This is a genomic window from Microbacterium sp. NPDC076895 (assembly GCF_040687115.1).
Lineage (GTDB): Bacteria > Actinomycetota > Actinomycetes > Actinomycetales > Microbacteriaceae > Microbacterium.
Genome location: NZ_JBFBMQ010000001.1, coordinates 1 through 114,535 on the forward strand (window position 1 = coordinate 1; position 114,535 = coordinate 114,535).

A 114,535-nucleotide genomic window follows, 5' to 3' on the forward strand; every position below is an offset into this window, starting at 1 on the left:
TCCAGCACAGCCCACACCTCGTCAGAGATCTCTTGTCGCGTCACCCGTCAAGACTCGCCCACGAGACGCCGAAACATCTTGATCAACACGGCCTAAGCGGCTCATTCATTACACGTTCGCGAAGGGCGTCGGGGTTACCCGGCGCCCTTCGCTGTTCTCGCCTACGATGGGATGAGCCGCCGTCGCGGAAAGGGAGTGAGCGCATGAAAAACCTGCTGTGGTTCGCACTGGGGCTTGCCGGGGGTTTCGTCGCCGCCCATTACGTCAACAAAGATCCGCGTGGTCACGAGCTACTGGCCGAGGTGGATGCGCGTATCTCGCAGTTCACCGACCGCATCGCGGATGCCTACCGTGAGCAGGAAGCTCGGATTGTCGGGATCGTCGAAGACGCTGTGGACTCGGCATCCGCGGCGGTCGACACCGTAACCGAGGCCGTGACAGACGCTGCCGGCGATGCCGCCGACGCTGCGAAAGACGCCGCCAAGAAGCTCACCGACTGATCTCAATGCGTGCGTGCGTCGCCCGGGCCGGGCGATGCCGTTCACTCATGCAAAGGAAACCCGATGAAGACCGCTGAGATCGCCCAGCGCTACCTCGACTACTTCGAGAAGAACGATCACGTCATCGTTCCGAGCGCATCGCTGGTCACCGATGACCCATCCTTGCTTTTCACTGTCGCGGGGATGGTGCCCTTCATCCCCTACCTCACCGGAGTCGTTCCCGCGCCTTACCCTCGCGCCGCTGACGTGCAGAAGTGCATCCGCACCAACGACATCGAAGAGGTCGGCAAGACCGCACGCCACGGAACGTTCTTCCAGATGCTGGGCAACTGGTCGTTCGGTGACTACTTCAAGGCCGGCGCCATCGAGTACGCCTGGGAGCTGCTGACCTCGCCCGAGTCAGCCGGAGGCCTCGGCTTTGCCGAGCGCGACCTCTGGGTCACCGTGTACGAGGACGATGACGAGGCAGCTGGTCTCTGGAAGAAGATCGCCGGACTTCCCGACGAGCGTATCCAGCGCTTCGGCAAGGAAGACAACTACTGGTCGACCGGTCAGCCGGGCCCTGCAGGGCCCTGTTCCGAGATCTATTTCGACCGCGGACCGGCGTACGGTCCGGATGGGGGACCGGCAGTCGATGACAGCCGGTTCACCGAGATCTGGAACCTCGTGTTCATGCAGTACGCGATCACGAACGTTCGGTCCAAGGTCGATTTCGATGTGGTGGGCGAGCTCCCGCAGAAGAACATCGACACCGGCATGGGCCTGGAACGTGTCGCGTTCATCAAGCAGGGCGTCGACAACATGTACGAGACCGATCAGGTGCGCCCTGTGCTCGATCTCGCGGTCGCGCTGTCGGGCCGCACGTACGGTGCCGTCCACGAGGATGACGTGCGATTCCGCGTTGTCGCCGATCACGTTCGTTCCTCGCTCATGCTGCTCTCCGACGGGGTCCGCCCCTCGAACGAGGGTCGTGGCTACATCCTTCGCCGCCTCATGCGCCGCACGATTCGTGCCATGCGTCTGCTCGGTGTCGATGCGCCGACGTTCCGCGAGCTGTTTGCCGCGTCGCGGGATGCCATGGCTCCTGCCTACCCGACGCTCGCCACCGACTACGACCGGTTGGAGTCCGCGGCAGTCGCAGAGGAAGAGACGTTCCTTCGTACGCTCGCAGCCGGCTCGACGATCCTGGATCTTGCTGTGGCTGAGACCAAGGGCTCGGGCAAGGCCGAGATCGCGGGCGCCGAGGCGTTCCTGCTGCATGACACCTACGGTTTTCCGATCGACCTCACGCTCGAGATCGCCGAAGAGGCCGGTCTGTCTGTGGACCGGGCCGCGTTCGACTCGCTCATGCACGAGCAGCGCCAGCGCGCCAAGGCCGACGCGAAGTCGCGCAAGCGCGCTATCGCCGATCATTCGGTCTACCGCGAGTTCCGCGCCCTCGGCGAAACGACGTTCACGGGGTACACCGATCTGGAGACCGAGTCCCGCATCCTGGGTGTGCTCGTGGATGGGGTCTCTGTGGATCGTGCCCCCACCGGTCAGGTGGCTGAGGTGATCCTTGCCGAGACGGCACTGTACGCGGAGTCGGGTGGTCAGGTTGCCGACAAGGGGATCATCGTCGGTCCCGGCTATCAGCTCGACGTCATCGATGTGCAAAAGCCTGTGCCTGGCCTCGTGAGTCACACCGTGGAGGTGACCAGCGGAGAAGTCGCCGTCGGGCTGGCTGCGACGACCATCGTTGATGCTGCCAACCGCCGCGCAGCGGCGCAGGCGCACTCGGCGACGCACCTCGTCCATGCCGCCCTTCGTGACACGCTCGGGTCTTCGGCCACGCAGTCCGGGTCGCTGAACCGGGCCGGCTACCTGCGCTTCGATTTCACCTGGGCGCAGGCTCTTTCGCCCGAGACGAAGTCCGAGATCGAGGAGATCGCGAACAACGCCGTGCGCGACAATCTGCAGGTCACCACACGTGTCCTCGCGCTCGACGAAGCCAAAGAACTCGGCGCTATGGCCCTGTTCGGCGAAAAGTACGGCGACACCGTTCGGATGGTGGACATCGGCGGACCGTGGTCGCGTGAGCTGTGCGGCGGTACCCACGTCGCGACCAGCGCCGAAGTGGGCCTGATCAACCTCGTCGGAGAATCGTCTGTCGGTGCTGCCAATCGTCGTGTCGAGGCGCTCGTCGGTGCTGATGCCTTCCGTGAGCTCGCCGCCGAACGAGCGATCGTCTCGCAACTGACCTCGTCACTGAAGACCCCCCGGGATCAGTTGCCGGCGCGCATCGCCGAGCTCGCCGCGAACCTCAAGGCAGCCGAGAAGAAGATCGCGTCGCTGCAGGCGAAGGCTCTGAGTGAGCAGGTTCCGGACCTTGTTGCCGGCGCTCGTCGTGTGGGCGATCTCTCGGTGGTCGCTGCCAACCTCGGCCGTGCGGGTTCGGCTGACGACGTCAGAGCCGTCGCGCTGAAGGTCCGCGAGCGACTCGGATCCGATGCTGCGGTCGTCGCTCTCGGAGGCGAGGTCGATGACCGACCCGTCGTCATCGTCGCCACCACCGAATCGGCACGCTCGCTCGGCGTGAAGGCCGGGCCCCTGGCGAAGGCTGCCGCGACGGTACTCGGTGGGGGCGGCGGCGGACGCGACGACCTCGCCCAGGGCGGGGGCAGCGACGTGAGCGCGCTGACTCGCGCCCTCGATGACGTCGTGGCGGGGCTGCCCCGGACGTGAGCGGATTTCGCCGCGGCATCCGTCTGGCCGTCGACGTCGGGAAGGCTCGTGTGGGCGTCGCCCAGTGCGATCCTGACGGCATGCTCGCGACGCCGACCGAGACTGTCTCGCGCGGCGACGGCACCATCGGTCGGCTGACTGAGCTGGTGGCAGACCTGGATCCGATCGAGGTGATCGTCGGCCTGCCGATCAATCTGCGAGGAGAACGCACAGCCTCGACCGACGACGCAGAGGCGTTCGCCAGCGAGCTGAGCGCCCACATCAGCGTCCCGATCCGGATGCTCGACGAGCGACTCAGCACGGTCTCGGCGCACAGCGCCTTGCGAGCATCCGGCAAAACCACCCGAACTTCTCGTACGATTGTGGATCAGGTCGCCGCCGTCGTGCTGCTGCAGCAGGCGTTGGACATCGAGAAGAGCACCGGCCGCCCACCGGGTGCGCTACTACCCCCCGCCGAGGAGCCTGCCTGACATGCCCGACGATTCGTCACCGTTCGACGATCCGTTCGCCGATCTCTTCGGGAAGCTCCCGGACGGTCGGTCGCGTGGGACTGGAGGTGCAGCCTCGGCCTCGTCGGAGCCGTCTGCTCCCGAGCCTGCCGAACCGGCAGCACCGGTTCCAGCTTCCGAGGGATCGTCCACACCGGCTCCACCGTCACGACGTGCCGCGCGCGAGGCCCGTGCCGCAGGCACGAGCGGCGGCACGGCAGGCGGCACGCCGTCAGATTCACCGCTGCCCACACAGCCACCGAGCCCGGCTACCTCGAGCCCGGCAGACGACGACGTACCCCCAGAACTGTTCTGGGCCGCGGTCGCAGCACCTCCGGCCTCAACGCAGAGTCTCACCTCGACCTCGACATCCGCTCCTCGCGCGGATCGTCCCGCGCCGGCCACGACCGGCACACTCGATGACCTCTTCGCAGGAGAGCGCACCACGGATGACATCGGCATGACCCCTCCGCCCGCAGAACGCCGCCGTCGCCGACGCGGCGGATGGATCGCCCTCATCGTTGTGCTCGTGCTCTTCGGCGGCGCTGCGGCAGGCGGCTGGTGGGTGTGGTCGACGTACGAGGACAAGATCCGCGAGGTGCTGGGCTGGGAGGAGCCCCAGGAGTACGAGGAGGGGATCGCCACCGGCGAAGCCTTCCTCACGATCGTGTCAGGAGATACCGGAGCCTCGATCTCACCGAAGCTCTACGAGGCGGGTGTGACGCGAACGCCCGACGCGTTCTACGACTACCTCGTCGCCGAAGACCTGAATCCGCCGTTTGTTCCCGGCGTCTTCCGGCTCCAGCAGCAGATGACGTCGGCTGCGGCGCTGGAGGCGATTCTCGATCCCGCCAACAAGATGGAGAACACCGCGCAACTGCGCGAGGGACTCACGGTCGATCAGTCGATCCAGATCCTCTCCGACAGCCTCGGCATCCCTCTCGAGGACTTCCAGGCTGCCGTGGCCGACCCGACTCTGTACGGGGTGCCCGTCAATGAGGCTGTCGTCGCTGCCGGCGGGCAGCCGCTGGAGGGATGGCTGTTCCCGGCGACCTACACCTTCGATCCCGGAGTAACCGCACAGCAGGTCATTCAGACGCTCGTCAACCGCGCGGTCCAGTCCCTGGATACCGCAGGCGTGCCTGTCGATGATCGGGAGCGCATCCTCACAATCGCCTCGATCATCCAGCGCGAGGCCCGGTTTGAGGCCGACTTCTACAAGGTCTCGCGCGTCATCCAGAACCGCCTCGATCAGGGCATGAAGCTGCAGATGGACTCGACGGCTCAGTACGGCTACGGCGAGTTGCACGACGGCACGGTGAGTTCCTCGGGTGAAGCTCTCACCGACAACAACCCCTGGAACACCTACGTCATCGATGGACTGCCGGTCGGCCCCATTGCGAACCCGGGCGACCTCGCCATCGACGCGGCGATGCACCCCGAGGACGGACCGTGGCTGTACTTCGTCACAGTGAACCTCAACACCGGCGAGACCGTCTTCACGACCAACTACGACGACCACCTGGCCGCTGTGGAGCAGTGGCGCCAGTGGTGCACGGCTAACCCCGACGCTGGCTGCTGAGGTGACGCAGCGACGTACGCGTCTGGAGGTCTGGGGCGACCCGATCGAGCACAGTCGGTCACCCCAACTCCACGCTGCCGCGTACCGCGCGCTCGGCCTGGATTGGTCGTACGAACGCCGCCGCGTGGCGACGGAGAGGTTCGGTTCGGAACTGGGCTCGCTCGACGACGCCTTCCGAGGCCTGTCGATTACCTACCCACTCAAAGAGGCGGCTTTTGCGGCATCCGTGACCCGCGATGCCCGCGCGCAACTGACCGGAGCCGTGAACACCCTTCTGCTGACTGGTGCTGAGCCTTCCGGGTTCAACACGGACGTCGGCGGCATCGTCGGCTCGCTCGCCGAGTGCGGGATCACCGAGCTGCAGCGGGTCCGGATCGTCGGAGCAGGCGCGACCGCGACATCCGCGCTCGTGGCTGTCACTGAGATCGGCGCGAACCACATCGAGGTCGCAGCGAGGCGGCCTGACGCGGTCGCCGGGCTCCGCGATATCGGCGAGCGGCTGGGCCTCTCCGTTCACGGCGTCCCTCTCGCGCAGCCTGAGCTTGAACCTGTCGATCTGACAATTGCGGCGCTCCCTGGCGGCGCGGTCGTGGCTGATACAGACGCCGATCGGCTCGCATCGGGCGGCGCGCCCTTGTTCGACGTCGTTTATGGGCAGGGGATGACCTCCCTACAGGCGGCCTGGCTGCGCGCCGGTCATCAGATCCATACGGGCGAAGGGATGCTGCTGCACCAGGCTGTGCTGCAGGTACGGATCTTCGTCGGCGGTGACCCGGCGGTGCCACTTCGCGACGAGACGACTGTCGTCGGCGCGATGCGCTCAAGCCTCATGGGAGACTAGACCAATGCTCCGCGTGCTCACGGCCGGCGAATCGCACGGCCCCGAACTGGTTGCCGTCATGGAGGGTCTTCCCTCTGGCGTTCCCATTTCCCGCTCCGAGATCCAGGCTGACCTTGCCCGTCGCAAACTCGGGTACGGGCGCGGATCGCGCATGAAGTTCGAAGAAGACGAACTGACGATCTCCAGTGGCGTCGTGCACGGAGTGAGCCTGGGCAGCCCGATCGCCCTACGCATCGCGAACACCGAATGGCCCAAGTGGGTCGAGGTCATGAGCGCTGAACCGATCGAACTGACCGAGAAATCACGCGGTCGTGGCGCAGCCCTCACCCGTCCCCGGCCCGGGCACGCCGACCTGGTCGGGATGCAGAAGTACGGGTTCGACGAGGCCCGGCCGATCCTCGAGCGGGCAAGCGCCCGCGAAACGGCTGCCCGCGTCGCACTCGGTGCCATTGCCCGCGCGTTTCTGGCAGAGCTCGGCATCCGGCTTGTCTCCCACACGGTGGGTATCGGTCCGATCGAAGCTCCCCGGGACGCTCCGCTTCCCACGCCCGACGACGTCGAGGCGCTGGATGCTGACCTGATGCGCTGCTTCGATCCGGAGACCTCGGCGCGGATGGTCGCCGAAGTCGATGACGCGCGCAAAGCCGGCGACACCCTCGGTGGCGTCGTCGAAGTCCTCGCGTTCGGACTCCCTCCGGGGCTCGGCAGCCACGTGCACTGGGACCGGCGGCTCGATGGCAAGCTGGCCCAAGCGCTCATGAGCATCCAGGCGATCAAGGGCGTTGAAGTCGGCGACGGCTTCCTGACGGCGCGGCGTCGGGGCTCGGAAGCCCACGACGAGCTGTTCGCGACAGACGGCGGCATCGCCCGGGCCACGGATCGCGCCGGGGGAACCGAGGGCGGCATGTCAACCGGGACCGTGCTGCGCGTGCGTGCCGGCATGAAGCCGATCGCCACCGTCCCGCACGCACTGCGTACGGTGGACGTGGCATCCGGCGAGACCGCCAACGCGCACCACCAGCGCTCGGATGTGTGCGCTGTCCCGGCAGCCGGTGTGGTCGCCGAAGCAATGACGGCGCTCGTGCTCGCTGACGTCGTTCTCGAGAAGTTCGGCGGTGACAGCGTCGCCGAGACGCGACGCAACCTGCAGTCCTACCTCGACGCGATTCCCGCGGCCCTGCGCACGAGCGCAGAGAGCGATGAATCGCTGCTGGACGCGGCAGTTCTCACCAGCGATGGCCCCCGCTAGTCCGCTCGTTCTGGTCGGCCCCATGGGGGCGGGAAAGACGAGCATCGGGCGTCGCGTGGCCAAAGCCCTGGGCGTGACGTTCATCGACACGGATGCCGTGGTTCAGCGTGAGCACGGGCCGATTGAGCAGATCTTCGAGACCCAGGGCGAGTCGACATTCCGCTCCTGGGAACGTGCGGCGATTCAGGACGCCCTCGGGCACGGCGTTGCCGTCGTGTCACTGGGCGGCGGGGCTGTGCTGGATGCCGATACGCGTACGGATCTCGCGACATGCCATGTCGTCATGCTCACGGTCGACCCGCGCGTCGTAGCCGGGCGGATTCAGGGGACAGCCCGCCCGCTCCTTTCGGGCGAGGACCCTCTGGAGCGCTGGCGGCGCATCTGGCAGGAGCGTCGTCCCCTCTACGAGAGCGTCGCTGACATCACGATCGACACGTCCACGGGGCCTCTCCAGCACGTCGTGGACGAGATCGTGTCCTGGGCGCGTCCCCGTACCGAGTCCTCCGATCCACCCGCCACCGGGAAAGAAGAGTCATGAACGCTCCGACCACAATCGCCGTTGCCGGCGACAGCCCGTACGACATCACGATCGGTCGCGGCATCCTCGACTCGGTTGGCGCGGCACTCCCGACTGCTGCTCAGCGTGTGCTCATCGTGCACCCGCCGACGCTGTCAGCGCAGGCTGAAGAGCTGCGCGGACGCCTGCAGGGCGACCGACAGGTGCTTCTTGCTGAAGTGCCCGACGCCGAGGCAGGCAAGCGCGTGGAGGTCGCGGCTTTCTGCTGGCAGGTCATGGGCCAGGCGAACTTCACTCGTACTGACGCCGTCGTCGGCTTTGGCGGGGGAGCGGTGACCGATCTGGCCGGGTTTGTCGCCGCGACCTGGCTGCGCGGCGTCTCGGTGGTGCATGTTCCGACGACAGTCCTCGGCATGGTGGATGCCGCAGTCGGCGGAAAAACGGGCATCAACACCGCCGAGGGGAAGAACCTCGTGGGGGCGTTCTGGCCGCCGTCCGCCGTCGTTTGCGACCTCGATCTCCTGGAGACCCTGTCGCGCAACGAGACCGTTGCGGGATTCGCAGAGGTCGTGAAGGCCGGCTTCATCTGGCATCCGGAGATCCTGGAACTCATCGAAGCGGACCCCGCCGCTGCGACAGACCCGGCATCCGACGCGTTCCGACGGTGCATCGAGCTCGCGATCGGGATGAAGGCCCGTGTCGTCTCCGAAGACCTGCGTGAGGCGGGCCTTCGCGAAGTCCTCAACTACGGCCACACCCTCGGGCACGCCATCGAGCACACCGAACGGTATCAGTGGCGCCACGGCGCGGCGATCTCCATCGGCATGGTGTTCGCCGCCGAGCTCTCGCGGCTGGCCGGGCGACTCTCGGATGACGCCGCCCAGCGGCACCGCGACATCCTGACCTCCCTCGGCCTGCCGACCACGTACCGAGCCGGCGCGTGGCAGCAGCTGCTGGCGACGATGCAGCGTGACAAGAAGACACGAGGGAGCATGCTGCGCTTCATCGTCCTCGACGACATCGCTCGACCGACCGTGCTGCAAGCGCCTGACGAGTCGCTCCTGTTCGCCGCTTACCAGGAGGTTGCCGAGTAGTGCGCCACCTGGCCGGCTCTGCAGCGCCCTACGAGGTGCGTCGGATCCGCCTGCACGAGTGGGCAGAGGTGCGTGACCTCCGCATCCGTGCGACCGGCGACCCCGACGCGGCCCTCGCATTCCTCACCACCCACGACGAGGAACTGGCTCGGGACGACTCCTTCTGGCGGGAGCGGACCGCGGGCGGTTCACTCGGCGAGAACGCAGCCCAGTTCGTGGCCGTGACCTCTGGTAGCTGGGTCGGTACCGCCACCGTACTGCTGCGCGCCCTGGGCGACACCGACCACCTCGGCCGCGCACTCACCGCCCCGCGCGCGGACATCGTCGGCGTGTACATCGACCCCGGCCACCGCGGGCAGGGACTGCTCGGCGAGCTCATCGACGCGGCGGCAGCGTGGGCCGGAGCGGGGGGACATGATGCTCTGACATTGGATGTCCACCGCGACAATCTGCGCGCCCAGCGGGCCTACGCACGGCTCGGGTTCACACCCACCGGCATCACGTTCGAAAGCTCGATCGGCCCAGAACTCGAGATGCGCCGCGCAATAGAGTGACACCTGTGACGTCAACGCCTCGCCGGCTCCTGCTGCTCAACGGGCCGAATCTGAATCTGCTCGGAACCCGTGAGCCCGACATCTATGGACACGAGACCCTCGCGGACGTCGAAGCTCTCGTGGCGCGGACGGCTGCGGCATCCGGCTTCGACGTGCGTGCGCTGCAGTCGAACCACGAGGGAGTGCTCATCGACGCCATCCATGCGGCTCGCGAGGACTGCGCCGGAATCGTGATCAATCCCGGGGGCCTCACCCACACCTCGGTGTCGCTTCGTGATGCTCTCTCCGGCGTCTCGCTTCCGGTAGCCGAGGTCCACATCTCCGACGTGTACGCGCGCGAGGAGTTCCGCCACCACTCCTACATCCGCGATGTCGCCGCCGTCCACGTGGTCGGCGAGGGGGTGCCCGGCTACGCGCGGGCGACCACGCTCCTGATCGACATCCTCACCGGCAGGGCCGACGGCTAGTTCGCCTCCCGCACCGAGCCCACGCGCTGAGACCCAACCTGACGCGTGAGCCGGATAGTCGTCTCTCGCGCCAGGTTGTGTTTCACGGATGCCGGATCTGCGCGCGTGCGGGCGGGCGTAGGACTCCCGTAGACTCGGATGTCGGCCGCGCCCTGGCGTGCGGCATCCACGTACACGAACGGAACTTCCTCCTCATGGCATCCACCGCAGACATCAAGAACGGCGTCGTCCTCAACATCGACGGACAGCTCTGGAGCGTCGTGGAGTTCCAGCACGTCAAGCCCGGCAAGGGCGGCGCATTCGTGCGTACCAAGCTGAAGAACGTGATGACCGGCAAGGTTGTTGACAAGACGTTCAACGCCGGAGCCAAGGTCGAGACCGAGAACGTCGACCGCCGCGATTTCACCTACCTCTACAACGACGGTGACGGCTTCGTGTTCATGGACGTGGCTGACTACGACCAGATCACGGTCGGCGCGGCGACCGTCGGCGACGCCGCGAACTTCCTGCTCGAGAACCAGCAGGTGCAGATCGCGCTCAACAACGGCAACCCGCTCTACATCGAGCTGCCGGCATCCGTCGTGCTGGAAATCACGTACACCGAGCCGGGCCTCCAGGGCGACCGCTCGTCGGCAGGCACGAAGCCCGCCACTGTCGAGACCGGCTACGAGATCCAGGTGCCGCTGTTCCTCGAGACCGGCACCAAGGTCAAGGTCGACACCCGCACGGGTGACTACCTCGGCCGGGTCAACTGACGCGTGAGCGCACGCACCAAGGCGCGCAAGCGCGCGCTCGACATTCTCTTTCAGGCAGACGTCCGTGGAGAGGATGTCGCACTGACGCTCGCCGCAGAGGCCCGCCGTGCCGCGTCCGAGCCGGCGCGGGAAGCGTCGTGGCTGTACGCCCGCGAGATCGTGGACGGCGTCATCGACAACGCGGCGGCCATCGACGAGGCGATCACGGATGCCGCAAAGGGCTGGACTCTTGCCCGGATGCCCGCCGTGGACCGCGCGCTGCTGCGGATCGGCACCTGGGAGATCGTGTACAACGATGGCGTCCCCGCCGCTGTCGCGATCGACGAAGCTGTCGAACTCGCTAAGGAGTTTTCCACCGACGACTCCGGCGCCTTCGTACACGGTGTGCTCGGCCGGGTAGCACGTGGCGGCGACGCTCCCGCCGAAAAGGCCCACTGACCTCGTCTCATTTGTACGGCGTGAACCCAGGGCCCACGCGAGCACGCCACCTACACTCGTCTCGGGAGAGGAGCGTCCATGCGCATCACCGGACTCGGACATGCTGGCATGTTCATCGAGACCGCGGGAGGTTCGATCCTGTGCGACCCGGTCATCGGGCCGTCATTCTTCGGGTCGTGGTTCCCGTTCCCCGACAACCGGGGCTTGGACTGGGAGCGCTTCGGCGCCGCCGACTTCCTCTACATCTCGCACCGGCATCGCGATCATTTCGATCCCCGGATGCTTCACCGGTACGTCCGTCGCGACATCCCCGTGCTCTTGCCGGAATATCCGACCGACGACCTTGAGCGCGACCTGATCGACCTCGGCTACACGAACATCATCCGCACGGAGGCCGGCGTTCCGCTGACCTTCGGCGCGATGACGCTCATGATCACGCCGCTGCGGGCCCCCTCCGACGGTCCGATCGGTGATTCATCTCTATCGGTGGATGACGGCACTGCCAGCATCCTGAACCAGAACGATTCGCATCCGCTGGACCTCGAGAAGCTCCTCTCGTTCGGAAAGCCTGACGCCTACTTCACGCAGGTCTCGGGTGCGATCTGGTGGCCCATGGTCTACGACCTGCCGCAGGACTCGAAGGAGCACTTCGCGCAGCTCAAGCGCGAGGCTCAAAACAAGCGCGCGATGTACTACATCGACAAGGTGGACGCCGCGCACGTGTTCCCCATGGCGGGGCCCCCGATGTTCCTGCGCGAGGAACTGTTCCGCTACAACGGCACGGGCCTCGAGAACGACTCGATCTTCACCGACCAGGCGGAGTTCCTCGAGCACCTGCGAGCAGAGCGACCTGACAAGTCCGGTCACCTGTTCGTTCCCGGAACGCAGGTAGACATCGCCGGCTCCGACGTCACGATCACGCAGACGCTGTACACGGATGCCGAGATCGACCGCATCTTCCACGACAAGTGGACCTACCTCGCCGAGCAGCGCGACAGCCGGCAGGACGAGGTCCGCGCCGAGGAGTCGCGGCGTGCTGCAATACTCCCGCCGGCGGAGATGCTTGCGGCGATCAAAGAGTGGTGGGAGCCGCTGCTGCGGCGCGCGCGCATCATCCGGGACGGTGTGGGCGGCAACGTGCGGTTCCGCATCGGCGACCTGGATATGGTCGTCGACTTCCCGAAGGCGAAGGTGCGCGAGTACGCGGGGGAGGAGTGCATCTACTGGTACACGATTCCCGCTGACCTCGTCTCGACCAACATCGCCGACCACGAGATCGACTGGTCGAACTCGATTTTCCTGTCGATGCAGTTCTCGGTGGGGCGCAGCGGAAAGTTCAACGAGTTCCTCACCACATTCCTCAAGTGTCTCTCGCGCGACCGTATCGAGTACGTGGAGAACTGGTACGCCGAGCAGTCGGACCAGACCGAGGACGTGCAGCTCGAGGACTGGGTCGTGCAGCGCCGCTGCCCGCACTTGCGGGCCGACCTCACGAAGACCGGCAAGATCGAGGACGGCGTGCTGACCTGCTCCCTGCACGACTGGAAATGGGACCTTGCCAGCGGCAAGTGTCTGACGACGACGGGACATCCCATCCGGTCGCAGCGGATAACCGAGACGGCTGACGCGCCTGCCGCTTCCTGACGAGCGCTTCCGGTAGGCTCGAAACACAGCAACCTTTAACACCGTCCCGTGAGGCGGAGAAGGGAGCGGCGATGAGCACCCGTGCAGTCATGCAGGATGCCGACATCTCACGCGCTCTGACGAGAATCTCTCACGAGATCATCGAATCCAATCGCGGCGCCGGCGAGCTCGTCCTCCTCGGCATTCCGACCCGCGGCGTCCCGTTGGCAGAGCGCATCGCTGCGCTGATCAGCGGCTTCACCGGTGAAACGGTGCCCGTCGGCTCACTGGACGTCACGATGTACCGCGACGATCTGCACCGCAATCCGACGCGGACGCCCCATCCCACACGCATCCCAGACTCGGGCATCGACGGCAAGGCCGTTGTCCTGGTCGACGACGTGCTCTTCTCAGGTCGCAGCATCCGCGCAGCCCTGGATGCCCTGCAAGACATCGGCAGACCCGCCGCCGTGCGCCTCGCGATCCTTGTCGACCGTGGACACCGTGAATTGCCGATACGGCCCGACTTCGTCGGCAAGAACCTTCCCAGCTCCCGCTCGGAGCACGTCGCCGTACGGCTTCGCGAGATCGACGGTGAAGACGAGGTCAGCATCCGATCATGAGACACCTGCTCGACACAGCCACCCTCAGCCGGTCAGACGCGCTTCGTATCCTCGACACCGCCGAAGACATGTCGGACACTCAGCGCCGGGAGATCAAGAAGCTTCCGACTCTGCGCGGCAAGACCGTCGTCAACCTGTTCTTCGAGGACTCGACTCGCACACGCATTTCCTTCGAGGCAGCAGCCAAGCGCCTCTCGGCAGACGTCATCAACTTTGCGGCAAAGGGCTCGTCGGTCTCGAAGGGCGAGTCCCTGCAAGACACCGCGCAGACGCTGCAGGCGATGGGCGCGGATGCCGTCGTCATCCGCCACGGAGCATCCGGCGCGCCACACACCCTTGCCACGAGCGGCTGGATCAGTGCGGGCGTCGTGAACGCGGGCGACGGAACCCACGAGCATCCCACCCAGGCCCTGCTCGATGCCTTCACGATGCGCAAGCGTCTGTACGGCGAAGACAGCCGCGGACGGGATCTCGCCGGCACTCGGGTCGCGATCGTCGGCGATGTGCTTCACTCCCGTGTGGCGCGCTCGAATATGTGGCTGCTGCACACGTTGGGGGCGCACGTCACACTCGTCGCCCCTCCGACGCTTGTGCCCCAGGATGTGTCGGCCTGGCCCGCTCACGTCACCTACGACCTCGACGAAGCGATCGCCGCCGCACCCGACGTGCTGATGCTGCTGCGCATCCAGTTGGAGCGCATGAACGCCGCATATTTCCCCAGCGAGCGGGAGTACGCGAGGCGCTGGGGTTTCGACGCACGGCGGCTCGCAGCCCTCGGCGCCGATAGCATTGTGATGCACCCGGGCCCCATGAATCGAGGGCTCGAGATCTCCGCCGAAGCTGCCGATTCGGCGCAATCGACAGTCCTGGAACAGGTAGCCAACGGCGTGTCGGTACGGATGGCGGTGCTCTACCTGCTGCTGGCGGGTTCGACGACAACGACAGCGACGACAACGACAGGGGAGGAGAGAGCATGACCGAGGTCCTCCTGGTCCGCGGCGCCGAGCTCGCGGACGGCACCCGCACAGATCTGCTCGTGCAGGACGGCATAATCGTCGAGACGGGGCTCTCGCTGGACAAGCCCGGCGCGCGCGTCATCGACGCGTCAGGACTCATTGCGCTTCCCGGGCTCATCGACCTGCACGTACACTTTCGCGAGCCCGGCTTCGAGGCATCCGAGACGATCCTCACCGGCTCCCGTGCAGCAGCTGCCGGCGGCTTCACCACGGTGTTCACGATGCCGAACACCTCGCCGGTGGCCGACACCGCGGGCGTTGTCGAGCAAGAACTCGCGCTCGGAGAGGCTGCGGGCTATGTGACCGTGCAGCCCATCGGTGCCGTCACTGTCGGGCAGAAGGGCGAGCGCCTCGCAGAACTCGGCGCGATGGCGACCTCGCGGGCGCGAGTGCGGGTCTTCAGCGACGACGGATTCTGCGTCTGGGACCCCGTGATCATGCGCCGCGCTCTTGAGTATGTGAAGGCCTTCGGTGGCGTGATAGCTCAGCACGCGCAGGATCCGCGACTGACCGAGGGCGCACAGATGAACGAGGGCGTTGTTTCGGCAGAACTCGGCCTGGCGGGATGGCCTGCTGTCGCCGAGGAAGCGATCATCGCCCGGGACGTGCTGCTGGCAGAGCACGTCGGGTCGCGCCTTCACGTCTGTCATCTCTCGACGGCGGGGTCGGTCGACATCATCCGCTGGGCCAAGAAGCGCGGAATCGACGTGACTGCCGAGGTCACCCCCCACCATCTGCTGCTCACCGAGGACCGGGTCCGCGGGTATGACGCCCGGTTCAAGGTCAACCCGCCCCTTCGCACCGCCGAGGACGTCGAAGCCGTGCGGGAGGGCCTCGCCGACGGCACGATCGACATCGTCGCCACCGACCATGCGCCGCATCCGAGCGAGACCAAGGCCTGCGAGTGGCAGGCTGCATCTCACGGAATGGTGGGCCTCGAAAGCGCACTGCGCATCGTGCACGGCACCATGGTGGAGAGCGGTCGCATGACCTGGAGCGATGTGGCACGTACGATGTCCGCTGCGCCGGCGCGGATCGGGAGCCTCAGCGGGCACGGAACTCCCGTGGCGGCAGGCAACCCGGCATCGTTCACGCTCTACGACCCGGCTCCGACGCGTACGTTCTCTCTCGATGATCTCCGAGGACGCAGCCGAAACTCGCCCTACCTCGGCGAGGAACTGCCCGGCGAGATCCGTTGGACGGTCAATCGGGGCACGGTGACCGTCGCAGACGGAGCACTCCTCGAGACGCCAGGGGCCCTGTCGTGACGCGGGAGGCCGCCGTGCTGGTCATGGTTGCCGTGGCCCTGGTGCTGCTGGGCCTCGCCGCCTGGGGATGGGTGCGACGCACCCGCCGTGATCGGACGCCCCTCATCCGGCCCGCCGAGTTGAGTGATTCCGACACACCCCGCGAGACGATCGACGCGCTCTACGTGGCAACCACAGTCCACGATGCTCCGCTCGAACGGATCGCTGCCCCGGGCCTCGGCTATCGATCGCCCGTGACGATCACGGTGACGGATGGCGCGGTCGCGCTGGATCTGACGAACCAGCCCCGCATCACGATCACGGCCGACCGGATCACCGCTGTCACACAGGCCACCCTCACGATCGATCGTGTCGTCGAGAAGGACGGCCTCGTGCGACTGAGCTGGCTCGCCGACACGGGTGTTGTCGTCGACACCTACCTTCGCCCTCGGGAGACATCGGCCCGGCACCTGGCCGACGCTCTCGCGCCCCTGGCTCCCGCACCTGACCCCTCCACCGCAACCGGAGACTCCGAATGAGCTTGTTCACCACCGATCCCGCCGTGCTCGTCCTCGAGGACGGCACCCGATTCCGCGGCCACGCCTACGGCGCACGCGGGATGACCCTCGGCGAGGTCGTCTTCGCAACCGGCATGACCGGCTACCAGGAGACGCTCACCGATCCCTCGTACGCGGGCCAGATCGTGCTGCAGACCGCACCTCATATCGGCAACACGGGGATGAACGACGAAGACCCAGAATCGCGCCGGATCTGGGTCGCCGGATACATCGTGCGCGACCCGTCCCGCGTGGTCTCGAACTGGCGGGCCGACGAATCCCTCGACGAGGCGCTTGAGCGCGACGGCATCGTCGGAATCAGTGGCATCGACACCCGCGCCGTCACCCGCCACATCCGATCGGCGGGGTCGATGCGGGGCGGCATCTATTCGGGGGACGCCGCAGCCCTCGATGCCGAGGAACACCTACGCCTGGTGCGCGAAGCACCCCAGATGGCCGGCCAGAACCTGTCGGCATCCGTGTCGGTGAGCGCACCCGAGGTGACCCCGGCAACCGCGGGGCGGCTCGGGTCCCTCGCGGTCATCGACCTTGGGATCAAGAAGGCCACGATCGACAACCTCGCGGCGCGGGGGTTCGATGTCCACGTGCTGCCGCAGGACGCGACGATCGACGACATCCGCGCGATCGATCCGGTCGGCGTCTTCTACTCGAACGGTCCGGGTGACCCGTCCGCGTCGGCCGATCACGTGTCGCTCCTGCGATCCGTGCTCGATGATCGGGTGCCGTTCTTCGGTATCTGCTTCGGCAATCAGCTGCTCGGCCGTGCCCTGGGCCTGGACACCTACAAGCTGCCGTTCGGACACCGCGGCATCAACCAGCCGGTCCTGGACAAGCAGACCGGCCGTGTCGAGATCACCGCCCACAACCACGGCTTCGCCGTCGATGCCCCCCTCGATGAACCGTTCGACAGCCCTCAGGGCTACGGTCGCGTCGAGGTGAGTCACATCGGTCTCAACGATCGCGTCGTCGAGGGTCTCCGCGCCCTCGACATCCCGGCCTTCTCGGTGCAGTACCACCCCGAGGCTGCGGCCGGCCCGCACGACGCAAACTACCTGTTCGACCGGTTCGCCGACCTCGTTCGCGCGAACCTCAGCACGAAAGAAGCGAATGCCTAAGCGCGACGACATCCGCTCCGTCCTGGTCATCGGCTCCGGTCCGATCGTCATCGGCCAGGCTTGTGAGTTCGACTACTCCGGAACCCAAGCCTGCCGCGTGCTGCGCGCCGAAGGCGTCAGAGTGATCCTGGTCAATTCGAACCCGGCCACGATCATGACCGACCCCGACTTCGCCGATGCGACCTACATCGAACCGATCACCCCCGAGGTCATCGAGACGATCATCGCGAAGGAGAAGCCCGACGCGATCCTGCCGACGCTCGGTGGCCAGACGGCTCTGAACGCCGCGATGGCGCTGCACGACCGCGGCATTCTCGAGAAGTACGACGTCGAGCTCATCGGCGCGAAGGTCGACGCGATTCGCAAGGGCGAAGACCGCCAGATCTTCAAGGAACTCGTCATCGAAGCGGGCGCGGATGTCGCCGCGAGCCGCATCTGCCACACGATGGACGAAGTGCTCGCCGGCGCCGAGGAACTGGGCTATCCGCTCGTCGTTCGCCCGTCGTTCACGATGGGGGGACTGGGCTCGGGCTTCGCCTACACCGAAGCCGACCTGCGCCGTATCGCGGGCGCCGGCCTGCACGACTCACCCACGCACGAAGTGCTGCTTGAGGAGTCGATCCTCGGGTGGAAGGAGTACGAGCTCGAACTGATGCGCGACACCGCCGACAATACGGTCGTCGTGTGCTCGATCGAGAACGTCGACCCCGTCGGTGTCCACACCGGCGATTCGATCACGGTCGCGCCGGCGCTGACGCTCACCGACCGCGAGTATCAGAAGATGCGCGACATCGGCATCGACATCATTCGTGCCGTCGGTGTCGACACGGGCGGCTGCAACATCCAGTTCGCCGTCGACCCGACCAACGGTCGCATCATCGTGATCGAGATGAACCCGCGCGTGTCTCGCTCCTCGGCGCTGGCCTCGAAGGCCACGGGCTTCCCGATTGCGAAGATCGCCGCCAAGCTCGCCATCGGCTACCGGCTGGATGAGATCCCCAACGACATCACCAAGGTCACGCCGGCAAGCTTCGAGCCGACGCTCGACTACGTCGTCGTCAAGGTTCCGCGCTTCAACTTCGAGAAGTTCCCCGCCGCTGACACAACGCTCACCACGACCATGAAGTCGGTCGGTGAGGCGATGGCGATCGGCCGCAATTACGCGACGGCGCTTCAGAAGGCCCTGCGCTCGCTCGAGAAGCGCGGCTCCAGCTTCCACTGGGGTGCCGAGGAGCGCAGCGTCGACGAGCTGCTCGAGATCGCGCGCACGCCGACAGATGGCCGGATCGTCGTCCTCCAGCAGGCCCTGCGTAAGGGCGCGACAGTCGAGCAGGCGTTCGAGGCTACCGCAATGGATCCGTGGTTCCTCGACCAGATCGTGCTCATCAACGAGGTCGCGGCCTTCATCGCTGCGGCGGGGGAGTTGGATGCCGAGACACTCCGCATCGCCAAGGAGCATGGCTTCAGCGACGCGCAGATCGCCGAGCTGCGCGGGATCACCGAAACCGAAGCGCGCGGCATCCGGCACGGCCTCGACATTCGCCCCGTTTACAAGACCGTCGATACCTGCGCCGGTGAGTTCCCCGCTCTGACCCCGTACCACTACTCCAGCTATGACGCCGAGACCGAGGTCATGCCCTCGGAGCGCACCAAGGTCGTGATCATCGGGTCTGGACCGAACCGCATCGGTCAGGGGGTCGAGTTCGACTACTCGTGCGTGCACGCCTCGTTCGCCCTGAGCGACGCCGGTTTCGAGACGATCATGGTCAACTGCAACCCCGAGACGGTGTCGACCGACTACGACACCTCTGACCGGCTCTACTTCGAGCCGCTCACGCTCGAAGACGTGCTCGAGGTGCTGCACGCGGAGGCGCGCTCGGGAACGATTCTCGGGGTCATCTGCCAGCTGGGCGGACAGACTCCGTTGGGACTTGCGAAGGGGATCGAAGCCGCCGGCTACACGATCCTCGGCACGAGCCCCACGGCGATCGATCTCGCCGAGGAGCGGAGCCTGTTCAGCGGCATCCTCGCCGACGCGGGACTCATCGCGCCGCGTCATGGCACCGCGGTTGACGTCGAGGGCGCCGTTGCCGTGGCCGAAGACATCGGATACCCGGTGCTTGTCCGTCCGAGCTTCGTGCTCGGTGGACGCGGCATGGAGATCGTCTACGACACGGCGAGCCTGCGTGACTACTTCGTGCGCGTTGCCGACCAAGCGATCATCGGCCCCGGGATGCCACTCCTGGTCGACCGGTTCCTTGACGACGCGATCGAGATCGACGTCGATGCGCTCTACGACGGCCACCAGCTCTACATCGGCGGCGTGATGGAGCACCTCGAGGAAGCCGGCATCCACTCCGGTGACTCAAGCTGCACCCTGCCGCCCGTTTCGCTCGGACGCACCGAGATCGATCGCGTTCGCGAAGCCACTCTCGCCATTGCGGCTGGCGTCGGGGTCCGAGGGCTCCTGAACGTTCAGTTCGCTATCAGCGCGGGCGTGCTCTACGTCATCGAGGCCAACCCACGGGCCAGCCGCACCGTCCCGTTCGTGTCCAAGGCGCTGGGGATTCCGCTTGCCAAGGCGGCCAGCCGCATCATGGCAGGCTCCACGATCGCTGATCTGATCGCTGAGGGGCTACTGCCGGCATCCGATGGCTCGCGCGTACCGCTGGATGCGCCGGTCGCGGTCAAGGAAGCTGTTCTTCCCTTCAAGCGGTTCCGCACCAAGGATGGCCAGATCGTCGACTCGGTCCTCGGGCCTGAGATGCGATCCACGGGTGAAGTCATGGGGATCGACCGCGACTTCCCCACGGCCTTTGCGAAGAGCCAGGCCGCCGCATACGGTGGGCTTCCCCTCGAGGGAACGGTCTTCATTTCGGTATCGGATGCTGACAAGCGCGCGGTGATCCTGCCGGCCCACCGGCTGCAGGAACTCGGGTTCGAGCTGCTTGCCACGGAGGGCACGGCCGAGATCCTTGCCCGCAACGGAATCGCGGTCGAGGTCGTCAACAAGTACTCCGCGACTCAGGCCTCGGGTGAGACCAACGTCGTCGACCTCATCAATGAGGGACGCATCGACATCGTGGTGAACACCCCGAGCGGCGGGATGGCCCGAGCCGACGGATACGAGATCCGCGCCGCTGCTGTGGCCGGTGACAAGGCCCTGTTCACGACGATGGCAGTCCTCGGCGCAGCAGTGAGCGCGTTCCCCGTGCTCCGCGAGGGTTTCGAGGTCAAAAGCCTGCAGGACTACGCACGTGAAAGGGCTGAACGCGCGTGAGGTCGTTCGGTTCACGCCTGTGGGAGACGCTCGGTCAGTCTGGCCCGCTGTGCGTGGGTATCGACCCTCACGGGAGTCTGCTCGATTCCTGGGGATTGGACTCCACCGCCGAGGGAGCCCGGCAGTTCGGACTCCGTGTGGTGGAGGCGTGCGCGGGTCGGGTCGGCATCGTCAAGCCTCAGGTTGCGTTCTTCGAGCGCTACGGCTCGGCGGGATTCGCGGCACTTGAAGATGTCATGGCGGCTGCGCGTGCGGCGGGGCTGATCGTCATTGCGGATGCCAAGCGCGGCGACATCGGAACCACGATGGACGGCTATGCCGCGGCCTGGCTCGAACCCGGCTCTCCGCTCGAGGCTGATGCTGTGACACTGAGCCCGTACCTCGGCCCCGACTCGCTCTACGCCACGGTCACGACGGCGATCCGCCGCGAGAAGGGCGTCTTCGTTCTCGCAGCGACGAGCAATCCGGAAGGCAGGCCCATACAGACCGCACTCACCAGCGATGATTCGGGGCCCGATGACGAGCGCGTCGCGGCGCGGGTAGCTCGCGAGATCGGTTCCCTCAACATCGGTCTGCCCGGGGCGCTCGGTTCGGCGGGACTCGTGGTCGGCGCAACCGTCGACCGCGCTGCATTCGGGCTCACCGACGTCGTCCTCGCCGGAACACCGATCCTGGCGCCCGGCTTCGGCGCGCAGGGCGCGCAGCCGGCCGATCTGCAGCGTCTTTTCGGCTACGTGGCAGCCAATGTCATCGCGTCCGAGAGCAGAAGCATCCTCGCCGTCGGCCCCGACCGCCTGGCCTCGCGTATCGAGGAGCGCGCAGCGCTGTACCCGCGAACCAGCCATGACTGAGCGCCCCGCCCCTCCCGCGGTCGACCGCCTCGCAGCATCCCGTCGGGCCGTCGCCGCCAGGCGGGAGCGTGCCTCGTTGAAACAGGATGTCGCAACTCGCGTGATCAGCCCGCAAGAGCTGCTCCGCCGCGCGCTTGCCGCCCCGGATTCACCTGCGGGCGCGATGCGTGTCACAGAATTCCTCACCGCAATCCCTGCGATCGGCGTCGGCAAGCGGGACAGAATCCTCGACCATCTGCAGATTTCGCCCGTGAAGCGACTCGGCGGCCTCGGCCGCAGGCAGCAGCAGGCTCTGCGTGCGTTTCTCGATGAGCGCCTGCCCGAGCCGCATCCACGCGCTGACCGGTCGGCCCTGGTGGTGCTCGCGGGACCCACCGCGGTCGGCAAAGGGACCGTGGCGCAGCACATCCGCGCTCACCACCCCGAGATCCACCTGTCCATATCGGCTACGACCCGCCCGGCCCGTCCGGGGGAGCGTGACGGAGAGCATTACTACTTCGTCGACGATGCGGAGTTCGATCGGCTCATCGCAGATGGCGAGCTTCTCGAGTGGGCAACGGTCCACAACGCGTACCGCTACGGCACTCCGCGTGCACCGATCCGTGCCGCGCTCGATCGCGGTCAGGCGGTGCTGCTCGAGATCGATCTGCAGGGCGCACGGCAGGTGCGTGCGGCCCAACCTGACGCAACGCTGGTGTTCCTTCTCCCACCCAGCTGGGACGAGTTGGTCACCCGATTGATCGGACGCGGCACCGAGGACACGGAAGAACGCGCGCGACGCCTCCGCACAGCGCGCGTCGAGTTGGCGGCCCAGGATGAGTTCGATTACCGCGTCGTGAACGCCGACGTCGCCGTTGCGGCGCGCGAGGTCGTAGAATTGATGAATGCGCCCGCGCGCTGAGCGCGACTGCGGCGCCACAGACCTCTCACCGACATCCGTCGCCAGCGAAGGGATTCCGCCATGGCCGGGAACAACAAGGGCATCATCGACCCCCCCATCGACAGCCTTCTCGAGAAGGTTGACTCGAAGTACCAGCTGGTGATCTACGCATCAAAGCGCGCCCGCCAGATCAACGACTACTACTCCGACCTGCACGAGGGAAACCTCTTCGACAACGTGGGGCCGCTGGTTGATTCAACCGTCGAGGACAAGCCGCTGACCATCGCGCTCCACGAGATCAACGAAGACAAGCTTCGCCTCCGTCCGATCGACTGACGGTCACCTGTTCGCGCGCCGGTGTCGTAGGCCGGCGCGATACTGATCGGCGTCCACTACTGACGGGAGCTCCATGACCGCGTTGCGTCTGTTTACGTCCGAGTCGGTCACGGAAGGTCACCCCGACAAGATCTGCGACCAGATCTCTGACAGCATCCTCGACGCCATCCTCAGTGAGGATCCGACCGGGCGCGTCGCGGTCGAGACCCTCGTCACCACCGGACTGGTGCATGTCGCGGGTGAGGTGAGCACGTCCGCGTACGTCGAGATTCCCGCGATCGTTCGCGATGTGGTCAACCGCATCGGATACACCTCGAGCGAGACTGGGTTCGACGGCGACTCGTGCGGCGTGAGCATCTCCATCGGCGCGCAGTCCTCCGACATCGCGTCGGGTGTGAACAAGGCCTTCGAGCAGCGTGAACGCGGATCATCCGACCCTCGTGACGAGCAGGGCGCGGGCGACCAGGGCATCATGTTCGGCTATGCGACGACCGAGACGCCTCAGCTGATGCCGATGGCCGCGTGGACGGCGCACCGCATGGCTGAGCGCCTCGCCGAATCGCGACGCTCAGGTGCGCTGCCGTTCCTGCGTCCCGACGGCAAGACGCAGGTCACCCTCGGCTTCGAGGGGGCCGTGCCGCGCACCGTCGAGTCCGTGGTGCTCTCGACCCAGCACCACCCTGACATCTCGCAAGAAGACCTGCGCGCCCAGGTGCAGGAGACCGTCATCGATCCGGTTCTGGAGAGCACTGGACTCGATCTTTCCGCGGTCACCTACTACATCAATCCCGCTGGTCCGTTCGTGATCGGCGGCCCGAAGGGCGATGCGGGCCTCACGGGCCGGAAGATCATCATCGACACCTATGGCGGTGCCTCGCGCCACGGAGGCGGAGCCTTCAGCGGGAAGGACCCCTCGAAGGTCGACCGCTCTGCTGCCTACGCCATGCGGTGGGTCGCGAAGAACGCCGTGGCCGCAGGACTTGCTGATCGGCTCGAGGTGCAGGTCGCCTACGCCATCGGCAAGGCCGCTCCGGTCGGCCTGTACGTCGAGACGTTCGGAACCGGTCACGTGGCCGACGACATCATCACGACGGCGATTCTTGACGTGTTCGACCTGCGCCCGAAGGCGATCATCGACCAGCTCGATCTGCTTCGCCCGATCTATGCGCAGACCGCAGCCTACGGGCACTTCGGTCGAGAACTCGCCGACTTCACGTGGGAGCGCACGGACCGCGTCGACGACCTGCGCTCAGCCGCCGGTCTCTGACATGACCGCTCGGCGCATCGCGCGAGTGCTCCTGGATTCCCCGCTGCCCCAACTGGATCGGCTCTTCGACTACGAGATTCCCGACGAGCTGGCACCTGAGGCTCACGAGGGCGTCCGCGTACGCGTGCCGCTTCGTGCGGCCGGCCGGATCGTGGACGGCTTCATCGTGGAGCTGGACGACGAACCGTCCGCTGACCGCCCCCTGTCGGAGGTCGAGTCCGTCATCTCTTCGGTACCCGTGCTGCCACGGCGGCTCTACGACCTCGCACGAAAGGTCGCCGACCGGTCGGCAGGGTCGGCATCCGACATCCTGCGCCTGGTCGTACCGCGACGGATGGTGCGAGCCGAGCGTTCATGGCAGAACGCCGAACGAGCGGGCGTCCCCGAGGTGTCGGCATCCACTGCAGAATGGGCGGCAACTGCCCTCGCAAGCTTCCCCGGCGCGGCTGATTCGCTCACCCGGGGCGCGCGCATCGCCCTGACGGCGCCGACGGCGCCGGTAACGCCCGGTTCGCCCGCACCGGGGTGGGTGGGAATCCTCGCTGCCGCGGCCGCGAGGCTGCTCGTGGCAGGACGCAGCAGCATCCTCGTCGTGCCCGACCACCGAGACCTCGACCAACTCGAGCAGGGCCTGATCGCGCACGGACTCGGCGAGGCACTCATCCGGACGGATGCCGCTCAGAGCGCCCCTGCCCGCTACGGCGCGTATCTGCGGGTGCTCGAGCCCACGCCCTCGATCGTGATCGGCAACCGATCGGCCGTGTACGCGCCCGTCCACGCGCTCGGACTCGTCGCAATCTGGGACGATGGCGACCCGCTCCTGCGTGAGCCGCTGTCACCGGGCGTCCACGCGCGCGACGCGGCGCTGGTCCGGCAGGAGCAGGAACAGTTCGCGCTCGTCTTCGCCGGGTTCACCCGCACCACCGACGTCCAACGTCTTGTCGACATCGGCTGGGTGGAGGAGCTGCGCGCAGCCCGTCCCGCAGCGCCGCGCGTCGTGCTCACGCCGCTGCGAGAGGGGGAGACCGGGGCCGCGCGGATTCCCTCTGCGGCCTTTGCGGCCGCACGCGAAGCGGTGCGGAACGGGCCGGTTCTGGTGCAGGTCGCTCGACCCGGGTACGCGCCAGTGCTCACCTGTGCCGACTGTCGGCATCCCGCGCGTTGTCGTTCCTGCGGCGGACCGCTCCATGCCGGAGCGCGGGGGGCGACACCGACCTGCTCAGCCTGCGGACGCCGCGCAGAAGGCTGGACGTGCGTCTCCTGCGGCGGAGCACGTTTTCGACTCATCGGCTCCGGGAGCCGCCGCACCGCCGAAGAACTCGGACGCGCGTTTCCCGGCATCCGAGTCATCGTCTCGGATGCCGATCATCCCGTTCTCGAGGTGCCAGACACACCGGCGCTCGTCATCGCGACGCGGGGCGCGGAGCCTCGGGCCGCCCGCGGATTCCGCGCGGTGCTGCTCTTGGACGGCGAACGGATGCTGCTCGCAGATGATCTGCGGATCGCCGAGCACTGTCTGCGCTGGTGGTCCAACGCGGCGGCCCTGGCTGCACCGGGTGCGCCGGTGCATCTGGTCGGAGTCGCCGGGACCCTCGGCCGAGCACTGGCTACCTGGTCCCAGCCTGCCTTCGCACGCGCTGAACTCGCCGAACGCGCAGAGCTTCGCATGCCTCCCGCGGTTCGTGTTGCCTCGCTCGAAGGACCTCGACCGGCAGTGGAGACCGCGCTGGCCGCCGTGCGGTCGGATGTGCCACGGCTGCGGGCCGACGACGTGCTCGGGCCCGTGCCGCTGCCCACCACCGGCTCGCACGATGACGACGTGCGCGCGCTCGTGCGCTGCGACTATCACGACGGACCTGACCTCGCACGTTCCCTTCGGGCGGCGCTCGTTGCCGCGGCGCTGCGGGGACGCCGCTCACGCAGTCGCGGCGGAGCACGCGCGACGCTACGCATCCGTCTCGACCTGCCCGACCTGAATCTGGAGACACAGCCATGAGCCGGAAGAGACAGCCATGAGAATCGTGTTCGCCGGAACGCCCGAGCCGGCCGTACTGTCGCTACGCGCCCTCGTCGACGCCGGTCACGAGGTGCCTCTCGTGATCACGCGGCCTGACGCGCAGATCGGTCGCCGCCGCGTCGTGACGCCTTCGCCGGTGGCTACCGCCGCTGACACGCTCGGCCTGTCGATGCATCGCACCGCACGTCTCGACGATGTAGCACTCGAGGCGGTACGCGCTGCTCACGCCGACCTGGGCGTGATCGTCGCCTACGGCGGCCTGGTCCGCGAGCCCCTGCTCTCGACGCCTCGGCACGGCTGGATCAACCTCCACTTTTCAGCCCTGCCCCGGTGGCGGGGGGCTGCTCCCGTGCAGCACGCCATCATCGCGGGAGACCCCGAGGTGGGCGCCGACGTCTTCCAGCTGACGGCAGGCCTTGACGAGGGAGACATCTTCGGCGAGGTGCGCTTTCCGCGCCCGATTGAGGCGACGGCGGGGGAGCTGCTCGCGACCCTCGCGGATGCCGGAGCAGACCTCTTGACCACGGTCGTCGGCCAGATCGCAGACGGCACTGCGCGAGCCCGCCCTCAAGAGGGCGACCCGAGCTATGCGCCGAAGCTCTCGATCGAGGACGGTCGTGTCGACTGGCAGCAAAGTCGGGAGCAGATCATGTCACGGATCCTCGGCGTGACCCCCGAGCCCGGTGCCTTCGCGACCGCGCAGGACGCGCGGCTGAAGATCCTCGCCGCTGTCCCGGCATCCTTCGATGCGCCACGGTTACGGCCCGGACTGGCGACCGGTCACTCGAACCAAGTGATCGTCGGAACCGCCGGTGATCCAATCGTGCTGGTGCGTGTCCAGCCAGCGGGGAAGCCTGCGATGGATGCCGCAGATTGGTGGCGCGGCACACGGCTGAGTGAACTGCAGTTCGATGCTGACGCTCAGATGCCCGGGGATAACGGAGCCACGGCATGAGCGGCGCACCGTCGGCCCGACAGGTGGCCTTCGACACGCTGCGTGCCGTCCACGACGCCGACGCATACGCGAACCTCGTGCTGCCGACAGCAATCGCCCGTGCACGGCTGAGTCCGGCGGACGCAGCGCTCGCGACGGAGCTGACGTATGGAACCCTGCGGCAACAGGGCACCTGGGATGCCGTCATCGCTGTAGCTGCGAACCGGCCGGCCGAGAGCCTCGACCCGCCCGTCCTCGACATCCTGCGGCTCGGGGTGCATCAACTCTTGGCCACGAGGGTCCCACCGCACGCGGCGGTCAACGAGTCGGTGAGTCTCACGCGTTCGAGCGCGGGGGAGCGTGCTGTCGGTTTCGTCAACGCTGTGCTGCGCAAAGTCGGTGAAGCGGATGCGGAGACCTGGATCTCCCGCGCCGAAGACGCTGCACGCTCCGACGAGGAACGCCTCTCGGTGCGCACCTCACACCCGGTATGGGTCATCCGGGCCCTGCGGCGCGCTCTCGACGACGAGGGGCGCGCCAGCGAACTCCTCGAGCTTCTCGCTGCCGACAACGACCCACCCCGCGTCACAATGGCGGCTCTCCCGGGACTTGCCACAGCTCCCGAGGAGTCGGAGCCGACATCCTTCTCGCCCTATGGGTTCCGAGCACCGGCGGGGGATCCCGGCAGGCTTGTGGCTGCCTCGAATGGCGCGCTGCGCGTCCAGGACGAAGGATCCCAGCTCGCAGCCCTCGCCCTGTCGGAGGTTGACCCGGTGCGGCCCGGCGAGCGCTGGCTCGACCTGTGCGCAGGCCCGGGCGGAAAGACCGCGCTGCTGGCTGCCCGCGTGCTGCAGGCGCGGGAGGCCGGGATCCCGGTCGACCTTGAGGCGAACGAGGTCTCGTCCACGCGCGCCGGGTTGGTTCGCCGATCCCTCGAGCCGATCCCGTTCGAGGTCGTCGTCTCTGAGGAAGACGGCAGGGAAAGGGTTGGCGCTAACGCGTACGACCGGATCTTGGTCGACGCGCCCTGCACGGGCCTCGGTGCCCTGCGCCGCCGACCAGAGTCGCGCTGGCGCAAGTCGCCGCAGGATGTCGCACCGCTGGCAGATCTGCAGCGCGAACTGCTCTCTGCCGCGGTGACCGGGCTCAGGCCGGGCGGTGTCGTCGCTTACGTGACGTGCTCGCCGCACCTCGTCGAGACCCGCGATGTGGTGGCGGCGGTGCGAGACCAGCACCGAGACGAGCTGGACGAGCTGGACGCTCGGGACGTGCTGCATCGGGTGTCGCGGAGCGCGCTGGACCTGGCGAGCCCGACGGGCGGCGGCGGGCGTGCGCAGTTGTGGCCCCACCGGCACGGCACCGACGCAATGTCGATCACACTCCTGCGGCGGCGAAGCTGACAGACGCTCTCGCCCATAATGGACGGGTGAGTTTCCCCGACACCGCGACGCATCACCCTGCGGTGCGCATCAATCCCAGCATCCTTGCCGCCGACTTCGTCAACATGCAGGCGGAACTGCAGCGCATCGCCGCCGCCGACTTCGTCCACGTCGACGTCATGGACAACCATTTCGTTCCAAACCTCACGTTCGGTCCGCAGATGGTTGAGAGGATCCAGGCGACATCTCCCGTACCGCTGGATGTTCACCTGATGATCGACGACGTCGACCGCTGGGCGCCGGGATACGCCGAGATCGGCGCGGCATCCGTGACCTTCCACACGGAGGCCACGACAGAGCCGGTAGCCCTGGCCCGGAGGTTGCGGTCTCTCGGCGCACGAGCCGGAATCGCACTCAAACCTGCTACACCGGTCGAGCCGCTCTTCGATGTTCTCGACGAGTTCGATCAGATCCTCGTGATGACGGTCGAGCCGGGGTTTGGGGGGCAGTCCTTCATGGCCGACATGATGCCGAAGCTCCGCCTGCTCGCCGACGAATGCCACCGGCGCGGCTCTGCGGTCTGGCTGCAGGTCGACGGCGGCATCTCGCCGTCAACGATCGAGCAGGCCGCAGCAGCAGGTGCCGATACGTTCGTCGCCGGATCAGCCGTGTTCGGGGCCGGGGACCCGGATGCTGCAATCGCAGGGCTGCGTTCTCGCGGCGCGCACGCTCATCGGCACTGACCGGGCTACCCCCGCGGTTCGCTACCCTGGCATAGTGAAGTCGTTCGAGGAGCTGTTCGCCGAGTTGACGGTGAAGGCGCAGACCCGTCCCGAGGGATCGGGGACCGTTGCCGAGCTCGATGCAGGCATCCACACGATCGGCAAGAAGATCGTCGAAGAGGCCGCCGAGGTGTGGATGGCCGCCGAGTACGAGTCGGATGAGGCCGCGGCCGAAGAGATCTCGCAATTGCTGTATCACCTGCAGGTGTTGATGCTGGCGAAGGGGCTTTCGCTCGAGGACGTGTACCGACATCTCTGAACCCGTCGCCTCTCCCGCTTCGACCCGAAAGACCCCCATGCTCCGAATCGCCGTGCCCAACAAGGGTTCGCTGGCTGAGACGTCCGCCGCAATGCTCACCGAAGCTGGATATACCGGCAGGCGTGACCCGAAGGACCTCCACGTCATAGATCCCGCGAACGAGGTCGAGTTCTTCTACCTGCGTCCGCGCGACATCGCGACGTATGTGGGCTCCGGCGCCCTGGATGTCGGCATCACCGGCCGTGACCTCCTCCTGGATGCGCGGATGCCTGCGCGCGAGATCGAATCCCTCGGATTCGCAGACTCGACCTTCCGCTTCGCGGGACCTCCCGGGCGCTTCACCGACCTCGCTGACCTTGAGGGAATGCGCGTCGCCACCGCCTACCCCGGTCTCGTGGACTCGTTCCTCGACGACCGGGGGATCGCGGTCGACCTCGTTCCGCTGGACGGTGCGGTCGAGTCGGCGGTGCGGTTGGGCGTGGCGGATGCGGTAGCCGATGTCGTCTCGACAGGCACGACCCTCAAGCAGGCGGGGCTCGAGATCTTCGGCCCCGTGCTCCTGGAGTCAGAAGCCGTCCTCATCGGAGGGCCGCGCGAGGTCGAGGGGACCGAAACGCTCCTGCGGCGGCTGCGCGGAGTGATGGTTGCCCGCCGGTACGTTCTCATCGACTACGACCTGCCAGCAGACCTCGTCGACCGGGCAGTCGAGATTGCGCCCGGCATCGAGTCGCCGACGATCTCGCCACTGCGCGACCCGTCGTGGGTGGCAGTGCGCGTCATGAGCCCCCGCAAGGGCGTCAATCAGGTGATGGACGCGCTGTACGGCATCGGTGCTCGCGCCATCCTGGTGACCGAGATTCACGCGGCGAGGCTCTAGATGGCTGTCGCGACGCGCGTCATCCCGTGCCTCGACGTCGCCGCCGGGCGCGTGGTGAAGGGCGTCAACTTCCTGAATCTTCGCGACATGGGCGACCCTGTCGAGCTGGCAGCTGCGTACTTTCGCCAGGGCGCTGATGAGATCACGTTCCTCGATGTCACGGCGACCGTCGACGAGCGCGCAACGACGTACGACGTCGTCCAGCGCACCGCAGAAGAGGTCTTCATTCCGCTCACCGTCGGGGGAGGGGTGCGTTCGGCAGACGACGTCGCTCGCCTGCTCGGAGTCGGCGCCGACAAAGTAGGAGTGAACTCCGCAGCGATCGCCCGACCCGGACTCGTGGACGAGATCGCCGACCGCTTCGGTGCCCAGGTCCTCGTGCTCTCCCTCGATGTGAAGCGCTCAGACACCGTCGACTCCGGGTTCGTCGTCACGACCCACGGTGGCCGAACCGAGACGACTCTGGATGCACTTGCGTGGGCTCGCGAGGCCATCGAGCGCGGGGCAGGCGAGCTGCTGGTCAACTCGATTGACGCTGATGGCACACGGGAGGGTTTCGATCTCGAGCTTGTCTCGCTGATGCGCGAGATCTCGTCGGTACCGGTGATCGCCTCCGGCGGCGCGGGATCGGTCGAGCATTTCGCACCCGCCGTGCACGCCGGGGCTGACGCGGTGTTGGCCGCCAGTGTTTTCCACACCGGTCAGCTCACCGTCGGGGACGTGAAGTCGGCGCTGGCAGCCGAGAACGTGGAGGTGCGAGCGTGACCGAGCTCGAGGAACGCATCGCGGCAGTCGCCTTCAACGGCGACGGTCTTGCGCCGGCGATCATCCAGCAGTGGGACACCGGAGAGGTGCTCATGCTCGGCTGGATGGATGCCGAAGCACTCCGGCGTACGCTCACGACCGGACGCGTGACCTTCTGGTCTCGCTCACGCCAGGAGTATTGGCGTAAGGGCGACACATCCGGGCACGTGCAGTATGTGCGCGGCGCCAAACTCGACTGCGATGGCGACGCGCTGCTGATCGAGGTCGAACAGATCGGTGCGGCCTGCCACACCGGCACGCGGAGCTGCTTCGACACGACCGACCTGAAGCCTGCCGTCACCCACGGGGACGCATGATCGCGCGGGCTCGGCTCATCGGCGTTGTCGGCCTGCTCATCGCGGGGGCGACGGGCCTCATCTCTTCGACCCAGACATGGCTGCTCGTGTCCTTGACTGACGGAGCCGCGGAGCCGCTCGCGATAGCCGGCGCCTCTGCCGTGGTGCTCCTCGCACCGCTGAGCCTGACTGCGCTCGCCCTCAGCGCCGCTCTCTCCATCGTCGGCCGGATCCTGCGTCCCGTATTCGGCGTCATCGGAGCCGCACTCGGGATCGCACTAGCCGTCCTGACGGCGCCGATCGCCTTCGACGCACCGGTAAGCGCCGTCGCTTCCGAGGTGGCGGCCGTGACCGGCATCCGCGGTGATAGCGCGATCGCGGAGCTTGTGGCAGGGATCACCGTGACGCCTTGGCCCGCCGTCACCCTCGCCGCTGCCGTCCTCATGGCTGCCGCGGGGATCTGGGTTCTCGCGACCGCGCGCCGGTGGCCCGAGGGCGGAAAGCGGTACCAGTCAGAGCGTGTCGGGCGACGTCGGAGCGGCGAACCGCTCGATGCCATTGACTCGTGGGATGACCTCTCCCGTGGCGGGGACCCCACGACCTGACCGCTAGACTGACCACAGCCCGCGCACTACCGGAGGATATCCATGAGCAACCCCATCGGCGACCCCGGCCACGGACACTCGCCGGCGGCCTGGACGGCTGTCGTCATCATGCTCGCTGCCATCGCCCTGGGCACAGTGGCGTTCTTCCTCGAGATCGTCTGGCTGGTGTGGGCCTCTGTCGGCCTTGTTGTGGTGGGCGCTCTGGCCGGCTGGGTCATGGCAAAGGCCGGCTACGGCGTGGGCGGCTCCAGGTACACCGCGAAAGAGCATTGAGCATGCTCGCCGACCTTACGGCCGGCGCTCTCGAGGACGCCCGGACGCGCGAAGCCGTGCGACCGCTCGCGGATGTCGAACGCGCCGCGCTCGCTCGCCCCGCTGCACTCCCGGCGCTGGCGTACCTTGCGCCCGCCGAGCGTGTGCGCATCATCGCCGAGGTGAAGCGCGCGAGCCCCTCGCGCGGGGATCTCGCTGAGATTCCCGACCCGGCTCACCTCGCGTCGCTGTACGAGCGCGGCGGAGCGTCTGCCATCTCGGTGCTGACCGAGCAACGTCGGTTCAAGGGGAGTCTCGCCGATCTCGACTCAGTCCGCGCTTCAGTATCTCTGCCCGTGCTGCGGAAAGACTTCGTCTCCACCGAGTACCAGGTCTTCGAAGCCCGCGCCGCGGGCGCCGATATCGTTCTGCTCATCGTCGCGGCCCTCGACCAGCCGGTGCTCGAGCGGCTGTTCCATCTGATCGAACAGCTCGGGATGACGGCCCTTGTCGAGACACACTCACTCGAGGAGCTTCACCGTGCTGCCGACATCGGTGCACGCCTGGTCGGTGTCAACGCACGGGACCTCTCCACCTTTGAACTCGACCGGGACCTGTTCGGGCGCTTGCGCGACTCGATTCCCGCAAACGCCATCGCCGTCGCCGAGTCTGCGGTGCTGGCGCCGGCCGATGTCGCGCACTACCGGGCTGCCGGCGCGGATGTCGTCCTCATCGGCGAGGCACTGGTGACCGGCGACCCCGTCGCGACCCTCACAACGTTCCTGGAGGCAGGATCATGACCACGAGCCTGCGCGAACAGCGCGGTCCCTTCTTCGGCGATTTCGGCGGACGTTTCATGCCCGAGTCGCTCATCGCCGCCATCGACGAACTCACTGCCGAGTACGAAGCAGCTCGCATCGATCCGGCGTTCCAGGCGGAGTTCGTCCGACTGCTGAACTCGTACGCTGGCAGGCCCTCGGCGCTCACCGAGGTGCCCCGGTTTGCCGAGCACACGGGGGCCGGCCGCGTCTTTCTCAAGCGTGAGGACCTGAACCACACGGGATCCCACAAGATCAACAACGTGCTCGGACAGGCTCTGCTCACGCAGCGCCTGGGCAAGACGCGCGTCATCGCTGAAACCGGGGCGGGCCAGCACGGGGTGGCAACTGCCACGGCCGCCGCGCTGTTCGGTTTCGAATGCACGATCTACATGGGCGAAGTCGATACGCAGCGCCAGGCGCTGAACGTCGCCCGTATGCGCCTGCTCGGCGCCGAAGTCATCCCGGTCACGACGGGGTCGAGGACACTCAAGGACGCCATCAACGAGGCGTATCGCGACTGGGTCGCCAGCGTCGAGAACACCAATTACATCTTCGGAACAGCTGCCGGCCCGCATCCGTTCCCCGCGATGGTCCGTGATTTCCAGAAGGTGATCGGCGAAGAGGCGCGCGCTCAGCTCCTGGATGAGATCGGACGGCTTCCCGATGCTGTCTTCGCCTGCGTCGGCGGGGGATCGAACGCGATCGGCATGTTCGACGCCTTCCTCGACGACGAGGGTGTCGCCCTCTACGGCGTAGAGGCGGCCGGCGATGGTGTCGACACGCCTCGACACGCGGCATCAATCGAGCGGGGCACGCCGGGCATCTTGCACGGCGCCAAGACCTACGTTCTGCAGGACGAAGACGGCCAGACCGTCGAGTCGCACTCCATTTCTGCGGGCCTGGACTATCCCGGAGTCGGACCCGAACACGCGTGGCTTTCCGACATCGGTCGCGCGCACTACATTCCTGCCACCGACACCGAAGCGATGGAAGCTCTGCGCCTGCTCTCGCGCACGGAGGGCATCATCCCGGCTATCGAATCGGCGCACGCGCTGGCTGGGGCCTTGCGCATCGGACGCGAGCTCGGACCCGATGCCGTTCTGGCCATCTCGCTGTCAGGTCGCGGCGACAAAGACATGGACACTGCGGCCCGCTGGTTCGAGCTGTACGACGAGGGGGCCCAGCTGTGAGCGCCGTCGCCGACGCGATCGACGCCGCTCGCGACGCAGGTCGCGGCGCCCTCATCGGCTACCTCCCCATCGGCTATCCCGACCTCGATACCAGCATCGAGGCGGCAGTCACGCTCGCCGAAGCCGGCGTCGACATCCTGGAACTCGGCCCGCCCTACTCGGACCCCGTTATGGACGGCCCCGTCATCCAGGAAGCCACCAACGCCGCGCTGGAAGCGGGCTTCCGGATGCGTGACACCTTCACCGCGGTTCGCGAGGTCACCGCCCGCACCGACATCCCCGTCCTGGTCATGACGTACTGGAATCCGGTAGTCCAGTACGGGGTCTCCCGCTACGCCGACGACCTCCGCGCCGCTGGCGGGGCCGGACTGATCACGCCCGACATCACTCCCGATGCGGCAGCCGACTGGCTCGCCGAGAGCACCCGCACCGGGCTCGACCGCGTTTTCCTTGCCGCCCCGAGTTCAACGGATGCCCGGCTCGAGATGATCGTGCGCGAGACCACCGGCTTCGTCTACACGGTCTCGACAATGGGAATCACGGGGGAGCGGGCACAACTGGATGCCGCCGCCCGCGCCCTCGTCGGCCGCCTCCGCGAGCATGGCGCCGAGCGCGCGTGCGTGGGAATCGGCGTCTCCAACGCCGACCACGTGCGGAGCGTGCTCGAGTACGCCGACGGCGCGATCGTCGGCACAGCGCTTGTGCGCGCCCTGCGCGACGGGGGCCTCGACGGCCTCGCGGCGGCAGCGCGCGAGCTTGTCGCAGGCACCGTTCGCGAGTGAGCGCGTCCCACTCGAACTAGACTCACGTCGTCGGCCCACCGGTCGGCGCCCGACCAACCGAGGACGATCGACATGATCAGCGCTTTCCAGAACGTCCTGACGAGCATCCCGAGCCCGAGTGTCAGCTACATCGACCTCGGCCCGCTGCGCATCCACTTCTACGCGTTGTGCATCATCGCCGGCATCATCGTCGCGGTCCTGCTCACGAACTACCGCCTGACCAAGCGCGGTGCCGAGAACTGGATCGTCATCGACATCGCCCTGCTGGCGGTTCCCCTCGCGATCATCGTCGCACGGATCTATCACGTCCTCACCCATCCCGGTTTCTACTTCGGCGAAGGAGCCGACTTCTGGGCTGTCTTCCGGATCTGGGAAGGCGGAATCGCGATCTACGGCGCGCTCATCGGTGGGGCAGTCGGGGCGTGGCTCGGCTGCCGCTGGACCGGCATCCGATTCTGGTCATTCGCCGACGCATTGGCGCCAGGTCTGATCATCGCTCAGGCCATGGGTCGGCTCGGAAACTGGTTCAACCATGAGCTGTTCGGCCTTCCCACCGACCTGCCGTGGGGCCTGGAGATCGAGTCCACCAACGCCGCGTTCCCTCCGGGCCTCGCCCCGGGCACTCTCTTCCATCCCACGTTCCTGTACGAGATGATCTGGAATCTCCTCGGCGCCGCTGTGCTGCTGTGGGCGGGCCGTCGTTTCGCGCTGCAGTGGGGTCGCCTGTTCGGTCTCTACCTCATCTGGTATAGCGCTGGGCGCATCGTCTGGGAGTCCATCCGGATCGATCCGAGCGAGATCTTCCTCGGCATCCGCACCAACGTGTGGGCTGCGATCTTCGGCGTCGTCGTCGGCCTCGCGATCATGATCGTGCAGAAGCGCCGCCACCCGGGGCGCGAGCCGTCACCGTACGTTCCCGGTCGCGAACGCGCCGCGAAAGGCACTGTACAATCACAGGACACTCCCGACTTCGTCGACGTCAGCGAACCACCGGCCCCCGAAGTCACCGCCGGCAGCGCCACAAGCACCCCTCGGCCGCAGTGATCTGATCACCGGAGTAGTACCCCGATCACCGCGTACACCACACACAGCCGGGCCGACGTCGTCCCATCTTGAGCATCAACGTGAGGACGGTAGCAATGGCATCGAGCCCCCGTCGCATCGCCACCGGCGAAGCCGGCTTCCCCGCCAAGCAGGGGATGTACAACCCTGACTTCGAACGGGACGCCTGTGGCCTGGCCATGGTCGCAACCCTGCGCGGCGAGCCCGGGCACGACATCATCGACCTGGCTCTGACTGCCCTGCGCAACCTCGAGCACCGGGGTGCCATCGGTTCGGATGCCGGTACTGGCGACGGCGCCGGCATCCTTACCCAGATGCCGGATGCGTTCCTGCGCGCGGTCGTCGACTTCGACCTTCCGCCGGTGGGGGAGTATGCGGCCGGCATGGTTTTCCTGCCGCTGGATCACGAAGCTCGGACCGAACAGAAGGCCGGCATCGAGCGGATCGCTGCGAGCGAGAACCTTGAGGTCCTCGGGTGGCGCGAGGTCCCCACCGAAGATGAGCACCTCGGCAAGCTCGCGTTCGAAGCTCGCCCAGCCTTCGAGCAGTTGTTCGTCTCGCGCCCCGCCGTCGGCGACGCTCACGCTCTGTCGGGAATCGCGCTGGATCGCCGCACCTACCGCCTCCGCAAGCGCAGCCGCACCGAGCTCGGCGCGTATTTCGTCTCGCTCTCGGCGCGCACCCTGGGTTACAAGGGCATGGTGACGACGCTGCAGCTCGAGCCGTTCTACCCCGATCTGCAGGACGAGCGCTTTGCATCCGAGCTCGCCGTGGTTCACTCGCGGTACTCGACGAACACCTTCCCCTCCTGGCGACTGGCGCAGCCGCTGCGCATGCTCGCACACAACGGCGAGATCAACACCGTCAACGGCAACCGCAACTGGATGCGCGCACGCCAGTCCCAGCTCGAGTCCGAGCTGATCGGCGACATCCGTCCGCTGCTCCCGATCTGCACCGACGGCGCCAGCGACTCGGCCTCCTTCGACGAAGTGCTCGAGTTGCTCACGCTCACCGGCCGGAGCCTGCCCCACGCCATCATGATGATGGTGCCCGAGGCCTACGAGAAGCAGGTCGGACTCGACCCTGATCTGCGCGCGTTCTACGACTATCACGCGATCCAGATGGAGCCGTGGGATGGCCCGGCTGCCCTGATCTTCACGGATGGCACGCTGGTCGGCGCGACACTGGACCGCAACGGCCTGCGCCCGGGCCGCTGGACCGAGACCACCGACGGCCTCGTCGTCATCGGCAGCGAGACCGGTGTGCTCGATTTCGAGCCCGAGCGCATCAAGCGCCGCGGACGCCTGCGTCCCGGTCGCATGTTCCTCGTCGACACGGCGCAGCGCCGGATCATCGAGGATGACGAGATCAAGCGCGATCTCGCAACGATGCAGCCCTGGCAGGAGTGGCTGGATGCCGGCCGCGTGCGTCTGTCCGAGCTGCCTGAGCGTGAGCACATCGTGCATCCGATCGCGTCGATCACCCGCCGTCAGCGCACCTTCGGCTACACCGAAGAGGAAGTCCGCATCCTGTTGACCCCGATGGGGCAGAAGGGCGCGGAGCCGCTCGGCGCCATGGGTAGCGACACTCCCGTTGCGGTCCTGAGCGATCGCCCACGTTTGCTGTTCGACTACTTCACGCAGCAGTTCGCTCAGGTGACCAACCCGCCGCTCGACTCGATCCGGGAAGAGGTCGTGACCTCGCTGTCGCTCGGCATCGGTCCCGAGCGGAACCTCTTGGACTGGGGTCCGAGCCACACGCGCACCGTGACGCTGGACTTCCCGGTCATCGACAACGACGAGCTCGCGAAGATCCAGCACATCGACACCGCCGTTCCCGGACGTTCCTCGGTCACGATCCGCGGCCTGTACCGCGTCGAGGCGGGACACAAGGGGATGCAGAAGCGCATCGCCCAGATGTGCAGCGAAGTCGATCAGGCAATCGAAGACGGCGCCGAGTACATCGTTCTCAGCGATCGAGACTCCAACAAGGACCTCGCGCCGATTCCCTCGCTGCTGATGGTCGCTGCCATCCATCACCACCTGATCCGGCGCGAGACCCGAATGAAGGTTGGGCTGGTCGTCGAGGCTGGCGACGTGCGCGAAGTGCACCACGTCGCGACATTGCTCGGTTACGGGGCCTCAGCTGTGAACCCGTACCTTGCCATGGAAACCGTCGAGTACCTGGTGCGCGCCGGTTACATCACCGGTGTGACGCCTGAGAAGGCCGTCAAGAACCTCATCTATGCGCTCGGCAAGGGCGTTCTGAAGATCATGTCGAAGATGGGCATCTCGACCGTGTCCTCGTACGCGGGCGCCCAGGTGTTCGAAGCCGTCGGCCTGTCGCAGGAGTTCGTGGACGCCTACTTCACCGGTACGGAGACCAAGCTCGGCGGCGTCGGGCTCGACGTCATCGCCGCCGAGAACCGTGCCCGGCACGCCTACGCCTACCCCGAGGACGAAGCAGAACGCGCACACGAGCGCCTGTGGACCGGCGGTGAGTATCAGTGGCGCCGAGACGGCTCGCCGCACCTGTTCAACCCTGAGACGGTCTTCCGCCTGCAGCACTCGACACGCACGCGTCGGTACGACGTGTTCCGCGAGTACACGAAGCTCGTCGACGACCAAGCCAGCGAGCTGAAGACCCTCCGCGGACTCTTCCGTCTGCGCACCGGCGTGCGCCGCCCCGTGCCGATCGACGAGGTCGAGCCGGTGTCGGCGATCGTGAAGCGGTTCTCAACGGGCGCCATGAGCTATGGCTCCATCTCGAAGGAAGCCCACGAGACCCTCGCTATCGCGATGAACCGGATCGGTGGCAAGTCCAACACCGGCGAGGGCGGCGAGGATGTCGACCGTCTGCTCGATCCGGAACGTCGTAGCGCGATCAAGCAGGTTGCCTCGGGCCGATTCGGCGTGACGAGCCTGTACCTCACCGAAGCAGAAGACATCCAGATCAAGCTCGCGCAGGGCGCCAAGCCCGGTGAGGGCGGGCAGCTGCCACCGACCAAGGTCTATCCGTGGGTCGCGCGCACTCGGCACGCCACCGCGGGTGTCGGCCTGATCTCGCCGCCGCCGCACCACGACATCTACTCCATCGAGGACCTCAAGCAGCTGATCTTCGATCTCAAGCGCGCCAACCCCCACGCCCGCATCCACGTCAAGCTGGTCAGCCAGTCGGGAATCGGCGCGGTAGCAGCGGGTACGGCGAAGGCCCTGGCCGACGTCATCCTCGTCTCGGGCCACGACGGCGGGACGGGCGCGAGCCCGCTCAACTCGCTCAAGCACGCGGGAACGCCGTGGGAGTTGGGCCTCGCCGAGACCCAGCAGACCCTGATGCTCAACGGCATGCGGGACCGTGTGGTCGTACAGGTCGATGGCCAGATCAAGACCGGTCGCGACGTCATCATCGGCGCGCTGCTGGGTGCCGAGGAGTTCGGTTTCGCCACCGCTCCGCTGGTCGTCTCCGGATGCATCATGATGCGCGTCTGCCATCTCGACACCTGCCCCGTCGGTGTCGCCACGCAGAACCCCGTGCTGCGGTCGCGGTTCACCGGCAAGCCGGAATTCGTCGAAACCTTCATGGAGTTCATCGCCCAGGAAGTACGGGAGTACCTCGCAGAACTCGGGTTCCGCTCCCTGGACGAGGCGATCGGTCACCACGAACTGCTCGACACCAACCGTGCCATTGAGCACTGGAAGGCGAGCGGGATGGACCTGACCCCCGTGCTGGAGGGTCCTGCGTTCGCCGAGGACGAGCCGCGTCGCAACCTGCGTGCGCAGAACCACGAGATCGACGAGCACTTCGACGTCCCGATCATCGAGCGAGCCCAGGATGTCATCGCCCATGGCGGTCAGATCACGATCGACCTGCCGGTGCGCAACACCGCCCGCGCGGTCGGCACCTTGCTCGGGCACCACGTCACGAAGGCTCAGGGCCAGAACGGTCTGCCGGCCGGATCCATCACGATCAACCTCACCGGGTCGGCCGGGCAGTCCTTCGGTGCCTTCATGCCCGCGGGAATCACCCTGCGACTGACGGGAGACTCGAACGACTACGTCGGTAAGGGACTCTCGGGCGGTCAGATCGTCATCCGGCCTCCCCAGAATGCAGCCTTCGACGCGTCGCAGAGCGTCATCGCCGGCAACGTGATCGGTTACGGCGCCACGCAGGGAACGCTCTTCCTGCGCGGCATCGTGGGCGAGCGCTTCTTCGTGCGCAACTCCGGGGCCACCGCTGTCGTCGAAGGCGTCGGCGACCACGCGCTCGAGTACATGACCGGCGGGCTCGCCGTCATCCTCGGTCCGACGGGTAGGAACCTGGGTGCCGGTATGTCGGGTGGAACCGCGTACATCTACCGGCTCGACCCCGACCTCGTGAACCGGGATGCGCTCGCCACGGGTGAGCTCGAACTCGGACCACTGGGCTCCGGGGATGCCGAAATGCTGCGGGACCTGCTCGCGCAGCACGCGGAACAGACGGGTTCCGCGCTTGCTGCGGACTTCCTCGCACGCTTCGACGAGGAAGTCGCCAACTTCGTCCGCGTCGTCCCTCGCGACTACGCCGCCGTGCTGCGCACGCGGCAGGAGGCCGTGGACGAAGGCCTCGACCCCGACGGCGACGTCGTCTGGACCCGCATCCTGGAGGTGACCGGTGGCTGATCCCAAGGGCTTTCTGAAGGTGACGGAGCGGGAACTTCCCGCCCGTCGTCCGGTGCCTGTTCGCATCATGGACTGGAAAGAGGTCTACGAACCCGGTGACAGTGCTGTGCTGCGCCGGCAGGCCGGACGCTGCATGGACTGCGGCATTCCGTTCTGCCACCAGGGATGCCCGCTGGGGAACCTCATCCCCGAGTGGAACGACCTCACGTGGCGCGGGGAGGGGCGCGCGGCGATCGATCGCCTGCATGCGACGAACAACTTCCCGGAGTTCACGGGTCGGCTCTGTCCCGCACCGTGCGAGAGCGCCTGCGTCCTGGGCATCAACCAGCCGGCGGTGACGATCAAGCAGGTGGAGGTCTCGATCATCGATCAGGCCTTCGCGAACGGCTGGGTCGACCCCAAGCCGCCGGGGCGCTTGACCGGCAAGACCGTGGCTGTGGTCGGTTCAGGCCCCGCAGGTCTGGCAGCCGCACAGCAACTCACGCGCGCCGGTCACACCGTGGCCGTGTACGAGCGGGATGACCGCATCGGCGGTCTGCTGCGTTACGGCATCCCGGACTTCAAGATGGAAAAGCGCCACCTCGAGTCCCGGCTTCGTCAGATGCAGGACGAGGGCACCCGGTTCCGCGCCGGCGTCAATATCGGTACCGACATCACCTGGGACGCCCTGCGCGCCCGGTATGACGCTGTCGTCGTCGCGACCGGGGCAACAGTTCCGCGTGACCTCCCCATCCCCGGACGCGACCTCGCCGGGGTTCACTTCGCGATGGAGTACCTCGTCGAGTCGAACCACGCTGTCGCAGGGGATGCCGTCGCCAATCAGATCAGTGCCGAGGGCAAGCACGTCATCGTGATCGGTGGCGGCGACACCGGTGCTGACTGCATCGGAACCGCCCACCGCCAGGGCGCGCTGAGCGTCACGAACCTCGCGATCGGACGTCGCCCTCCCGAGGCACGCCCTGACGCGCAGCCCTGGCCGATGGCCCCGACCCTGTTCGAGGTGCAGTCCGCTCACGAGGAAGGCGGGGAGCGGATGTATCTGGCCTCCACCGTCGAGTTCCTGGGCAACGACGCCGGCGAAGTTCAGTACCTTCGTGTCGCCGAGACCGAGTTCGTGGATGGCCGGCGCGTCCCGAAAAGCGGCACGGAGCGCGAGATCCCGGCAGACCTCGTTCTCATCGCCATGGGCTTCACCGGCCCCGAGCGACTTCTCCTCGAGGACCAGCTCGGTACCAGATTCACCGATCGCGGCAACGTTGCCCGTGAGGACGATTACCAGACGACGCATCCGGGGGTGTTCGTTGCCGGTGACGCCGGCCGCGGTCAGTCCCTCATCGTCTGGGCGATCGCCGAAGGACGCGCGGCCGCTGCAGCGGTGGACCGGTATCTGATGGGTGACACGGAGCTTCCGTCTCCTGTTCACCCCACGGATGTCGCCATCGGCGTGGCGCACGCGTAGGCTGGGCCCGGCCCCTGCCTGTACCCGCAGGCCTTCTGCCTGCACCACGCAAACAACGGAGCACACTCGGATGAGACGCGCGAAGATCGTCGCAACCTTGGGCCCGGCAACCTCGACATACGAGATGGTTCGCGCCATCATCGATGCCGGCGTTGACGTTGCCCGCTTCAACCTTTCCCACGGCGACTACTCGGTACACGAGAACAATTTCGCCAATGTCCGCAAGGCTGCAGACGACGCACAGCGCGCCGTCGCGGTCCTCGTGGATCTGCAGGGACCCAAGATCCGTCTCGGAAAGTTCGAGAACGGACCTCACGAGCTCGCGCCCGGAGACATCTTCAAGATCACCATTGAGGACATTCTCGGCACGAAGGACATCGTCTCGACGACGTTCAAGGGTCTGCCGGCCGACGTGAAGCCTGGCGACTTCCTCCTCATCGACGACGGCAAGGTTCGTGTCAAGGTCGTCGAGACCGACGGAACCGTCGTCACAACGGAGGTCATCGTCGGTGGTCCGGTGTCCAACAACAAGGGCATCAACCTTCCCGGCGTCGCGGTGAACGTGCCCGCCCTCTCCGACAAGGACGAGGCCGACCTCCGCTGGGGTCTGCGCACCGGCGCCGACCTGATCGCACTGTCGTTCGTCCGGGATGCCAAGGACGTGCAGCGTGTTCACGTGATCATGGCCGAGGAGGGCCGCCGGGTTCCGGTTATCGCCAAGATCGAGAAACCGCAGGCCGTTGAAAACCTCGAGGAAATCATCGATGCGTTCGACGGCATCATGGTCGCCCGTGGCGACCTCGGCGTAGAGCTTCCGCTGGAAGCCGTGCCGATCGTGCAGAAGCGCGCGGTCGAACTGTGCCGCGCGATGGCCAAGCCCGTCATCGTCGCCACGCAGATGCTCGAGTCGATGATCAACAACCCGGTGCCCACTCGCGCCGAGACCAGTGACGTCGCCAACGCCGTTCTGGATGGTGCCGACGCCGTCATGCTCTCGGGCGAGACGAGTGTGGGGGAGTACCCCGTTGTCGTCGTGCAGACGATGGCCCGGATCATCGAGTCAACGGAAGAACACGGACTCGAGCGCATCGCTCCGATCCACACGAAGCCACGCACACAGGGCGGCATCATCACGCTCGCGGCCAATGAGGTCGCTGACTTCGTCGAGGCAAAGTTCCTGTGCGTGTTCACGGAGTCGGGGAACTCGGCTCGCCGTCTGTCGCGTCTGCGGCCGAAGATCCCCATGCTCGCTTTCGCACCCGACCCGGCGATCCGCCGTCGGATGGCAGTGACGTGGGGCATCCAGTCGACCCTTGTCGAGCACGTATCGCACACCGACCGGATGTTCCTCCAGGTCGATGACTACCTTCTCTCGAACGACCTGGCACAGGTCGGCGACAAGGTCGTCGTGATCTCGGGTTCGCCTCCCGGAATCGAGGGCACGACCAACGACATCCGCATTCACAACGTGGGCGATGCGGTTCACGGCAAGGCTCCCGCCTACCAGAACGCGGGCTGACACTCGCTTCACACGAAACGGTCGCGCTCGGCACTAAGCTGCGCGCGACCGTTTCGCATTCGGAGGTAGCCGTGCTCGGCGTCTGGGACATTTTCTTGTTCGCGCTCGTGATGTTCTACATCGCCGCGTACATCTACGTCGTCGCCCTGATCATCATCGATCTCTTTCGCGACCACACGCTCGCAGGCGGCTGGAAGGCGCTCTGGATCATCTTCCTCGTGCTCGTGCCCTTCCTGACGGCTCTGGTCTATGTGATCGCTCGAGGACGCGGGATGGCAGCTCGTGCAAGCATCCGTCGCGGCGTTGTTCCCGAGACCGACGACTACCGCCCCACGGCCGCCGCGAACCCGACTGCCGAGATCGAGCGCGCCAAGGCGCTGCTGGATGCCGGCACCATCTCGCAGGGCGAGTTCGACGCTCTCAAGAGCAAGGCGCTCGGGAACCAGTTCTTCGGAGCCTGAGCGGCACCATCGAGACGTGATGAAGGCCGCAACCCCGACGGGTCGCGGCCTTCATCACGTGCCGGTGGTGGGAGTCGTCCCCACGGCCACTCCACGCGCCGCTCTGCAGCGCGCGGAGCCTCCGGCCGCGTGGGCCCACCCACCGTGCGCTCTTCCCAAGCCACACCATCGAGACGTGAGAAGAGCCGCAACCCTGACGGGTCGCGGCTCTTCTCACGTGCCGGTGGTGGGAGTCGAACCCACACGCCCTTTCGGGCAACCGATTTTGAGTCGGTCGCGTCTGCCATTCCGCCACACCGGCCGGGCACGTCCGCATTGACCATACCGTAGGATTCAAAGGTGACAGAGCAAGAGCAGGCAGCTACGTCCGCCGCCAACACCCCCCGCCGTGTCGTCGTAGCCGAAGATGAGTCCCTCATCCGACTCGACATCGTCGAAATCCTTCGCGACAACGGGTTCGATGTCGTCGGCGAAGCCGGAGACGGCGAGAGCGCGGTCCAGTTGGCCACGGAGCTGCGTCCTGACCTCGTCATCATGGACGTCAAGATGCCCCAGCTCGATGGCATCTCCGCTGCCGAAAAGCTCAACAAGAACAACATCGCTCCGGTCGTTCTGCTGACGGCGTTCAGCCAGAAGGAACTCGTTGAGCGCGCGAGCGAGGCCGGTGCCCTCGCGTACGTCGTGAAGCCCTTCACCCCGAACGATCTTCTTCCCGCGATCGAGATCGCCCTCGCTCGCCACGAGCAGATCCTCACCCTCGAGGCCGAGGTTGCCGACATGGTCGAGCGGTTTGAGACCCGCAAGCTCGTGGATCGGGCCAAGGGCCTGCTCAACGAGAAGATGGGCCTTTCCGAGCCTGAGGCGTTCCGGTGGATTCAGAAGGCATCGATGGACCGTCGGCTCACGATGCAAGACGTCGCCAAGGCGATCATCGAACAGCTGGCGCCGAAGAAGGCTTGAGGCCTCGGCTTCACTCGGCCAGTAGCTCCTCCCACACGTGACATCAGTTCACGCGCGAAGCTCGCTCACCCTTCAGGGCGTGTGAGCTCCTCGGGGAGCGGAACATCCTTGATGAGGTTCGTGATGCGGATGGTGGAGCATCGTCGCCCCTCGTCGTCGGAGACGACGATCTCGTGAACGGTCATGCTTCGCCCGAGGTGCACGGGGGTGCACACGCCTGTCACCAGACCCGAGCGGGCGGATCGCGTATGGGTCGCGTTGATATCGACACCGACAGCGAGGCGGCCCGGGCCCGCCCACAGATTCGCAGACATCGACCCCAGGGACTCGCCCAACACGACGTATGCGCCGCCATGCATGAGGCCCACTGGCTGCGTGTTGCCCTCAACGGGCATGGTTGCAACGGAACGTTCAACCGTGAACTCGAGGAACTGCATCCCCATCTTCTCGGCGAGGGTCCCCATGCCGCGCTGCGCCGCCCACTCCATGCCATTGACGTTCACCGGATGCTGCGTGCTCATGACCACCCTCGGGGAGAAGTGCTGTCGGAAGCCCTGGGTAGGCTGACAGAGTGACGGACTCCTCGAAGCCTACCCTCCTGGTCGTCGACGGCCACTCGCTGGCCTTTCGGGCGTTTTTCGCCCTCCCCGTCGAGAACTTCACCACCAAGGACGGTCAGCACACGAACGGGATCTACGGGTTCCTGTCGATGTTTGTGAACCTGGTCAAGGCCGAGAAGCCCACGCATGTCGCTGTAGCTTTCGACACTTCGCGCCAGTCGTTCCGTACCCGTGAGTACGCGGAATACAAGGCGAACCGTGCCGAGACCCCGAAGGAGTTCCAGGGCCAGATCCCCCTGCTGCAGGACTGCCTCCGGGCCATGAACATCACGGTGCTCCAGCAAGAAGACATCGAAGCCGACGACATCCTCGCCACTCTGGCAACCCGGGGCGCGGATGCCGGGTATCACGTGCTCGTCTGCTCGGGTGACCGCGACACGATTCAGCTCGTGGATGAGCGCATCACACTGCTCTACCCGAGTGTGCAGGGGGTGTCCCAACTCAAGCGGTACGACCCTGAAGCGGTACGCGAGCGTTACGGCGTTTCGCCTGAGCAATACCCCGACATCGCGGCCCTGGTCGGCGAGACCAGCGACAATCTCCCCGGCGTCCCCAAGGTGGGGGAGAAGACGGCGGTGAAGTGGCTGACCCAGTTCGGCACCCTTGAAGACCTGCTCGAGAACGCCGACCGTGTCACGGGAGTGGTGGGCAACAACCTGCGCGAGCACCTCGATGACGTCAAGCGCAACCGCGCGCTGAATCGGCTCTTGCGCGACGTCGAGCTGCCGGTCGGCCCCGACGAGCTAGCTGTCACCGGTATGGATGCACAGGGCGTGCGCGACATCTTCGCGCGGCTGGAGTTTCGTACCCTGCTGCCGCGCGTGTTCGAGGCCTTTGGCGGCGAGGAACCCGCGGATGCAGCGCCGGCGGTGCATCTGCCGGTTGCCACAGAGGCGAACTCCGATGCTGTGGCTGCGTGGCTGGCAGGCGGCGTCGGCGAGGTCGCGGTGACTGTCGTTCCAAGCGCAGGCGCCGCGAGTTCGGCATCCCTCCCGGCCCGTGTGGGGTTCGCGCGCGAAGCCGATGTTGTCGAAACCAGCTGGACGACAGAGTCGGCGGCCCACCTCTCGGGCTGGTTCGCGTCCGATAGCCCGAAAGTTTTCGCCGACGCCAAGGCCCAGATAAAGATGCTGCGTCGTGCGGGCGTCACCGTCGGGGGTGTCGCGTTCGACACTGCGTTGGCCGGGTGGCTTCTTCGTCCGAGCTTCCCCGACAAGACACTCGCAGATCTCGTCGACCGCTACCTGGGGGAGAAGCTCCCTGAGGCCGATCCGACGCAGCTGATTCCCGAAACCGAGGGCGCCACTCCCGGGCAGCTGTCGTGGTTCACGCTGCGGGTCGCGAACGCGCTTCGGGCTGAACTGCCGGATGACCTCGCCGGCGTGCTCCGCGAGATCGAGCTTCCGACCCTCGACGCGCTCGTCGACATGGAGCTGGACGGGGTGGCAGTTTCGCACGAGACGCTTGCCGCGTTCTCGGCAGAACTCGGCGCCCGCGCCGATGCGATCGCCGCCGAAGCTTTCGACACAATCGGTCGCGAGGTCAACCTCGGGTCCCCGAAGCAGCTCCAGGAGGTGCTCTTCGAAGAGCTGGGACTCCCCAAGACCCGCAAGACGAAGACCGGCTACTCGACGGATGCCGCGGTTCTGGCCGATCTGCAAGAGACCAATCCGCATCCGTTCCTTGGTCTGCTCCTCCAGCATCGCGAGGCGACCAAGCTCAGGCAGATCATCGAGTCGCTGGATGCCGCGATCGGCACCGACGGCCGAATCCACACAACCTACGTGCAGACGGGGAGCCAAACGGGGCGCCTCTCGAGCACCGACCCCAATCTGCAGAACATCCCCATCCGGACCGAAGACAGCCGCCGTATCCGTTCGGCATTCGTTGTCGGCGCCGGGTATGAAACCCTCCTGACCGCCGACTACTCGCAAATCGAAATGCGCATCATGGCGCATCTGTCGGAGGACCCCGGGCTCATCGAGGCCTTCAATTCGGGTGAGGATCTGCATCGCTTCGTCGGCGCGCGCGTGTTCGGTGTGGACCCCGCCGATGTCACCCCGCAGATGCGCACGAAGGTCAAAGCCATGTCGTACGGCCTCGTCTACGGCCTCTCTGCCTTCGGGCTGTCCAAGCAGCTGCGCATCGAACAAGCCGAGGCCAAGCAGCTCATGATGGAGTACTTCGCGCGATTCGGCGCGGTGCGCGACTACCTGCGCGCTTCTGTCGAGAAGGCTCGGATAGACGGGTACACCGAGACGATCTTCGGTCGCCGCCGCCCCTTCCCAGACCTCACCAGCCCGAACCGTGTTCTGCGCGAGAATGCCGAACGCGCTGCGCTCAACGCACCCATCCAAGGCAGCGCTGCCGACATCATGAAGATCGCGCTGTTCCGCATCCACCAAGACCTCCGCGACAGCGATCTGCGTTCGCGGGTGTTGCTGCAGATCCACGACGAGCTCGTTGTCGAAGTCGCGCCGGAGGAGTGGGACCAGGTCGAAGAGATCGTCAGGCAGAGGATGGCTGACGCGGCGACCCTGTCCGTGCCGTTGGATGTCGAAGTGGGCCGCGGCGGCGATTGGAATCTCGCCGGGCACTGACCGCTCGTTCTGGTTAGGCTCGAACGCATGACTGAAGCTCCTCGATCTGCCACGCCCATCGACGCGATTGCAGACGCGTGGGTCGATACGCTCGCAGAGCGCGTTCCCACCCTCGCCACGTACATCGGTCGCGCTGAGCACAACGCCCGCTACGGCGACTATTCTCCAGCGGGCGCTGACGCACTCGCCGACGAAGCCCGCACGACGCTCGCTGCGCTGCGCACCACCGAGCCCGTGGACGACATCGATCGCGTCACGAAAGCAGACCTTACCCGCGAGCTGGAACTCGACCTCGAACTCCACGACGCCCAGTGGCATCTTCGCGACCTGAACGTGATCGCCTCGCCGCCGCAGGACATCCGCGCGGTCTTCGACCTCATGCCCACCGACACGGCGGAGGACTGGTCTGTCATCGCGACGCGACTGGGAGCGGTCCCAGAGGCGGTACGCGGCTACATCGAAACCCTCCGAGCCGGAGTCTCAGCTGGGGTCGTACCCGCCAGGCGGCAGGTGCGCGAAGTCGTGACCCAGATCGGGCGCTACACGAGTGACCGCGGCTTCTTCGCGGAGTTCGCCGCCGAGGCCGCACCCAACGACGGGCAGCTTCCGGCATCCCTCGCCCGTGAGCTCGCCGACGCAGCGGGCACTGCCCGCGTGGCGTACGAAGAGCTCGCCGATGTTCTCTCCGCCGAGGTCGGCCCTGCCGCTTCTGAGCAGGACGGAGTCGGCCGGGACCTCTACGCGCTGCACTCTCGACGCTTCCTCGGTGCGACCATCGACCTCGATGAAACCTACGAGTGGGGCATCGAAGAGCTCGCGCGCATGGTCGCCGAGCAGGAACAGATCGCCGACGAGATCCTTTCCGGCGCGAGCGTCGAGGAGGCTGTCGCGTTCCTCGAGAGAGATACCTCGCGAAAGCTTCACGGTACCGAGGCGCTGCAAACGTGGATGCAGCAGACGAGCGATCATGCCGTGGCAGAGCTCGGGAAGACGCACTTCGACATCCCCGAACCGATCCGCACGCTCGAGTGCATGATCGCGCCCACCAAGGAGGGCGGGATCTACTACACCGGCCCGACCGATGACTTCTCGCGCCCCGGGCGCATGTGGTGGTCGGTTCCGGAGGGCGTCGAGGACTTCGACACGTGGCGAGAACTGACGACCGTCTATCACGAGGGCGTTCCCGGTCACCACCTGCAGATCGCTCAGGCCGTCTACAACCGCGCACAACTCAACTCGTGGCGGCGTCTGCTGGCCGGTACGTCGGGCCACGCGGAGGGTTGGGCGCTGTACGCGGAGCGCCTCATGGAGCAGCTCGGCTACCTGGATGACCCCGCTGACCGGCTCGGCATGCTCGACGGGCAGCGGATGCGGGCAGCGCGCGTCGTGTTGGATATCGGCGTCCACCTCGGCAAGCCCCGCTTGGACGGCGAAGGCGTATGGGACCACGACTACGCCCTCGCCTTCATGCGCCGCAACGTCAACATGTCGGACGAGTTCATTCAATTCGAGGTCAACCGCTACCTCGGCTGGCCCGGGCAGGCTCCGTCCTACAAGGTGGGTCAGCGCATCTGGGAACAGTTGCGAGACACCGTGGCCGAGCAACAGGGCGACGCGTTCGACATCAAGGCGTTTCACAAGCGCGCGCTCGACATCGGCGGAGTTGGGCTCGACACGCTACGTGCGGCGTTGCTGATCTGAGGAATGGAATAGGGACCGGACCCGTATGGTTCTATGCACATGCATGGAAAGGATGCCGTCATGATTCAGTTCGGTCTCGATACCTTCGGTGATGTCACGGTCGATGAGAGCGGAGCGCCCCTCTCTGACGCACAGACGCTGCGCAATCTTGTCGACCAGGCTGTGCTCGCCGACGAACTCGGCATCTCGTTCATCGGCGTCGGCGAGCACCATCGGCCCGACTTCGCGGTGTCGAGCCCCGAGATCGTGCTCGCGGCCATCGCCGGGCGGACCCGCGACATCCACCTCGGCACTGCCGTGACGGTTCTCTCGTCAGACGATCCGGTGCGGGTCTACGAGCGGTTCGCGACCCTGGATGCCATCTCGAACGGTCGTGCCGAGGTGGTACTGGGCCGTGGGAGCTTCATCGAGTCCTTCCCCCTGTTCGGGTACGACCTGAAGGATTACGAGGCCCTGTTCGAGGAGAAGCTCGAACTGTTCTCCCTCTTGCGCCAGGAGCGCCCGGTCACCTGGTCCGGAACCACCCGCGCCGCGCTCACTGGTGCTGACGTGTACCCGAAGACCGAGGGGTCCGGCCTGACGACCTGGGTGGGCGTCGGAGGGTCACCCGAATCCGTCGTCCGGACAGCGCGGTACGGCTTCGGCCTCATGCTCGCGATCATCGGCGGACCCGCTGAGCGCTTCGCACCCTATGTTGAGCTCTTCCATCGTTCGCTGGCCTCGTTCGGGCACGCTCGCAAGCCGGTCGGCGTCCACTCGCCGGGTCACATCGCCGATACCGATGAGCAGGCGTGGGAACAGGCGTATCCTGCGTTCGAAGCGATGAACAACCGTATCGGAGCCGAACGCGGGTGGCCGCCCTACAGTCGGATGCGGTTCCAGCACGACGTCGGAGCCGGGGGAGCGGTTTACTCGGGGTCACCCGACCGGGTTGCTCGCAAGATCGCCGACACCGTGTTGACGCTGGGGATCGACCGTTTCGATCTGAAGTACTCGAACGGCACGCTCGGACACGAGCAGCTGATGCGCTCGATCGAGCTCTACGGCGCCAGGGTGATCCCGATGGCGCGCGAGATGATCGCAGAAGGCGCAGACCGGCAGCGCGATGAGGCACCCGTAGGCTAGGGGCGTGCACGAGATCCGCTACGTCGCCATTGGTGATTCCTTTTCCGAAGGCGTCGGCGATGAGCTGCCCGATGGCACTGTGCGGGGGTGGGCAGACCTCACCGCTCTGGGATGGGCGAACGCGCTCGGCGCTCCGATCTCGTACGCGAACCTCGCCATCCGCGGCAAGCTTGCGTGGCCCATCGTCGAAGAGCAACTGGAGCCGGCGCTGGCTCTTCGTCCGACCCACCTCTCGTTCAACGGGGGAGGCAACGACATGCTGCGGCCGCGCACGACGATTCAGAGCATCGCGGATGCCTTCAGCACCGTCCTGCGCCGGTGCGATGAGGAGGGCGTCCGCCTGATTCTGCTCTCGGGGGCCAATCCCTCGGCCCAGCTACCGTTCCGTTCGCTTATCCAACGCCGCGGCGACGACCTGTCGAGAGCAGTTGTGGGGCGAATCGCCGAACGTCCCGATGTCGTTCGTGCCCTTAACTGGCCGGATCGCGAGCTGTCGCATCCGTCGTTCTGGTCTGCGGATCGGCTGCACATGAACGCCCGCGGGCATCACCGCGTCGCCGCGCGCCTCCTTGGCGCCCTGGGCCACCCGGCACCAGGGGAGTGGTGGTCGATGCCTGAGCAGTCCACCGCCGACGCGGTGCGTGGATTGGCCTACTACCGAGAGCACGTCGGGCCGTGGGTTCGTCGACGACTGACGGGCAGGTCGTCGGGCGATGGCCGGATGCCGAAGTTCGGGGATTGGGTGACAATCGAGCCCGCTGGAGCCTGAGCTGGTCTATCGTGGGGCACAAGGGGGTGGCGATGATGACGTTCTGGAACCGGGTGACTCGCCTCTTCGTTCGCAAGCCCGTCTCGTTCTCCGAGGCGAAAGAAGGCCGCGAAGCGCAGGAAGCTGTTGATCGAGCGCGGGCTGCCGCTCAGCATCAGTTCCAAGACAGAACCGTGCGCAACAGCGGCTGGTTCACGTGACTCCGCCCGGATGAGGCCATATGCCAGATCCGGAATCTAGTGTCAAGGCGCTCTGGGTGACCACGGTGAGCTGCGCGCCGACTGGTGCCGAGTTCAGCCCGCGACGAGCTCCGTAGGGTGTGTCAGTCGCCACCAGTCGGTGGGCGGATCGATTGACTCGGTCACGATGAGGTCAGCGCTCTCGCTGTGCGGACCGGCTGTCCAGGTGATGTGACCCACGACATCGCCGGTCGCGAACTCGGTCGGGTCGTCCATAGCAACCTCGACCGCGATCGGCGTGTCGGACCAGGTGAAGATCTCGACGTCGCGGGAGATCACGACCTCGGTGGTTCCGCCCCACGGTGCCGTGACGGTGCCGATGTGGTCACCCGCTAGTCCAACAGGGACATCGTGGAACCCGCGGCGAATACTGTCGAGCATCCGGAGCACGTCGGCGTTGACTGACTCTCGTGTCGCGCCACCTTGAATTGCGCCTGTCACCTCCAGGTGCAGAATGTCGACGTCGATTCGGGCAGTGAACAGGAAGGCGAACGTGCCGTAGCCGAGGTTTCCGGTTTTCATCCCCGTGATGCCATCGACGCCGAGCAAGGCGTTCGTGTTCTGCAGGGACCCGGGCCCGGGGATCGTGAGCGACGGGGTTCCCACGATGGCTGCGATCGTCGGGTTCGCTGCTGCAAGCTTTGCGATAGCGACAAGATCCGTGGGTGTGCTCACATTCGCGGAGTCCAGGCCGGTCGGCTCGACCACCGTGGTGCCCGCCAGACCATGCGCCGCGAGCCAATCGCGGGCCGCCGCGCGGAAGCCCGATATCGAGCCGAACGCCCAGCGGCTGATCGCCTCGGCGTAGTTGCTCGCCGATGGGATCAACATCGTGGCAAGGGCGTCGTGCAACGACATCCTCGTCCCCGTCGGCATCGCCGCGATCGTGGCGCCACGTACGTAGTACTGGTCGTAGAGATCGTGGTCGGCTTTCGAGAACGTGATCGTCGGGCCGGGATCGGATGCGTCGGCCAGCGGGTACTTCTCAAGCACCACGAGGGCCGTGATGATCTTGCTGATGCTCGCCATGACCTGGGGATCCTGCTGACCGGACGTCTGCCAGATTCCGCTCGCGCCCTCTCCGAGATAGATATCTGCACCTGACACGCTCAGCGCGGAAGAGCCGAAAGACGGAAGCGAGATTTGGGCCGCAAGGGGAGTCTCGACGGTCGGCGTCTGCCACTCCAGCGTCGCGGCTGGCAGGGGAGTGTTCAGCGCCCAAGCGACGTAACCACCCGTCGCCACCATCCCGACAACCATCACGATGGCGATCACGAGACCCGTGATGCGCAGCGCCCGCGAGGGACCGTTGGTGGCGACAAACGCGTCGTCGTCCGAGTCCGGGGTCATGAGGTCAGCGATCGTGACCTGTTCGTCGGCGTCCGGGGGAGGAGTGGTCATGACAGCCGACCCTTGGCGCTCACCGCGCAACCAGGCCAGGCACGATCATCTGAACCGACACGTCCCCGCATCCGACACGCCCTCCGCGTCACGCACCACACCCGATAGAACGAGGCTAACCCGGGAGCCCAGCGAGCACGAGCGCTGCCAGGCCAGGAGAGCGGGCTCAGCCTCGAGCAGCATGGTCAGTTCAGACCGAGCTGACATAATGTGCATTATCGGCGACTATCCACGATGGCTCGGTTGTAACCGAGCCGACGCAGTCTGGCTCGTTAGGCTCGAAGGATGCGGCGGCGAAACCTGACGTGGACGATCGGTGGCAGCGCACTGATCCTGGCCGGTATCGTCGCGATGCTGGACGCCGTCATGCTCGGCTCTGTCTTGGGTTACCTCGACCTGTTGATACCGCTCGCCGCCGGGACCATCGCGACCGTCCAGATCGCGCGGACCCGCATCGTTCCATCTCCGTGGCGGTGGGCGCCGCTCTGGGTTCTCGGTCTGAGCGTCCTCGTGGGCGTCATCACCCAAGGCATGTATGCGACCCTGGCACTCCCACAACAGGCGCTGGCCGATGTTGCAACACTCCTCAGCGCGCTGTCGAGCCTTGCGGGCACAATCGGACTCGGTGTCCTCGCGCTCATCCTCACCGAACGCGACCGCGCAGATAGCGTCCACATCTTCCGTTCCGGTCACTCATAGCCCCAGCCGCCACGCGCGCGTGATTGGCGCGTCGGGAGCCGGCGGTAGCGTGGGACGATGCGAGCTCCGGACCTCCCGTGCTGAACGTTGCGACCGGATTCGCGGTCATCGGCCTCGCGATCGCAGTCGGGTACGTCATCGGACGAATCAATCTCCTTGGCCCGCAGGCCGGCCCGGTCCTCGGGCGGCTGGTGTTCTTCGTCCTCTCCCCCGTGCTGCTGTTCGTCGTCTTGTCCGAGGCTGACATCGGCACCCTCTTCTCTGCGCTCCTGCCGGTCTCGGCCATCACCGCGATCATCATCATCGGTCTGTACGCGGCGATCTCCCGCCTGTTCTGGCGGCGGCCCGTGGGAGACACACTGATCGGCGCACTAGCCTCTGGCCAGGTCAACTCCAACAACATCGGCATCCCCCTCTCGCTCTATCTGCTGGGCTCGGCCGCATACCCCGCACCCGTCATCCTGTTCCAGCTCCTCGTGCTCGTCCCGATCTCGATGGCGATCCTCGAAAGCGTCACCGCCGCCACCCGCAATGTCGGCAGGATCATGATCCGCACGGTGACGAACCCTGTCGTCATCGGATCCGTGGCTGGCACGCTGGTTGCCGCCACCGGGCTCGAGCTCCCGTCACTTGTGACCGAACCCCTGCATTTCCTCGCCGCCGCCTGCGTCCCCGTGCTGCTGCTGAGCTACGGAATGTCGCTGCACGGGCAGCGGGTTCTGGCCGCCGGTGGGCACCGCCGTGAGGTCATCGTTGCGACAGCCTTCAAGCTGATTCTGATGCCGCTCCTGGCGTGGGCGCTCGCGAGCGTGGTCTTCGGTCTTCCGAAGGCGGAAACGCTCACGGTCGTCGTGCTGGCGAGCTTGCCGACCGCCCAGAACGTCTTCAACTTCGCCCAGCGCTTCGGAGTTGCTGAAACTGTCGCGCGCGACACGGTCTTCCTCACCACAATCGGGTGCATCCCTGTTCTGATTGGAGTCCTCGTCCTTTTCGGGTGATCTCGGGCCGACATACCCCTCCCACTCCCCCGAAGCCGGGCCGGAACGCTACGCTGAGAACGCAAGCTCTCAGCTAACTCCCAGAAAGGGAACGCCATGTCAACCGAAAGCTCCGTCGCCAAGGAGGCCATCAACGGCGTCCGCACGGCGCTCGGCATCGCCGGTGTCCTCTCGCTCATCGTCGGAATCCTGATCCTCGTATGGCCAGGCCGCGCGGCGATGGCAGTCACCGCGATCGTTGCGATCTACGCCATCGTGGGCGGGCTGGTCTACGCCGGGCTCGGTATCTTCTCGAAGTCGATGGGCGGCTGGTCTCGCGTGGGCCACATCATCCTCGGCATTCTGTTCATCGCCGCGGGTATCTTCGCCTTCTTCAACCTCGCCGCGACCACAGGTTGGTTCGCGACCTTCATCGGCGTCCTGGTTGGAATCATTTGGATCGTTGAGGGCATCGTCTCACTCACCACCCTCAACGACGCTGCCTCGAAGGGCTGGACGATCTTCTTCGCGATCATCAGCATCATGGCCGGTATCGTGCTGCTGTTCTCGCCCATCTTGGGTGTGGCCGTCCTGTGGTGGATTGTTGGGATCTCGCTCGTCGTGCTCGGCATCATCCAGATCGTGCGTGCCTTCACGTTCGGCAAGAAGAGCGTCTGACTGCTCGTATCAGTGAAGAAGGCCCCGGGAATTCCCGGGGCCTTCTTGCATGCACGGATGTCGTGACGACGTCACTCCCCCATGAAGGAACTCGTGTCACCGACGAGCCGCGTGTTGTCGGCGGGGATCGGGTCCACAGCGGCCTGTGCGACCTCCGCGGCGAACTCCGACACGTTGTAGAGCTTGCCGGCTGATTCGCGACGCGAAGCAATGGCTCCCGGGTTCGCGCGCTCCAGCAGCGTCGCGGTGATGGTTCCTTCGATCATGTCGCCCGAGACGACGACGAAGCCGATCCCGCGTTCGAGGAGCGCAGGCACACGCTCGCGAAGCGCATCCTCGCCGGCACGCTTGGACAGCGCAACCGGCTCGTATTCCGGCATCGTCGGGGTCGTCCGGATGAAGTGCGCCTGGTGGCTGGTTACGAACACCACCCGTGCGTCGCTGCGAAGAAGCGGCACCGCCGTCTCGAGCACGTTGACCTGGGCGTCCCGGTTCAGCAGCAGGGCATAGTCTTCTGCCATTCCGGATTCCATGCCACCGGATGCGTTCAGGACCAGGATGTCGAGCCCCCCGAACGCCTGCTCGACGGCAGCGAACATCGCCGCGACCGACTCAGGATCGGTCAGGTCGGCTCCCACGACGAGAGCGTCGACGCCAAGTTCCCGGACCTCGGCGGCAAGCTTCTCGGCGCGTGGAGCCTTGTTGCGGAAGTTGATGACGACGTTCGCTCCCGCGGCTGCGAGATAGCGGACGGTGTCGGCACCGATTCCGCGCGACGAACCGGTGACGAGCGCAGTCTTGCCGCGCAGCGTTCCGAGGGCGATCGGGGTGGAAATGTCGCTCACAATTGCTCCTGTTGCAGGTCGGCGCTTCAGCCGCGGGGCAGCACCGGAATGGCGCGCGTACCGACCCTACCAACCGGTCCGCGCCGGGCCCTGCGTTGATAGGGTCGGACCAAGAGGAAGGAGATTCGGATGTTGCCCGATCTCACGCAGTATCTGTGGATCCTCTGGCTCGCTCTGGCAGTCCTGTTTGTGATCATCGAGCTCCTCACCCTCGAGTTCACGTTTCTGATGCTCGCTGCCGGAACACTGATCGGCGGCCTCGGGACGAACCTGTTGGGCGGCCCGTGGTGGCTTCAGATCGGGCTCGCCGCAATCGCCTCAGCACTTCTTCTGTTCACGATTCGCCCCCTCCTGCTGCGCGCGCTCCATCGAAGTTCGCCGGTCGTCCTCACGAACGTCGATGCGCTCGTTGGGATGCCGGCCCGTGTGACCCGCGCGTTCACGCAGGGGGCAGGTGAGGTGAAGCTCGACAACGGCGAGACATGGACGGCACGACTGAGCGCCGGTCTGACGGATGCTGAGGCGAACGTCGGACAGCCGGTCAGCGTCATCGCGGTACGGGGCGCCGCCGTCGAAGTGGCTCCGCAGCCCCGGCCATCGACAGAAAGGACCATGGAACATGATTGACATCGGCGCGTTCGCGGGTCAGATCTTCGTCATCGTCCTGCTGCTGGTCATTGCGATCTTCGTGGTCGTGGTGATCTTCCGATCGATTCGGATCATTCCGCAGGCCACAGCCGGCGTCGTGGAGCGCCTCGGCCGGTACCACAAGACCCTCTCCCCCGGCTTGAACCTTCTCGTGCCGTTCATCGACCGGGTGCGGCCGCTGATCGACATGCGCGAGCAGGTCGTTTCTTTCCCCCCGCAGCCGGTCATCACCGAGGACAACCTCGTTGTCTCGATCGACACGGTCGTGTACTTCCAGGTGACGGATGCCCGCGCGGCCACCTACGAGATCGCGAACTACCTCGGCGCGGTGGAGCAGCTCACGACCACGACGCTGCGAAACGTCGTCGGTGGCCTGAATCTCGAGGAGGCACTGACCAGCCGCGATGAGATCAACACGAAGCTGCGGGTCGTGCTGGATGAAGCGACGGGTAAGTGGGGCATCCGTGTCTCGCGTGTGGAGTTGAAGGCGATCGATCCCCCGGTATCCATCCAGGACTCGATGGAAAAGCAGATGCGCGCCGAGCGTGACCGTCGTGCGGCGATCCTCACCGCAGAGGGCACGAAGCAGTCCGCCATCCTGCAGGCAGAGGGCGCACGCCAGGCCGAGATCCTGCGGGCCGAAGGCGAAAAGCAGGGCCAGATCCTGCGGGCACAGGGCGAAGCTGAGGCCATCGCTACAGTCTTCAACGCCATCCACGAGGGCAATCCGGACGACAAGCTCCTCGCGTACCAGTACCTGCAGACTCTTCCGAAGATCAGCGACAGCGCGTCCAGCAAACTCTGGATCATCCCGAGCGAGTTCACGGAGGCACTGAAGGGTGTATCCAGTGCGTTCGGACCGCGAGATGCCGCGAAGCCTGCACCTGACGAGCAGGCGTGACGCACCCCTACTTCGTCGATGCCCCGTATCCGCGCGTCCTTGCGCACCGGGGGTTGACGGTTGACGACGCGATAGCGGAGAACTCCTACGCGTCGGTCGCCGCGGCGCAGCGAGCGGGCGCGACCTACGTGGAGTCCGACTGTCATCTCACCCGCGACGGCGAGGTCGTGCTGTTCCATGATGCGGATCTTCGTCGGGTCACCGGCGATCCTCGACGCATCGTCGACGTCGATCTCGCGGAATTGACCGCCTTGATGGCAGATCGCGGTGGCCTGATCACGTTACGCACTGCGCTCGAGGACTTCCCGACCGTGAGGTTCAACCTCGACGTGAAGGCGCCCGGCGCCGCTGACGCCGTGGGTGCCCTGGTCGCCGGCCACGGTGAGCGCGTCCTCCTGACGAGCTTTGCGGATGCCCGCCGACGAGCGGCCCTGGCATCGGCCGCTCGTCACGCACCGTCCGGCGCGGTCGCGCCTGCAGCATCGGCGGGACGCGAGACGATTGCCCGCGTCGTCTGGGGTCTCGTCGCGCGGTCGCCGCGGCTCGTCACATCTTCACTGGCGGGAGTCGACGCACTGCAAGTCCCGGAACGGCAGGGGCCGGTGCGGGTGGTGACGCCGCGATTGATTGAGGCCGCTCACGCGCACGGGGTCGAGGTGCATGTCTGGACCGTGAACGATCCCGCAGACATGCTGCGGCTTGTCGATATGGGAGTCGATGGCATCGTCACGGACCGTGTAGACGTTGCGCTCGAGACTCTCGGACAGCGCCGCCGCTGAAGATCGGCTGAGAATGCTCTCATCTGCGGGTCGGCATGGATGATCTGCCCAGGTGAGCGCGTTATACCTGTACAGCGACGAGAGGACCACACAATGGCAGACCGAAGCCTCCGCGGCATGAGACTCGGCGCCTCCAGCCTACAGAGCGAGGACGGCGTCGTATTTCATGAGCGAGCACAATTCACCTACTCCTGCACGTCTTGTGGGCGTGACACCACCATGACCTTCGCGGCAGATGCCGAGGTCCCTGAGACCTGGGAATGCCGCACCTGTGGCGCCGAGGCTTTGCTCCGCGTCGATGGTGAGACTGTCACCGTTGACCACGGCGACGTCAAAGCCCCCCGCTCGCACTGGGACATGCTTCTGGAGCGTCGTACGATTCCCGAGCTCGAGGAGCTCCTTGAAGAGCGCCTCGCTTTCGTCCGCTCGCGCCGCGGCGCCGGCGACGACGTCACGGTCGACAAGCTGAGCGCCTGACAGACGCCCACCGCAGCCTCCACCGATGCGGTGCGTGAAACGGGACCGATCCGATCACGGGTCGGTCCCGTTTCATGTCCGGCGGCGGCTCGCGACGATGCCGCTGGCAACCAGGCCGACGATGCTGAGGATTGCGATTGCGATGCCCAGCGAGCCGCCGATCACGATGCTCGGCGTCAGACCGGTTCGCAGCGGAACGTCGGTGAGCATCGCACCAGCCTCATCGGCGGGCAGTGAATCGATCGTCGCACCGTCGGGGCCGATGACCTGGCTTGTCCCGACGGTGGAGATGTTCACCACGGAACGACCGGTCTCGATCGCGCGCGTGCGTGCGAAGGCGAGCTGCTGCAGGTTCTCATCGGTGTTGCGGAAGTCGGCGTTGTTGGTCTGGAACATGTAGACCTCCGCACCGTCGCGCGCGCCGTCGTGGATGACGTCGTCGTAGATGACGTCGAAGCAGATCGCGAGCCCCACCCCGGTGCCGTCGATGTCGACGAAGGGAGGGTTAGATCCCGGGGTGTACTCACGCCCGATGAGCCCGATCAGGTCGGGCACGATCATCTCGTAGAACCACCTGTCGGGCACGTACTCGCCGAACGGAACCGGGTGGGTCTTGTCGTGATACTGCACGGCGCCCTCCCCTGCTTCCCACAGGATCGAGGTGTTGTAGGTCAGGTCGCCGCGCGTCGTCGCGGCGTTGACAAGAAGCGGAGCATCCACCGCCTCCGATAGTCCGTCCAGAACCGCGGCGGTGGTCGCGTTGGTCATCGGGTCCGAATCGATCCCACCTTCGGGCCACAGCAGCACATCCATGTCCTGACCGATCAGGTCGGTGGATGCTGACAGCTGCGCGTTCAGAATGTCGTTGCGTTGACGGGCATCGAAGTAGCCGGACGGGCCGTTTCCCTGCACGCTCCCCACGGTCATCGTGCCCGCCGGGGTGGTGGGGAACTGCGGCGTGATGAGCAAGACGACCCCGAGGCCCGCGACCGGCAGCGCAGTGCGCACATCCGACCACTGGCGCAGACGCAGCCACTCGATGATCCCGGCGGTGAAGGCGACCATCAGGAACGACAGGCCCGTCACCCCGATCCACGAGGTCAGGTGTGAGAGAGGGCTCTCGGATTGGCTCATCCCGATCCGCGCCCACGGGAAGCCGGTGTAGGGCCAAGACCCGGTGACAAGTTCCCGCAGTACCCACAGACCCGCGATCAGCAGCGGCGTGAGGACGAGCTGAGCCCACCGGCCAGGGACGGCTCTCGGCATCCATCGGTAGGCCAACGCGATGAGCACCGACCCCAGAGCGACGTAGATCGTGGCAACGACCGCCAGGGCGAACCACGGGATCACGCCCAGGTAGCGGTTTAGCCACACGATGTGGACGAGATAGAACGTGATCCCGAAGATGAACCCGACAAGCAAGGCGCCCCAGGCGCTGCGCCCGATGAGTGTCACCAGAGACAGTCCGACCCCGACGAAGGCGAGCGGCCACCAGCCCACCGACGGGTATGCCAGGTCCAGAATGAGCCCGGCGGCAACTGCCACCAGCACCGCGGCCCACAACGGCAGCATCGGACGCACGGCGATGGCACGACTCTGTGTGGCGCTCGAGGCTTCGGGCATAAGGTCCAGCCTAGATTCCGACGGCTATGGTGCGGCTGAAGGTTCGGCGATCACACCGACGAGTACGCCACGATTCCGCGCCGAACGCCATCGAGCGCGCGGCGCGCGACCGCGGCGAGACCGGGCTCGGCCACCAACGACATCTGGTCGAGAAGGTCGATCGTCTGCTTGGCCCACCGCACGAAATCGCCGGCAGCGAGGTCAGCCTCGCGAAGCACACGATCGAGCGGCATCCCCTTGGCCCACGAATGCATGGCAAGCGCGAGTCCTGCAGCAGGCGGCTCCGACCCGGGAAGGCGTGAGTCGCGCTCGAGGTCGTCGAGGCGTTGCCAGAGGTCCAGGGTCTGCGCTAGAGCCTCGCGGAACGCGCCGCGGGGAAGCGCTCGCTCCCCCGGCTCGTCACGGCGCGGTTCGTAGACCAGCGCGCACGCCAGCGCAGCCAATGACGGCGCATCCAGCGAGCTCCAGAGACCAAGGCGCAGTGACTCGGCCACGAGCAGATCCCGCTCGCCGTAGATCCGCCGCATCGTCCGACCAGCGGCCGTGAGCCTGGCCGCACCCTCTGCATCCACGCGCACGTAATCAAGGGACGCCAGAACGTCGACGATACGGTCGAAGACCCGGGCGACAGTTCCCGTGCGCGCATCGATCTGGCCACGAAGGCGCTCGACCGTGCGGTTCAGCTTCCAGTACCGCTCTGCCCAGCGGGCGTGATGCTCACGGTCCGGGCACTGGTGGCACGGATGCCGCTGCATGCGCCGGCGCAGCTCACTGATCTCGCGCTGACGCTTGTCGCGCGTCTGGCGGGAGGCATTGGCGTCCTTGCGATTGAGCTTTTCGAGATCACTCAACTCGCGACGGATGCCCGAATACTCGGCGAAGTCGCCCTTGTCGCAGCTCATCGCCTTGGCGTAGCCCGCGAGCGACTCCTCAGCATCCTTCACCTGCCGGGCCAGGCCCACCACAGCGCGGTCGGCCTGGAACTGCGCGAACGAGGACTCGAGAATCTCTCTCGCGCGGGCCCTGCCGAACTGGTCGATGAGGTTGACTGCCATGTTGTACGTCGGCCGGAAACTGGAGTTCAGTGGATACGTACGGCGGGACGCCAATGCTGCCACTGCCTGCGGGTCAAGTCCCTCGGTCCACTGGACGACGGCGTGGCCCTCGACGTCGATCCCCCGGCGTCCGGCGCGGCCCGTGAGCTGCGTGTACTCCCCCGACGTGATCGCGACCCGCGCTTCGCCGTTGAACTTCTCGAGCTTTTCGAGCACAACCGTTCGCGCCGGCATGTTGATCCCCAGGGCGAGGGTCTCGGTCGCGAAGACGACCTTCACGAGCTTGCGCTGGAAGAGCTCTTCGACGACCTCTTTGAACGCCGGAAGAAGACCCGCATGATGTGCAGCGACACCCCGCTCCAGGTTTTCACGCCACTCCCAGAATCCGAGCACGGCGAGGTCTTCCTCGAGCAGCGTCCGAGTGCGTTCCTCGACGATCGCCCGGATCTCCGCCCGCTCTTCGGGGGTTGTGAAGCGTGCTCCGGAGCGACGCACCTGCTGCACAGCAGCGTCGCATCCGGCGCGGCTGAAGATGAAGAAGATCGCGGGAAGCAGATTGGATCGCGCGAGCAGTTCGATCACGTCGGGGCGATCGAGCCGTTCGATCCGTTGTGCGTTCGCGGACCGCACGGGACGGTGACCGCCCTTGTGCGGCCGGCGATGCTGGCCGTCGCGCCCGCGGCTTCCCGACATGGCGGCGCTGCGACTGGCCTGCACGCGGCGGTTGCTCTCGTAGGTCGGACCCTTGAACGAACGGATACGCATGAGTTCTTGGTTCACCTGCGCCGTCGCGACGCCGGCACGGTCGTCGAACAGTGGCAGGAGGTCCCCGCGCACCAGAACGTGTTGCTCGAGCGGGACGGGTCGGGTCTCCGACACGATGACGTCAGTGTCTCCGCGCACGGTGTCGAGCCAGTCACCGAATTCCTCAGCGTTCGACACCGTTGCCGAGAGCGAGACCAGACGAACCGCGGGCGGCAGATGGATGATGACCTCTTCCCACACGGCACCGCGGAACCTGTCGGCGAGGTAGTGGACTTCGTCCATGACGACATAGCGCAGGTCGCGCAGCGCCGGCGAGCCCGCGTAGAGCATGTTGCGCAACACCTCGGTCGTCATGACGACGACGCGGGCATTTCCATTGATGTTGGTATCGCCCGTCAGAAGCCCCACATCGTCGGGACCATAGACATCCACGAGCTCACGGAACTTCTGGTTGGAGAGCGCCTTCATCGGCGTCGTGTAGAACGCCTTGTCGGCGGGCTCCCGCATCGCCAGATGAATCGCGAACTCGCCGACAATGGTCTTTCCCGCGCCCGTGGGGGCGGCGACGAGCACGCTTCGACCCGACTCGAGCGCGTGGCATCCGGCGATCTGGAACGGATCGAGATCGAACCGCTGATCGTCGGCGAACGCCGCCGTGACCGGATACACGCGGGCCGCCTCGGCCCGCGCAAATCGCTCCGCTGGGCTCGGAACGCTCACCCCGCAGCCTCAGGCGGCAGCAGGGAGGCTTGGCGCTTGGATTTGCGTCTGTCGAACAACATCGAGACGCCGGCAGCCGCGAAGAAGAGCACGATCAGGATCCCCGCGAGCATCACCATCGACACGGCATCAGCGGCGGGCGTCGCGACCGCGGCGAACAGTGTTGCGACGAGTACCGCGACCCGCCAGCCCTTGAGAATGCCGCGACCCGACATGACCCCCGCGACGTTCAGGGCGACGAGGAAGACGGGCAGGACGAAAGAGACCCCGACAACGAGGAGGAACTTGAACACGAAGTCGTAGTAATACGTCGCGTCGTAGAACAACGACGTTCCTGTGGGCGCGAACGTCGCCATGATCTCCACGACGTGCGGGAGCACCAGCCACCCCACGACGGTCCCGGCGAAGAACAGCGGCACGGCTGCACCGACAAAACCAGCCGTGTAGCCGACTTCTTTCCGGGTGAGTCCCGGCATGATGAAAGCCCAGATCTGCCAGAGCCAGATCGGCGCCGAGATCAGGATGCCGATCGCGAAAGCGATCCGGATGCGAAGGTCGAACGGTCCCGTAACCGTCGTGAACATGACCTCGACATTGAGATCCTCCCCCCGCGAAGCCGCGACATCAACGATGGGGACCGTGATCAGCCGAATGATCGGATCGGTGATGATGAACGCCACGACCATGCCGACGACCAGAGCGAGGGCAGAAATCATGAGCCGCTTGCGCAACTCGATCAGATGCTGCCCGAGAGACATCCTCCGGTCACGGCGCGGCCGGTTGGGCTCTCCCACCTGCGGCAGGGAACTGGTCGCCACGCGGCAGGATCAGGCTGTGGAATCTCGGCCGCTGGATGACGCGGCCTGCGACGAGCCGGCAGAACCCGTCGAGGACGGGTCAGCGGCCTCGGATGCTGCGACGTCGGGCTTCGCGGCATCCTTGGAGTCGTCGTCCTTCATGGCCTTCATCTCGCCCTTGAAGACACGGGCTGACTGACCGAGGCTCTTTGCCAGCGCGGGCAGCTTCGCCGCGCCGAACAGCAACAGGATCACCGCGAGAATGATCAGCAGGTGCGGCCACCCGAATGCGTTCCCCATGGGGTCTCCTCACGATTGCGGTGTGTGCAGTCTACCCCGGCGCCGCTCGCGGGTGCCGGAACCTGGCCTGAGAACCGTCGACGTCGTTCGTTTGGTCTGCCTATGTCTGCTCGGGGTATTGGGCAAGACCCGCCTCGGCCCACTCCCGCGCGGCCTCGCGGGCGCCGATCGGCGCGAGAATCCGCACGTCTCCCCCGCGACGTGCTGCCAACCGCCGAAGGCTCACCTCGTCGGCTACGCGCATCCGGGCGGTGCTGACACCCGAGGTCGTCGTGACGGTCGCTCGATCGAGATAGTCACCAAGAAGAGGCGCAACGGATGCCGGGAACTCCAACGTCACGATCACCTCGTCGCCCGCATTCGCACCGGCTGCATCGAACCAGTCCGGCGCCGGTTCCTGCCCATGTGCGATCGGGATGTCGGTCAGCGCGAGATCGCTCACCCTGTCGAGGTGGAAGGTCCGCATCGCCTCGCGCAGATGACACCATCCCTGGAGGTACCACTGCCCCTGAGCGATCAGGACCTTCACCGGGTCGACAGTCCTGGTTGTCGGAGGACGTTCGGGGGTCTTGTAGGTGAAGCTCACCGCGACGCGCCGCCCCAGAGCATCCGTCACCAGCCGCCTGACGGCATCCACCGGCTCTGAGGCCACGACCACGGCCGCGGGGGTCCGAGAGGCGCCGCGCCCGAGCTTGGACAGCAACCCGGCGTACAACTGCGAGTCGCCGACGCCGGGGATCGTGGCGGCAAGCTGGAGACCCGCGAGCAGAGCCGCAGCCTCCCGCGCCGTGAGGCGAGGCGCGCGCTCGAGGCCCACCGAGTTCGTGATGACAATGAGGTCGCGTTCCTCGAGGAGGTCCCAGTCGATGTCGAACAGCTCGTTTGCCATCTGCCAGTAGCCGGAGTCACCCGGCAGGCCGATGACGGTGAGCCCTCGCACCATGGCGCGCATCTGGTCGGCCGTGACGTCGAACTCGTCTGCGGCCTCGGCGACAGAAACTTCTCCCTTGGAGATCAGGTACGGAACGAGCTGCAACAGCAACGCCGCACGGTCGGTCGCCACAGATGCCCCGCTCACAGGACTGCTCCGGTGTGCGCGTCGCGAACGGCTCGAAGCCGGCTAATGACCTCAGACCTGACCTCATCCGGTTCGACGACGCGGACTTCCGGTCCATACGACGCCAACTCGTCAGCGAAAACGTGAAGATCCACGTACGGCACCCAGTAGCCCTGGGCCGCAGGTTCGGCTCGACGCGACAAACGTAGCCAGGCTTCGGTGCCCGGGTCGATCTCTAGGAGGGCCCGCTGTCGCGCCGCGAGTTCTCGTAGACCCGCAAGGGCTCGCTCCCCCGCACCCTCACGCAACGCTGGATCTCCGACAGTGCGAGTGATCACCACATCGTCGATGATCCGCGTGAGTAGGAAGGTGCGCGGCGCGTCGAGGTCGAGATCCAGGCCGTACACGTGCCACCGAGCCTCGAACTCGACGAGCGCGAGCGGCTGAAGTCGACGCACACGCGGCGCGGCGCTTCCCGGCCGCATGTAGCGGAAGCTCACGATCCGCGAGTCCTCGATCGCGCGCTGCAGGGGGGCAAACGACGGCTCGCGCAGGCTGATCCGCGGCGAGTACCCGAGGATCGGGTCCTCCAGCGGGATGCCGAGCGCACGGATCTTGCGTAGCCCGCTGCGAGCGTCGGCCGACAGAGAGCTTTCGCTCCACACGCCCCCCGCGAGATTCAGCAGCGCTAGTTCGGCGGGGGTGAACTCGATGTCGGCGGGCAGCTCATACTCTGCGGTGGGGACGCGGTACCGCGCCTCCCGGAGATCGTCAGGATCGGCGCGATCGCCGATCGTCTCGATCGGCACACCGAGACCGCGGAGGCTCTCTTTGTCGCGCTCGAACATCTTCTCGAGCGCATCCTTTGAGGTACCGGCCTCGGACTGTTCGCGGTAGCCCGAGACAGACGACAGAATCGTCTCCTTCGTAAGCCCCTGCTCGGTCGCCATCAGGGCAACCACGAGGTTGACGAGCCGCTCCTCGGGCGGGATGCGCGCAGTTGACTTCGAGGACACGCCCCTCATCCTAGGTGCGCAGTGCGCGGCATCCCCCCTTGCCGGGGGTGATTTGGACTAGGACGCGGGTTCAGGATCGAGGCCGAGGATGTCGATCACGAAGACGAGCGTTGCTCCGCCGGGAATCGCTCCCTGCCCCGCATCGCCGTAGCCCTGATCGGGGGGCACGACGACGAGCACCTGCGAGCCGACAGTCTGACCCTCGAGAGCCGCAGCGAAGCCCGGCACCACGGCGGTCAGATCGAACGAGACCGGGTCGCCATCCCAGCTGGTGTCGAAGACCTCGCGTGTGTCCCACAGCAGGCCCGTGTAGTGGGCGCGCACCGGCCTGTCACCGGTCACGACCTCGCCATCGCCCTTCTTGATGGTCTGGATCGAGAGCTCGGTCGGTGCGGGGGCGTCGGGGATGATGACCCCGGGCCGCCCGTTCGGGGCGCGGACCACGGAGGGAAGACCGTTGCTGTCGGTGAACTGGTCAGCACCGTCCGCCTTTGGCAGGTAGACCTTCCGCACGTCCACAACCGCCACGGCAGAACTGCCCTCCTCGAGCCCGATCTGGGTCGCAGCTTCCGGGTTGATGGCATCGGATGGGAGCGCGATGACAACGCGGTCCCCCTCCTGTGCGCACTGCAGCGATTCCTCAAGGCCGGGTAGCGTGTCGATCCACCGCGACATCGAGAAGACGCTCGAGAGCGTCTCGTCGTAGGACGTGGCGACAGCGGGCTGACCGGTCTTCCCGTTCAGGACCACCATGTCGAGGACGACCATCTGGTTGGGCGTGGAGATTGGGGTGCCCTCGCCCTCGGTGAGGTCGGTCCACGCCAACTCATCCACTTGGAACGGCGTATACACCTCGACGTCGGGGGCCGCACCGAAGTCGCCGGTGACGCTGACGAGATCGGTCACGGCGGGATCGGTGTCGGTGACCCGCGCGCACCCGTCAGACGGGCTTGCCGAGCAGCCGACGAGCGCGGCAGCAGTCAGTCCGAGGGTCGCGAGGAAGGCGGGTGTCTTTCGCACCGGATCAGTCTAGGCGGTCGGGCTCTACCGTTTCGGCAGCCGCCGCAGGGGCCGCGCCGGCAGCAGCGTGGCGCGCACCGTCGGCCGCGCGCTGCGCCTCGCGAACTCGCTTCCGCAGGTTCTTGTCGGTGATCTGACGGTCCCCCACGGCGCCGGGAGTCCACAGCTCGACATCCTCATCGCCGTAGCTGCTCTTCGAGGCTCGCCGCTTCTGCTCGGGGGCGACAGCACCCGGCGCAAGGCGGCGCGCCCACAGCAGGAAGCCCGTGTGAGCGACCATTCGGTGGTCGGGGCGCACGGCGAGACCCTCAACATGCCAGCCGCGGACCATCGTCTCGTTCGCATCGGGTTCGGTGAACAGACCGGTGTTGCGGATGTACTCGGCGACGCGACTGAGCTGGGTCGCGGTAGCGACATAGCAAAGGACCACCCCTCCCGGGGTCAGGGCCTCGGCTACCGCGTCGATGCACTCCCATGGCGCGAGCATGTCGAGGATGACGCGGTCGACCGTTCCGGGCTCGACAGCTGTCGGAAGCTCGGTCGCGAGGTCGCCGACGCGCACCTCCCAGGATGCGGGGCGGTGACCGAGGAACGTCTCGACGTTGGCCTGGGCGACCTCGGCAAACTCCGGCCGTCGTTCGAACGAGACGAGACGGCCGGCGTCGCCGATCGCGCGCAGCAGCCAGAGGGAGAGTGCACCGGAGCCAACGCCGGCTTCCACGACGACAGCGCCTGGGAACACGTCAGCCTCGGAGAGGATCTGCGCTGCATCCTTCGGATACACGATCGCTGCCCCCCGCGGCATCGACATGACGAAATCACGCAGCAGCGGGCGAAGTGCCAGATACTCGTGACCCGCACTGTTGACCACGACCGATCCATCGGGGATGCCGATCAGGGTCGAGTGCGGCAGGACTCCATGATGCGTGTGGAGTTCCCCACCTTCGCGAAGCGTGATCGTGTGAAGCCGGTTCTTCGGGCCGGTGAGTTGGACGCGATCGCCAACGCGGAAGGGACCGGACAGACGGGGTGTCGTGCTCATGCGGCACCGACCTTTCGATGTGCCCGGTGAAGCTCACCGAGGTCGGAGGCACTCACGCCGTGAAGCGTGGGCCACACCGCGTGGGCACCCGCTCCCTCGAGCGAGACCATGGCTGGAACGCCCAGGACAACCGACCCTGCCGCTACAGCAGAGCGCAACCCGTTCGGCGAATCCTCAATGGCCAGTGTGTCGACGGGGTCTACGCCCAGCGACGCGCACGCCTGAAGATACGGATCCGGATACGGCTTCGGGCGAGTGACGTCATCCCCTGCAATCACGATGTCGAAGGCGTCGAAATCGATGAGCTCGGCGATATGGGTAGCCATCCGTCGCATCGACATCGTCACCAGGGCGGTCTTTACACCGGCATCCTTGAGGTCGGCAAGAAGTTCTCTCGCGCCCGGGCGGAACGGAACCCCGTCCCGAGAAATGCTGCGCATCACCTCAGTGGTGAGGTGATCGATGATGTCGTGGCTCGACATACGCACTCCCTCCCCCTGCAGGATGCGCGCGGAATCCTCGAGAGCGAGCCCGACCAGCGACAACGCCTTCTCGTGGGTCCAGGTGCCACCGTAGCTTTCGACAAGCGGCGTCTCCGCGGCGATCCAGTACGGTTCGGTGTCGACGAGCGTGCCGTCCATGTCCCAGAGAACAGCGGAGAGGGCGGATGGTGCAGTCACCGAACCATGCTACCGACGGCCCCACTGGCGATCACCCACGCCCAGGTCCCCACGACCTCGACGTTTCTCGCACTCGGCTGACGGCAGCGTCCTATTCTGGATGGATCGCCACCTGAGGAGGTCACGTGGAGGGACTGGGACGCAGGGTTCTCGTCGCCGCATTCGACGGCTGGAACGACGCAGGTGAGGCAGCGTCCTCCGCGGTAGCTCATCTGCGCGACTCCGGCGGCTACGAAACTGTCTACTCGGTCGACCCCGAACTGTACTTCGACTACCAGTACACGCGTCCGCAGATTCGTACGACGGCGGATGGCGCGCGGGAACTCACGTGGCCCGAGACGACCATCCTCAGGCCGACCCGGGCAACACGTGGAACGCAACTCTGGCTTCTCACGGGAGTCGAGCCTGCGCGAGCATGGCAGGCTTTCGCCTCCGAACTCGTCGATGTTGCCCTGCGCGAAGACATCACCGGCTTTGTATCGATGGGGTCGATGATGTCGGACGTTCCGCACACTCGCCCGATCTCCGTCTTCGCGGGTAGCGAGAGCGAGCCGGTGAGGGCAGCCTTCGGACTTGAGCGCAGCTCCTACGAAGGACCCGTCGGCATTCTGAGCGTGATCTCGCACGTTGCCACAGCCGCCGGCATCCCGTCAGCGCAATTGTGGGCGAGCGTGCCGCACTACGTCGCCGGGCACACTCCCTCACCTAAGGCGAGCCTGGCGCTGCTCGATCGGCTCGAAGACATCACCGGCGCGAAGGTCGATCGGGGAGATTTGCCGACGCAGGCACGCACGTGGGAAGCATCGATCGATGCGGCGGCAGCGGATGACGAAGAAATGACGGAGTACATCCACCAGCTCGAGCGCACGCGAGACACCTGGGACTCACCGGAGGCATCCGGAGACGCGATCGCGCAGGAGTTCGAGAAGTACCTGCGTCGCCGCGGCGATGGACCCGGTCGCGGTGGACGCGACGAGCCTCGCAAACCCTGACATCTTTCGGCTGGAGCCGTCGACTCAGTAGGGCTGGATGATGCCCATGCTCAGCAGCACGAGCAGGATCGCACCGAGAGCTACCCGGTAGACCACGAACGGCAGGAAGCTGCGCTTGGAGATCCAGCTCATGAAGAATGCGATAACACCGAGTGCGACGACGAACGCCACACCGGTGGCGGCGGCGGTCTCGATCGGGGTGAACGGCCCCTGCTCGTCCCAGCTCTTGGCCACCTGATAGAAGCCACTCCCGAAGACCGCGGGAATCGCCAGCAGGAACGCGTAGCGGGCGGCAGCCGCGCGCTCATAGCCGAGGAACAGCCCCGCCGTTATCGTGCCTCCCGAACGCGACACCCCGGGAATCAGCGCAAGAGCCTGCGCGAACCCGAAGATGATGCCATGCCCCAGGGTGAGCTGGTCGAGCTTTCGACGCTTCGCACCCACAAGGTCGGCGATGCCCAGCAGCACACCGAAGAAGATCAGCATCCCGGCGACCAGCCACAGCGATCGCAGGGTCGTCTCGATGTGATCCTGGAAAAGCAGACCCAGCACGACGATCGGCACCGACCCGATGATGATCAACCAGCCCATGCGGGCGTCCGGGTCGTTCCGCGGCACCTTGCGTACGAGAGCGAGTGACCATCGCGAGACAATCCGGACGATGTCGCGCCAGAAGAACACCACGACTGCCGCCTCGGTACCGATCTGGGTGATCGCGGTGAAGGCGGCACCGGGGTCCTGCGCACTCGGGAGGAATTCCCCGAGGATGCGCAGGTGAGCACTCGATGAGACCGGCAGGAACTCTGTAAGTCCCTGCACAAGGCCGAGGATGATTGCTTCCAGCAGCATGGATGCCTTCCGACTCAGTACGACAGCAGCAGGTCGGTCAACACGCGCTGACCGAAGACGAGCGAGTCGAGCGGGACCCGCTCGTCAACGCCGTGGAACATACCGGTGAAGTCGAGGTCAGCAGGCAACCGTAGCGGCGCGAATCCATAACCTCGGATGCCGAGAGCCGCCAGTGCCTTGTTGTCGGTGCCACCGCTCATCAAGTACGGGAGGACGGGGACACCCGGGTCATGTCGCCCGAGGGCCGCGACCATCGCATTGACGAGTTCGCCCTCGAAGGGAACTTCAAGGCCAATGTCCCGGTGGACGACCTCGATCTCGATGTCTGGCCCGACGATCTCCTGGATGGCACGAAGGGCGCCGTCTTCGCCGTCTGGAAGCGTGCGCACGTCAATCAGCGCTTCGGCGCGGTCGGGAATGACATTGTGCTTGTATCCGGCCGTGAGCGCCGTCGGGTTGGCCGTCGTGCGGATGGTTGAGCGCAGGAATCGCGAAGCCGGTCCGGCCGCCGCAGCGACCGCATCCGGGTCATCGGACGGCTGCCCGGTGAGCTCGGCGATCCGCTCGGTCAGGCGCTTCGTCGTTGCGGTCAGCTCCACCGGCCATGCCGTGCGCCCCAGCGCGGCGACAGCCTCAGCGAGGCGGGTGACAGCGTTGTCTTCGTGGAATGCGCTGCCGTGTGCCGCCCGGCCTCGGGCGACGAGGCGAATCCAGACCAGAGCCTTCTCCCCCACCTGAAGGAGGTAGGCGCGTCGTCCAGCGAGGTCGATCGAGTAGCCGCCGACCTCGCTGATGGCTTCGGTCGCGCCAGCGAACCATTCAGGGCGGTCACGGACAACGAGCGCCGAGCCTTCACCGCCCCCGTTCTCTTCGTCGGCGAAGAAGGTCACCACGAGGTCACGGGCGGGCCGGCGTCCGCTGCGCAGGATGTCGGCAACGGAGGTCAGGATCATGGCGTCCATGTCCTTCATGTCGACCGCACCGCGTCCCCACAGCATGCCGTCGCGAATCTCTCCTGCGAACGGATCGACCGACCAGTCCTCCGCTACCGCTGGCACGACGTCGAGATGGCCGTGCACCACAAGTGCGGGCTTGCCGCGGTCGACACCCGGGATTCGCACGCCGACGTTCGTTCGCCGTTCAATCGGCTCGTAGATCTCGGGCTTCAGATCGAGGTTGCGAAGATAGTCGGCCACATATTCCGCCGCTTCCCGTTCGCCTCGGGCATGTCCGCCACCCCAATTCGTGGTGTCGAAACGGATGAGGTCCCGGGCGACGACGACAACTTCGGGAAGCTCGGACTCGGTATGTGACACGGCCACAAACCTACCGCGCTCAGACGACGCGAATGTTTCGGGTCAGGCCCCTGAGCGATTATCGGCGGCGCCGTTGTCGTGATAATGTCGATCTTCGGTTGCAAGACCGAAACCACTCTGCGCGGGTGGCGGAATAGGTAGACGCGCTAGCTTGAGGTGCTAGTGCCCGTATAGGGCGTGGGGGTTCAAGTCCCCCCTCGCGCACAGACGAAAAGGGTCCCGAAAGGGGCCCTTTTCGTTTGTCTGGCTTCGCTAGCTCGTCGATGCGTCGTCGGCGACGGAACCGGGGATGATGCACGAGTCGCCTTCGCAGACGACACCGCCGCCGCCGAGCATTGTGAACGGCTGGGCGGCGGCCTGCGGTGTCGGGGAAGCGTCGGTCATGCGGGAGTCCGCTCCGATGCCACCTGCGCAAGCACCTGGGCGAAGGTCTCACTCTCCTGCGCTCCGGAGACACCGTACTTGCCGTCGAAGACGTAGAAGGGTACGCCCTGGATGCCGTACGCAGCGGCTTGCGCGACATCCGCCTTCACTGCGGCGGTGTACTGGCCCGACTCGAGCGCCCGGACGACGTCGTCATGGTCGAGCCCGACGGTTGCGGCGAGATCGGCGAGATCCTCGATCCGGCCGACATGCCCGCCGTCGACGAAGTAGGCCTTCAGCAGGGCTTCCTTCATCTCAGCCTGCACACCGCGCTCCTTCGCGTAGTGCAGCAGTTCATGGGCTTTGATCGTGTTCGTCTGGTGGATGTGGTCGTAGTCGTATGCGAGACCCTCACCCGCAGCGAGTGTCGTCACGCGCTCGACCATCTGAGCGGCCTGCTCGGGCGAGACGCCCTTCCGCTCGGAGAGGTACTGTACCGGTGAGCCGTCGTAGTCAACCGGAGTATCGGGGGCCAACTCGAAGGAGTGGTACTCGATCTCCACGGGAACTCCCGAGGCCAGCACACCCTTCTCGAAACGTCGCTTCCCGATGTAGCACCAGGGGCATTGCACGTCCGACCAGACGTCGACCTTGATCGGGGCAGCAGAAGACTCGCTCATGTCACATCGAACCGCGACATCGCGGGGACTATTCCCGTCGGCACCCATCGCAGGCCCAGGCGCCCGCATCAGCCGACCGACACGCCGAAGAGCAGTCCCAGAACGTACGTCACCGCTGCTGCTCCAAAGCCGATCGCGAGCTGCCGTAGCGCACGCTTCAACGGCGGACCACCGGACAGCAGCCCGACGGTCGCGCCCGTCGCCAGGAGCGCAACGCCGACGAGCGCCAGCGCCGTCACAACTGCCGCGAGTCCCGACAGTCCGAATATCCACGGCAGCACCGGAATGATCGCTCCCGAAGCGAAGAACAGGAAGCTCGAAATCGCTGCGCCCCACGCGCTTCCGACGACGTCATCCTCGCCCTCGCCGCCGATGCCACCGCGAGCAAGCGCACCGGGGCCCGCCGCTTGCGCGTCGCCGATAATTGCGCGCGCCGCCGCAAGAGCCTCGTCTTCCGGCATCCCTCGTGTTCGGAACACCAGCGCCAGCTCGTTCGCATCGAGATCGAGGAACGACAAGACGTCGTCCGCGTAATCGTTCGGCTGCGTCGCCGCCAGCAGCTCACGCTGGGATCGCACGGACACGAACTCACCGGCGCCCATCGACAGCGCACCGGCGAGCAGACCCGCGATACCGCTGAACAGCACGAACTGCGGGGCGACTCCGGTCGCACCGATTCCCATGACGAGGGCGAGGTTCGAGACCAGGCCGTCGTTCGCGCCGAAGACCGCGGCCCGGAACGTCCCCGACAGCCGCCGTCGTCCGCGGGCGGCAAGCCCACGCACGACCTCGTGGTGGATCTTCTCATCGGCAGCCATCTGCGAGGTCGCGTGCGGATCGCTGTCGTAGGGAGAACGGGCCTCGGCGTTCTGAGCGAGCGCGAGCACAAAGATCGATCCGAAGTGCCGCGCCATCCACGCGAGCGTTCGCGTCGACAGTCGTGGCCGGGGCAGCGTTTCCGGCTCACCGCCGAGCAACTGGAGCCAGTGGGACTCGTGCCGACGTTCGGCATCCGCGAGGGCTTCCAGGATCGCCCGCTCCTCGCCGGTGCGGCGGGCAGCCAGCTCACGGTATACGCGCGCTTCGGCGCGCTCGTCCACAAGGTACTGAGCCCACCTCCGCCGCTCGCCAGCCGTCGATTCGGCGTTCATCGGGCTCCTTCTGGGGTCCTCCCCAGGGTAGGAGACACGGCGAGGGCCGCCCGCTCGAATCCGAGGATTCGCAGCATTTTGGAGAACCGAATCCCGGCTACGACCTCACCCGGACGCGCAGCACATCAATACGCGCCTGAAGCTGCGCGACCGTCGCGTGCGAGACTGCCGGGCCCCCGCAGATACGGCGAAGCTCGGCATGGACATGGCCGTGCTGTTCGCCAGACTGCCTCGCGTACAGCCCCACGAGGCTGTTGAGCAGTTGCCGCTGTTCCTTCAGCGTGCGGTGCAGCGCAGGAGGCGGCGCGGGCGGCGCGTCATCCATCGCCCCCGCCTCACGCTCTCGCGCTTCGCGCGCCTGCCGGTGGCGGCTTTGCCGCGCCTGCCGCTGCATCAGCAGATCGTGTACGTGTTCGGGTTCGAGGAGCCCGGGAAGGCCGAGGAACTCCTCCTCTTCGGGCGTTCCCGGCGTGGCGAGCTGTCCGAACTCCTTACCGTCGAACAGCACACGGTCAAAGTGTGCGATGGCGCCGAGAGCCGCGTACTCGAACTCGTCGGTCAACGCGTCGGATGCGGCATCCTCGCGCTCCGCAGCCGCGAGCAGGTCGTCTTCAGCCGACCATTCGCCGTCCTCGTCCGAGGGGCGGTCGAGCGCGTGATCGCGCTGGCGTTCGAGCTCTCCGGCCAAGGCGAGCAGCGGCGGCACGTGCGGCAGGAAGATGCTGGCCGTCTCGCCGCGGCGCCGCGCCCGCACGAACCGGCCGATCGCCTGCGCGAAGAACAGCGGCGTCGACGCCGAGGTCGCGTACACCCCGACCGAGAGCCGCGGCACATCAACGCCCTCGGACACCATTCGCACGGCGACCATCCAGCGGCTCGTATCGGCGGCGAACGACTCGATGCGGGCGGATGCCTCGGGCTCATCAGAGAGCACGACCGTCGGCTCTTCGCCGGTCACCGTCTGCAGGATCTGTGCGTACGCCCGCGCGGCAGTCTGATCCGTGGCGATCACCAGGCCGCCGGCATCCGGAACGTGCTCTCGCACTTCGGTGAGCCGGCGATCGGCCGATCGCAACACTGCAGGAATCCACTCGCCGCCCGGATCGAGAGCTGTGCGCCAGGCCTGCGCCGTGATGTCTTTCGTGTTGTCTTGCCCGAGCTGCGCTTCCATCTCGTCGCCGGTGCGGGTTCGCCACCGCATGTGGCCGGCGTAGACGAGAAAGAGCACGGGACGCACGACCCCGTCTTCGAGGGCGCGCCGATACCCGTAGTCGTAATCGGTACGAGACACGCGGATGCCTTCAGCCGTGGGGTGGTACTCCACGAACGGGATGGGCGCCGTGTCACTGCGGAAGGGAGTGCCCGACAGCAGCAGGCGTCGTGTCGCGCGTCCGAAAGCCTCGCGGAGCGCGTCTCCCCAGCTGAGGGCATCACCGCCGTGGTGCACCTCATCGAGGATCACGAGCGTCCGTGCCGTCTCCGTGACCCCCTGGTGCACTGACGCCTTCGTGGCTACCTGCGCGTAGGTGACCGCGACCCCGTGGTAGTGGCGGGCGGGACGGGTGTGACGGTTCGTGAAATGGGGGTCCAGGCGCAGCGATACTCTCGCCGCGGCATCCGCCCACTGGGTCTTCAGGTGCTCCGTCGGCGCCACGACGACGACCCGGTCGATGATGCCGCGCCGCAGCAACTCGGTGGCCAGCCGCAGAGCGAACGTCGTCTTGCCTGCACCGGGAGTCGCCGCAGCCAGGAAGTCTCGAGGTCCACCGCCGGGGCCGTCGGGCCCGTCCATGTCGAAATACCGATCGAGTGCCTCTGCCTGCCACGCACGCAGACGACCGGCAGTTCCCCAGGGCGCGCGTTGCGGATAGGACGGCGACAGATGTTCGGCGGCGAAACTTCCCCGGGGGTGGTCGGATGCCGGGACCGGTGCTGTCTCGTGCACGCTCCCCCTCCCACACACATCGGTCGCACGTCGGACCGCCCGACTACGATAGACGACCAGGAGGACAGAGCATGGCCGCCACCGACGAACACCGCACTCCGTTCATCGCGAACAGCGAACCTCACCCCTGGCGACGGTTCGTCGCTCTTGGCGACTCGTTCACGGAGGGCATCGGCGACCCCGACCCCGCTCATCCCGGATCACACCTCGGCTGGGCCGATCGCGTCGCCGACGTGCTGGGGTCACAGTCCGCGGACTTCGCGTACGCGAATCTTGCCGTGCGCGGCAAGCTCATCGCACAGATCGTCGACGAGCAGGTCGAACCGGCCCTCGAGCTTTCTCCCGACCTCATCACGTTCTGCGCCGGCGGCAATGACGTCATCCGTCCCGGCACCGATCCTGACGAGATCTCCCAGCTGTTCGAGGATGCCGTCGTGCGCTTGAGCAGCACCGGCGCGACAGTCGTGATCTTCACGGGCATCGACACGAGTTTCACCCCGGTGTTCCGCGCGTTTCGCGGCAAGATCGCGATCTACAACGAGAACCTGCGCGCCATCGCCGACCGCTACGACTGCATCGTCGCCGACCAGTGGTCTCTCAAAGAGATTCAAGATCCGCGCTTCTTCGATGACGACAGACTCCATCTGAACGCGCTGGGTCACCACGAAGTGGCACGGATGGTCTTGCGCGCGTTGAACGTGTCGAACGATCTCGTGCCGATGCAGCCAGATCCCTTCCCTTCCCGCACGTGGCGCGAAGCGCGTGCCGGCGATCTGGTCTGGGCACGCACGCACCTCGTGCCGTGGGTCCTGCGGCGCCTGCGTCATCAGTCGTCCGGAGACAACCTGACAGCCAAACGTCCGCAGCCGCTTCCGGTAGCGACTACTGGTGCGATCACTCTGCCGCGTGAGGATGCCTGAGCGCCCACAGCGCGACGGCGCTGGCCGCGGCGACGTTCAGTGAGTCGACACCTCCCGCCATCGGGATGGTCACGACGGTGTCGGCAGCGGCGAGAGCTTTCGGTGTGAGCCCGTCACCCTCGGCGCCGAGCATGAGCGCCACGCGGGAGGCCGGCTCGAAGTCATCGAGCGAAACAGCGTCCTCGCGCAGCGCGAGTGCCGCGATCTGGAACCCTTCCTCGTGCAGGATGCTGCGCGTCTGGTCCCAGTCGGGCAGTCGCGTCCACGGCACTTGGAAGACGGTTCCCATGCTGACCCTGACGCTCCGCCGGTAGAGCGGGTCGGCACAGCGCGGCGAGACGAGCACCGCATCGGCGCTGAGGCCTGCGCAGGCACGAAAGATCGCACCGACGTTGGTGTGGTCGACGATGTCTTCGAGCACGACCACGAGTCTCGCTTCTCGGAGGACATCCCGAAGCGGCGGCATCTCTGGCCGGTGCATGGCCGCCAAGGCGCCACGGTGCACGGCGTAGCCCGTGAGGCGCTCAGCGAGGTCGGCCTCGACAACGTACACCGGCACGTTCGGGTGCTGTGCGAGCAACGGGACGAGATCATCGATCCACTTCTCCTGCACCAGGACCGAACGCGGCCGATGACCCGCGCCCAACGCGCGGCCGATCACCTTCGCAGACTCCGCGATGTACAGGCCTCCGGCAGGCTCGATGCGGCGGCGCAAGGCGACATCGGTGAGATCCCGGTAATCCTCAAGCCGCGGGTCCGTTGCATCTCGGACGTCGATGCGCTGCATCCCTCGATCCTCTCATTCATGCGGTGCAGGCCCAGCAGCACGAAACATCCCCGAAAACCTGGATGCCTAGACTGGAATGAGGCAAGGCAGAGGAGGCAGGCATGTCGCTCATCGACGGTGCTGCCGCGGACGTTCCCGAAGCCCTCGCCCGAGCGCTACGCGTCCTTGACGGACGCACCATGACGATCCTCACCGGAGCCGGAGTATCAACCGATTCCGGCATCCCCGACTACCGGGGAAAAGGCGCGCCGGCGCGGCGCCCGATGACGGTCGAGCAGTTCCTCGGAAGCGATGAGGCGCGTCGCCGCTACTGGGTCGGCTCGCATCTCGGCTGGCGGAGCTTCGCCTCGGCGGAACCGAACGCCGGGCACCGAGCCATCGCCGGGCTCGAAGAGCACGGGATCGCGACCGGGGTCGTCACGCAGAACGTCGACGGTCTTCATGTGCGCGCCGGTAGCCGTCGTGTCGTCGAGCTGCACGGCACGATGCGCCGCGTGTTCTGCATCCGCTGCGGTCAGGTCTTCGACCGACGAGACCTCTCGTCGCGGGTGGAGAGCGACAACCCGTGGCTGGTCACCACCCACGAGCTGCCCCTCGGACCCGACGGAGACGTGACGCCCGAGACGACCGAAGGGTTCGTCGTGCCGGATTGCTCCGTGTGTGCGGGAACCCTGAAGCCCGACGTCGTCTTCTTCGGCGAGTACATCCCATCCGAGAAATTCCGCGAAGCCGAGCAGCTCGTCCTGGGTAGTGACGCGCTGGTCATTGCCGGATCGTCGCTCGTCGTGAACTCGGGGATCCGCCTGCTCGAACGAGCACGACGACGCCGCATCCCCATCGTGATCATCAACCGCGGCCAGACGCGGGCCGATGCTCGCGCAACCGTGAAGATCGACGGCGGAACCTCCGAGGCCCTCACCGCGCTGCTGGAGGGGCTGGCGCCCACCGGGCACCGGGAGCTGGCAAGTAGTCTCGAGAGGTGATCCACCTCACGCTCATCCGCCATGGCGAGACCGACTGGAATCGCGCTCGGCTCATCCAGGGCAGTACCGACATACCCCTCAACGACACGGGTCGGGAGCAAGCCCGGCAAACCGCCGACCGGCTGAGCGGCGTGCTCGATGACCCGGCCGCTGCGCGCATCGTCAGCAGCGACCTCTCCCGTGCCCGTGAGACAGCGCAGATCATCGCTGACCAGTGGGGCTCGCCAGCCCCACTGGCGTATCCCGCACTGCGTGAGCGCGCGTACGGCGACGCTGAGGGGGTCACCATCGAGGACTTCGCCGCACGGTGGGGCGATTGGTACACCTCCGAGGTCCCCGGCGCCGAGTCACGCGAACTGCTGCGCCTCCGGGCCTTCGAAGGCTTTGACACCCTTGTCACCGATGCGCTCCGGTCTCAGCCCGATGTCACGCACATCTTCGTGGTCACCCACGGCGCACTCATCCGCTCTGTCATCCATCACGTGAGCGACGGCAGGTTGCCGGCGCGCCAAGAGCGGCTGGCAAACGGATCCGACTACACCTTCCACTACTCACCCGACGGGCTGACGCTGATCGAGTACGCCGGCACCACGGTTTCGCTCTGAGCTGGGCATACCGATCTGCCCACTGGAATGCACTACGCAGCTCGCTCAGTTTCGTAATGACATTGTGAGCAACATGACCAATCCGCGAATCGGCAACATGCTAGCCTTCCGCGATATGACCGCTCTTGACCATGTCGACCTCGAGCTCTTGGCCGCGCTCGCGGAAGACCCGCGCGCGACAGTTGTTGCGCTCTCGGATCGTCTCGGTTTATCCCGAAACACCGTGCAGGCGCGGATGTCGAGGCTCGACAAGGCCGGAGTCTTTCTCTCGTACGAGCGAGCCCTCTCCCCCACGGCGCTGGGCTTCCCGATCGAAGCATTCCTCAACGTCACGGTCCGTCAGGGGGAACTGCCGCGCATCACGGCAGAACTCGAGCGGATTCCCGAGATCGTTCAGGTGCATGGCCTGAGCGGAACCGTGGATCTGCTCGTGCGGGTCGCGTGCCGCGACACACAGCATCTGTTCGACACCGACGCCCGCATCCTCGCGATCGAGGGTGTGGAGCGCACCGAGACCTCGCTCGCGATGGGTGAGGTGATCGGTTACCGCGTGCGCCCGCTCATGGAGCTGGCACGAGGGGAACGCTAGCCGCCTCCTCCTTGGCGGCCTCACCCGGGTCGGATCGCACCAGGATCACGCCTGCCAAGATCATCGCTCCCCCGACAGCTTGCATGACGGTCGGGACTTCGGCGATCACAAGCCACGCGATCAGCAGGGCGAACAACACTTCGGTGAGCCCGACGAACGATGCGACGCGGGATCCGAGCATCGATCCCGCTCGCACTCCGAACGCGTAGCCTCCGGCGGTTGCCACGACGATCACCCACACGATCGGGATGTACCAGGGAACGCTCACGCCGGCCAACACAACGTCAACGGCCGGTGCGGTGAACGCCAAGAATCCCGTGCCGACCAGCACACCCATGAGAAGAGCGCCGGTAATGAGACCGCCCGAGGCCAGCGCGAGGGGCGGGATGTCGTCGCCGGTCTTCTCGGCGATGAGAAAGTACGCGGCGGTGCAGGCCGCAGCGGCCAAAGCCAGCAAGGTGCCGATCAGGTCGAAGCTTGCACCAGCGATGTCGACGACGAGCACGAGCCCCACGATCGCAAGGACGGAACCCGCCAGGATGCGACGCGAGGGTGCGCGCCGGGTCCGAACCCAGGCGAGCCCGACGAGAAGAACCGGGGCGAGGTACTGAATGAGGAGGGCCATCGCCACCGGCATCCGTTGCAGCGCGGCAAAGTAGAAGATTTGACACCCGGCCACTCCCGTGAGCCCGAACGCGATGATCAGCAGTCCGTGCTTGCGAAGAAAGCCGGGCCGGCGACGGATCGTGACGATCAGAACGGGCGCGAGAATCAGCGCCGCGCCACCCATGCGCAGCAGCAGGGTCGCACCCAGGCTCCAGCCCGCCTCCATGAGCGGCTTCATGAAGCTCCCCGAGGATGCGAAGCTCAGGGCAGAGAGCAGACCGATCGCAAGCCCAGCCATCGATGAGTGCCGGCCCGCGGGGGCAACGAGCACAGGGACCGGAGTGGTCGGAGCGGACATGGCAGCCTGTCAGGAGTGAAAGGGTTTGACACTCGTGACACACTGGTCACGAACGAAACAGTAGCCCTCGGAATGTCAGGAGTCAACATGGTCTTTATCCATGACACCGAGATGGCCCTGCGCGCAGCCGTCGACCTGGTCAACACGCTGCCACTTAGCGGCGACGAAGACACCCTGACGACCGCTGACGAGTACGACGCCTTCCTTGGGCGGTACCCGTACAGCGGCAAGATCTCACGCACGAGGCAGGAGCGAGAGGCGGTACGCAGCATCCGCGCTCGCCTACGCGCTCTGTGGGATGCCGACCGCGAAAGCGCCGTGCCGCTGGTCAATGCGATGCTTCGCGATGGCGAAGCTCTCCCCCAACTCGTGATCCACGACGACTACGACTGGCATGTGCACGCGTCGGTTGACGACGCGCCCCTGGCCACCCGCATCCTCGTCGAGACCGCCATGGCGTTCGTGGAGGTCATTCGCATGGATGAATATGACCGCGTGCTCGTCTGCGAAGCCGATGACTGCGAGGGCGTTCTGGTCGATTTCTCTCGCAACCGCTCAAAGCGCTACTGCGACACCGGCAACTGCGGCAACCGCATGAATGTCATCGCGTATCGAGCTCGTCGAGCCCAAGAAAGCTCCTGACCGCCGCTGCCGCAACCTGTGGCGTCTCATAGTGGATGAGGTGGCCCACATCAGGGATCTCCACGAGGTTCGCGTCAGCAAACAGTCCCGCAAGCACACGCTCGGCCTCGATGGGCGTGATGTCGTCGCGCTCGGCGGCGATCAGCAACGTTGGCTGAGAGATCTGCGGCGCGAACTCCCGCACATCGTGGGAGACCGAGGTCACGAACGCGTCGTGCAGCACGTCCCGGTCGGCAAAGCGGGAGAAGTACGTGTCGTGCTGGTCATGGATGAACCGGCGGAGCTCCGGGTCTTTCGTCTTGGCCATGGAGACACTCATGACCCGCACCACAACGCCGTTGCGCAACAGGGCCGTGCCCGCCCGGCTCGGCATCCGCGCCCCGGCCCAGTAGTAGAACACCGCAAGCCTCGTGAGGATGCCGCGCGGGCCCTCCAGCGCGGGTGCGCCGATCGGATTGACGAGGATCACCCGGGGCGTAGCCAACCCCCCGGCCACGGCTGCCGAAACGACGATCGAGCCGAACGAGTGGCCGAGGATGACGGCCCCCGGCGCGATCTGGGCGACGAAGTCAGTCAGCCACTCGACGTAGAGGGCGAGGTCGTGACGGCGCCCGGGAACCGGCGCCGTCTCACCGAAACCGGGGAGGTCCGGCGAGATGACGCGGACGTCCGGGAGGTAGGCGACGACAGGCTCGAGACCGTGGTGTTCGCCGCGAAAGCCGTGCACAGCGACGATCGTGACCGGCGCGTCAGCGGGCCCGTACTCCCAGAACACGGTGGTCCCCCCGAGTACCGGCACTTCGCGACGCGTGACCGGTATCTCGTCCAGGAGCGCGGCGTACGGATGCGGGGCGGGCACCCGACGAGTCTAGTGACCGTGCCTCATGGGGTCGGGCAGGCCCAGAACGACGAAGACCCCGCTCGAAAGCGAGGTCTTCGTCGTGTGCGGTCGGGCTTACTTGCTCGAGCCGCCGAAGTTCTTGAAGCGCTGGTTGAACTTCTCGACACGACCGGCCGAGTCCATGATGCGCTGCTTGCCCGTGTAGAACGGGTGCGATGCCGAGGAGATTTCGACGTCGATGACGGGGTACTCCACGCCGTCGAGTTCGATCGTCTTGTCGCTGCTCACCGTCGAACGCGTGAGGAAGGTCTCGCCCGAACCGAGGTCGCGGAACACGACAGCCTGGTAGTCGGGGTGAATGTCAGTCTTCATGGGGTTCCTTGCCGAGATGGGGAAAGAAAGTCTGCGGTGCGCTGGCACCAAAGGACGAGTCTACCAGGTTCGCGTGCGGATGCCGATCACGAGGTCCGCGCCCGCGCCGCGTAACGCCCTGCCTCCTGATGCAGCGCGATCGGCACCCCGAACGCTGTGCTGAGCGCATCCTCGGTCAGAGTCTCGCGTAGCGGTCCCGCAGCCACGACGGCGCCGTCGCGGAGCAACAGCACGTGAGTGAAGCCCACCGGGATCTCTTCCACGTGGTGGGTGACCATGACCATGGCAGGAGTGGTCGGCTCCGCAGCGTAACCGCTGAGGAGTGTGAGAAGCTCCTCACGCGAGCCCAGGTCCAGGCTCGCGGTTGGCTCATCCAACAGCAGCAGCTCGGGGTCTGTCATGACGGACCGAGCGATCTGCACACGCTTCTGCTCGCCGTCCGAGAGTGTGCCGAACGTGCGCGTTGCGAGATCGTCGAGTTGCCACTCGGCAAGGACCCGCATCGCGCGACGGATGTCGACCTGGTCGTACTCTTCGCGCCAACGACCCATGACCGCATAGGCGGCGGTCATCACGACATCCAGCACTGTCTCATCCGGCGGGATGCGACGCGCCATGGATGTCGAGGCAAAACCCACGCGCGGGCGCAGCTCGAAGACGTCGGTGCGTCCAATCCGCTCCCCGAGGATGTTCACGCGACCGGAGGTCGGGTGGAGGAGCGATGCACAGAGCTCGAGCAGAGTCGTCTTGCCTGCCCCGTTGGGACCGAGGACGACCCACCGCTCATCGTCGGACACGGTCCAGTCGATGTGATCGATGATGTCTCGGGCGTTTCTGCGGACGACGACGTCGGAGAATTCGAGCACCTGAGCCATGCCGTCAAGCCTATCGGGAGCCGCGGATCACCTCTGCGTACAGCGCGGCGGTTTGCTCCGCGATCCGCTGCCAACTGAAGGCGGTCGTCGCGCGCTCTCGACCCGCCCGCCCGTAGGCCTTGGCCGCCTCACGATCGCTCACGACCTCGCTCAGAACCCGAGCCAAGTCCGCGACGAACGCCTCGGGGTCCAGCGGCGTACCCGTGCCGTCCGAGACCTGCTCGATGGGCACGAGCCTTCCCGTGACACCGTCGACCACGACTTCCGGGATGCCGCCGGTAGCGGTGCCGACGACGGCTGCTCCGCACGCCATCGCCTCGAGGTTCACGATGCCCAGGGGCTCGTAGATCGAGGGGCAGACGAAGGTCGTCGCCGCGGTGAGCGCTACGCACAGCTCGTGCCGGCTGAGGTGGCGGTCGATCCAGACCACCCCGTCTCGAGTCTCCTGCAGGCCGCGGACAAGACCCTCGACCTCGGCGAGGATCTCGGGCGTATCCGGGGCGCCGGCGCACAGGATCAGTTGCACCTCCGGATCCAACCGCTCGGCGGCGCGAAGCAGGTACGGCAGGCCCTTCTGTCTGGTGATGCGCCCGACGAAGACGACGGAGGGCCGGGTCGGGTCGATCCCCAGCGCAGCAAGCGTTTCGGCATCCTCGATCGGATGCCACTGCGCGGTGTCGATGCCGTTGTAGATGACCCGGACGGTCGCGGGGTCGAGACCGGGGTAGCTGCGCAGGATGTCGGCACGCATGCCTTCACTGACCGCCACGATCGCCGCCGCCCCGTGGTATGCGGTGCGCTCGATTTCACTCGAGACCGCGTACCCGCCACCGAGCTGTTCAGCCTTCCAGGGCCGCAGCGGCTCGAGGCTGTGCGCGGTGACGATGTGCGGGATGCCGTTGAGGAGGGCCGCGATGTGACCGGCGAAGTTGGCGTACCAGGTGTGAGAGTGGACCACGGCGGCACCAGCGACGTCATTGACGATGAGCAGATCGGTGCCCATCGTCTGAATCGCCGCGTTGGCATCCCGTAACTCCGCGGGGGTGACGTAAGACGTCGTGTCAGTCTCGTCGCGGTCAGCGCCGAACGCACGCACCTGAACCTCGAGCGGCTCATCGCCCGGCGCATCGGTTGCTGGTAGCGCGCGAAGCGCTTTGACGAGCTCCGCGACGTGGACGCCAGCGCCCCCGTAGATCTCGGGCGGATACTCCTTGGTGACGATGTCGACGCGCATGTGTCGAACGCTAGTACAGGGTCGTGGGGCGGCATAGTGTTGGGGGTATGGCTACGTCGCCCAAGATCTTTGGAATCGTCCTCGCCGGTGGAGAGGGCAAGCGGCTGATGCCGCTGACCGCCGACCGAGCCAAACCCGCTGTTCCCTTCGGCGGTCAGTACCGTCTGATCGACTTCGCAATCTCAAACCTGATCAACTCGGGGCTTCGGCAGATCGTCGTGCTCACGCAGTACAAGTCGCACAGCCTCGACCGACACATCTCCCAGACCTGGCGGATGTCCCCGATGCTGAGCTCCTACGTGACGTCGGTGCCGGCCCAACAGCGGCTGGGCAAGCGCTGGTTCTCGGGGTCTGCCGATGCGATCTTGCAGTCGATGAACCTCATCATCGACGAGCAGCCCGACATCGTCATCGTCATCGGCGCCGACCACGTCTACCGCATGGACTTCCGCCAGATGCTCGACGCCCACATCGCCTCGGGCGCGCGGGCGACGGTTGCCGGCATCCGCCAACCGATCGGCCTGGCGAACCAGTTCGGCGTCATCGATGTCGAGCCCGGTTCGACGCGGATCCGCGAGTTCCTCGAGAAGCCGCAGAATCCGAGCGGTTTGGCGGATGCTCCGCACGAGGTGCTGGCGTCGATGGGTAACTACATCTTCGACACGGATGCCCTCATCGAGGCCGTCGAGGCCGATGGCGAGATCCCGACATCGAACCATGACATGGGCGGCGACATCGTGCCGTATTTCGTCGACCGCGGCGAAGCGAGCGTGTATGACATGAAGCTCAACGACGTTCCGGGCTCGACGGATCGGGACCGGTCGTACTGGCGCGACGTCGGAACCATCGACTCGTTCTTCGACGCGCACATGGATCTGATCTCGACGCTCCCGGTGTTCAACCTCTACAACACCGACTGGCCGATTCACTCGCAGACGGTCAACTCGCCGCCGGCAAAGTTCGTGCGCGACTCGGTCGGAAGAATCGGGACCGCCATCGATTCGGTGGTTTCGCTCGGATCGGTGCTCTCGGGGACGCACCTGGAGCGGAGCGTCGTCGGGCCGTGGACTCTCGCAGCCGGCGGGTCGACCATCACGGATGCCGTGCTGTTCGACTACGTGCGCGTGGGACCGGGTGCGCGCGTTCACCGCGCAATCCTCGACAAGAACGTCGTGGTCGCCGACGGCGCCACGATCGGGGTCGACCGGGCCCATGACCTCGAGCGTGGATTCACCGTCACCGACTCCGGAATCACGGTGGTCGGCAAGGGCGTCGTCGTCGAGCGCTGACCTTCCCGTTCCGGCTCAGCACGACCGGGCCGGTAGCGTAGTCGGGTGATGCCAGCCCGTTTCCTTGTCGTCCTCGATGCCGATTCGACGCTGCTGCGTAACGAGGTGATCGAGCTCATCGCGCATGAGGCTGGTCGCGGAGCGGAGGTCGCTGCCGCGACGGAGGCCGCGATGCGCGGCGAGGTGGACTTCGCTGCGAGCCTGCGAACACGCGTTTCTGCTCTGACAGGAGTTCCGCTTGCTGCGTTCGAGCGCGTGCTCGCGCGCGTGGAGCCGACGCTCGGGGCATCCGAGTTCATCGCTGGTGTCCACGACCGCGGCGGCGTTGTCGGTGTCGTGTCCGGCGGTTTCCACGAGGTGCTCGATCACATCGCACCCGCACTCGGGGTGGATCGCTGGCGAGCAAATCGCCTAGCCGCCTCCGATGGTGCTCTGACAGGAGCCGTGGACGGTGAGATCGTCGATGCCGAGGGGAAGGCAGCAACCCTGCGCGAGTGGGCGCGTGTGCTTGAGCTACCCCTCTCGCGGACGATCGCGGTGGGCGACGGCGCCAATGATCTACGCATGATGGCGGCGGCGGGCTTGGGCGTGGCTTTCAACGCGAAGCCGACAGTCCGCGAGCGTGCAAATGTCGTGATCGACCCGGTCGATCTGCGCGAGATCCTCCCGCTCCTCCCCCGCTGAGCGCCACCGCGGACGATGGGTCGCGCCTCAATCGATGGTCTGTGTCGGATGCCAGGACTAGCGTGACGACATGCACATCATTCTGATCCCCGGCCTTTGGCTCGACGCGTCATCGTGGGACGACATTGTTCCGGCGCTTCGCGACGCCGACCACGAGCCGCATCCTGTGACGCTTCCGGGGGTTGGCGAACCGGCCGACGCCTCCGGTGAGGTCGGTATCGCCGACTGGGTGGATGCCGTCGTCGAGATGATCGACCGACTCGAAGGCGCTGTCGTGCTCGTCGGCCATAGCGGCGGGGGCAACGTCGCATGGGGCGCCGCAGACCGTCGCGTGGACCGGACCGCGCGGGTGATCCTGGTCGACACGCTCCCGCCGACCCCCGGCGGCATGATCTGGGAGTTTCCCATCGTCGACGGCGTGGTGCCCTTCCCCGGGTGGGACACCTTCGAGGCCCCCGAGATCCGAGACCTCTCCGAGGCGGTACGGGCCGAGGTGGCGCAGCGGGCGCTCCCGGTGCCGGCCCGCGTGCCGACCGATGCGATCGCGCTCGCGGACGAGCGACGTCACCGGGTGCCGATGACCATCCTCATGGGCACTGCCAGCGCCGACGAGATCAGTGGTCTGCTCGAGGAGCCGCCGGCGTGGGCAGCAGAACTCGCCGCCAGCCAGCACCTCTCGATCGTGGAGATCGATTCGGGTCACTGGCCGCAGTTCTCGGTTCCCGATGAGCTCGCTAAGCACCTCGTCGCCGCCATCAGGGAGACCTGAGCGGTGTCAGTGCCCCATGCCCAGTCCGCCATCGACCGGGATGACCGCTCCCGAGATGTAGGCGGCATCGTCTGAGGCGAGCCAGGTGACAACGCCGGCTACCTCGTCGGGGGTCGCAAATCGGCCCGCAGGAATCGTTGCCTTGTACTGAGCCTGCGTCTCCTCCGGGAGCTCGGCGGTCATGTCGGTCTCGATGAAGCCCGGCGCAACCACGTTCGCGGTGATGGCGCGGCCACCCAGCTCGCGCGTCAGCGAGCGGGCGAAGCCCACAAGCCCACTCTTCGACGAGGCGTAGTTGATCTGTCCGGGCGAGCCGTAAAGGCCGACGACGCTGGAGATCAGGATGACCCGCCCCCACTTGGCGCGCAGCATCCCCTTCGCCGCCCGCTTGACGACACGGAATGCGCCGCCGAGATTCGTCGCCACCACCGAATCGAAGTCGTCTTCGCTCATCCGCAGCAGCAGAGTGTCCTTCGTGACGCCGGCGTTGGCGACGACGATCGTCACGGGTCCAAGCTTCTCCTCAACCTCCGTGAAGGCCGCGTCGACGGCCGCGGCATCCGTCACATCGGCACGCACCGTCAGCGTGCCCACGGGGCCCTCTCCAGACCGGGCGGTCACGGCGACGGGATACCCCTCCGCGACGAATCGCTCAGCGATGGCGCGGCCGATGCCGCGGTTGCCTCCGGTGACGAGAACGACGTGGTCGGTGGACATGAAGCATCTCCTGCTGTCGGTTCGACCCGCGGTGTGAGCGGGACCGACCCAGACTACCGTTCACGTTGACACGCCCGGGGGCGACTGGAACGCTGGTGGCAGCACGAATGATCGTGCGGATGCGTGTCAGAAAGGCCGAACTGTGAGCGACCAGAACTCCCCCGCGACCCCCGAGGAGCAGCCGTCCGCGGCAGCTCCAGTACCGCCGGCGCCGGCCGCCCCCGCCGCATACCCGCCGCCGGCCCCGCCCGCACCTCCGGCCTACAGTGCGCCGGCGGCTCCGCCCGCCTACGGTGCGGCTCCGGCGTATGCCGCGTACCCGCAGGGCCCCAAGACCAACACGCTGGCGATCGTGTCGCTCGTCTCATCGCTCGTCGGCGTGTTCGTGATCCCGATCATCGGCCAGATCGTCGGGATCATCACCGGACACATGTCGCTGAGCCAGATCAAACAGACACGTGAGGGCGGCCGCGGGCTGGGGCTCGCCGGCGTCATCATCGGCTGGGTCTCGCTCGGCCTGTGGATCCTGGGCATCATCGCACTCGTGCTCTTCTTCGTCGCTGTCGGCACCGCGGGGGTGACGAGCTACCGCTCCTGAGACGCACGACATCAGCGCCGCCCCGACGGATCCCGTCGGGGCGGCGCGGCGTACTCTGGTAGCACCGTGAAATCATCAGCAAAGCCGCAACCGGCGACGTCCCTTCCCCGGGCACCGAAAGAGGACGCCGGCAAGCGGTCGACGACGTATCTCGTGATGATGGCGATCCGTCTCGTCTGCTTCGCCCTCGTCCTGTTCGTCACGCCCTACAGCTGGTACACCTGGGTCTTTGCGGCCATGGCGATCTTCCTGCCGTACCTCGCCGTCGTCATCGCCAACGTCAGCGCCGACATGACGGCACCCACGGCACTCGGACCGGAGCGCATGATCGAGGCTCCCGCGCCCAGCGCGGCACCGTCCCCCGCTGCTACGCAAGCGCCGCAAGTGATCCGGATCGACGAGAGTCCGCAGGAGCGCGCGGGTGAGAGCTGAATCCGCGTCACCGGGCTCCGAGACGATCTGTTCGCGCGCCGGATGCCGAGAGGCCGCGCGCTGGAGCATCCGGTGGCGAAACCCGCGAATCCACACGGGAGATCGCAGCAAGACCTGGCTCGCGTGCGATGAGCATGTCGGTTACCTGCGCGAGTTCCTCACTGCCCGCTCGTTCCCGGTGAGCGTTGACGCATTCGCGGCGGAACAGGCGTGAGTGAGCACGAGGCGCCCGCGGCAGAGCACGAGGCGCCGGCGGCAGAGCACAAGGCGCCGGCGGCGGTGCGGTGGACGGCGTACGTCGCCGTCGCGGTGCTGTTCGCGATAGCGTGCGGGTTTCTCTCCAACTGGCAGTTCACCCGCAACGCTGAGCGCTCGACGCAGCTTGCGCTCGTCGAGGCCAACTACGACGCCGAACCGGCGACGCTCAATGATCTGGTGCCCGCGACCGGTGAGCTACCGGTCGACAACGAGTGGCACCCGGTGGCGCTCGAGGGAACTTATCTCGTCGACGACACCGTACTGGTGAGGAACCGTCCGCACGGCGGCACTGCCGCCTTCGAAGTCCTGGTGCCGTTCCAGACCACGGATGGCCGGATCCTGCTCATCAACCGCGGTTGGGTACCGCCCGCCGAAGACAGTGATCCGAGTGCGATCCCCGCGCCCCCGACGGAGACCGTCGAGGTGATCGCGCGGCTGCGGCCGGGCGAGTCGCTCCCCCGATCCGGCCGAACCGACGCCCCCGAGGGCCAAGTGCCGACGATCCACCTTCCCCTCATCGCAGAGGAGCTCGGGGGCGATCCCGCCTTCATCACGAGCGCCTACGGTGTGATGGTCTCGGAGTCGCCGACCGCGGCATCCCTCCCGAATCCGCTGGAATCCCCCTCCGATGACCCCGGGCCCTACCTGTCGTATGCGATTCAGTGGATCCTGTTCGCCGTCATGGGGTTCTTCTTCATCGGCTATGTGATTCGCACCGAGATTCGTCACCGTCGGGAGGAAGCAGACGACTCCCCCCGTCCCCCGCGCGGCCAGCGCCGTCGCGACCGCGATATGGCCGAGGAAGACGAGATCCTCGACCGGCTCCCCCAGTAGTTCGCAGAGTGGGACGACCGAGGGCGAGCGTCACGCGAGCGTGATGAGGTCGATATAGTCGCGACCCCAGATGTCTTCAACACCGTCGGGCAGAATGAGGACCCGCTCGGGGTTGAGCGCCTCGACAGCGCCCTCGTCGTGCGAGACCAGGATGACGGCGCCCTCGTAGTGAGCAAGCGCGCCGAGGATCTCATCGCGGGATGCCGGGTCGAGGTTGTTCGTCGGCTCGTCCAGCAGCAGCACGTTGGCGCTCGAGACCACCAGTGTCGCGAGCGACAGGCGGGTTTTCTCCCCGCCCGAGAGCACGCCGGCCGGCTTGAGCACATCGTCCCCCGTGAACAGGAACGACCCCAGCACCTTGCGCGCTTCGGTCGCGGTGATGTCGGGCGCCGCGGACATCATGTTGTCGAGTACGGAGCGGCCCACATCGAGGTTCTCGTGCTCCTGCGCGTAGTACCCGATCTTCAGACCGTAGCCAGGCTCGACCTGCCCGGTGTCGGGACGATCGACTCCGGCGAGGATACGCAGCAACGTCGTCTTGCCGGCGCCGTTGAGCCCCAGCACGACGACCTTTGATCCGCGGTCGATCGCGAGGTCGACATCCGTGAAGATCTCCAGCGATCCGTACGACTTCGACAGGCCGGATGCCATGAGCGGCGTCTTGCCGCACGCTGCGGGCTTCGGGAAGCGGAGCTTGGCGACGCGGTCTTCTTGCCGCACCTCGTCGAGCCCCGAAAGAAGCTTCTCGGCCCGTGCGAGCATCTGGTGGGCTGCCGCGGCCTTCGTCGCCTTGGCCCCGAACTTCGCTGCCTGCTGCTGCAGCGCCGTCGCCTTCTTCTCGGCGTTCGCACGCTCCTTCTTGCGGCGCTCCTCGTCGGCCACGCGCTGGCGCAGATAGTTCTTCCACGACATGTTGTAGATGTCGATGACCTGGCGATTCGCATCGAGATAGAAGACGCGGTTGACGGTCTCACCGACGAGCTCGACATCGTGCGAGATGACGATGAGGCCACCCTTGTAGTTCTTCAGGAACTCTCGCAGCCACACCACACTGTCGGCATCCAGGTGGTTCGTCGGCTCATCGAGGATCATCGTCTGCGCGTCCGAGAACAGGATGCGGGCAAGTTCGATGCGACGGCGCTGACCACCCGAAAGCGTGCTGAGCGGCTGGTCGAGGATGCGGTCGGGCAGCGCCAGGTTGTGGGCGATCGAGGCGGCTTCAGCCTCGGCGGCGTACCCGCCCAGCGCCTCGAAGCGCTCGGTGAGCGATCCATACCGGCGCATGGCGCGCGCCGCGACATCGGCGTCGTCATCGGCCATCGCGAGGCTCGCCTCGTGCATCCCGATTGCAAGCTGACCCAGCCCCCGCGCATCCAGGATGCGGGTGCGTGCCAGGTCTTCGGGATTGCCCGACCGCGGGTCCTGGGGCAGGTACCCGAGCTCCCCGCTGCGATCCACGCGACCGGCGGCCGGCAGAAGGTCACCCGAGAGCACCTTCGTGAGTGTGGTCTTGCCTGCGCCATTGCGGCCCACGAGCCCGACCTTGTCGCCCGCGCCCACACGGAAGGTGACGTCCGACATGAGCACCCGGGCGCCCACGCGAATCTCGAGGTCGTGCACGGAGAGCACAGCAAAGCTCCGTTTCATTCGGTGAGAAGGGTACAAGGGGGCTGATGGCCAGCCCCCTAGTATAAGTCGCAATACCTCCCCGCCTGGCTTCCCACCGACCAAGGAGCACCATGACGACTGCCGCAGCACCGGCCACGAACACTCGGGTTCTCGCCGACATCATCGCCCGGCCCTCCTCGCGGGCGCGCGCGTTCGCCATCGACGCCGGACTCGTGCTGGCGGGAGTCGCCGTCGTGGCGCTGCTGGCGAAGGTGTCGTTCTTCATCGGGCCGATCCCGATCACGGGGCAGACTCTCGGCGTCATCCTCGTCGGCGCAGCGCTCGGGTCTGCTCGAGGCGCTGCTGCGATGACGACCTACATGTTCGTCGGTCTGCTCGGTCTGCCCGTTTTCGCGGGGCCGGTCGCGGGTCCCGCCTATCTGCTCGCGCCCTCGTTCGGGTTCATCCTGGGCTTCATCCCCGCGGCTTTCGTCGCCGGATGGTTCGCTGAGCGCGCCTGGGATCGCAAGCCCCTGCTCGCCTTCGCAGGCTTCGTGATCGCCAGCGTCATCCCGTTCGTCATCGGCATCCCGTACATGGCCTTCATCCTGTCGACCGTGATGGGTCAGGACATTTCGCCCGCCGGTGTGCTCAACGCAGGTCTGTTGCCGTTCATCGTTCCCGGCCTGATCAAGGCCGGCTTCGCCGCGCTGCTGATCCCCGGCGCGTGGGCCCTCGTGCGGCGGGTCGACGCAGCAAAGAAGCGCTGAGGTTCAGCGGGAGAGGGCGCCGATTCGTTCGATCGCGTCGCGAAGGACTTCCGGCGAGCATCCGAAGTTGAGCCTCACGTACCCTCGACCCTCATCACCGAACGTCGGCCCATGGTGCAGGGCAACGCGCGCGTCGGTGAGGATCCGTTCGGCAGGGTCTGCACCCCACCCCAGGCCAGACAGGTCGACCCAGGCTAGGTATCCCGCATCGGGGATCTCATACCGCGCCGCCGGTACGTGTTCGGCGAGCAGGTCAGCGAGCAGGCGCCGGTTCGCGTCGAGCGCGGCGAGCAAGGCATCCAGCCACTCATCGCTCTCGGGCGCGAAGGCCGCAACGCCGGCCAGTGCACCGAAGTGACCCGTTCGCCACTCGACTTCCTTCGGCAATTCCTGCACGACGCGTCGCGTGTCATCAGTGGCAGTGAGCATGAGCGCGCACTTCAGACCCGCAAGATTGAAGGCCTTGCTCGCGCTCGCAACCGCATATCCGACGGATGCCGCGAGTGGCGATGCGCTCAGAAACGGCGTGAACGTCGCCGGCGCATGAACCAGGGGCGCATGGATCTCGTCGCTGACAACGATTGCGCCGTGGCGTGCGGCGATCTCAGCAAGGGTCGCGAGTGTCTCGCGCGAGTGCACCGTCCCGGTGGGGTTATGCGGGTTGCATAAGAGGACAGCGCGGGCACCTCCGGCCAGAGCCGCGTCGATACCAGCCAGGTCGAGCGTGTAACCGGAATCCGCAAGCAATGGCACTTTCTCGACGACTCCCCCTGCTTCCGGGATGAGCTCGTAGAACGGCGGGTATACGGGAGGCGTGATGACGACGCGGTCGCCGGGCGAGATCATGGCTCTCAGGATCTCGACGAGGCCCATCACGACGTCCCCGGTCGATCGAACGTGCGCGGGGTCGACCTCCCAGCTGTATCTCCGCCGCGCAAACCCGGCGTACGCCTCAGCGATCCCCGGCTTCGGCGGCGTGTATCCCGTGTCGCCGACCTCGACTGCTGCCCTCAGACGCGCCGTGATGGCAGGCGCAAGCGGGAAGTCCGTCTCAGCGACGAAGAGTGGCAGCACGTCGGCGGGATAGGCACGCCATTTCGTGCTCGTCCGCTCACGCAGTCGCTCGATCGGGAGGGCCTGGAGGGGACTCACGGTCATTCTCCGAGCCTAGCCCTGACTGGCCCGAACCTGTCTGGGCACAGCCGCACAGCGGGGTGCCGGCCACGGGGCTGGCACCGGGTCTGGCGGGAGCGGGCGCAGCCCGCGAGGGCATGTCCGTTCCCGACACCCAGCCGCGCAGCGGGGTGCCGTCCTCGGGGCTGGCACCGGGTCTGGCGGGAGCGGGCGTAGCCCGCGAGGGCATGTCCCCGAGGACGGCACCCCGCGGAGCGGCGGACATCCCAACAGCACGAACCTCAGCCGAAGAGGAGGTACCGCGTCGGGTCGTCGGGAAGCACCCAGTTGAAGCCCTCTTCGGCGAAGACGACCACGAGGTTGATCGCGATCGTGGCGACGAATGCCCACACAACAACCCAGGCGAGAATCCGCAGCCAGCCCGCGGCGGGCGCCACCGGCAGCACGTCCTGCGCGAAGACCGCCACGACGCCCGCGAACACGATGACGACGACGAACGTCATGAGCGCCCAGGTGTACAGGTGCATGCCGAGAACAGCCTCGCCGTATCCCGGGTCCCAGGGCAGGATGTGCAGCAGGATCTGGCGGATCGAGATCGCCGCCCCCACGACGGCGCCGAGGATCGCGAGTCCGAGGCCTGTTGCGAGGTCGCGCAGCAGCAGCTCGCCACGCAGCGCCCGTACGACGACGTACAGGGCGCCGAGGCTTGCCAACATCATGCCCATCCGCTGCAGGATGCACAGCGGACACGGTAGTTCACCGAGCCCGAACTGGAAGACGAACATCGCCATCGACAGGATGCCGACATAGGCGACCAGGAAGGCCACGAAGGCCCAGAACGAGAGCTTGCGAACGATGATCGAGACGGCCATCAGAAGCTCAACTCCAACACGTCGGTCGCGTGGTAGGCGAACAGACCAAGCACAGCAAGCGCGGCGATGGCCCAGGAGCCGATGACCAACCACCGACTCTTGGCGAAGATGATGACGAGGGCCACCGCGAGCAGCAGGCCGAAGATGAGGGTGTCCACGGCCTCACCATAGTGGGGGCCCGAGTTCGGCATCCAGAGGAATGCGGTTTCGGCGCACCGCCGGGCGTTCAGTCGCGCGAGCTCGCGTTCACCTGGCCGGAACGCTCCTGCCCGGTGAGTGCGGCGATGGCGCTCATCGTGCGCTCGGTGATCTCCCGCCGAGCCTTCCCTGCCGGGACGCCGTCCAGATCCGAGAGGTCGAGCGGCTCACCGAAGCGCACTTCGATTCGGGGCCTGCCCGGCACCAGATGACTCAACGGCCTGATGGTGCCGGTACCGATCAATCCCACGGGGACGACCGTCGCGCCGGTGTCGTACGCCATCCACGCCGCTCCCCCGTGCCCCTCGTGCAACCGGCCGTCACGAGAACGCGTGCCTTCGGGGAAGACGGCGAAGACGCTGCCGGCTCGCAGGATGCTGGCACCGGCGTCGAGAGCCGCGCGCGCGTCACGGCCCGTTGCCCGGTAGACCGGCACGCCGCCGATCGACGTGAAGAACCAGCGCATGAACCGCCCGAGTGCGCCGGATCGCGTGAAGTACGACGACTTGATGAGGAACTGCACGGGCCGGGCGGCGGAGGTGGGGATGATGACGGTGTCAAGGGACGCCAGGTGATTGCTCGCAAGCAGGACGGGTCCGCGTGCGGGCACATTCGCTCGCCCGACGATGCGCGGCCGGTACAGAATCCAGAACAGCGGACGAAGCACGAGCCGACCGATGAAGTAGATGAAGCCGGGCCGGGTTGTCGCGCGAGCCGGAGCAGGAGCTGTCACGTCGCCACCTTATCCGCGGCGCGGCTGGGTGAGGGCACGACGCGGGACGAGTGATCGGTTCAGATGGCGAAGCCGAGGGCACGCATCATGTCGCGGCCGTCGTCGGTGATGCGCTCGGGCCCCCACGGCGGCATCCACACCCAGTTGATGCGGAAGCGTTCCACGACATCGTCGAGGGCCTGTGCGGTCTGCTCCTCGAGAACGTCGGTGAGCGGGCACCCGGCAGAGGTCAGCGTCATGTGGATGACGAGAGCGTCGTTCTCGTCATCCCAGCTGAGGTCGTAGATCAGTCCGAGGTCGACGACATTGATCCCGAGCTCGGGATCCATCACGTCTTTGAGGGCCTCGGTGACCTCGTCGAACTTCTCAGGGCTGAGAGTCGCGGTCATGTCTTGATCCTAGGCGTCGGATCCGGCGGCGGGCTCGAGGAAGCGATCGTATCCCTCGGACTCGAGCCGGTCGGCGAGCTCCGGACCACCCTCTTCGACGATGCGGCCGCCGACGACGACGTGGACGAAGTCTGGGTGGATGTAGCGAAGAATGCGGGTGTAGTGCGTGATCAGCAGCACGCCCATGTCGGTCTCGGCCTTGGCGCGGTTGACGCCCTCAGAAACAATCTTGAGCGCGTCGACGTCCAGGCCCGAGTCGGTCTCGTCGAGCACGGCGATCTTGGGCTTCAGGAGTTCGAGCTGAAGGATCTCGTGACGCTTCTTCTCGCCGCCCGAGAAGCCCTCGTTGACGTTGCGCTGTGCGAACTTCTCGTCCATGCGGAGGTCCGCCATGGCCTTCTTGACGTCCTTCGTCCACGTGCGGATCGCGGGCGCCTGCCCGTCGATCGCCGACTTGGCGGTGCGCAGGAAGTTCGTCACGGTCACGCCGGGGATCTCGACGGGGTACTGCATCGCGAGGAAGAGGCCCGCGCGCGCACGCTCATCGACAGACATCTCGAGGACATCTTCCCCGTCGAGGGTGATGGAGCCGCTTGTCACGGTGTACTTGGGATGCCCGGCGATCGTGTACGCGAGGGTCGACTTGCCCGACCCGTTGGGACCCATGATCGCGTGGGTCTCGCCCGTGCGAATCGTGAGCGTCATGCCGTTGAGAATCTCGGTCTCACCGGCATCCGTGTCGACCGTGACGTGCAGGTCGCGGATCTCGAGAACAGCCATGGGGTTCCTTTTCAGTGGATGTCTGTGGTGACGGGCTTGGTGACGGCAGGGTCGATCAGGACGTCGTCGCCCTCGATCGTGACCTCGTACACCGGCACCGGCTCGTACGCTGGAAGGTTCAGGGGCTTGCCTGTCAGAAGGGAGAACGCCGAGCCGTGGGCCCAGCATTCCAGGGTCTCTCCCTCGACGAAGCCGTCGGCAAGCGAGATGTCACCGTGCGTGCAGGTGTCTCCGATGGCGTGGACGTCACCGTTGGAGTCCTTGACGACGGCGATCGCAACACCGTCGACCACGACGCGCTTGGCGGCATCCTGTTCCAGCTCGCTCAGCGAGCACACGCGGGTGGCGCTCACGCAGCCGCCTCCTGTTCGAGTTCGGCGGTGACCGCCTCGGTGAGTTCGGCCTCGAGCTCGGGGATGCCGAGGCGCTGGATGATGTCGCTGAGGAACCCGATCACGACGAGCCGGCGGGCTTCCTCTTCGGTGATGCCTCGCGCCTGCAGGTAGAAGAGCTGCTCGTCGTCGAAACGGCCGGTGGCGCTCGCGTGACCCGCACCCTGGATGTCGCCGGTCTCGATCTCGAGGTTCGGGATCGAATCTGCGCGCGCGCCGTCGGTGAGCACGAGGTTGCGGTTGGCTTCGTACGAGTCGGTGCCGACGGCGTCGCGACCGATGAGCACATCCCCGACCCAGACGCTGCGTGCGCTCGATCCCTGCAGAGCTCCCTTGTAGAGAACGTCGGCTGTCGTGTTCGGTCCGCGGTGGTGGACGTAAACCTGGCTCTCGAGGTGCTGACCGGAGTCGGCGAAGGACAGACCGTAGAGCTTGCCCTCGGATCCGGCGCCGGCGAGATCGACCGACGGGTTCACCCGCACGACCGCACCGCCGAGGCTCACCACGGTGTGGCGAAGGGTCGCGTCGCGACCCACCACGGCCTGATGCGCCGCGACATGCACCGCGTCGTCATCCCACCGCTGCAGCGAGACGAGTGTCAGGTTTGCGCCGTCACGGACGATGATCTCGACGTTCTGGGCGAACTGGGCGGAGCCCTCGTGGCGCAACACGACTGTCGCGCGCGAGTGGGGCGCCGCTTCGATCACGACGTGGGAGTGGGCGCTCAGCTGAGCGCCGGCGCCCGCGAAGACGACTTCGACCGGCTCATCGAGTTCGGCGTCGGCCGGCACCTTCAGATAGAGGGCTTCAGCCGAGCGCTGCCACGCGATGGCGCTCGGCAGGTCTTCGGGTGTGAAGGCCTCCCCACGCGGGGCCTCGCCGATGGCGAGGCCGGCTGCAGCCAGCGGGCCGGTAACCGTGATGCCGACAGCGCCCTCGTCGCCGGGCTTGTCGGCGAACAGCGGAGCGACAGCCGCGATGGGGCTGTGCTTCCAGTTGACCTCACGGCCAGTCGGTGCACCGAACGCGGCAGGGTCGTAGGAACGCGGGCGTTCGGAGCGCGTCTGGACGGGAACGACGTCCCAGCCCCCGTCGGTGTGCGCGGTCGATCCGGGCGCCGTCGCCGACGCCTGTGCGGTAGTCGTCATCTCAGCCGACGCTGCCTTCCATGCTCATTTCGATGAGCTTGTTCAGTTCGAGGGCGTACTCCATCGGCAGTTCGCGCGCGATGGGCTCGATGAATCCGCGGACGATCATGGCCATGGCCTCATCCTCGGGGAGGCCCCGCGACTGCAGGTAGAAGAGCTGCTCTTCACTCACCCGCGAGACCGTCGCCTCGTGCCCGAGCTGCACGTCATCGACACGAATGTCGATCGCCGGATACGTGTCGGAACGCGAAACGGTGTCGACCAGCAGCGCGTCACAGCGAACCGTGTTGGCTGAGTGGTGAGCATTCGGGTCCACTCGGACCTCACCCCGGTAGCCGGCACGTCCACCGCCCCGCGCGATCGACTTCGAGACGATCGAGGACGTCGTGTAGGGCGCCATGTGGATCATCTTGGCGCCGGCATCCTGGTGCTGTCCCGGGCCGGCGAAAGCCACCGAGAGGGTCTCACCCTTCGCGTGTTCTCCCATCAGGAAGACAGACGGGTATTTCATCGTCACCTTGGAGCCGATGTTGCCGTCGATCCATTCCATCGTGGCGCCCTCGTGGGCAACGGCACGCTTGGTGACCAGGTTGTAGACGTTGTTCGACCAGTTCTGGATCGTCGTGTAGCGCACGCGGGCGTTCTTCTTCACGATGATCTCGACGACCGCCGAGTGCAGCGAGTCACTCTTGTAGATCGGGGCCGTGCAGCCCTCGATGTAGTGAACGTACGAGCCCTCGTCGGCGATGATCAGCGTCCGCTCGAACTGACCCATGTTCTCGGTGTTGATCCGGAAGTAGGCCTGCAGCGGGATCTCGACGTGCACGCCCGGCGGCACGTAGACAAAAGAGCCACCCGACCAGACCGCGGTGTTCAGGGCTGCGAACTTGTTGTCACCGGCGGGGATGACGGTGCCGAAGTACTCTTGAAAGAACTCCGGGTGCTCCCGCAGAGCGGTGTCGGTGTCCATGAAAATGACACCCTGCGCCTCCAGGTCCTCGCGGATCTGGTGGTAGACGACCTCGGACTCGTACTGGGCGGCGACGCCGGCGACGAGACGCTGACGCTCCGCCTCGGGGATGCCGAGGCGCTCGTAGGTCTTCCGGATGTCCTCGGGGAGGTCTTCCCAGGTCTGCGCCTGCTTCTCGGTGGAGCGCACGAAGTACTTGATGTTGTCGAAATCGATCGCGCTGAGGTCGGCACCCCACGTCGGCATCGGTTTACGGCCGAACAGCTGATACCCCTTGAGGCGGGTCTTCAGCATCCATTCGGGTTCGGATTTCAACGCCGAGATCCCGCGGACCACGTCCTCGTTGATTCCTCGCTGAGCCACCGCGCCGGCGGCGTCGGTGTCGTGCCAGCCGAACTCGTAGACTCCCAGGCCTTCGAGTTCGGGACGCTCGATCAGCACATCGGACATCGGTTTTCTCCTTCGCGGCCATTGCGGTGTCATCCGCACCGACATCCGTCGCCCCCGGCGGAGTACCGGAGGGGATGTCGCTTACGGGCCCTTTCACGTCGTCGGCGGATTCTCGCGCCTAGACTGGTGATGATCCTGCGGCATTTCTCCGCGGAATCAGACCCTTCGAGTCTACAGGCATCGACCCATCCCCGGGCCGAGCACGCCGCGCCCCCACAGGGCGATCCCAGGAGTGAAGACCGTGTCCGCACCGTCCCCGTCCCCCGCCCGCGTCTCGTTGCTCGGGAGGTTCTGGGCCTGGCTTCCCGACCACGTCGATCGGCGCGTCCGCGTTACCGCATGGTTGTCGTTCCTGGCCGAGGTGCTGATCATCGGAACCGGCGGCGCGGTGCGTCTGACCGGGTCGGGACTCGGGTGCCCGACCTGGCCCACCTGCACCGCGGAGTCGCTCGTCAACACGCCAGAGATGGGCATACACGGGCTCATCGAGTTCGGCAATCGGACGCTGACCGGACTCGTCGGCATCCTCGCGATCATCGTCGTGGTCTTCGTTCTGAAGATGCGACGAGAGCGCCGCGACCTCTTCGCTCTCGCTCTGGTCGTGGTGATCGGCGTCGTCGCTCAAGCGATCGTCGGGGGCATCACGGTGCTGACCGGGCTCAACCCGTTCATCGTCGGCTTCCACTACGTTGCCTCGGTGACGCTCGTGGCGGTGTGTGCGGCGTTCCTCGTGCTCATGCGAGCGCCGGGCGGCCCCCGCGTGCGCGTCGTCACCCGGGTTCACGCCATCTGGGCGCACGCGACCACCGCGGTGCTGGCTGTCACGATCTTCTTCGGCATCCTGACCACGGGCGCCGGACCGCATTCAGGCGACGCGGATGCCGGGCGCAATGGCTTCAACGCCGAGCTGCTCGAACACATCCACGCCTGGCCGTCGTACGCCCTGTTCGCGATGACCCTCGTGCTGCTCGGTTTTGCCTACAGGCGGCGCCGCGACATACCGCGCGTGGTGGCGTGGACCCAGGCAGTTCTCGGGGTGGAGGTACTCCAGATAGCCGTCGGGCTCTTCCAGGCTCGAAACGGCCTGCCGCCGCTGGCTGTCGGCATTCACATGGTGCTGGCTTCGCTCCTGGCTGCAGCGATGACCGCACTCGTCCTGAATCTCAAGCAACCGGTCAGCACCTCGGCCACCCCAGAGGAACCCGCCGACGCACAGGCGATCCATAGCTGACGCATCGACACGGCACGCGTCAAGGGACCAGACTGGTCGCGCCGATCTCTTCGGCGTGACCATAATCCATCCCCTCGCAGGAGTTTCCCTATGACCAATCGCCTTGCCCGCAGCGTCCCCTTCTGGGTGCTGCTTCTCGCTTCCCTCGCCAGCATCGGCGTCGGGCTCTGGCTCGTGCTGACCAAGGTGAGCGAGATGAGTGCGACGCTCGCGGATGGTTCGGCGACATACGAGCAGGTGTACGTGAGCCCTGCGTGGATCGGATTCGGCGGTGTCCTGGTGGGCGCCGGCATCCTCGGCCTGCTGCTCGTGCTGACCCTCGCCGCGCTCCGCTCGGCTCTGCCCGCCCCCGTCGCCGAAACCGCCTTCGTCGAAGAAACCGTCATCGTCGAGGAGGCGGCTCCCGCTGCCGAGCAGGCGCCGGTCTTCGAGGATGCCGATGTCGAGACTTCAACGACCGACACCGCGCCGCCGGCGGCTGCAGCAGAAGCAGCCGCTCAGGCCGACACCGAGGCACCGGAGAACCGCTGACCTCCGCCCCCGGCTGATAGAGAAGGCCCCGCTCGCCGAACATCGTTCGACGGGCGGGGCCTTCTCTCGTGCGCGTCGGGGCACGAGAGCGATGGCGTTCCTAGAACGGAAGCAGCGGGTCGACGGCGATCGCGACGAACAGCAGCGTCAAGTACGTGATGGATGCGTGGAAGACACGCATGGGCCGCGGCTCCGTGCCGCGCACCGCGCGAGCGTAGAGGACATGTGACTCGTAGATGAACCAGCCGCCGAAGACGAGTGCGGATGCCGTGTACACGATCCCCATCGAGGCGACGGGAATCAGCAGCAGCGACGTCACGACTGTCGCCCACGCGTAGAGGATGACCTGAAGGCCGACCTGCGAGCCGGAGCGCGTGGCGCCGAGCATGGGAACGTCCACCTCGTCGTACTGGTCGCGGTACTTCATCGACAGCGGCCAGTAGTGCGGCGGAGTCCACAGGAAGACGAGCAAGAACAGGATGAGTGCGGGCCACGCCAGCGATCCGGTGACGGCACTCCAGCCGATCAGGACCGGGAAGCATCCGGCGATGCCGCCCCACACGATGTTCTGTTCGGTGCGGCGCTTGAGAATCATCGTGTAGATGACGACGTAGAAGAAGATCGCGCCGGCCGACAGTGCTGCCGCGAGCCAGTTGGTCGTGAAGCCGAGCCACAAGGTCGACGCGACGGCAAGTGACCACGCGAAGATCAGCGCCCCACGGGGAGAGACCTCGCCGGTGACGAGGGGACGGTTCTCGGTGCGCTGCATGTGCGCGTCGATATCGCGGTCCAGGTACATGTTGAACGTCGCTGCCGATCCGGCGCTTGCCGAGCCGCCGATGACGGTCGCGACAACGAGCCACAGCGGCGGGAACCCCTGCTGCGCAAGGATCATGACGGGAACCGTCGTCACCAGCAACAGCTCGAGAACGCGCGGCTTGGTCAGGGCGATATAGGCGCGGACGGTGCGGCCGAACGATGCGGGTGCGAGCTGCGCACGCGTCGTCGTGGAAATGTCCATTGCCCTCACTATCGGCCGTCACCCAGGGATTTCCAGTCTATGGCATTGCCCGCAGGCTGGTTCTCTGAGGTCCCCTCTACGGCTTCGAAACACGGCCCACTGCGGGAACCGGAATCGCTATGCTGAAAGCACACGCGCGCTCTGCGCCGGCTGCTCTTCCCGTGGTGACGCGGTCTGCGGACCGGTGGTCTCAGGGCGCACCCCTCTCGAACGGAAGGCAATCCGGTGACGGAACTGCGTTGGGATGAGATCGACAAGCGCGCGGTGGACACCGCTCGCGTTCTCGCGGCGGATGCCGTAGAGAAGGTCGGTAACGGACACCCCGGGACGGCGATGAGCCTCGCTCCCGCGGCCTATCTGCTGTATCAACGGGTCATGAAGCATGACCCGACTGACACGCACTGGCCCGGCCGCGACCGCTTCATCCTCTCGTGCGGTCACTCCTCGCTCACGCAGTACATCCAGCTCTACCTCGGCGGATTCGGCCTCGAGCTCGACGACCTCAAGTCGCTCCGCACGTGGGGCTCGCTGACCCCGGGCCACCCCGAGTACGGCCACACCAAGGGCGTCGAGATCACGACAGGGCCGCTCGGCCAGGGTCTGGCATCCTCGGTCGGCTTCGCCTACGCCGCGCGGTACGAGCGGGGCCTCTTCGACCCCGAGGCACCGGCCGGCGAGTCGCCCTTCGACCACTTCATCTACGTCATCGCGTCCGACGGCGACCTTGAAGAAGGTGTGACGAGCGAGGCATCCTCGCTTGCCGGTCACCAGCAACTCGGCAACCTCGTCGTCATCTACGACTCCAACCAGATCTCGATCGAGGACGACACGAACGTCGCCCTGACCGAGGATGTCGCGGGGCGCTACGAGGCCTACGACTGGCATGTGCAGACCGTCGACTGGAAGAAGTCGGGTCAGTACGTCGAGGACGTACACGAGCTGTACGAGGCCATTGAGAAGGCGAAGGGCGTCACCGACAAGCCCTCGATCATCATTCTCAAGACGATCATCGGCTGGCCCTCCCCCGGCAAGCAGAACAGCGGCAAGATCCACGGCGCTGCCCTCGGCGGCGAAGAGCTCGCAGCGACCAAGAAGGTCCTCGGCTGGGATCCCGACACGACCTTCGATGTTCCCGATGACGTCATCGCCCACACGCGTTCGCTCGTCGAGCGCGGCGAGGCCGAGAAGGCTGCCTGGCAGGAGAAGTTCGATGCGTGGGCAGCGGCCAACCCGGAGCGCAAGGCGCTGTGGGACCGACTCCACGCCCGCGAACTCCCCGCGAACATCGCCGAAGCGCTCCCCCAGTTCGAGGCAGGCAAGGATGTTTCCACCCGCGCCGCGTCCGGCCTGGTCATCAACGCCCTCGCCGCGGAGCTTCCTGAGCTGTGGGGTGGTTCGGCCGACCTCGCGGAGTCGAACCTGACGACCATCAAGAATGCAGCGTCGTTCATCCCGGAGGAGTGGTCCACCCACGAGTGGAGCGGCTCACCGTATGGTCGTGTGCTGCACTTCGGCATCCGCGAGCACGCAATGGGATCCATCCTCAACGGCATCGTGCTGCACGGCCCGACTCGCCCGTTCGGCGGCACGTTCCTGATCTTCAGCGACTACATGCGTCCCCCGGTGCGTTTGGCCGCCCTGATGAACATCCCGACGCTGTTCGTGTGGACGCACGACTCGGTTGCGCTGGGTGAAGACGGTCCGACGCACCAGCCGATCGAGCAGCTCGCCGCACTGCGCGCGATCCCGAACTTCGCTGTTGTGCGCCCAGCCGACGCGAACGAGACAGCAGCCGTCTGGCTCGAGCTCGTCCGCCGTCACGAGGGCCCCGCAGGAATCGCACTGACTCGCCAGAACGTTCCGACGTTCCCCCGTGGGACAGGTGAGGCATCCGGCGACGAGTTCGCTTCGGCCGAGCTCGCCGCCAAGGGCGCGTACGTGCTCGCCGACTCACCTACGGGCACCGTCGACGTGATCCTGATCGGGACAGGCTCCGAGGTTCAACTCGCCGTGGACGCTCGCGCGCAGCTTGCCCAGCAGGGCATCGGCGCACGCGTGGTCTCCGCTCCGTCGCTGGAGTGGTTCGCCGAGCAGGACGACGCATACCGCGAGAGTGTGCTGCCGGCATCCGTCAAGGCACGCGTCTCGGTCGAAGCGGGCCTGGCGATGCCGTGGCGCGGGATCGTCGGCGACGCCGGCCGGTCCGTGTCGATCGAGCACTTCGGCGCCTCGGCTGACTACAAGACGCTGTTCCAGAAGTTCGGCATCACGACCGAAGCAGTCGTGGCCGCCGCTCACGAGACGATCGCCGCCGCTGGCGCCTGAGCCGCGGCCGCACACGAAGGAGAAGTCATGACCACCCCCACCGAGAAGCTCGTCGCCGAGGGCGTCAGCATCTGGCTCGACGACCTGTCCCGCGAACGGATCAGCTCCGGCAACCTGGCGGCACTGATCACCGATCGCAACGTCACCGGCGTCACCACCAACCCGACCATCTTCGCCGGTGCGCTTGCGAAGGGCAGCGCCTACGACGAGACGATCCGGGACCTGAAGTCCCAGGGTGCCGACACCGAAACGTCGATCTTCACGATCACGACGACGGATGTGCGTGACGCGGCTGACATCTTCCGCCCCGTCTACGACGCGACGGGCGGCGTGGACGGTCGCGTGTCGATCGAGGTCTCCCCCGAGCTTGCTCACGACACCGCCGGAACGATCGCGCAGGCGAAGGAACTGTGGAAGGTCGTCGACCGGCCGAACGCGCTCATCAAGATCCCGGCGACCAAGGCGGGGCTCCCCGCGATCACCGAGGCCATCGCCTCGGGTATTTCGGTCAACGTCACGCTCATCTTCAGCCTCGAGCGCTACGCGGCGGTCATCGACGCGTACCTCACGGGTATCGAGCAGGCCAAGGCCGCCGGACACGACATCAGCACGATCCACTCGGTCGCCTCGTTCTTCGTATCGCGCGTGGACACCGAGGTCGACAAGCGGCTCACGGCTATCGGGACCGATGCCGCCGAGGCGCTGAAGTCCCGCGCGGGCATCGCCAACGCCCGCCTCGCGTTCGAGCTCTTCGAAAAGGAGTTCGCGACCGAACGAGCTCAGTCCCTCGTGGCCGCCGGCGCCACCGTGCAGCGCCCTTTGTGGGCGTCCACGGGCGTGAAGGACCCCGCTCTTCCCGACACGCTGTACGTCACCGAGCTCGTGGCCCGCGGCACCGTGAACACCATGCCCGAGAAGACCCTCGAGGCGACTTTCGATCACGCCGACGTCGTCGGTGACACGATCACCGGCAACTATGCCGATGCTCACGCCGTCTTCGACGGCCTCGCGTCGGTGGGTATCGATTTCGCCGATGTCACGCAGGTGCTCGAGGACGAAGGCGTCGAGAAGTTCATCGCCTCATGGCACGAACTGCAAGCGACGGTGACAACCGCCCTCGAGAACGCGGACGTCTGAGCCGGCGATGGCATTCGACATCCACCTGACCGGGCACGTCAAGTCAGTCGTCGAGGCGACTCTGCCCGGTCTCATCGGCGATCTCGTTGCCTCCGGCCTCACCGCGGGCGACAGCTCGCTGTGGGGCCCGGATGCCGAGGCAGAGGCATCCCGCCGACTCGGGTGGCTCGAGGCCGTCACGGTCTCGCTGCCACTGGTCCCGCAGATCGTCGCGCTCCGCGAGGAGCTCACTGCCAAGGGGCTGACACGCATCGTGCTCGCGGGCATGGGAGGCTCGTCGCTCGCACCCGAGGTGATCGCGCAGACCGCCGGGGTGCCCCTGGTGATCCTGGACTCGACGGCACCCGGTCAGGTGCTCGCAGCCCTCGACGGCGACCCCGAGGCCGGCGGCCTCGAGCGCACCGTTCTCGTGGTGTCGTCCAAATCCGGATCGACGGTCGAGACCGACTCTGCGAAGCGTGCCTTCGAGGCTGCCTTCCGTGATCTCGGTATCGACCCGACCGAGCGGATCATCGTGGTCACCGACCCCGGTTCACCCCTCGATGAAGCAGCTCGCGCTGATGGATACCGGGTGTTCAACGCCGATCCGAACGTCGGGGGGCGGTATTCCGCGCTGACGGCTTTCGGGCTGGTCCCGGCGGGCCTTGCCGGTGCCGACATCGAGGAGTTGCTCGCCGAAGCCGATGCGACGCTGCTTGAAGTGGCGATCGACAGCCCTGAGAACCCCGCGCTGGTGCTCGCTGCGGCGATCGCCGGCGGCTCTCCACGACGTGACAAGCTCGCGCTCATCAGCGACGGCACGCACATCGTCGGTCTCCCCGACTGGATCGAACAGCTCATCGCAGAATCCACCGGAAAGAATGGCACCGGCATCCTGCCGGTTGTCATGCTGCCCGTCTCCCCCGAGCTCGAGACCAAGCCAGCCGACCTGCAGGTTCTGCGCCTGGTCGACGAGGCAAACGAGTTCCACCTGTTCGAGCATCACCAGGGCGAGATCCTGGTCAGCGGCTCCCTCGGGGCGCAGTTCGTCGTGTGGGAGTACGCCACCGCGATCGCGGGCAGGATGCTGGGCATCAACCCGTTCGATCAGCCCGACGTCGAGTCAGCCAAGGAAGCGACGCGGGGACTCCTCGAGCGCAGGCCCGAACCAACGGCACCGGCGTTCACGGTCGAGGGCGTCGAGGTGCGGGTCACGGATGCCGCCCTCGCGGCATCCGGCACGATTGCCGGGGTCCTGGACGCGCTGTGGGCACAGCTCCCGGCTGACGGCTACGTCTCGGTGCAGGCTTACGTCAACCGCCTCGCAATCCCCCAACTCCAGGGCCTTCGAGAGCTCGTCGCGGCGGATTCGGGCAGGCCCGCCACGTTCGGCTGGGGCCCCAGGTTCCTGCACTCAACAGGGCAGTATCACAAGGGCGGGCCTGCGAACGGCGTGTTCCTGCAGATTGTGGAGCGCACCGACGTGGATGTCGAGATCCCCGGCCGCCCGTTCACCTTCGGCCAGCTGATCGCCGCGCAGGCCGCGGGCGACGCTGAGGTCTTGGCTGCACACGGACGTCCCGTTGTCACGCTCACCCTCACCGACCCCCAGGTCGAGGTCCTCTCCCTATTCGAAGCGGCTCAGTAAGGCATCCCACCCGATGACAGTCGAGATCTCTCGCGGGCACAATCCGCTGCGCGACCCTGAAGACGCACGCCTGAATCGGATCGCGGGGCCCAGTGCTCTCGTGATCTTCGGTGTGACCGGCGACCTCTCGCGTAAGAAGCTCATGCCGGCCGTATACGACCTCGCGAACCGTGGCCTGCTCCCGCCCGGGTTCGGTCTCGTCGGGTTTGCCCGCCGAGACTGGGAGGATCAGGACTTCGCCCAGGTCGTGCACGATGCGGTGCGACAGCACGCGCGCACCGCATTCCGCGAAGAGACCTGGCAGCAGTTGCTGCAGGGCATCCGATTCGTTTCGGGCGAGTTCGGCGACGACGACGCCTTTGCACGGCTGCGCGAGACTGTGCAGAGCCTGGACGAAGAGCGCGGCACCATGGGCAACCACGCGTTCTACCTGTCCATCCCCCCGAAGGACTTTCCGGTTGTCGCTCGTCAGTTGCGCACCTCGGGCCTCGTGGATGACACCGCCGACCGGCCGGAACGGTGGCGCCGAGTCGTCATCGAAAAGCCGTTCGGTCACGATCTCGCCTCGGCCCGCGAGCTCAACGACGCACTGCGCTCGACCTTCCCGGCCGACTCCATTTTCCGGATCGACCACTACCTCGGCAAAGAGACGGTCCAGAACATCCTCGCGCTGCGGTTCGCGAACGAGCTGTTCGAACCCATCTGGAACCGCAACTACGTCGACCACGTGCAGATCACGATGGCCGAAGACATCGGCGTGGGCGGCCGCGCCGGCTACTACGACGGTATCGGGGCGGCGCGCGATGTCATCCAGAACCACCTGCTGCAGCTTCTCGCACTGACGGCAATGGAGGAGCCCATCAGCTTTGATGCGAGCCACCTGCGTGCCGAGAAAGAGAAGGTACTCGCGGCCGTCACGCTTCCCGCAGACCTGTCGCTCGCGACAGCGCGCGGCCAGTACGCCGGCGGCTGGCAGGGTGGCGAGCACGTCACCGGATTCCTCGACGAAGACGGCATGAAGCCGGATTCGACGACCGAGACCTACGCAGCGCTCAAGCTCGAGATCAACACGCGGCGGTGGGCCGACGTGCCCTTCTACCTGCGCACCGGCAAGCGACTGGGCCGCCGTGTGACCGAGATCGCCGTGGTGTTCAAGCGCGCCCCTGAGCACCTGTTCACGCGGTCGCAGACATCCGGGCTCGGTGAGAACGCGCTCGTGATCCGCGTGCAACCGGATGAGGGCGTCACGATCCGCTTCGGCTCCAAGGTGCCCGGCGCGAGCACACACGTGCGCGACGTCACGATGGACTTCGGCTACGGGCATGCCTTCACCGAGGCCAGCCCCGAGGCCTACGAGCGGCTCATTCTCGACGTCCTGCTCGGAGACCCCCCGCTGTTCCCCCGCCACGAAGAGGTCGAACTCTCGTGGAAGATCCTCGACCCCGTCGAGGAGTTCTGGGCGCAGCAGGGCGGACCGCTCGACCAATACGAACCTGGGTCGTGGGGGCCGAAGTCGGCAGACCAGCTCCTTGCCCGCGACGGACGCACCTGGAGGCGGCCATGATCGTCGATCTTCCCGATACGACAGTCAGCAAGATCTCTCGCGCACTCATCGACGTACGTGAGGAGGGTGGTGCAGTAGCGCTGGGACGGGTGCTCACCCTCATCATCGTGACCACCAACGGCGGCACCGAAGACGGCATCGAGGCAGCCAACGACGCGTCGCGCGAGCATCCTATGCGGGTCATCAGCCTGCGCCTCGACCCCGCGGGTGAGCCGAAGCTGGACGCCGAGATCCGCGTGGGCGGCGACGCCGGTGCCAGCGAGGTCGTCGTGTTGCGCGCCTCCGGCGCTGCGGCATCCAACGTCGAGAGCCTCGTCACCGGTCTGCTGCTGCCCGACGCGCCAGTCGTCGTGTGGTGGCCAGACAACCCGCCCGCGACTCCCTCCCATTCCCCGCTCGGTCGGATCGCACAGCGACGCATCACGGATGCCTCCACGGTGCCCTTCGAGGCCACGCGCGTCGCTCACCTCGGCGACTGCTACTCGCCGGGTGACACCGACCTCGCCTGGACGCGCCTCACGCACTGGCGCGAGCAGCTCGCCGCTGTGCTGGACCAGCCGCCCTACGAGCCGATCACCGCGGTGGAGGTTCGTGGCGCTGCCACGTCGCCATCGACAGCACTGTTGGCCGCCTGGCTACGACTGACCCTCGGTGTGCCGGTGGAATGGCACTACCTCTCCCCCGAGGAGTGGAGCGACGGCATCAAGTCTGTCCGCCTGACGCGCGCGAGCGGAGACATCGTGCTCGAGCGTTCGTCAGCCGCGATCGCTCGGTTGTCGCAGCCCGGGCAACCGCAGCATGACCTGGTGCTGCCGCGCCGCACATTGCGCGAATGCCTCGCCGAGGAGCTGCGCCGGCTCGATGCTGACCTCTTGTATGGTCGAGTGATCACCGAGGGCTGGGCGCTGCTCGACCCGGCACAGTCGTAGGAGACCGATGGCTGAGATCACGAACGAGAAGCGGGTGCTCATCAGCCCCGACCGGACTGCGCTCGCTGAGTACGTCGCAGACCGGTTCCTGCGGCGCATCGAGAAGCAGGCCGACGAGCCCGCCGTTCATGTCTCGCTCACCGGCGGAACCATGGGCATCGCGGTGCTCGAGGCTGCTGCGGCAAGCCCGCGGCTGGCGGGCCTCCGCTTCGACAATGTGCACTTCTGGTGGAGCGACGAACGATTCGTCCCACGCCACGACTCCGAGCGCAACGAGAAGCAGGCGCGCGAGGCGCTCCTCGATCGGTTGGACATTCCGGCAGGCAACATCCACAGCGTTGCCGCCAGCGACGACGGCGTCGACCTCGACGAAGCGGCGCGTGCCTACGCGGCCGAGCTCGCGCGCTACGGGCAGCCCGGCGGGCCCGCTTGGCCCTCGTTCGACATATGCTTTCTCGGGGTCGGTCCCGATGCGCACATCGCCTCGCTGTTTCCCGATCACCCCGAGATCCGTGACACCGAGCACGCGGTGCTCCCGGTCCGGAATTCACCCAAGCCCCCGCCCGAGCGCGTGACCTTCACCCGCCCCGTGATCAATACGTCGCAACGCGTCTGGCTGGTCATGTCCGGCCCCGACAAGGCCGCAGCTCTCGGGCTTGCCCTTGCCGGCGCTAACTACACGAGCGTTCCCGCCGGCGGGGCGAAGGGACGGCGACGCACCGTGTTCTTCGTCGACCGGGAGGCTGCCGAACAAGTTCCGCCGGAGCTGATCGACCAGGAATACTGACCATTCACGACAATGGCCCCGGTCCTCCCTCACGGGAGATCGGGGCCATTCTCGTGCAGGAAAACCCTGCGGAAAGTCTTAGAGGCCGCGGCGCTCGCGCAGCGACTTCAGCGCGTCATCCAGGAGCGCATCGGCTTCCTCCTCCGTGCGACGCTCCTTCACGTAAGCAAGGTGCGTCTTGTACGGCTCAGCCTTCGCCAGCTGAGGCGGGTTGTCTTTGTCGCGACCCGCAGGAAGCCCGGAGTGCGGCGAATCGATTGTCTCGGGGATCTCCTCATCGGGGATGCCTGCCGCGAAGTAACGCACGGTCTCGTTGCCTAGGGCATCCCAGTACGAGACGGCGACACGGTCCGCGTGATAGCCGTGATCCTGTTCGCCCATGGGTCCGGCACCCACCCGGGTGCCGCGAATTGCATTGCCGCCGGTTGCCATCAGATCACCTGGAACTTCGTAATGAGGCCGAGCCCCACGATGGTGGTGAACCATACGAGGGCCAGCACGATGGTGAAGCGGTTGAGGTTGCGCTCAGCGAGACCGGACGATCCGAGAGCTGAGGTCATTCCGCCGCCGAACATGTCGGACAGGCCGCCGCCTCGTCCCTTGTGCAGCAGGATCAGCAGCGTGAGCAGCAGGCTCGTGATGCCGAGGATCACCTGCAGGATCAGTTCGAGAATCGCCAAGACGTTGAAACCTTTCGTCGCGACGATGTCTCGTCGCACAAGCGTCCAGTATACGGAAAGAGGCGCGCTTTCCATCTCGCCGCTGCGCGGTTCGCGGGGCAACCGGGCAATCCGGTCGCCCCGCGAAGGCAGCGAGACGAAACGTCGTTTAGACGCCGACGTGCTTCTGGTAGCGGATGATGGCAGCGAACTCGTCCACGACGAGACTCGCCCCGCCCACGAGGGCGCCATCCACGTCCGGCTCGCGCATGAAGCTCGCGATGTTGGCAGCCTTGACCGAGCCGCCGTACAGCACCCGGGTGCGCTCCGCGGCATCCGCTCCGAGCGTGTCAGCGATGACCGCACGCAGCTTGGCGCAGACATCCTGGGCTTGATCGGGAGTGGCAGCCTGGCCGGACCCGATGGCCCAGACCGGCTCGTAGGCCACGACGATGTCGGCATCCGCCGGCACGTCGGCAAGCGCCGCCGTGAGCTGGCCCACCGGAACGGCGCTCGCACCGTACTTCTCGAGGTCTTCCGCGGTCTCACCGACACAGATGACCGGCACGAGGCCGTGCCGCAGCGCCGCCTGAACCTTGCTGGAAACGACCTCGTCGGTTTCGTGGTGGTACTCCCGGCGCTCCGAGTGACCGATGATCACGTAGCGCGCGTCGAGCTTCGCAAGGAACGCCCCCGAAATGTCACCGGTATACGCACCGGAATCCTTCGGCGACAGGTCCTGCGCACCGAGGGCGAAGGGGATCTTGTCGGCATCCAGCAGCGTCTGCACGGTGCGCAGATCGGTGAAGGGCGGGAAGACCGCGACCTCGACCGAGCCGTCCTCGTGCTTGGCGTCCTTGAGCGTCCAGTGCAGCTTCTGGACGAACGCGACAGCCTGCAGGTGGTCGAGGTTCATCTTCCAGTTGCCGGCGATGAGCGGTGTTCTCACTGCTCCCATCCGAGGACCTCCAGTCCGGGTAGCTTCTTGCCCTCGAGGAACTCGAGGCTGGCCCCACCACCGGTGGAGATGTGGCCGAACTGGTCATCCGTGAAGCCGAGCTGACGCACGGCGGCGGCCGAGTCGCCGCCGCCGACGACGCTCAGGCCGTCGACCTCGGTCAGCGCCTGCGCGACGGCCTTGGTTCCCGCCGCGAAGGCCGCCATCTCGAACACACCCATGGGGCCGTTCCAGAACACGGTCTTGCTCGCACGAATCGCGTCGGCGAAGATCTTCGCCGTGTCGGGGCCGATGTCCAGCCCCAGGCCCGTCGCACCGAACGGGGTCTCCTCGAGCGAGTCGGCAGGAGCGACGACGTGCTCCGCGTCGGCGCTGAAGGATGCAGCCATCACAGCATCCACCGGAAGCACGATCTCGACGCCGCTCTCCTGCGCCGTCGTCATGTACCGGGTGACCGTGTCGATCTGGTCCTCTTCGAGCAGGCTCTTACCAACCTCATAGCCCTGGGCCTTGAGGAAGGTGAACAGCATGCCTCCACCCACCAGGATGCGATCGACGCGCGGCAGCAGGTGCTCGATGACGCCGAGCTTGTCGCTGACCTTCGAGCCGCCGAGCACGACCGTGTAGGGTCGCTCGGGCTTCTCGGTGAGGCGGTCGAGGACGTCGACCTCCTTCTCGATCAGGAAGCCCGCCGCAGACGGCAGGATCTCGGCGAGGTCGTACACGCTCGCCTGCTTGCGGTGCACGACACCGAAGCCGTCCGACACCAGGGCGTCGCCGAGGGATGCGAGCTCGCGGGCGAACGCGCCGCGAATCTCGGCATCCTTCGCCGTCTCCCCCGCGTTGAATCGCAGGTTCTCGATGACCGCGACATCGCCGTCTTCCAGCGCGGCGACGGCGTCGTGAGCCGACTCACCCACGGTGTCACGCGCGAACGCGACGGGCTTGCCGAGCAAC

The 114,535-nt window shown here is 66.4% G+C and carries 116 protein-coding genes and 2 tRNA genes (1 of these 118 cut by a window edge); 77 read left to right on the forward strand and 41 right to left on the reverse strand.

All coding sequences use genetic code 11. The features are described 5' to 3' along the window. The first annotated feature begins 203 nt into the window (after positions 1–203). The 41 genes from AB0O89_RS00005 to AB0O89_RS00205 all read left to right on the forward strand — a co-directional run bounded on the left by AB0O89_RS00005 (position 204) and on the right by AB0O89_RS00205 (position 44,182). The gene (locus AB0O89_RS00005) at positions 204–500 is read left to right on the forward strand and encodes an ATPase (RefSeq protein ID WP_341579026.1); all 297 of its coding nucleotides are present in this window, start codon (positions 204–206) and stop codon (positions 498–500) included. 63 nt (positions 501–563) lie between these two features. Next, positions 564–3,224, forward strand: coding sequence for an alanine--tRNA ligase (gene alaS, locus AB0O89_RS00010; protein ID WP_363493109.1), 2,661 nt, complete (start codon positions 564–566; stop codon positions 3,222–3,224). After that, complete coding sequence (gene ruvX / locus AB0O89_RS00015) at positions 3,221–3,694, forward strand: Holliday junction resolvase RuvX (RefSeq protein WP_363493112.1); 474 nt, start codon at positions 3,221–3,223, stop codon at positions 3,692–3,694. The genes alaS and ruvX overlap by 4 nt, the downstream gene beginning before the upstream one ends. A gap of 1 nt (position 3,695) precedes the next feature. After that, complete coding sequence (gene mltG / locus AB0O89_RS00020) at positions 3,696–5,294, forward strand: endolytic transglycosylase MltG (protein ID WP_363493114.1); 1,599 nt, start codon at positions 3,696–3,698, stop codon at positions 5,292–5,294. A 1-nt stretch (position 5,295) separates the two neighbouring features. Beyond that, the gene (locus AB0O89_RS00025) at positions 5,296–6,135 is read left to right on the forward strand and encodes a shikimate dehydrogenase (protein ID WP_363493116.1); all 840 of its coding nucleotides are present in this window, start codon (positions 5,296–5,298) and stop codon (positions 6,133–6,135) included. A gap of 4 nt (positions 6,136–6,139) precedes the next feature. Further along, entirely contained in the window at positions 6,140–7,384 is a 1,245-nt protein-coding gene (aroC, locus tag AB0O89_RS00030) for a chorismate synthase (protein WP_363493118.1), read from the forward strand. Continuing rightward, complete coding sequence (locus AB0O89_RS00035) at positions 7,371–7,922, forward strand: shikimate kinase (RefSeq protein WP_363493120.1); 552 nt, start codon at positions 7,371–7,373, stop codon at positions 7,920–7,922. The genes aroC and AB0O89_RS00035 overlap by 14 nt, the downstream gene beginning before the upstream one ends. Next, positions 7,919–8,995, forward strand: coding sequence for a 3-dehydroquinate synthase (gene aroB, locus AB0O89_RS00040; protein ID WP_363493122.1), 1,077 nt, complete (start codon positions 7,919–7,921; stop codon positions 8,993–8,995). Before AB0O89_RS00035 ends, aroB begins: the two co-directional genes overlap by 4 nt. Continuing rightward, a complete protein-coding gene (locus tag AB0O89_RS00045; RefSeq protein WP_363493124.1) occupies positions 8,995–9,549 on the forward strand; it encodes a GNAT family N-acetyltransferase in 555 nt (184 codons plus the stop codon). Before aroB ends, AB0O89_RS00045 begins: the two co-directional genes overlap by 1 nt. Positions 9,550–9,554: 5 nt before the next feature. Next, on the forward strand, positions 9,555–10,016 hold the full coding sequence (gene aroQ / locus AB0O89_RS00050; protein ID WP_363493126.1) for a type II 3-dehydroquinate dehydratase: 462 nt from the start codon (positions 9,555–9,557) through the stop codon (positions 10,014–10,016). 194 nt (positions 10,017–10,210) lie between these two features. After that, on the forward strand, positions 10,211–10,771 hold the full coding sequence (efp, locus tag AB0O89_RS00055) for an elongation factor P (protein WP_292710352.1): 561 nt from the start codon (positions 10,211–10,213) through the stop codon (positions 10,769–10,771). 3 nt (positions 10,772–10,774) lie between these two features. After that, positions 10,775–11,209 carry a transcription antitermination factor NusB gene (gene nusB / locus AB0O89_RS00060; protein WP_363493129.1) on the forward strand — a complete coding sequence of 145 codons (435 nt, stop codon included), beginning with the start codon at positions 10,775–10,777 and terminating at the stop codon, positions 11,207–11,209. A 78-nt stretch (positions 11,210–11,287) separates the two neighbouring features. Continuing rightward, positions 11,288–12,853, forward strand: coding sequence for a Rieske 2Fe-2S domain-containing protein (locus AB0O89_RS00065; RefSeq protein ID WP_363493131.1), 1,566 nt, complete (start codon positions 11,288–11,290; stop codon positions 12,851–12,853). Between the two features lie 71 nt (positions 12,854–12,924). Continuing rightward, on the forward strand, positions 12,925–13,455 hold the full coding sequence (pyrR, locus tag AB0O89_RS00070; RefSeq protein WP_363493133.1) for a bifunctional pyr operon transcriptional regulator/uracil phosphoribosyltransferase PyrR: 531 nt from the start codon (positions 12,925–12,927) through the stop codon (positions 13,453–13,455). After that, positions 13,452–14,432 carry an aspartate carbamoyltransferase catalytic subunit gene (locus AB0O89_RS00075; RefSeq protein ID WP_363493135.1) on the forward strand — a complete coding sequence of 327 codons (981 nt, stop codon included), beginning with the start codon at positions 13,452–13,454 and terminating at the stop codon, positions 14,430–14,432. Before pyrR ends, AB0O89_RS00075 begins: the two co-directional genes overlap by 4 nt. Further along, on the forward strand, positions 14,429–15,739 hold the full coding sequence (locus AB0O89_RS00080) for a dihydroorotase (RefSeq protein ID WP_363493137.1): 1,311 nt from the start codon (positions 14,429–14,431) through the stop codon (positions 15,737–15,739). Before AB0O89_RS00075 ends, AB0O89_RS00080 begins: the two co-directional genes overlap by 4 nt. Then, entirely contained in the window at positions 15,736–16,257 is a 522-nt protein-coding gene (locus AB0O89_RS00085) for a hypothetical protein (protein ID WP_363493139.1), read from the forward strand. The genes AB0O89_RS00080 and AB0O89_RS00085 overlap by 4 nt, the downstream gene beginning before the upstream one ends. Then, a complete protein-coding gene (carA, locus tag AB0O89_RS00090) occupies positions 16,254–17,411 on the forward strand; it encodes a glutamine-hydrolyzing carbamoyl-phosphate synthase small subunit (protein WP_363493141.1) in 1,158 nt (385 codons plus the stop codon). The genes AB0O89_RS00085 and carA overlap by 4 nt, the downstream gene beginning before the upstream one ends. After that, positions 17,404–20,691 (forward strand): carbamoyl-phosphate synthase large subunit, encoded by a 3,288-nt coding sequence (gene carB / locus AB0O89_RS00095; protein WP_363493143.1) that lies wholly within the window; start codon positions 17,404–17,406, stop codon positions 20,689–20,691. Before carA ends, carB begins: the two co-directional genes overlap by 8 nt. Then, positions 20,688–21,542, forward strand: a complete 855-nt coding sequence (gene pyrF, locus AB0O89_RS00100; RefSeq protein WP_363493145.1) for an orotidine-5'-phosphate decarboxylase — start codon at positions 20,688–20,690, stop codon at positions 21,540–21,542. Before carB ends, pyrF begins: the two co-directional genes overlap by 4 nt. Further along, entirely contained in the window at positions 21,535–22,443 is a 909-nt protein-coding gene (gene gmk, locus AB0O89_RS00105; RefSeq protein ID WP_363493147.1) for a guanylate kinase, read from the forward strand. Before pyrF ends, gmk begins: the two co-directional genes overlap by 8 nt. Before the next feature lie 60 nt (positions 22,444–22,503). Continuing rightward, positions 22,504–22,758, forward strand: coding sequence for a DNA-directed RNA polymerase subunit omega (gene rpoZ / locus AB0O89_RS00110; RefSeq protein ID WP_195693834.1), 255 nt, complete (start codon positions 22,504–22,506; stop codon positions 22,756–22,758). 73 nt (positions 22,759–22,831) lie between these two features. Beyond that, complete coding sequence (metK, locus tag AB0O89_RS00115; protein WP_292710390.1) at positions 22,832–24,025, forward strand: methionine adenosyltransferase; 1,194 nt, start codon at positions 22,832–22,834, stop codon at positions 24,023–24,025. A 1-nt stretch (position 24,026) separates the two neighbouring features. Further along, positions 24,027–26,021, forward strand: a complete 1,995-nt coding sequence (locus AB0O89_RS00120; RefSeq protein ID WP_363493150.1) for a primosomal protein N' — start codon at positions 24,027–24,029, stop codon at positions 26,019–26,021. A 16-nt stretch (positions 26,022–26,037) separates the two neighbouring features. Then, positions 26,038–26,997 carry a methionyl-tRNA formyltransferase gene (gene fmt, locus AB0O89_RS00125; RefSeq protein ID WP_363493152.1) on the forward strand — a complete coding sequence of 320 codons (960 nt, stop codon included), beginning with the start codon at positions 26,038–26,040 and terminating at the stop codon, positions 26,995–26,997. Then, positions 26,994–28,376, forward strand: coding sequence for a transcription antitermination factor NusB (locus AB0O89_RS00130; protein ID WP_363493154.1), 1,383 nt, complete (start codon positions 26,994–26,996; stop codon positions 28,374–28,376). The genes fmt and AB0O89_RS00130 overlap by 4 nt, the downstream gene beginning before the upstream one ends. A 26-nt stretch (positions 28,377–28,402) precedes the next feature. Beyond that, the gene (gene rpe / locus AB0O89_RS00135; protein ID WP_363493156.1) at positions 28,403–29,098 is read left to right on the forward strand and encodes a ribulose-phosphate 3-epimerase; all 696 of its coding nucleotides are present in this window, start codon (positions 28,403–28,405) and stop codon (positions 29,096–29,098) included. Between the two features lie 34 nt (positions 29,099–29,132). Continuing rightward, positions 29,133–29,396: a phosphoribosyl-ATP diphosphatase gene (locus AB0O89_RS00140; RefSeq protein ID WP_363493158.1), complete on the forward strand. Its 264-nt coding sequence runs from the start codon at positions 29,133–29,135 to the stop codon at positions 29,394–29,396. 37 nt (positions 29,397–29,433) lie between these two features. Continuing rightward, positions 29,434–30,273: an ATP phosphoribosyltransferase gene (hisG, locus tag AB0O89_RS00145; RefSeq protein WP_363493160.1), complete on the forward strand. Its 840-nt coding sequence runs from the start codon at positions 29,434–29,436 to the stop codon at positions 30,271–30,273. Then, positions 30,274–31,038: an imidazole glycerol phosphate synthase subunit HisF gene (hisF, locus tag AB0O89_RS00150; protein ID WP_363493162.1), complete on the forward strand. Its 765-nt coding sequence runs from the start codon at positions 30,274–30,276 to the stop codon at positions 31,036–31,038. After that, positions 31,035–31,394: a phosphoribosyl-AMP cyclohydrolase gene (gene hisI / locus AB0O89_RS00155; protein ID WP_363493164.1), complete on the forward strand. Its 360-nt coding sequence runs from the start codon at positions 31,035–31,037 to the stop codon at positions 31,392–31,394. The genes hisF and hisI overlap by 4 nt, the downstream gene beginning before the upstream one ends. Next, the gene (locus tag AB0O89_RS00160; RefSeq protein WP_363493166.1) at positions 31,391–31,978 is read left to right on the forward strand and encodes a Trp biosynthesis-associated membrane protein; all 588 of its coding nucleotides are present in this window, start codon (positions 31,391–31,393) and stop codon (positions 31,976–31,978) included. The genes hisI and AB0O89_RS00160 overlap by 4 nt, the downstream gene beginning before the upstream one ends. Before the next feature lie 42 nt (positions 31,979–32,020). Further along, positions 32,021–32,251, forward strand: coding sequence for a DUF6704 family protein (locus AB0O89_RS00165; protein WP_363493168.1), 231 nt, complete (start codon positions 32,021–32,023; stop codon positions 32,249–32,251). A 2-nt stretch (positions 32,252–32,253) separates the two neighbouring features. After that, on the forward strand, positions 32,254–33,030 hold the full coding sequence (gene trpC, locus AB0O89_RS00170) for an indole-3-glycerol phosphate synthase TrpC (protein WP_363493170.1): 777 nt from the start codon (positions 32,254–32,256) through the stop codon (positions 33,028–33,030). Then, positions 33,027–34,241, forward strand: a complete 1,215-nt coding sequence (gene trpB, locus AB0O89_RS00175) for a tryptophan synthase subunit beta (RefSeq protein WP_363493172.1) — start codon at positions 33,027–33,029, stop codon at positions 34,239–34,241. The genes trpC and trpB overlap by 4 nt, the downstream gene beginning before the upstream one ends. After that, complete coding sequence (gene trpA / locus AB0O89_RS00180) at positions 34,238–35,023, forward strand: tryptophan synthase subunit alpha (RefSeq protein ID WP_363493174.1); 786 nt, start codon at positions 34,238–34,240, stop codon at positions 35,021–35,023. Before trpB ends, trpA begins: the two co-directional genes overlap by 4 nt. A gap of 72 nt (positions 35,024–35,095) precedes the next feature. After that, complete coding sequence (gene lgt / locus AB0O89_RS00185; RefSeq protein ID WP_363493176.1) at positions 35,096–36,067, forward strand: prolipoprotein diacylglyceryl transferase; 972 nt, start codon at positions 35,096–35,098, stop codon at positions 36,065–36,067. Positions 36,068–36,162: 95 nt separating this feature from the next. Beyond that, entirely contained in the window at positions 36,163–40,743 is a 4,581-nt protein-coding gene (gene gltB / locus AB0O89_RS00190; protein ID WP_363493178.1) for a glutamate synthase large subunit, read from the forward strand. Beyond that, complete coding sequence (locus tag AB0O89_RS00195; protein ID WP_292710437.1) at positions 40,736–42,202, forward strand: glutamate synthase subunit beta; 1,467 nt, start codon at positions 40,736–40,738, stop codon at positions 42,200–42,202. The genes gltB and AB0O89_RS00195 overlap by 8 nt, the downstream gene beginning before the upstream one ends. Before the next feature lie 70 nt (positions 42,203–42,272). Next, on the forward strand, positions 42,273–43,721 hold the full coding sequence (pyk, locus tag AB0O89_RS00200; protein ID WP_363493180.1) for a pyruvate kinase: 1,449 nt from the start codon (positions 42,273–42,275) through the stop codon (positions 43,719–43,721). A 71-nt stretch (positions 43,722–43,792) separates the two neighbouring features. Further along, positions 43,793–44,182, forward strand: coding sequence for an SHOCT domain-containing protein (locus tag AB0O89_RS00205; RefSeq protein WP_363493182.1), 390 nt, complete (start codon positions 43,793–43,795; stop codon positions 44,180–44,182). A 218-nt stretch (positions 44,183–44,400) separates the two neighbouring features. Here the strand turns inward: AB0O89_RS00205 and AB0O89_RS00210 are convergent. Further along, positions 44,401–44,483: transfer RNA gene (locus tag AB0O89_RS00210), tRNA-Leu, on the reverse strand. Between the two features lie 38 nt (positions 44,484–44,521). Here AB0O89_RS00210 and AB0O89_RS00215 point away from each other — a divergent pair. Further along, entirely contained in the window at positions 44,522–45,142 is a 621-nt protein-coding gene (locus tag AB0O89_RS00215) for a response regulator (RefSeq protein ID WP_300590605.1), read from the forward strand. A gap of 65 nt (positions 45,143–45,207) precedes the next feature. Here AB0O89_RS00215 and AB0O89_RS00220 read toward each other — a convergent pair whose 3' ends face one another. Next, positions 45,208–45,663 (reverse strand): hotdog fold thioesterase, encoded by a 456-nt coding sequence (locus tag AB0O89_RS00220; RefSeq protein ID WP_292710446.1) that lies wholly within the window; start codon positions 45,661–45,663, stop codon positions 45,208–45,210. Positions 45,664–45,713: 50 nt separating this feature from the next. Here AB0O89_RS00220 and polA point away from each other — a divergent pair, with 50 nt between their 5' ends. From polA to AB0O89_RS00245, 5 genes are read left to right on the forward strand one after another with little or no spacing between them, the layout of a single operon-like run. Beyond that, positions 45,714–48,362: a DNA polymerase I gene (polA, locus tag AB0O89_RS00225; RefSeq protein ID WP_363493185.1), complete on the forward strand. Its 2,649-nt coding sequence runs from the start codon at positions 45,714–45,716 to the stop codon at positions 48,360–48,362. A 27-nt stretch (positions 48,363–48,389) separates the two neighbouring features. Next, on the forward strand, positions 48,390–50,063 hold the full coding sequence (locus tag AB0O89_RS00230) for a DUF885 domain-containing protein (protein ID WP_363493187.1): 1,674 nt from the start codon (positions 48,390–48,392) through the stop codon (positions 50,061–50,063). A 60-nt stretch (positions 50,064–50,123) separates the two neighbouring features. Then, positions 50,124–51,188 carry an LLM class flavin-dependent oxidoreductase gene (locus AB0O89_RS00235; protein ID WP_363493189.1) on the forward strand — a complete coding sequence of 355 codons (1,065 nt, stop codon included), beginning with the start codon at positions 50,124–50,126 and terminating at the stop codon, positions 51,186–51,188. A 4-nt stretch (positions 51,189–51,192) separates the two neighbouring features. Beyond that, positions 51,193–51,957 carry an SGNH/GDSL hydrolase family protein gene (locus tag AB0O89_RS00240; RefSeq protein WP_363493191.1) on the forward strand — a complete coding sequence of 255 codons (765 nt, stop codon included), beginning with the start codon at positions 51,193–51,195 and terminating at the stop codon, positions 51,955–51,957. 32 nt (positions 51,958–51,989) lie between these two features. Beyond that, a complete protein-coding gene (locus tag AB0O89_RS00245; protein WP_292710462.1) occupies positions 51,990–52,157 on the forward strand; it encodes a hypothetical protein in 168 nt (55 codons plus the stop codon). A 93-nt stretch (positions 52,158–52,250) separates the two neighbouring features. Here AB0O89_RS00245 and AB0O89_RS00250 read toward each other — a convergent pair whose 3' ends face one another. Next, positions 52,251–53,597, reverse strand: coding sequence for a D-alanyl-D-alanine carboxypeptidase (locus AB0O89_RS00250; protein ID WP_363493194.1), 1,347 nt, complete (start codon positions 53,595–53,597; stop codon positions 52,251–52,253). A 285-nt stretch (positions 53,598–53,882) separates the two neighbouring features. Between AB0O89_RS00250 and AB0O89_RS00255 the strand changes: the two genes are divergently transcribed. From AB0O89_RS00255 to AB0O89_RS00265, 3 genes are all read left to right on the forward strand, one after another. Next, positions 53,883–54,296 carry a hypothetical protein gene (locus tag AB0O89_RS00255; protein ID WP_363493196.1) on the forward strand — a complete coding sequence of 138 codons (414 nt, stop codon included), beginning with the start codon at positions 53,883–53,885 and terminating at the stop codon, positions 54,294–54,296. 77 nt (positions 54,297–54,373) lie between these two features. Beyond that, positions 54,374–55,294, forward strand: coding sequence for an AEC family transporter (locus AB0O89_RS00260; protein WP_363493198.1), 921 nt, complete (start codon positions 54,374–54,376; stop codon positions 55,292–55,294). Between the two features lie 96 nt (positions 55,295–55,390). After that, complete coding sequence (locus tag AB0O89_RS00265; RefSeq protein WP_363493200.1) at positions 55,391–55,951, forward strand: DUF308 domain-containing protein; 561 nt, start codon at positions 55,391–55,393, stop codon at positions 55,949–55,951. Positions 55,952–56,022: 71 nt separating this feature from the next. Here the strand turns inward: AB0O89_RS00265 and AB0O89_RS00270 are convergent, their stop codons facing one another. Continuing rightward, positions 56,023–56,787: an SDR family oxidoreductase gene (locus AB0O89_RS00270; protein ID WP_363493657.1), complete on the reverse strand. Its 765-nt coding sequence runs from the start codon at positions 56,785–56,787 to the stop codon at positions 56,023–56,025. Positions 56,788–56,925: 138 nt separating this feature from the next. On the opposite strand from AB0O89_RS00270, the gene AB0O89_RS00275 reads away from it, so the two are divergent. From AB0O89_RS00275 to AB0O89_RS00290, 4 genes are all read left to right on the forward strand, one after another. Then, on the forward strand, positions 56,926–57,423 hold the full coding sequence (locus tag AB0O89_RS00275; RefSeq protein ID WP_292710476.1) for an NfeD family protein: 498 nt from the start codon (positions 56,926–56,928) through the stop codon (positions 57,421–57,423). Then, the gene (locus AB0O89_RS00280) at positions 57,416–58,345 is read left to right on the forward strand and encodes an SPFH domain-containing protein (RefSeq protein ID WP_363493202.1); all 930 of its coding nucleotides are present in this window, start codon (positions 57,416–57,418) and stop codon (positions 58,343–58,345) included. The genes AB0O89_RS00275 and AB0O89_RS00280 overlap by 8 nt, the downstream gene beginning before the upstream one ends. Beyond that, positions 58,342–59,124 carry a glycerophosphodiester phosphodiesterase family protein gene (locus AB0O89_RS00285; protein ID WP_363493204.1) on the forward strand — a complete coding sequence of 261 codons (783 nt, stop codon included), beginning with the start codon at positions 58,342–58,344 and terminating at the stop codon, positions 59,122–59,124. Before AB0O89_RS00280 ends, AB0O89_RS00285 begins: the two co-directional genes overlap by 4 nt. Before the next feature lie 93 nt (positions 59,125–59,217). After that, complete coding sequence (locus AB0O89_RS00290; RefSeq protein WP_292710486.1) at positions 59,218–59,601, forward strand: RNA polymerase-binding protein RbpA; 384 nt, start codon at positions 59,218–59,220, stop codon at positions 59,599–59,601. Positions 59,602–59,673: 72 nt separating this feature from the next. Here the strand turns inward: AB0O89_RS00290 and lnt are convergent, their stop codons facing one another. The 9 genes from lnt to AB0O89_RS00335 all read right to left on the reverse strand — a co-directional run bounded on the left by lnt (position 59,674) and on the right by AB0O89_RS00335 (position 69,676). After that, entirely contained in the window at positions 59,674–61,224 is a 1,551-nt protein-coding gene (gene lnt, locus AB0O89_RS00295) for an apolipoprotein N-acyltransferase (RefSeq protein WP_363493207.1), read from the reverse strand. Positions 61,225–61,274: 50 nt separating this feature from the next. Then, positions 61,275–63,764 (reverse strand): DEAD/DEAH box helicase, encoded by a 2,490-nt coding sequence (locus AB0O89_RS00300; RefSeq protein WP_363493209.1) that lies wholly within the window; start codon positions 63,762–63,764, stop codon positions 61,275–61,277. Then, positions 63,761–64,522, reverse strand: a complete 762-nt coding sequence (tatC, locus tag AB0O89_RS00305) for a twin-arginine translocase subunit TatC (protein ID WP_292710603.1) — start codon at positions 64,520–64,522, stop codon at positions 63,761–63,763. The genes AB0O89_RS00300 and tatC overlap by 4 nt, the downstream gene beginning before the upstream one ends. Positions 64,523–64,591: 69 nt before the next feature. After that, positions 64,592–64,861, reverse strand: a complete 270-nt coding sequence (gene tatA / locus AB0O89_RS00310) for a Sec-independent protein translocase subunit TatA (RefSeq protein WP_292710496.1) — start codon at positions 64,859–64,861, stop codon at positions 64,592–64,594. Positions 64,862–64,961: 100 nt separating this feature from the next. Then, entirely contained in the window at positions 64,962–65,924 is a 963-nt protein-coding gene (locus tag AB0O89_RS00315; protein ID WP_363493211.1) for a WYL domain-containing protein, read from the reverse strand. An 11-nt stretch (positions 65,925–65,935) separates the two neighbouring features. Then, positions 65,936–66,934: a WYL domain-containing protein gene (locus AB0O89_RS00320; protein ID WP_363493213.1), complete on the reverse strand. Its 999-nt coding sequence runs from the start codon at positions 66,932–66,934 to the stop codon at positions 65,936–65,938. A 57-nt stretch (positions 66,935–66,991) separates the two neighbouring features. Beyond that, on the reverse strand, positions 66,992–67,954 hold the full coding sequence (locus AB0O89_RS00325) for an FKBP-type peptidyl-prolyl cis-trans isomerase (protein ID WP_341579073.1): 963 nt from the start codon (positions 67,952–67,954) through the stop codon (positions 66,992–66,994). A gap of 4 nt (positions 67,955–67,958) precedes the next feature. Continuing rightward, positions 67,959–68,996 (reverse strand): tRNA (adenine-N1)-methyltransferase, encoded by a 1,038-nt coding sequence (locus AB0O89_RS00330; RefSeq protein WP_341579074.1) that lies wholly within the window; start codon positions 68,994–68,996, stop codon positions 67,959–67,961. Beyond that, positions 68,993–69,676 carry an HAD family phosphatase gene (locus AB0O89_RS00335; RefSeq protein ID WP_341579075.1) on the reverse strand — a complete coding sequence of 228 codons (684 nt, stop codon included), beginning with the start codon at positions 69,674–69,676 and terminating at the stop codon, positions 68,993–68,995. The genes AB0O89_RS00330 and AB0O89_RS00335 overlap by 4 nt, the downstream gene beginning before the upstream one ends. Before the next feature lie 125 nt (positions 69,677–69,801). On the opposite strand from AB0O89_RS00335, the gene AB0O89_RS00340 reads away from it, so the two are divergent. Continuing rightward, positions 69,802–70,668 carry a PAC2 family protein gene (locus AB0O89_RS00340; RefSeq protein WP_341579076.1) on the forward strand — a complete coding sequence of 289 codons (867 nt, stop codon included), beginning with the start codon at positions 69,802–69,804 and terminating at the stop codon, positions 70,666–70,668. Between the two features lie 24 nt (positions 70,669–70,692). Here the strand turns inward: AB0O89_RS00340 and AB0O89_RS00345 are convergent, their stop codons facing one another. Beyond that, a complete protein-coding gene (locus AB0O89_RS00345) occupies positions 70,693–71,517 on the reverse strand; it encodes an undecaprenyl-diphosphate phosphatase (protein ID WP_363493217.1) in 825 nt (274 codons plus the stop codon). A 14-nt stretch (positions 71,518–71,531) separates the two neighbouring features. Continuing rightward, entirely contained in the window at positions 71,532–72,839 is a 1,308-nt protein-coding gene (locus AB0O89_RS00350; RefSeq protein WP_363493219.1) for a M20/M25/M40 family metallo-hydrolase, read from the reverse strand. A gap of 113 nt (positions 72,840–72,952) precedes the next feature. On the opposite strand from AB0O89_RS00350, the gene AB0O89_RS00355 reads away from it, so the two are divergent. Next, positions 72,953–73,037 (forward strand) — tRNA-Leu (locus AB0O89_RS00355). Positions 73,038–73,085: 48 nt separating this feature from the next. On the opposite strand, the gene AB0O89_RS00360 is transcribed toward AB0O89_RS00355, so the two are convergent. The 4 genes from AB0O89_RS00360 to AB0O89_RS00375 all read right to left on the reverse strand — a co-directional run bounded on the left by AB0O89_RS00360 (position 73,086) and on the right by AB0O89_RS00375 (position 76,972). Next, positions 73,086–73,217: a hypothetical protein gene (locus AB0O89_RS00360; RefSeq protein WP_363493221.1), complete on the reverse strand. Its 132-nt coding sequence runs from the start codon at positions 73,215–73,217 to the stop codon at positions 73,086–73,088. Continuing rightward, entirely contained in the window at positions 73,214–73,876 is a 663-nt protein-coding gene (locus tag AB0O89_RS00365; RefSeq protein ID WP_300591410.1) for a DsbA family oxidoreductase, read from the reverse strand. The genes AB0O89_RS00360 and AB0O89_RS00365 overlap by 4 nt, the downstream gene beginning before the upstream one ends. A 68-nt stretch (positions 73,877–73,944) precedes the next feature. Continuing rightward, the gene (locus AB0O89_RS00370; protein ID WP_300591411.1) at positions 73,945–75,027 is read right to left on the reverse strand and encodes a VIT1/CCC1 family protein; all 1,083 of its coding nucleotides are present in this window, start codon (positions 75,025–75,027) and stop codon (positions 73,945–73,947) included. A 97-nt stretch (positions 75,028–75,124) separates the two neighbouring features. Beyond that, positions 75,125–76,972, reverse strand: a complete 1,848-nt coding sequence (locus AB0O89_RS00375) for a DEAD/DEAH box helicase (protein ID WP_363493224.1) — start codon at positions 76,970–76,972, stop codon at positions 75,125–75,127. A gap of 71 nt (positions 76,973–77,043) precedes the next feature. On the opposite strand from AB0O89_RS00375, the gene AB0O89_RS00380 reads away from it, so the two are divergent. Next, positions 77,044–77,892, forward strand: coding sequence for an SGNH/GDSL hydrolase family protein (locus tag AB0O89_RS00380; RefSeq protein ID WP_363493226.1), 849 nt, complete (start codon positions 77,044–77,046; stop codon positions 77,890–77,892). Here the strand turns inward: AB0O89_RS00380 and AB0O89_RS00385 are convergent. Beyond that, a complete protein-coding gene (locus AB0O89_RS00385) occupies positions 77,867–78,679 on the reverse strand; it encodes an RNA methyltransferase (protein ID WP_363493228.1) in 813 nt (270 codons plus the stop codon). The two genes, AB0O89_RS00380 and AB0O89_RS00385, sit on opposite strands and share 26 nt — an antisense overlap. A 101-nt stretch (positions 78,680–78,780) precedes the next feature. Here AB0O89_RS00385 and AB0O89_RS00390 point away from each other — a divergent pair, with 101 nt between their 5' ends. The 3 genes from AB0O89_RS00390 (at position 78,781) to AB0O89_RS00400 (ending at position 80,856) form a co-directional block, all read left to right on the forward strand. Continuing rightward, positions 78,781–79,662 (forward strand): Sir2 family NAD-dependent protein deacetylase, encoded by an 882-nt coding sequence (locus AB0O89_RS00390; RefSeq protein WP_363493230.1) that lies wholly within the window; start codon positions 78,781–78,783, stop codon positions 79,660–79,662. Beyond that, positions 79,659–80,267, forward strand: a complete 609-nt coding sequence (locus tag AB0O89_RS00395) for a histidine phosphatase family protein (protein WP_363493232.1) — start codon at positions 79,659–79,661, stop codon at positions 80,265–80,267. Before AB0O89_RS00390 ends, AB0O89_RS00395 begins: the two co-directional genes overlap by 4 nt. A 115-nt stretch (positions 80,268–80,382) precedes the next feature. Beyond that, positions 80,383–80,856: an Lrp/AsnC family transcriptional regulator gene (locus tag AB0O89_RS00400; RefSeq protein ID WP_300593749.1), complete on the forward strand. Its 474-nt coding sequence runs from the start codon at positions 80,383–80,385 to the stop codon at positions 80,854–80,856. Here the strand turns inward: AB0O89_RS00400 and AB0O89_RS00405 are convergent. Continuing rightward, positions 80,828–81,820, reverse strand: coding sequence for a DMT family transporter (locus AB0O89_RS00405; RefSeq protein WP_363493235.1), 993 nt, complete (start codon positions 81,818–81,820; stop codon positions 80,828–80,830). The two genes, AB0O89_RS00400 and AB0O89_RS00405, sit on opposite strands and share 29 nt — an antisense overlap. A gap of 87 nt (positions 81,821–81,907) precedes the next feature. On the opposite strand from AB0O89_RS00405, the gene AB0O89_RS00410 reads away from it, so the two are divergent. Continuing rightward, positions 81,908–82,462: a CGNR zinc finger domain-containing protein gene (locus AB0O89_RS00410; protein WP_363493237.1), complete on the forward strand. Its 555-nt coding sequence runs from the start codon at positions 81,908–81,910 to the stop codon at positions 82,460–82,462. Here AB0O89_RS00410 and AB0O89_RS00415 read toward each other — a convergent pair. The 4 genes from AB0O89_RS00415 to glgA form a co-directional block, all read right to left on the reverse strand. Next, positions 82,422–83,321 (reverse strand): alpha/beta hydrolase, encoded by a 900-nt coding sequence (locus tag AB0O89_RS00415; protein ID WP_363493239.1) that lies wholly within the window; start codon positions 83,319–83,321, stop codon positions 82,422–82,424. The genes AB0O89_RS00410 and AB0O89_RS00415 overlap by 41 nt on opposite strands. Positions 83,322–83,417: 96 nt before the next feature. Continuing rightward, positions 83,418–83,675 (reverse strand): type B 50S ribosomal protein L31, encoded by a 258-nt coding sequence (locus AB0O89_RS00420; protein ID WP_292735706.1) that lies wholly within the window; start codon positions 83,673–83,675, stop codon positions 83,418–83,420. A gap of 86 nt (positions 83,676–83,761) precedes the next feature. Then, positions 83,762–84,550, reverse strand: coding sequence for an ABC transporter ATP-binding protein (locus AB0O89_RS00425; RefSeq protein WP_292710562.1), 789 nt, complete (start codon positions 84,548–84,550; stop codon positions 83,762–83,764). A gap of 10 nt (positions 84,551–84,560) precedes the next feature. Continuing rightward, the gene (gene glgA, locus AB0O89_RS00430) at positions 84,561–85,784 is read right to left on the reverse strand and encodes a glycogen synthase (RefSeq protein ID WP_363493242.1); all 1,224 of its coding nucleotides are present in this window, start codon (positions 85,782–85,784) and stop codon (positions 84,561–84,563) included. 47 nt (positions 85,785–85,831) lie between these two features. On the opposite strand from glgA, the gene AB0O89_RS00435 reads away from it, so the two are divergent. The 3 genes from AB0O89_RS00435 (at position 85,832) to AB0O89_RS00445 (ending at position 88,526) form a co-directional block, all read left to right on the forward strand. Continuing rightward, entirely contained in the window at positions 85,832–87,073 is a 1,242-nt protein-coding gene (locus AB0O89_RS00435; RefSeq protein WP_292710568.1) for a glucose-1-phosphate adenylyltransferase, read from the forward strand. Positions 87,074–87,121: 48 nt separating this feature from the next. Next, positions 87,122–87,757 carry a phosphoserine phosphatase SerB gene (gene serB, locus AB0O89_RS00440; protein WP_363493660.1) on the forward strand — a complete coding sequence of 212 codons (636 nt, stop codon included), beginning with the start codon at positions 87,122–87,124 and terminating at the stop codon, positions 87,755–87,757. A gap of 70 nt (positions 87,758–87,827) precedes the next feature. Beyond that, positions 87,828–88,526: an alpha/beta hydrolase gene (locus AB0O89_RS00445; RefSeq protein ID WP_363493245.1), complete on the forward strand. Its 699-nt coding sequence runs from the start codon at positions 87,828–87,830 to the stop codon at positions 88,524–88,526. Between the two features lie 6 nt (positions 88,527–88,532). Here the strand turns inward: AB0O89_RS00445 and fabG are convergent, their stop codons facing one another. Next, on the reverse strand, positions 88,533–89,243 hold the full coding sequence (fabG, locus tag AB0O89_RS00450) for a 3-oxoacyl-ACP reductase FabG (RefSeq protein WP_363493247.1): 711 nt from the start codon (positions 89,241–89,243) through the stop codon (positions 88,533–88,535). Positions 89,244–89,385: 142 nt separating this feature from the next. Between fabG and AB0O89_RS00455 the strand changes: the two genes are divergently transcribed. The 4 genes from AB0O89_RS00455 to AB0O89_RS00470 all read left to right on the forward strand — a co-directional run bounded on the left by AB0O89_RS00455 (position 89,386) and on the right by AB0O89_RS00470 (position 91,365). Further along, positions 89,386–89,841 (forward strand): DUF4190 domain-containing protein, encoded by a 456-nt coding sequence (locus AB0O89_RS00455; RefSeq protein WP_363493249.1) that lies wholly within the window; start codon positions 89,386–89,388, stop codon positions 89,839–89,841. A gap of 66 nt (positions 89,842–89,907) precedes the next feature. Beyond that, a complete protein-coding gene (locus AB0O89_RS00460) occupies positions 89,908–90,273 on the forward strand; it encodes a DUF3099 domain-containing protein (RefSeq protein ID WP_363493251.1) in 366 nt (121 codons plus the stop codon). Further along, the gene (locus AB0O89_RS00465) at positions 90,263–90,487 is read left to right on the forward strand and encodes a hypothetical protein (RefSeq protein WP_363493253.1); all 225 of its coding nucleotides are present in this window, start codon (positions 90,263–90,265) and stop codon (positions 90,485–90,487) included. The genes AB0O89_RS00460 and AB0O89_RS00465 overlap by 11 nt, the downstream gene beginning before the upstream one ends. A gap of 65 nt (positions 90,488–90,552) precedes the next feature. Next, complete coding sequence (locus AB0O89_RS00470) at positions 90,553–91,365, forward strand: SURF1 family protein (RefSeq protein WP_363493662.1); 813 nt, start codon at positions 90,553–90,555, stop codon at positions 91,363–91,365. Between the two features lie 30 nt (positions 91,366–91,395). On the opposite strand, the gene AB0O89_RS00475 is transcribed toward AB0O89_RS00470, so the two are convergent. Beyond that, positions 91,396–92,994: an ABC-F family ATP-binding cassette domain-containing protein gene (locus AB0O89_RS00475; protein ID WP_363493664.1), complete on the reverse strand. Its 1,599-nt coding sequence runs from the start codon at positions 92,992–92,994 to the stop codon at positions 91,396–91,398. Positions 92,995–93,104: 110 nt separating this feature from the next. Between AB0O89_RS00475 and AB0O89_RS00480 the strand changes: the two genes are divergently transcribed. After that, a complete protein-coding gene (locus AB0O89_RS00480; RefSeq protein WP_363493255.1) occupies positions 93,105–93,743 on the forward strand; it encodes a biotin transporter BioY in 639 nt (212 codons plus the stop codon). A gap of 3 nt (positions 93,744–93,746) precedes the next feature. On the opposite strand, the gene AB0O89_RS00485 is transcribed toward AB0O89_RS00480, so the two are convergent. The 9 genes from AB0O89_RS00485 to sufB form a co-directional block, all read right to left on the reverse strand. Continuing rightward, the gene (locus AB0O89_RS00485) at positions 93,747–94,901 is read right to left on the reverse strand and encodes an aminotransferase class I/II-fold pyridoxal phosphate-dependent enzyme (RefSeq protein ID WP_363493257.1); all 1,155 of its coding nucleotides are present in this window, start codon (positions 94,899–94,901) and stop codon (positions 93,747–93,749) included. Positions 94,902–95,158: 257 nt separating this feature from the next. Then, positions 95,159–95,749, reverse strand: a complete 591-nt coding sequence (locus tag AB0O89_RS00490) for a disulfide bond formation protein B (RefSeq protein ID WP_363493259.1) — start codon at positions 95,747–95,749, stop codon at positions 95,159–95,161. Further along, positions 95,749–95,907: a DUF5993 family protein gene (locus AB0O89_RS00495; RefSeq protein ID WP_300592062.1), complete on the reverse strand. Its 159-nt coding sequence runs from the start codon at positions 95,905–95,907 to the stop codon at positions 95,749–95,751. Before AB0O89_RS00495 ends, AB0O89_RS00490 begins: the two co-directional genes overlap by 1 nt. 68 nt (positions 95,908–95,975) lie before the next feature. Next, a complete protein-coding gene (locus tag AB0O89_RS00500) occupies positions 95,976–96,680 on the reverse strand; it encodes a lysophospholipid acyltransferase family protein (protein ID WP_363493262.1) in 705 nt (234 codons plus the stop codon). A 59-nt stretch (positions 96,681–96,739) separates the two neighbouring features. Beyond that, positions 96,740–97,069 (reverse strand): metal-sulfur cluster assembly factor, encoded by a 330-nt coding sequence (locus AB0O89_RS00505; protein ID WP_195693758.1) that lies wholly within the window; start codon positions 97,067–97,069, stop codon positions 96,740–96,742. Positions 97,070–97,078: 9 nt separating this feature from the next. Next, on the reverse strand, positions 97,079–97,849 hold the full coding sequence (gene sufC, locus AB0O89_RS00510) for a Fe-S cluster assembly ATPase SufC (RefSeq protein WP_300592066.1): 771 nt from the start codon (positions 97,847–97,849) through the stop codon (positions 97,079–97,081). A gap of 11 nt (positions 97,850–97,860) precedes the next feature. After that, positions 97,861–98,202, reverse strand: a complete 342-nt coding sequence (locus AB0O89_RS00515; protein WP_300592068.1) for a non-heme iron oxygenase ferredoxin subunit — start codon at positions 98,200–98,202, stop codon at positions 97,861–97,863. Continuing rightward, the gene (sufD, locus tag AB0O89_RS00520; RefSeq protein WP_363493265.1) at positions 98,199–99,389 is read right to left on the reverse strand and encodes a Fe-S cluster assembly protein SufD; all 1,191 of its coding nucleotides are present in this window, start codon (positions 99,387–99,389) and stop codon (positions 98,199–98,201) included. The genes AB0O89_RS00515 and sufD overlap by 4 nt, the downstream gene beginning before the upstream one ends. 1 nt (position 99,390) lies before the next feature. Next, entirely contained in the window at positions 99,391–100,809 is a 1,419-nt protein-coding gene (sufB, locus tag AB0O89_RS00525; protein WP_363493267.1) for a Fe-S cluster assembly protein SufB, read from the reverse strand. Positions 100,810–101,050: 241 nt separating this feature from the next. Between sufB and AB0O89_RS00530 the strand changes: the two genes are divergently transcribed. After that, positions 101,051–102,040 carry a COX15/CtaA family protein gene (locus AB0O89_RS00530; protein WP_363493269.1) on the forward strand — a complete coding sequence of 330 codons (990 nt, stop codon included), beginning with the start codon at positions 101,051–101,053 and terminating at the stop codon, positions 102,038–102,040. A gap of 90 nt (positions 102,041–102,130) precedes the next feature. Continuing rightward, entirely contained in the window at positions 102,131–102,571 is a 441-nt protein-coding gene (locus AB0O89_RS00535) for a dinucleotide-utilizing enzyme (RefSeq protein ID WP_363493272.1), read from the forward strand. A gap of 100 nt (positions 102,572–102,671) precedes the next feature. On the opposite strand, the gene AB0O89_RS00540 is transcribed toward AB0O89_RS00535, so the two are convergent. Next, the gene (locus tag AB0O89_RS00540; protein ID WP_300590879.1) at positions 102,672–103,592 is read right to left on the reverse strand and encodes a heme o synthase; all 921 of its coding nucleotides are present in this window, start codon (positions 103,590–103,592) and stop codon (positions 102,672–102,674) included. A gap of 225 nt (positions 103,593–103,817) precedes the next feature. Here AB0O89_RS00540 and tkt point away from each other — a divergent pair, with 225 nt between their 5' ends. Genes tkt through pgl form a run of 6 tightly spaced genes read left to right on the forward strand, consistent with a single transcriptional unit; the run spans position 103,818 to position 111,961 of the window. Further along, entirely contained in the window at positions 103,818–105,917 is a 2,100-nt protein-coding gene (gene tkt / locus AB0O89_RS00545) for a transketolase (protein WP_300590880.1), read from the forward strand. Between the two features lie 27 nt (positions 105,918–105,944). Then, positions 105,945–107,054, forward strand: a complete 1,110-nt coding sequence (gene tal, locus AB0O89_RS00550; protein WP_363493275.1) for a transaldolase — start codon at positions 105,945–105,947, stop codon at positions 107,052–107,054. Positions 107,055–107,061: 7 nt separating this feature from the next. Continuing rightward, the gene (locus AB0O89_RS00555) at positions 107,062–108,681 is read left to right on the forward strand and encodes a glucose-6-phosphate isomerase (protein ID WP_363493277.1); all 1,620 of its coding nucleotides are present in this window, start codon (positions 107,062–107,064) and stop codon (positions 108,679–108,681) included. 13 nt (positions 108,682–108,694) lie between these two features. Next, complete coding sequence (gene zwf / locus AB0O89_RS00560; protein ID WP_292711326.1) at positions 108,695–110,245, forward strand: glucose-6-phosphate dehydrogenase; 1,551 nt, start codon at positions 108,695–108,697, stop codon at positions 110,243–110,245. Continuing rightward, on the forward strand, positions 110,242–111,174 hold the full coding sequence (locus AB0O89_RS00565) for a glucose-6-phosphate dehydrogenase assembly protein OpcA (protein ID WP_363493279.1): 933 nt from the start codon (positions 110,242–110,244) through the stop codon (positions 111,172–111,174). Before zwf ends, AB0O89_RS00565 begins: the two co-directional genes overlap by 4 nt. Before the next feature lie 7 nt (positions 111,175–111,181). After that, a complete protein-coding gene (pgl, locus tag AB0O89_RS00570; RefSeq protein ID WP_300592522.1) occupies positions 111,182–111,961 on the forward strand; it encodes a 6-phosphogluconolactonase in 780 nt (259 codons plus the stop codon). Between the two features lie 78 nt (positions 111,962–112,039). Here pgl and AB0O89_RS00575 read toward each other — a convergent pair whose 3' ends face one another. From AB0O89_RS00575 to AB0O89_RS00590, 4 genes are all read right to left on the reverse strand, one after another. Continuing rightward, positions 112,040–112,393 (reverse strand): RNA polymerase-binding protein RbpA, encoded by a 354-nt coding sequence (locus tag AB0O89_RS00575; protein WP_292711320.1) that lies wholly within the window; start codon positions 112,391–112,393, stop codon positions 112,040–112,042. Further along, entirely contained in the window at positions 112,393–112,641 is a 249-nt protein-coding gene (gene secG, locus AB0O89_RS00580) for a preprotein translocase subunit SecG (RefSeq protein WP_363493666.1), read from the reverse strand. The genes AB0O89_RS00575 and secG overlap by 1 nt, the downstream gene beginning before the upstream one ends. 148 nt (positions 112,642–112,789) lie before the next feature. Continuing rightward, on the reverse strand, positions 112,790–113,578 hold the full coding sequence (gene tpiA, locus AB0O89_RS00585; protein WP_363493281.1) for a triose-phosphate isomerase: 789 nt from the start codon (positions 113,576–113,578) through the stop codon (positions 112,790–112,792). Next, positions 113,566–114,535, reverse strand: partial view of a phosphoglycerate kinase gene (locus tag AB0O89_RS00590; protein ID WP_363493283.1) — the 3' portion only. It continues 248 nt past the right edge of the window; the window shows 970 of its 1,218 coding nt (coding positions 249–1,218); the start codon falls outside the window, past its right edge; its stop codon occupies positions 113,566–113,568. Before AB0O89_RS00590 ends, tpiA begins: the two co-directional genes overlap by 13 nt.

Coding starts and splice junctions, on each gene's coding strand:
- AB0O89_RS00370 (WP_300591411.1), bottom strand. CDS start 75,027: ATGAACGCCGAATCGACGGCTGGCGAGCGGCGGAGGTGGGCTCAGTAC.
- AB0O89_RS00490 (WP_363493259.1), bottom strand. CDS start 95,749: ATGGCCGTCTCGATCATCGTTCGCAAGCTCTCGTTCTGGGCCTTCGTG.
- tatC (WP_292710603.1), bottom strand. CDS start 64,522: ATGTCTCTCGGGCAGCATCTGATCGAGTTGCGCAAGCGGCTCATGATT.
- aroB (WP_363493122.1), top strand. CDS start 7,919: ATGAACGCTCCGACCACAATCGCCGTTGCCGGCGACAGCCCGTACGAC.
- AB0O89_RS00385 (WP_363493228.1), bottom strand. CDS start 78,679: ATGCAGCGCATCGACGTCCGAGATGCAACGGACCCGCGGCTTGAGGAT.
- gmk (WP_363493147.1), top strand. CDS start 21,535: ATGACTGAGCGCCCCGCCCCTCCCGCGGTCGACCGCCTCGCAGCATCC.
- AB0O89_RS00505 (WP_195693758.1), bottom strand. CDS start 97,069: ATGACCGCGACTCTCAGCCCTGAGAAGTTCGACGAGGTCACCGAGGCC.
- trpB (WP_363493172.1), top strand. CDS start 33,027: ATGACCACGAGCCTGCGCGAACAGCGCGGTCCCTTCTTCGGCGATTTC.
- fabG (WP_363493247.1), bottom strand. CDS start 89,243: ATGTCCACCGACCACGTCGTTCTCGTCACCGGAGGCAACCGCGGCATC.
- AB0O89_RS00160 (WP_363493166.1), top strand. CDS start 31,391: ATGATCGCGCGGGCTCGGCTCATCGGCGTTGTCGGCCTGCTCATCGCG.
- AB0O89_RS00485 (WP_363493257.1), bottom strand. CDS start 94,901: ATGACCGTGAGTCCCCTCCAGGCCCTCCCGATCGAGCGACTGCGTGAG.
- glgA (WP_363493242.1), bottom strand. CDS start 85,784: ATGCGCGTCGACATCGTCACCAAGGAGTATCCGCCCGAGATCTACGGG.
- AB0O89_RS00075 (WP_363493135.1), top strand. CDS start 13,452: ATGAGACACCTGCTCGACACAGCCACCCTCAGCCGGTCAGACGCGCTT.
- AB0O89_RS00535 (WP_363493272.1), top strand. CDS start 102,131: ATGACCAATCGCCTTGCCCGCAGCGTCCCCTTCTGGGTGCTGCTTCTC.
- AB0O89_RS00120 (WP_363493150.1), top strand. CDS start 24,027: ATGACCGCTCGGCGCATCGCGCGAGTGCTCCTGGATTCCCCGCTGCCC.
- AB0O89_RS00365 (WP_300591410.1), bottom strand. CDS start 73,876: ATGAGCGAGTCTTCTGCTGCCCCGATCAAGGTCGACGTCTGGTCGGAC.
- AB0O89_RS00360 (WP_363493221.1), bottom strand. CDS start 73,217: ATGACCGACGCTTCCCCGACACCGCAGGCCGCCGCCCAGCCGTTCACA.
- AB0O89_RS00400 (WP_300593749.1), top strand. CDS start 80,383: ATGACCGCTCTTGACCATGTCGACCTCGAGCTCTTGGCCGCGCTCGCG.
- AB0O89_RS00230 (WP_363493187.1), top strand. CDS start 48,390: ATGACTGAAGCTCCTCGATCTGCCACGCCCATCGACGCGATTGCAGAC.
- fmt (WP_363493152.1), top strand. CDS start 26,038: ATGAGAATCGTGTTCGCCGGAACGCCCGAGCCGGCCGTACTGTCGCTA.
- pyrR (WP_363493133.1), top strand. CDS start 12,925: ATGAGCACCCGTGCAGTCATGCAGGATGCCGACATCTCACGCGCTCTG.
- AB0O89_RS00245 (WP_292710462.1), top strand. CDS start 51,990: ATGATGACGTTCTGGAACCGGGTGACTCGCCTCTTCGTTCGCAAGCCC.
- trpC (WP_363493170.1), top strand. CDS start 32,254: ATGCTCGCCGACCTTACGGCCGGCGCTCTCGAGGACGCCCGGACGCGC.
- AB0O89_RS00480 (WP_363493255.1), top strand. CDS start 93,105: ATGACGACTGCCGCAGCACCGGCCACGAACACTCGGGTTCTCGCCGAC.
- rpoZ (WP_195693834.1), top strand. CDS start 22,504: ATGGCCGGGAACAACAAGGGCATCATCGACCCCCCCATCGACAGCCTT.
- efp (WP_292710352.1), top strand. CDS start 10,211: ATGGCATCCACCGCAGACATCAAGAACGGCGTCGTCCTCAACATCGAC.
- AB0O89_RS00410 (WP_363493237.1), top strand. CDS start 81,908: ATGGTCTTTATCCATGACACCGAGATGGCCCTGCGCGCAGCCGTCGAC.
- hisG (WP_363493160.1), top strand. CDS start 29,434: ATGCTCCGAATCGCCGTGCCCAACAAGGGTTCGCTGGCTGAGACGTCC.
- AB0O89_RS00255 (WP_363493196.1), top strand. CDS start 53,883: ATGCGGCGGCGAAACCTGACGTGGACGATCGGTGGCAGCGCACTGATC.
- sufD (WP_363493265.1), bottom strand. CDS start 99,389: ATGACGACTACCGCACAGGCGTCGGCGACGGCGCCCGGATCGACCGCG.
- AB0O89_RS00065 (WP_363493131.1), top strand. CDS start 11,288: ATGCGCATCACCGGACTCGGACATGCTGGCATGTTCATCGAGACCGCG.
- metK (WP_292710390.1), top strand. CDS start 22,832: ATGACCGCGTTGCGTCTGTTTACGTCCGAGTCGGTCACGGAAGGTCAC.
- AB0O89_RS00235 (WP_363493189.1), top strand. CDS start 50,124: ATGATTCAGTTCGGTCTCGATACCTTCGGTGATGTCACGGTCGATGAG.
- AB0O89_RS00080 (WP_363493137.1), top strand. CDS start 14,429: ATGACCGAGGTCCTCCTGGTCCGCGGCGCCGAGCTCGCGGACGGCACC.
- tatA (WP_292710496.1), bottom strand. CDS start 64,861: ATGGGGAACGCATTCGGGTGGCCGCACCTGCTGATCATTCTCGCGGTG.
- zwf (WP_292711326.1), top strand. CDS start 108,695: ATGACAGTCGAGATCTCTCGCGGGCACAATCCGCTGCGCGACCCTGAA.
- tpiA (WP_363493281.1), bottom strand. CDS start 113,578: ATGGGAGCAGTGAGAACACCGCTCATCGCCGGCAACTGGAAGATGAAC.
- AB0O89_RS00575 (WP_292711320.1), bottom strand. CDS start 112,393: ATGGCAACCGGCGGCAATGCAATTCGCGGCACCCGGGTGGGTGCCGGA.
- pyk (WP_363493180.1), top strand. CDS start 42,273: ATGAGACGCGCGAAGATCGTCGCAACCTTGGGCCCGGCAACCTCGACA.
- gltB (WP_363493178.1), top strand. CDS start 36,163: ATGGCATCGAGCCCCCGTCGCATCGCCACCGGCGAAGCCGGCTTCCCC.
- AB0O89_RS00405 (WP_363493235.1), bottom strand. CDS start 81,820: ATGTCCGCTCCGACCACTCCGGTCCCTGTGCTCGTTGCCCCCGCGGGC.
- aroC (WP_363493118.1), top strand. CDS start 6,140: ATGCTCCGCGTGCTCACGGCCGGCGAATCGCACGGCCCCGAACTGGTT.
- carB (WP_363493143.1), top strand. CDS start 17,404: ATGCCTAAGCGCGACGACATCCGCTCCGTCCTGGTCATCGGCTCCGGT.
- AB0O89_RS00435 (WP_292710568.1), top strand. CDS start 85,832: ATGGCTACGTCGCCCAAGATCTTTGGAATCGTCCTCGCCGGTGGAGAG.
- sufC (WP_300592066.1), bottom strand. CDS start 97,849: ATGGCTGTTCTCGAGATCCGCGACCTGCACGTCACGGTCGACACGGAT.
- AB0O89_RS00330 (WP_341579074.1), bottom strand. CDS start 68,996: ATGAGCACGACACCCCGTCTGTCCGGTCCCTTCCGCGTTGGCGATCGC.
- alaS (WP_363493109.1), top strand. CDS start 564: ATGAAGACCGCTGAGATCGCCCAGCGCTACCTCGACTACTTCGAGAAG.
- AB0O89_RS00565 (WP_363493279.1), top strand. CDS start 110,242: ATGATCGTCGATCTTCCCGATACGACAGTCAGCAAGATCTCTCGCGCA.
- AB0O89_RS00555 (WP_363493277.1), top strand. CDS start 107,062: ATGGCATTCGACATCCACCTGACCGGGCACGTCAAGTCAGTCGTCGAG.
- AB0O89_RS00345 (WP_363493217.1), bottom strand. CDS start 71,517: ATGCTGCTGGAAGCAATCATCCTCGGCCTTGTGCAGGGACTTACAGAG.
- AB0O89_RS00420 (WP_292735706.1), bottom strand. CDS start 83,675: ATGAAGACTGACATTCACCCCGACTACCAGGCTGTCGTGTTCCGCGAC.
- AB0O89_RS00390 (WP_363493230.1), top strand. CDS start 78,781: ATGTCGCTCATCGACGGTGCTGCCGCGGACGTTCCCGAAGCCCTCGCC.
- mltG (WP_363493114.1), top strand. CDS start 3,696: ATGCCCGACGATTCGTCACCGTTCGACGATCCGTTCGCCGATCTCTTC.
- AB0O89_RS00380 (WP_363493226.1), top strand. CDS start 77,044: ATGGCCGCCACCGACGAACACCGCACTCCGTTCATCGCGAACAGCGAA.
- AB0O89_RS00445 (WP_363493245.1), top strand. CDS start 87,828: ATGCACATCATTCTGATCCCCGGCCTTTGGCTCGACGCGTCATCGTGG.
- AB0O89_RS00280 (WP_363493202.1), top strand. CDS start 57,416: ATGATTGACATCGGCGCGTTCGCGGGTCAGATCTTCGTCATCGTCCTG.
- AB0O89_RS00220 (WP_292710446.1), bottom strand. CDS start 45,663: ATGAGCACGCAGCATCCGGTGAACGTCAATGGCATGGAGTGGGCGGCG.
- AB0O89_RS00275 (WP_292710476.1), top strand. CDS start 56,926: ATGTTGCCCGATCTCACGCAGTATCTGTGGATCCTCTGGCTCGCTCTG.
- AB0O89_RS00130 (WP_363493154.1), top strand. CDS start 26,994: ATGAGCGGCGCACCGTCGGCCCGACAGGTGGCCTTCGACACGCTGCGT.
- AB0O89_RS00425 (WP_292710562.1), bottom strand. CDS start 84,550: ATGGCTCAGGTGCTCGAATTCTCCGACGTCGTCGTCCGCAGAAACGCC.
- AB0O89_RS00250 (WP_363493194.1), bottom strand. CDS start 53,597: ATGACCACTCCTCCCCCGGACGCCGACGAACAGGTCACGATCGCTGAC.
- AB0O89_RS00540 (WP_300590879.1), bottom strand. CDS start 103,592: ATGGACATTTCCACGACGACGCGTGCGCAGCTCGCACCCGCATCGTTC.
- pgl (WP_300592522.1), top strand. CDS start 111,182: ATGGCTGAGATCACGAACGAGAAGCGGGTGCTCATCAGCCCCGACCGG.
- tal (WP_363493275.1), top strand. CDS start 105,945: ATGACCACCCCCACCGAGAAGCTCGTCGCCGAGGGCGTCAGCATCTGG.
- AB0O89_RS00005 (WP_341579026.1), top strand. CDS start 204: ATGAAAAACCTGCTGTGGTTCGCACTGGGGCTTGCCGGGGGTTTCGTC.
- AB0O89_RS00165 (WP_363493168.1), top strand. CDS start 32,021: ATGAGCAACCCCATCGGCGACCCCGGCCACGGACACTCGCCGGCGGCC.
- sufB (WP_363493267.1), bottom strand. CDS start 100,809: ATGTCCGATGTGCTGATCGAGCGTCCCGAACTCGAAGGCCTGGGAGTC.
- carA (WP_363493141.1), top strand. CDS start 16,254: ATGAGCTTGTTCACCACCGATCCCGCCGTGCTCGTCCTCGAGGACGGC.
- serB (WP_363493660.1), top strand. CDS start 87,122: ATGCCAGCCCGTTTCCTTGTCGTCCTCGATGCCGATTCGACGCTGCTG.
- lgt (WP_363493176.1), top strand. CDS start 35,096: ATGATCAGCGCTTTCCAGAACGTCCTGACGAGCATCCCGAGCCCGAGT.
- AB0O89_RS00035 (WP_363493120.1), top strand. CDS start 7,371: ATGGCCCCCGCTAGTCCGCTCGTTCTGGTCGGCCCCATGGGGGCGGGA.
- lnt (WP_363493207.1), bottom strand. CDS start 61,224: ATGCCCGAAGCCTCGAGCGCCACACAGAGTCGTGCCATCGCCGTGCGT.
- AB0O89_RS00265 (WP_363493200.1), top strand. CDS start 55,391: ATGTCAACCGAAAGCTCCGTCGCCAAGGAGGCCATCAACGGCGTCCGC.
- AB0O89_RS00290 (WP_292710486.1), top strand. CDS start 59,218: ATGGCAGACCGAAGCCTCCGCGGCATGAGACTCGGCGCCTCCAGCCTA.
- hisF (WP_363493162.1), top strand. CDS start 30,274: ATGGCTGTCGCGACGCGCGTCATCCCGTGCCTCGACGTCGCCGCCGGG.